General features: G+C 69.0%; 103 protein-coding genes, 1 tRNA gene, 2 pseudogenes and 1 riboswitch (1 of these 107 only partly in view). Of the genes and pseudogenes, 51 read left to right on the top strand and 55 right to left on the bottom strand.

Features of this window, described 5'->3' with window-relative positions; genetic code table 11:
* The 11 genes and pseudogenes from WG924_RS14540 to rplU form a co-directional block, all read right to left on the bottom strand.
* Positions 1 to 519, bottom strand: partial view of a murein hydrolase activator EnvC family protein gene (locus WG924_RS14540; RefSeq protein WP_345933769.1) — the beginning only. Its footprint begins 891 nt before the window's first position; 519 of the gene's 1410 nt are visible here — the first part of the coding sequence; it begins with the start codon at positions 517 to 519; the stop codon falls past the left edge of the window.
* A gap of 4 nt (positions 520 to 523) precedes the next feature.
* The gene (gene gpmI, locus WG924_RS14535) at positions 524 to 2104 is read right to left on the bottom strand and encodes a 2,3-bisphosphoglycerate-independent phosphoglycerate mutase (protein ID WP_345933768.1); all 1581 of its coding nucleotides are present in this window, start codon (positions 2102 to 2104) and stop codon (positions 524 to 526) included.
* Between the two features lie 646 nt (positions 2105 to 2750).
* The gene (locus WG924_RS14530; protein WP_345933767.1) at positions 2751 to 3428 is read right to left on the bottom strand and encodes a flavin reductase family protein; all 678 of its coding nucleotides are present in this window, start codon (positions 3426 to 3428) and stop codon (positions 2751 to 2753) included.
* Between the two features lie 33 nt (positions 3429 to 3461).
* Positions 3462 to 3935 (bottom strand): 23S rRNA (pseudouridine(1915)-N(3))-methyltransferase RlmH, encoded by a 474-nt coding sequence (rlmH, locus tag WG924_RS14525; RefSeq protein WP_345933766.1) that lies wholly within the window; start codon positions 3933 to 3935, stop codon positions 3462 to 3464.
* Positions 3936 to 3969: 34 nt separating this feature from the next.
* Positions 3970 to 4374 carry a ribosome silencing factor gene (rsfS, locus tag WG924_RS14520; RefSeq protein ID WP_188582971.1) on the bottom strand — a complete coding sequence of 135 codons (405 nt, stop codon included), beginning with the start codon at positions 4372 to 4374 and terminating at the stop codon, positions 3970 to 3972.
* A 123-nt stretch (positions 4375 to 4497) separates the two neighbouring features.
* Positions 4498 to 5259 carry a nicotinate-nucleotide adenylyltransferase gene (locus WG924_RS14515; RefSeq protein ID WP_345933765.1) on the bottom strand — a complete coding sequence of 254 codons (762 nt, stop codon included), beginning with the start codon at positions 5257 to 5259 and terminating at the stop codon, positions 4498 to 4500.
* Positions 5225 to 6565, bottom strand: coding sequence for a glutamate-5-semialdehyde dehydrogenase (locus tag WG924_RS14510; protein ID WP_345933764.1), 1341 nt, complete (start codon positions 6563 to 6565; stop codon positions 5225 to 5227). The genes WG924_RS14515 and WG924_RS14510 overlap by 35 nt, the downstream gene beginning before the upstream one ends.
* On the bottom strand, positions 6565 to 7731 hold the full coding sequence (gene proB, locus WG924_RS14505; protein WP_345933763.1) for a glutamate 5-kinase: 1167 nt from the start codon (positions 7729 to 7731) through the stop codon (positions 6565 to 6567). The genes WG924_RS14510 and proB overlap by 1 nt, the downstream gene beginning before the upstream one ends.
* Positions 7732 to 8192: 461 nt before the next feature.
* Positions 8193 to 9212 (bottom strand): annotated as a pseudogene (obgE, locus tag WG924_RS14500) (GTPase ObgE); the annotation flags it as partial.
* 292 nt (positions 9213 to 9504) lie between these two features.
* Positions 9505 to 9765 (bottom strand): 50S ribosomal protein L27, encoded by a 261-nt coding sequence (gene rpmA, locus WG924_RS14495; RefSeq protein ID WP_188582962.1) that lies wholly within the window; start codon positions 9763 to 9765, stop codon positions 9505 to 9507.
* A gap of 146 nt (positions 9766 to 9911) precedes the next feature.
* Positions 9912 to 10220 carry a 50S ribosomal protein L21 gene (gene rplU, locus WG924_RS14490; RefSeq protein ID WP_188582960.1) on the bottom strand — a complete coding sequence of 103 codons (309 nt, stop codon included), beginning with the start codon at positions 10218 to 10220 and terminating at the stop codon, positions 9912 to 9914.
* A gap of 383 nt (positions 10221 to 10603) precedes the next feature.
* Here rplU and WG924_RS14485 point away from each other — a divergent pair.
* Together WG924_RS14485 and WG924_RS14480 are read left to right on the top strand one after the other, a co-directional pair.
* A tRNA-Leu gene (locus tag WG924_RS14485) sits at positions 10604 to 10688 on the top strand.
* Positions 10689 to 10902: 214 nt separating this feature from the next.
* Positions 10903 to 11094, top strand: a complete 192-nt coding sequence (locus tag WG924_RS14480) for a ribbon-helix-helix domain-containing protein (RefSeq protein ID WP_345933762.1) — start codon at positions 10903 to 10905, stop codon at positions 11092 to 11094.
* A 20-nt stretch (positions 11095 to 11114) separates the two neighbouring features.
* On the opposite strand, the gene WG924_RS14475 is transcribed toward WG924_RS14480, so the two are convergent.
* Entirely contained in the window at positions 11115 to 11744 is a 630-nt protein-coding gene (locus WG924_RS14475) for a LysE family translocator (RefSeq protein ID WP_345933761.1), read from the bottom strand.
* Between the two features lie 29 nt (positions 11745 to 11773).
* On the opposite strand from WG924_RS14475, the gene WG924_RS14470 reads away from it, so the two are divergent.
* The gene (locus WG924_RS14470) at positions 11774 to 12721 is read left to right on the top strand and encodes an AraC family transcriptional regulator (RefSeq protein WP_345933760.1); all 948 of its coding nucleotides are present in this window, start codon (positions 11774 to 11776) and stop codon (positions 12719 to 12721) included.
* On the opposite strand, the gene WG924_RS14465 is transcribed toward WG924_RS14470, so the two are convergent.
* Positions 12710 to 13600, bottom strand: a complete 891-nt coding sequence (locus tag WG924_RS14465) for an NAD(P)-dependent oxidoreductase (RefSeq protein ID WP_345933759.1) — start codon at positions 13598 to 13600, stop codon at positions 12710 to 12712. The two genes, WG924_RS14470 and WG924_RS14465, sit on opposite strands and share 12 nt — an antisense overlap.
* Before the next feature lie 127 nt (positions 13601 to 13727).
* Between WG924_RS14465 and WG924_RS14460 the strand changes: the two genes are divergently transcribed.
* The 5 genes from WG924_RS14460 to WG924_RS14440 all read left to right on the top strand — a co-directional run bounded on the left by WG924_RS14460 (position 13728) and on the right by WG924_RS14440 (position 18917).
* On the top strand, positions 13728 to 15497 hold the full coding sequence (locus WG924_RS14460) for a methyltransferase (RefSeq protein ID WP_345933758.1): 1770 nt from the start codon (positions 13728 to 13730) through the stop codon (positions 15495 to 15497).
* A gap of 385 nt (positions 15498 to 15882) precedes the next feature.
* A riboswitch (cobalamin riboswitch) is annotated at positions 15883 to 16150 on the top strand.
* 110 nt (positions 16151 to 16260) lie between these two features.
* Entirely contained in the window at positions 16261 to 16953 is a 693-nt protein-coding gene (locus tag WG924_RS14455; protein WP_345933757.1) for an energy-coupling factor ABC transporter permease, read from the top strand.
* On the top strand, positions 16950 to 17300 hold the full coding sequence (locus tag WG924_RS14450) for an energy-coupling factor ABC transporter substrate-binding protein (protein WP_345933756.1): 351 nt from the start codon (positions 16950 to 16952) through the stop codon (positions 17298 to 17300). Before WG924_RS14455 ends, WG924_RS14450 begins: the two co-directional genes overlap by 4 nt.
* Complete coding sequence (gene cbiQ, locus WG924_RS14445; protein ID WP_345933755.1) at positions 17287 to 18033, top strand: cobalt ECF transporter T component CbiQ; 747 nt, start codon at positions 17287 to 17289, stop codon at positions 18031 to 18033. Before WG924_RS14450 ends, cbiQ begins: the two co-directional genes overlap by 14 nt.
* Positions 18033 to 18917, top strand: coding sequence for an energy-coupling factor ABC transporter ATP-binding protein (locus WG924_RS14440; protein WP_372045168.1), 885 nt, complete (start codon positions 18033 to 18035; stop codon positions 18915 to 18917). The genes cbiQ and WG924_RS14440 overlap by 1 nt, the downstream gene beginning before the upstream one ends.
* A 7-nt stretch (positions 18918 to 18924) precedes the next feature.
* Here the strand turns inward: WG924_RS14440 and WG924_RS14435 are convergent, their stop codons facing one another.
* Complete coding sequence (locus tag WG924_RS14435) at positions 18925 to 19278, bottom strand: GIY-YIG nuclease family protein (protein ID WP_345933753.1); 354 nt, start codon at positions 19276 to 19278, stop codon at positions 18925 to 18927.
* 127 nt (positions 19279 to 19405) lie between these two features.
* Here WG924_RS14435 and WG924_RS14430 point away from each other — a divergent pair, with 127 nt between their 5' ends.
* On the top strand, positions 19406 to 19996 hold the full coding sequence (locus WG924_RS14430; RefSeq protein ID WP_345933752.1) for a DUF2239 family protein: 591 nt from the start codon (positions 19406 to 19408) through the stop codon (positions 19994 to 19996).
* A gap of 29 nt (positions 19997 to 20025) precedes the next feature.
* Here the strand turns inward: WG924_RS14430 and WG924_RS14425 are convergent, their stop codons facing one another.
* Positions 20026 to 22038 carry a sigma-54-dependent Fis family transcriptional regulator gene (locus tag WG924_RS14425; RefSeq protein WP_345933751.1) on the bottom strand — a complete coding sequence of 671 codons (2013 nt, stop codon included), beginning with the start codon at positions 22036 to 22038 and terminating at the stop codon, positions 20026 to 20028.
* A gap of 539 nt (positions 22039 to 22577) precedes the next feature.
* Here WG924_RS14425 and adhP point away from each other — a divergent pair.
* The 9 genes from adhP to WG924_RS14380 all read left to right on the top strand — a co-directional run bounded on the left by adhP (position 22578) and on the right by WG924_RS14380 (position 32053).
* Positions 22578 to 23609 carry an alcohol dehydrogenase AdhP gene (adhP, locus tag WG924_RS14420; protein WP_345933750.1) on the top strand — a complete coding sequence of 344 codons (1032 nt, stop codon included), beginning with the start codon at positions 22578 to 22580 and terminating at the stop codon, positions 23607 to 23609.
* A 121-nt stretch (positions 23610 to 23730) separates the two neighbouring features.
* Entirely contained in the window at positions 23731 to 24384 is a 654-nt protein-coding gene (gene darT / locus WG924_RS14415; protein WP_345933749.1) for a type II toxin-antitoxin system toxin DNA ADP-ribosyl transferase DarT, read from the top strand.
* Positions 24381 to 25454 (top strand): type II toxin-antitoxin system antitoxin DNA ADP-ribosyl glycohydrolase DarG, encoded by a 1074-nt coding sequence (gene darG / locus WG924_RS14410; protein WP_345933748.1) that lies wholly within the window; start codon positions 24381 to 24383, stop codon positions 25452 to 25454. Before darT ends, darG begins: the two co-directional genes overlap by 4 nt.
* A gap of 167 nt (positions 25455 to 25621) precedes the next feature.
* Positions 25622 to 26566, top strand: a complete 945-nt coding sequence (locus WG924_RS14405; protein ID WP_345933747.1) for a LysR family transcriptional regulator — start codon at positions 25622 to 25624, stop codon at positions 26564 to 26566.
* A gap of 87 nt (positions 26567 to 26653) precedes the next feature.
* Complete coding sequence (locus WG924_RS14400; RefSeq protein ID WP_345933746.1) at positions 26654 to 28681, top strand: TonB-dependent receptor domain-containing protein; 2028 nt, start codon at positions 26654 to 26656, stop codon at positions 28679 to 28681.
* Positions 28682 to 28714: 33 nt separating this feature from the next.
* Positions 28715 to 29008, top strand: a complete 294-nt coding sequence (locus WG924_RS14395; protein ID WP_345933745.1) for a DUF2218 domain-containing protein — start codon at positions 28715 to 28717, stop codon at positions 29006 to 29008.
* Positions 29005 to 30159 (top strand): ABC transporter substrate-binding protein, encoded by a 1155-nt coding sequence (locus WG924_RS14390; RefSeq protein ID WP_345933744.1) that lies wholly within the window; start codon positions 29005 to 29007, stop codon positions 30157 to 30159. Before WG924_RS14395 ends, WG924_RS14390 begins: the two co-directional genes overlap by 4 nt.
* Positions 30156 to 31205, top strand: a complete 1050-nt coding sequence (locus WG924_RS14385) for a FecCD family ABC transporter permease (protein ID WP_345933743.1) — start codon at positions 30156 to 30158, stop codon at positions 31203 to 31205. Before WG924_RS14390 ends, WG924_RS14385 begins: the two co-directional genes overlap by 4 nt.
* Positions 31206 to 31243: 38 nt before the next feature.
* Complete coding sequence (locus WG924_RS14380) at positions 31244 to 32053, top strand: ABC transporter ATP-binding protein (RefSeq protein WP_345933742.1); 810 nt, start codon at positions 31244 to 31246, stop codon at positions 32051 to 32053.
* Between the two features lie 137 nt (positions 32054 to 32190).
* On the opposite strand, the gene WG924_RS14375 is transcribed toward WG924_RS14380, so the two are convergent.
* Together WG924_RS14375 and WG924_RS14370 are read right to left on the bottom strand one after the other, a co-directional pair.
* A complete protein-coding gene (locus WG924_RS14375) occupies positions 32191 to 32733 on the bottom strand; it encodes a GNAT family N-acetyltransferase (RefSeq protein WP_345933741.1) in 543 nt (180 codons plus the stop codon).
* Positions 32734 to 32831: 98 nt separating this feature from the next.
* Positions 32832 to 33824: an SMP-30/gluconolactonase/LRE family protein gene (locus tag WG924_RS14370; RefSeq protein WP_372045167.1), complete on the bottom strand. Its 993-nt coding sequence runs from the start codon at positions 33822 to 33824 to the stop codon at positions 32832 to 32834.
* A 328-nt stretch (positions 33825 to 34152) separates the two neighbouring features.
* On the opposite strand from WG924_RS14370, the gene WG924_RS14365 reads away from it, so the two are divergent.
* Positions 34153 to 35361 (top strand): winged helix-turn-helix domain-containing protein, encoded by a 1209-nt coding sequence (locus WG924_RS14365; protein ID WP_345933739.1) that lies wholly within the window; start codon positions 34153 to 34155, stop codon positions 35359 to 35361.
* Here WG924_RS14365 and eutC read toward each other — a convergent pair.
* Both eutC and WG924_RS14355 read right to left on the bottom strand, forming a co-directional pair.
* Positions 35348 to 36169, bottom strand: a complete 822-nt coding sequence (eutC, locus tag WG924_RS14360; RefSeq protein WP_345934127.1) for an ethanolamine ammonia-lyase subunit EutC — start codon at positions 36167 to 36169, stop codon at positions 35348 to 35350. The two genes, WG924_RS14365 and eutC, sit on opposite strands and share 14 nt — an antisense overlap.
* A gap of 44 nt (positions 36170 to 36213) precedes the next feature.
* Entirely contained in the window at positions 36214 to 37632 is a 1419-nt protein-coding gene (locus tag WG924_RS14355; RefSeq protein ID WP_345933738.1) for an ethanolamine ammonia-lyase subunit EutB, read from the bottom strand.
* Between the two features lie 299 nt (positions 37633 to 37931).
* On the opposite strand from WG924_RS14355, the gene WG924_RS14350 reads away from it, so the two are divergent.
* Positions 37932 to 38924: a hypothetical protein gene (locus WG924_RS14350; RefSeq protein WP_345933737.1), complete on the top strand. Its 993-nt coding sequence runs from the start codon at positions 37932 to 37934 to the stop codon at positions 38922 to 38924.
* Positions 38925 to 39020: 96 nt separating this feature from the next.
* Here the strand turns inward: WG924_RS14350 and WG924_RS14345 are convergent, their stop codons facing one another.
* From WG924_RS14345 to WG924_RS14320, 6 genes are all read right to left on the bottom strand, one after another.
* Positions 39021 to 40436, bottom strand: coding sequence for a homospermidine synthase (locus WG924_RS14345; protein WP_345933736.1), 1416 nt, complete (start codon positions 40434 to 40436; stop codon positions 39021 to 39023).
* Between the two features lie 192 nt (positions 40437 to 40628).
* Entirely contained in the window at positions 40629 to 41843 is a 1215-nt protein-coding gene (locus WG924_RS14340; RefSeq protein WP_345933735.1) for an argininosuccinate synthase, read from the bottom strand.
* 351 nt (positions 41844 to 42194) lie between these two features.
* Complete coding sequence (locus WG924_RS14335; RefSeq protein ID WP_345933734.1) at positions 42195 to 42488, bottom strand: XRE family transcriptional regulator; 294 nt, start codon at positions 42486 to 42488, stop codon at positions 42195 to 42197.
* On the bottom strand, positions 42488 to 42811 hold the full coding sequence (locus WG924_RS14330) for a type II toxin-antitoxin system RelE/ParE family toxin (RefSeq protein WP_345933733.1): 324 nt from the start codon (positions 42809 to 42811) through the stop codon (positions 42488 to 42490). Before WG924_RS14330 ends, WG924_RS14335 begins: the two co-directional genes overlap by 1 nt.
* Positions 42812 to 43184: 373 nt before the next feature.
* Positions 43185 to 43895: a glutathione binding-like protein gene (locus WG924_RS14325; protein WP_345933731.1), complete on the bottom strand. Its 711-nt coding sequence runs from the start codon at positions 43893 to 43895 to the stop codon at positions 43185 to 43187.
* Entirely contained in the window at positions 43892 to 44542 is a 651-nt protein-coding gene (locus WG924_RS14320; RefSeq protein WP_345933729.1) for a TetR/AcrR family transcriptional regulator, read from the bottom strand. The genes WG924_RS14325 and WG924_RS14320 overlap by 4 nt, the downstream gene beginning before the upstream one ends.
* 130 nt (positions 44543 to 44672) lie before the next feature.
* Here WG924_RS14320 and WG924_RS14315 point away from each other — a divergent pair, with 130 nt between their 5' ends.
* Both WG924_RS14315 and WG924_RS14310 read left to right on the top strand, forming a co-directional pair.
* Positions 44673 to 45665: a DMT family transporter gene (locus tag WG924_RS14315; RefSeq protein ID WP_345933728.1), complete on the top strand. Its 993-nt coding sequence runs from the start codon at positions 44673 to 44675 to the stop codon at positions 45663 to 45665.
* On the top strand, positions 45662 to 46363 hold the full coding sequence (locus WG924_RS14310) for a glutathione S-transferase family protein (RefSeq protein ID WP_345933726.1): 702 nt from the start codon (positions 45662 to 45664) through the stop codon (positions 46361 to 46363). Before WG924_RS14315 ends, WG924_RS14310 begins: the two co-directional genes overlap by 4 nt.
* Here WG924_RS14310 and WG924_RS14305 read toward each other — a convergent pair.
* Positions 46348 to 47700: an adenylate/guanylate cyclase domain-containing protein gene (locus WG924_RS14305; protein ID WP_345933724.1), complete on the bottom strand. Its 1353-nt coding sequence runs from the start codon at positions 47698 to 47700 to the stop codon at positions 46348 to 46350. The genes WG924_RS14310 and WG924_RS14305 overlap by 16 nt on opposite strands.
* A gap of 235 nt (positions 47701 to 47935) precedes the next feature.
* On the opposite strand from WG924_RS14305, the gene WG924_RS14300 reads away from it, so the two are divergent.
* Positions 47936 to 48625: a glutathione S-transferase family protein gene (locus tag WG924_RS14300; protein ID WP_345933723.1), complete on the top strand. Its 690-nt coding sequence runs from the start codon at positions 47936 to 47938 to the stop codon at positions 48623 to 48625.
* A 63-nt stretch (positions 48626 to 48688) separates the two neighbouring features.
* Positions 48689 to 49603 (top strand): MBL fold metallo-hydrolase, encoded by a 915-nt coding sequence (locus WG924_RS14295; RefSeq protein WP_345933722.1) that lies wholly within the window; start codon positions 48689 to 48691, stop codon positions 49601 to 49603.
* A 9-nt stretch (positions 49604 to 49612) separates the two neighbouring features.
* Here WG924_RS14295 and pqqE read toward each other — a convergent pair whose 3' ends face one another.
* The 7 genes from pqqE to WG924_RS14260 form a co-directional block, all read right to left on the bottom strand.
* A complete protein-coding gene (gene pqqE / locus WG924_RS14290) occupies positions 49613 to 50794 on the bottom strand; it encodes a pyrroloquinoline quinone biosynthesis protein PqqE (RefSeq protein WP_372044853.1) in 1182 nt (393 codons plus the stop codon).
* Positions 50791 to 51090 carry a pyrroloquinoline quinone biosynthesis peptide chaperone PqqD gene (pqqD, locus tag WG924_RS14285; protein WP_345933720.1) on the bottom strand — a complete coding sequence of 100 codons (300 nt, stop codon included), beginning with the start codon at positions 51088 to 51090 and terminating at the stop codon, positions 50791 to 50793. The genes pqqE and pqqD overlap by 4 nt, the downstream gene beginning before the upstream one ends.
* On the bottom strand, positions 51087 to 51875 hold the full coding sequence (gene pqqC / locus WG924_RS14280; RefSeq protein ID WP_345933719.1) for a pyrroloquinoline-quinone synthase PqqC: 789 nt from the start codon (positions 51873 to 51875) through the stop codon (positions 51087 to 51089). The genes pqqD and pqqC overlap by 4 nt, the downstream gene beginning before the upstream one ends.
* Entirely contained in the window at positions 51872 to 52792 is a 921-nt protein-coding gene (gene pqqB / locus WG924_RS14275; RefSeq protein WP_345933718.1) for a pyrroloquinoline quinone biosynthesis protein PqqB, read from the bottom strand. The genes pqqC and pqqB overlap by 4 nt, the downstream gene beginning before the upstream one ends.
* 9 nt (positions 52793 to 52801) lie before the next feature.
* Positions 52802 to 52924: a pyrroloquinoline quinone precursor peptide PqqA gene (gene pqqA, locus WG924_RS14270; protein WP_345933717.1), complete on the bottom strand. Its 123-nt coding sequence runs from the start codon at positions 52922 to 52924 to the stop codon at positions 52802 to 52804.
* Between the two features lie 138 nt (positions 52925 to 53062).
* Entirely contained in the window at positions 53063 to 54343 is a 1281-nt protein-coding gene (gene rlmN / locus WG924_RS14265) for a dual-specificity RNA methyltransferase RlmN (RefSeq protein ID WP_372044852.1), read from the bottom strand.
* 63 nt (positions 54344 to 54406) lie between these two features.
* Positions 54407 to 54958, bottom strand: a complete 552-nt coding sequence (locus WG924_RS14260) for an invasion associated locus B family protein (protein WP_345933716.1) — start codon at positions 54956 to 54958, stop codon at positions 54407 to 54409.
* 491 nt (positions 54959 to 55449) lie between these two features.
* On the opposite strand from WG924_RS14260, the gene WG924_RS14255 reads away from it, so the two are divergent.
* Positions 55450 to 56178, top strand: coding sequence for a Bax inhibitor-1/YccA family protein (locus WG924_RS14255; protein ID WP_345933715.1), 729 nt, complete (start codon positions 55450 to 55452; stop codon positions 56176 to 56178).
* Between the two features lie 96 nt (positions 56179 to 56274).
* Positions 56275 to 57363, top strand: coding sequence for an adenylate/guanylate cyclase domain-containing protein (locus WG924_RS14250; RefSeq protein WP_345933714.1), 1089 nt, complete (start codon positions 56275 to 56277; stop codon positions 57361 to 57363).
* 140 nt (positions 57364 to 57503) lie between these two features.
* Here WG924_RS14250 and WG924_RS14245 read toward each other — a convergent pair whose 3' ends face one another.
* Positions 57504 to 58193 (bottom strand): SOS response-associated peptidase, encoded by a 690-nt coding sequence (locus WG924_RS14245; RefSeq protein ID WP_345933713.1) that lies wholly within the window; start codon positions 58191 to 58193, stop codon positions 57504 to 57506.
* A 24-nt stretch (positions 58194 to 58217) separates the two neighbouring features.
* Entirely contained in the window at positions 58218 to 59216 is a 999-nt protein-coding gene (locus tag WG924_RS14240; RefSeq protein WP_345933712.1) for an oxidoreductase, read from the bottom strand.
* Between the two features lie 199 nt (positions 59217 to 59415).
* Here WG924_RS14240 and WG924_RS14235 point away from each other — a divergent pair, with 199 nt between their 5' ends.
* Positions 59416 to 60423, top strand: a complete 1008-nt coding sequence (locus WG924_RS14235) for a lysylphosphatidylglycerol synthase transmembrane domain-containing protein (protein WP_345934125.1) — start codon at positions 59416 to 59418, stop codon at positions 60421 to 60423.
* Positions 60424 to 60559: 136 nt separating this feature from the next.
* Positions 60560 to 62143 (top strand): bifunctional phosphoribosylaminoimidazolecarboxamide formyltransferase/IMP cyclohydrolase, encoded by a 1584-nt coding sequence (purH, locus tag WG924_RS14230; protein ID WP_345933711.1) that lies wholly within the window; start codon positions 60560 to 60562, stop codon positions 62141 to 62143.
* Positions 62144 to 62265: 122 nt separating this feature from the next.
* Here purH and WG924_RS14225 read toward each other — a convergent pair whose 3' ends face one another.
* From WG924_RS14225 to WG924_RS14195, 7 genes are all read right to left on the bottom strand, one after another.
* On the bottom strand, positions 62266 to 67167 hold the full coding sequence (locus WG924_RS14225; protein ID WP_345933710.1) for an NAD-glutamate dehydrogenase: 4902 nt from the start codon (positions 67165 to 67167) through the stop codon (positions 62266 to 62268).
* 248 nt (positions 67168 to 67415) lie between these two features.
* A complete protein-coding gene (locus WG924_RS14220) occupies positions 67416 to 68672 on the bottom strand; it encodes an MFS transporter (protein ID WP_345933709.1) in 1257 nt (418 codons plus the stop codon).
* The gene (locus WG924_RS14215; RefSeq protein ID WP_345933708.1) at positions 68669 to 69997 is read right to left on the bottom strand and encodes an NAD(P)-binding protein; all 1329 of its coding nucleotides are present in this window, start codon (positions 69995 to 69997) and stop codon (positions 68669 to 68671) included. Before WG924_RS14215 ends, WG924_RS14220 begins: the two co-directional genes overlap by 4 nt.
* Positions 69998 to 70118: 121 nt before the next feature.
* Positions 70119 to 70568 carry a PadR family transcriptional regulator gene (locus WG924_RS14210; RefSeq protein WP_345933707.1) on the bottom strand — a complete coding sequence of 150 codons (450 nt, stop codon included), beginning with the start codon at positions 70566 to 70568 and terminating at the stop codon, positions 70119 to 70121.
* Positions 70569 to 70678: 110 nt separating this feature from the next.
* Positions 70679 to 71584: a DMT family transporter gene (locus tag WG924_RS14205; RefSeq protein ID WP_345933706.1), complete on the bottom strand. Its 906-nt coding sequence runs from the start codon at positions 71582 to 71584 to the stop codon at positions 70679 to 70681.
* A 3-nt stretch (positions 71585 to 71587) separates the two neighbouring features.
* Entirely contained in the window at positions 71588 to 72079 is a 492-nt protein-coding gene (locus WG924_RS14200; RefSeq protein WP_345933705.1) for a DUF3574 domain-containing protein, read from the bottom strand.
* Positions 72080 to 72103: 24 nt separating this feature from the next.
* Entirely contained in the window at positions 72104 to 72877 is a 774-nt protein-coding gene (locus WG924_RS14195; protein WP_345937542.1) for an MOSC domain-containing protein, read from the bottom strand.
* Positions 72878 to 73041: 164 nt separating this feature from the next.
* Between WG924_RS14195 and WG924_RS14190 the strand changes: the two genes are divergently transcribed.
* The gene (locus WG924_RS14190; RefSeq protein WP_345933703.1) at positions 73042 to 73569 is read left to right on the top strand and encodes a hypothetical protein; all 528 of its coding nucleotides are present in this window, start codon (positions 73042 to 73044) and stop codon (positions 73567 to 73569) included.
* On the opposite strand, the gene WG924_RS14185 is transcribed toward WG924_RS14190, so the two are convergent.
* Positions 73556 to 75244 carry a methyl-accepting chemotaxis protein gene (locus tag WG924_RS14185; protein WP_345933702.1) on the bottom strand — a complete coding sequence of 563 codons (1689 nt, stop codon included), beginning with the start codon at positions 75242 to 75244 and terminating at the stop codon, positions 73556 to 73558. The two genes, WG924_RS14190 and WG924_RS14185, sit on opposite strands and share 14 nt — an antisense overlap.
* Before the next feature lie 150 nt (positions 75245 to 75394).
* Entirely contained in the window at positions 75395 to 76492 is a 1098-nt protein-coding gene (locus tag WG924_RS14180) for a lipid A deacylase LpxR family protein (protein WP_345933701.1), read from the bottom strand.
* A gap of 229 nt (positions 76493 to 76721) precedes the next feature.
* Here WG924_RS14180 and WG924_RS14175 point away from each other — a divergent pair, with 229 nt between their 5' ends.
* Positions 76722 to 77954, top strand: coding sequence for an NAD(P)/FAD-dependent oxidoreductase (locus WG924_RS14175; protein WP_345933700.1), 1233 nt, complete (start codon positions 76722 to 76724; stop codon positions 77952 to 77954).
* Between the two features lie 10 nt (positions 77955 to 77964).
* Here the strand turns inward: WG924_RS14175 and WG924_RS14170 are convergent, their stop codons facing one another.
* The 7 genes from WG924_RS14170 to WG924_RS14140 all read right to left on the bottom strand — a co-directional run bounded on the left by WG924_RS14170 (position 77965) and on the right by WG924_RS14140 (position 84743).
* A complete protein-coding gene (locus WG924_RS14170) occupies positions 77965 to 79101 on the bottom strand; it encodes an ABC transporter ATP-binding protein (protein ID WP_345933699.1) in 1137 nt (378 codons plus the stop codon).
* Positions 79098 to 80783, bottom strand: coding sequence for an ABC transporter permease (locus WG924_RS14165; protein WP_345933698.1), 1686 nt, complete (start codon positions 80781 to 80783; stop codon positions 79098 to 79100). Before WG924_RS14165 ends, WG924_RS14170 begins: the two co-directional genes overlap by 4 nt.
* 29 nt (positions 80784 to 80812) lie before the next feature.
* A complete protein-coding gene (locus tag WG924_RS14160) occupies positions 80813 to 81811 on the bottom strand; it encodes an ABC transporter substrate-binding protein (protein WP_345933697.1) in 999 nt (332 codons plus the stop codon).
* An 83-nt stretch (positions 81812 to 81894) separates the two neighbouring features.
* Positions 81895 to 82677: an anti-sigma factor gene (locus WG924_RS14155; protein WP_345933696.1), complete on the bottom strand. Its 783-nt coding sequence runs from the start codon at positions 82675 to 82677 to the stop codon at positions 81895 to 81897.
* The gene (locus WG924_RS14150; protein WP_345933695.1) at positions 82674 to 83363 is read right to left on the bottom strand and encodes a sigma-70 family RNA polymerase sigma factor; all 690 of its coding nucleotides are present in this window, start codon (positions 83361 to 83363) and stop codon (positions 82674 to 82676) included. Before WG924_RS14150 ends, WG924_RS14155 begins: the two co-directional genes overlap by 4 nt.
* 115 nt (positions 83364 to 83478) lie before the next feature.
* The gene (locus WG924_RS14145; protein WP_345934124.1) at positions 83479 to 84006 is read right to left on the bottom strand and encodes a fasciclin domain-containing protein; all 528 of its coding nucleotides are present in this window, start codon (positions 84004 to 84006) and stop codon (positions 83479 to 83481) included.
* Between the two features lie 158 nt (positions 84007 to 84164).
* On the bottom strand, positions 84165 to 84743 hold the full coding sequence (locus WG924_RS14140) for a fasciclin domain-containing protein (RefSeq protein ID WP_345933694.1): 579 nt from the start codon (positions 84741 to 84743) through the stop codon (positions 84165 to 84167).
* A gap of 501 nt (positions 84744 to 85244) precedes the next feature.
* On the opposite strand from WG924_RS14140, the gene WG924_RS14135 reads away from it, so the two are divergent.
* The 5 genes from WG924_RS14135 to WG924_RS14115 all read left to right on the top strand — a co-directional run bounded on the left by WG924_RS14135 (position 85245) and on the right by WG924_RS14115 (position 90566).
* Positions 85245 to 85748: a hypothetical protein gene (locus WG924_RS14135; protein ID WP_345933693.1), complete on the top strand. Its 504-nt coding sequence runs from the start codon at positions 85245 to 85247 to the stop codon at positions 85746 to 85748.
* 286 nt (positions 85749 to 86034) lie between these two features.
* Positions 86035 to 87132, top strand: a complete 1098-nt coding sequence (locus WG924_RS14130) for an HlyD family secretion protein (RefSeq protein WP_345933692.1) — start codon at positions 86035 to 86037, stop codon at positions 87130 to 87132.
* A gap of 47 nt (positions 87133 to 87179) precedes the next feature.
* On the top strand, positions 87180 to 88802 hold the full coding sequence (locus WG924_RS14125; protein WP_345933691.1) for a DHA2 family efflux MFS transporter permease subunit: 1623 nt from the start codon (positions 87180 to 87182) through the stop codon (positions 88800 to 88802).
* A complete protein-coding gene (locus WG924_RS14120) occupies positions 88799 to 89533 on the top strand; it encodes a TetR/AcrR family transcriptional regulator (RefSeq protein WP_345933690.1) in 735 nt (244 codons plus the stop codon). The genes WG924_RS14125 and WG924_RS14120 overlap by 4 nt, the downstream gene beginning before the upstream one ends.
* Positions 89534 to 89579: 46 nt before the next feature.
* Positions 89580 to 90566, top strand: a complete 987-nt coding sequence (locus WG924_RS14115; RefSeq protein ID WP_345933689.1) for a zinc-binding dehydrogenase — start codon at positions 89580 to 89582, stop codon at positions 90564 to 90566.
* Positions 90567 to 90570: 4 nt separating this feature from the next.
* On the opposite strand, the gene WG924_RS14110 is transcribed toward WG924_RS14115, so the two are convergent.
* Positions 90571 to 91164, bottom strand: coding sequence for a LysO family transporter (locus WG924_RS14110; RefSeq protein WP_345933688.1), 594 nt, complete (start codon positions 91162 to 91164; stop codon positions 90571 to 90573).
* Positions 91165 to 91166: 2 nt separating this feature from the next.
* The gene (locus WG924_RS14105) at positions 91167 to 91472 is read right to left on the bottom strand and encodes a LysO family transporter (protein ID WP_188579841.1); all 306 of its coding nucleotides are present in this window, start codon (positions 91470 to 91472) and stop codon (positions 91167 to 91169) included.
* A gap of 196 nt (positions 91473 to 91668) precedes the next feature.
* Between WG924_RS14105 and WG924_RS14100 the strand changes: the two genes are divergently transcribed.
* The 15 genes from WG924_RS14100 (at position 91669) to WG924_RS14030 (ending at position 110258) form a co-directional block, all read left to right on the top strand.
* Complete coding sequence (locus WG924_RS14100; protein ID WP_345933687.1) at positions 91669 to 92577, top strand: alpha/beta fold hydrolase; 909 nt, start codon at positions 91669 to 91671, stop codon at positions 92575 to 92577.
* A gap of 198 nt (positions 92578 to 92775) precedes the next feature.
* A complete protein-coding gene (locus WG924_RS14095; RefSeq protein ID WP_188579845.1) occupies positions 92776 to 93225 on the top strand; it encodes a MaoC family dehydratase in 450 nt (149 codons plus the stop codon).
* A 178-nt stretch (positions 93226 to 93403) separates the two neighbouring features.
* Complete coding sequence (locus WG924_RS14090) at positions 93404 to 94381, top strand: bifunctional riboflavin kinase/FAD synthetase (protein ID WP_345933686.1); 978 nt, start codon at positions 93404 to 93406, stop codon at positions 94379 to 94381.
* Positions 94382 to 94534: 153 nt separating this feature from the next.
* A complete protein-coding gene (gene ileS / locus WG924_RS14085) occupies positions 94535 to 97357 on the top strand; it encodes an isoleucine--tRNA ligase (RefSeq protein ID WP_345933685.1) in 2823 nt (940 codons plus the stop codon).
* Positions 97350 to 97892 carry a signal peptidase II gene (lspA, locus tag WG924_RS14080; protein ID WP_345933684.1) on the top strand — a complete coding sequence of 181 codons (543 nt, stop codon included), beginning with the start codon at positions 97350 to 97352 and terminating at the stop codon, positions 97890 to 97892. The genes ileS and lspA overlap by 8 nt, the downstream gene beginning before the upstream one ends.
* A 92-nt stretch (positions 97893 to 97984) precedes the next feature.
* On the top strand, positions 97985 to 98536 hold the full coding sequence (locus WG924_RS14075; protein WP_345933683.1) for a DUF3035 domain-containing protein: 552 nt from the start codon (positions 97985 to 97987) through the stop codon (positions 98534 to 98536).
* A gap of 157 nt (positions 98537 to 98693) precedes the next feature.
* Positions 98694 to 100328, top strand: coding sequence for a M16 family metallopeptidase (locus WG924_RS14070; protein ID WP_345933682.1), 1635 nt, complete (start codon positions 98694 to 98696; stop codon positions 100326 to 100328).
* 14 nt (positions 100329 to 100342) lie between these two features.
* Entirely contained in the window at positions 100343 to 101761 is a 1419-nt protein-coding gene (locus WG924_RS14065; protein WP_345933681.1) for a M16 family metallopeptidase, read from the top strand.
* Between the two features lie 61 nt (positions 101762 to 101822).
* The gene (locus tag WG924_RS14060) at positions 101823 to 103106 is read left to right on the top strand and encodes a phosphoglucose isomerase-related protein (RefSeq protein WP_345933680.1); all 1284 of its coding nucleotides are present in this window, start codon (positions 101823 to 101825) and stop codon (positions 103104 to 103106) included.
* An 18-nt stretch (positions 103107 to 103124) separates the two neighbouring features.
* Positions 103125 to 105089, top strand: a complete 1965-nt coding sequence (gene mutL / locus WG924_RS14055; RefSeq protein WP_345933679.1) for a DNA mismatch repair endonuclease MutL — start codon at positions 103125 to 103127, stop codon at positions 105087 to 105089.
* A gap of 28 nt (positions 105090 to 105117) precedes the next feature.
* Positions 105118 to 106254 (top strand): esterase-like activity of phytase family protein, encoded by a 1137-nt coding sequence (locus WG924_RS14050; protein WP_345933678.1) that lies wholly within the window; start codon positions 105118 to 105120, stop codon positions 106252 to 106254.
* 289 nt (positions 106255 to 106543) lie between these two features.
* Entirely contained in the window at positions 106544 to 108145 is a 1602-nt protein-coding gene (locus WG924_RS14045; RefSeq protein ID WP_345933677.1) for a B12-binding domain/radical SAM domain-containing protein, read from the top strand.
* Positions 108142 to 109413, top strand: coding sequence for an aminotransferase class I/II-fold pyridoxal phosphate-dependent enzyme (locus WG924_RS14040; RefSeq protein WP_345933676.1), 1272 nt, complete (start codon positions 108142 to 108144; stop codon positions 109411 to 109413). The genes WG924_RS14045 and WG924_RS14040 overlap by 4 nt, the downstream gene beginning before the upstream one ends.
* 305 nt (positions 109414 to 109718) lie before the next feature.
* On the top strand, positions 109719 to 109880 hold the full coding sequence (locus WG924_RS14035) for a hypothetical protein (RefSeq protein WP_372044851.1): 162 nt from the start codon (positions 109719 to 109721) through the stop codon (positions 109878 to 109880).
* 48 nt (positions 109881 to 109928) lie between these two features.
* The gene (locus WG924_RS14030; RefSeq protein ID WP_345933674.1) at positions 109929 to 110258 is read left to right on the top strand and encodes a HigA family addiction module antitoxin; all 330 of its coding nucleotides are present in this window, start codon (positions 109929 to 109931) and stop codon (positions 110256 to 110258) included.
* Here the strand turns inward: WG924_RS14030 and WG924_RS14025 are convergent, their stop codons facing one another.
* Positions 110259 to 111161 (bottom strand): DUF4349 domain-containing protein, encoded by a 903-nt coding sequence (locus WG924_RS14025; RefSeq protein WP_345933673.1) that lies wholly within the window; start codon positions 111159 to 111161, stop codon positions 110259 to 110261. It lies immediately after the preceding gene.
* Entirely contained in the window at positions 111158 to 111910 is a 753-nt protein-coding gene (locus WG924_RS14020) for an RsmD family RNA methyltransferase (RefSeq protein WP_345933672.1), read from the bottom strand. Before WG924_RS14020 ends, WG924_RS14025 begins: the two co-directional genes overlap by 4 nt.
* A gap of 21 nt (positions 111911 to 111931) precedes the next feature.
* Here WG924_RS14020 and WG924_RS14015 point away from each other — a divergent pair.
* Positions 111932 to 112884 (top strand): annotated as a pseudogene (locus WG924_RS14015) (hypothetical protein); the annotation flags it as partial.

Below are 112884 nucleotides of genomic sequence, written 5' to 3'. Positions count from 1 at the left end.
GCGCAGTTCCATGGCCTCGGCCTCGATCACCGGCAGGGTGGCGCCCATCAGGATGCCGGCGTGGATCGGCGCGGTGGCCGGGCCGTCGCGGGCGATCATCGCCTCGGGCGGCTGGCGGCGCAGGCGGATCAGAGCCTCGGTCAGCCGGCCCAGATGCTCGCGCTCCACGGCGAGAGCGGTTTCCTGCGCCGAGATTTCGGATTCGAACCGGGCGAGCGCATCGCGCTGTTCGGCCAGCGCCGCTTCCTGGCGCTGCACGGCGGCGGCGGCTTCCCGCGCCTGCAGGCCCAGCGCCTCGGCTTCGGCGCGGGCATCGGCGGCGCGGCGTTCCAATTCGGCACGGCGCGCGCGGGCCTCGTCGCGGGCGCGTTCGGTGGCCTGAAGATCGCGGCCGCTGGGCGGATCGTCGGCGGCCTGGGCGCGCGACAATGCCGCCAGACCCACGGTGCCACCGCCGATCAGGACAGACAGGCCGAGTGCCACCGCGGCCGCGCGGCGGCGGTGGCGGCACCCGGTCATCGGCTCAGGCGCCGGCGGCACGGCGGGCGGCTGGCGCCGCCTTGATCAGAACCTGGCCGGTCATCTCGGCCGGCCGTTCCAGCCCCATCAGGGTCAGCACGGTGGGCGCCAGGTCGGCGAGCCGGCCATCGCTGAGCGCGACATTGGCCGGGGCACCGCCGCCGGCCAGCACCAGGGGGACGACATTGGTGGTATGGGCCGTATGCGGGCCATTGGTCAGGGGATCGAACATCTGCTCGGCATTGCCGTGATCGGCGGTGATCAGCATGCAGCCGCCCACGGCATCCAGCGCCTCGACCACCCGGCCCAGGCAGGTATCCACCGCCTCCGCCGCCTTGATCGCGGCGGAAAGGATGCCGCTATGCCCGACCATGTCGCCATTGGCATAATTCACGATGATCAGGTCGAAGCTGCCCGAGCGGATCGCCGCCACCAGCTTGTCGGTGAGTTCCGGGGCCGACATCTCGGGCTGAAGGTCATAGGTGGCGACCTTGGGGCTGGGCACCAGGATGCGCTCCTCGCCCGGATACATCTGCTCCTCGCCGCCATTCATGAAGAAGGTGACATGGGCGTATTTCTCGGTCTCGGCCATGCGCAGCTGCCGGCGGCCGGCCTTCGAGACCACCTCGCCCAGAATGTTGGCGAGCTTCGTCGGCGGAAACAGCGCCGGGATCATCGGCGCCAGCACCGATGAATATTCGACCATGCCCAGCACGGCCGCGAAACGCGGCGGCGTGCCACGCTCGAAACCATCGAAGGCCGGATCGATCAACGCATGCAGGATCTCGCGCGCGCGATCGGCGCGGAAATTCGCCATCAGCAGCCCGTCGCCATCCTTGACGCCGGCGTAATCGCCGATCGCCGCCGGGTCGACGAATTCATCGGTGATATCGGCCGCATGGGCGGCCGCGATCGCCTCGGCGGCGGTGGGGAAGCGGTTGCCTTCGCCCTTGACGATCACGTCATAGGCGCGCACCACCCGTTCCCAGCGCTTGTCGCGATCCATGCCCCAATAGCGGCCACCGACAGTGGCGATGGCGATGTCGCCCGCCCCTTCGACCGCGGCTTCCAGCCGGCCGATGAAGCCGGGCGCGCTCTTCGGCGGGGTGTCGCGGCCGTCGAGCAGCGCATGGATGCGCACCGGCACGCCGGCGCCGGCGATGATCCGCGCCATGCCGGCGATATGATCCTGATGGCTGTGCACGCCACCATCCGAGATCAGGCCCAGGATATGCGCCGTGCCGCCCGATGCCTTCAAGCCATCGATGAAGCGGGTCATCTCAGGGTTCGCGGCCAGGCTGCCATCGGCGAGCGCCGTATCGATCTTCGGCAGTTCCTGCATCACCACCCGGCCGGCACCGATATTCAGATGCCCGACCTCCGAATTGCCCATCTGGCCCACCGGCAGACCCACGGCCTCGGCCGATGTGTTCAGGAACGCCATCGGCTGTTCGGCGGTCAATCTGTCCCAGTTAGGTGTATCGGCCAGGGTGATGGCGTTGTCCGCCGCAGGTCCACGCCATCCCCATCCGTCCAGAATGCACAGAACGACGGGGCGCGGCGGCTGCGTGTGGGCGGTGGTCATTGGGCTCGTGTCCTCGGGATCGGCGCAGGCAGTCGTGAACGGTCCTGCTTCTATCAGGTTTTCCGCTCTACATATAGGGGGTTGGGGCCCGACATCACAGGGCGGGCGAGGAGACCCCGGGGCCTTGCGCCGGCTTTCATGTCTGTCGTTGATCAGGCCGCCGGATTGTGGGGCGTGGCTTTTCTGACCCGCGGCGAAAATGACGCCGGACAACCACAAAAGCCGGGGCATGGCGGCCCTCGTGGCGATATGCCATCGAAATCAAGTCATAAGTTCGATATCGCATGATCGGTTGGGCGTCGGCCACGACCGTCAACCCGGACCCTCGCAGGGCGGCTCAAGGGCAGCCTGCTGGCAGCACTGCGACCGCGGCGGCGTCACCCATCATGTTAATGGATTTCAGCGATACCTTTGCGTTCGTGCGCGTCGTATCGACCGGTCGCTCAAGCGTCGTCGACGAACTGGGTGGCAAGGCCGCCCCTGTGCAGCATAGCCGGACGGATTCATGACGGCTCCTGAAAAAACGCGCCTGACGCCCAGGCGATGTTCCTTCATGGACGCTACAGAAAGACGTCCCACGCGATTAGCCGGCGGTCGCAGGACAGATTGTCCTGCCGGCGGGCATCAGGCGCCAGCCGGGCCGGTATCAGTCTTCGGCAGCCCCGCCGCCCGTGGCCCTTGCCACCGCATCCGGATGCTCCGGCGCCCAATCGGCCCAGCGCGGGCGGTCGATCGAGAACAGGTCGGTCGTCCGCGCGTACCAGCCACCGCCATGCATGCGGCCGATCAGGCCCAGCGCGGGGGTGTCGATGTGGTGGCGGGCGGCATCGAGCACCGCCTCGTCGCGGACATGGGCGACCAGCACCTCGCCCAGAACGATCGCCTGACGGGGGCCGGTGGTGATGGCGGTGTGCAGGCGGCATTCGAAGGCGACGGCAGCCGCCGCGATGCGTGGCGGGCGGATCGCGGTGGAGGCGATGGTGTCGAGACCGGCCAGCGCCAGTTCGTCCACGCCCGGCGGGGCGTCGATGCAGGTGATGTTCATCTGCGGCGCCAGATCCTCCGACACCAGATGCACCACGAATTCGCCGGTCGCCAGGATGTTGGCGGGGGTGTCCTTGAAGCGGTCTTCCGGGTGGCGGAGCATGCCCACGGCCAGAATCGGCGGCTCGTGCCCCATGCAGTTGAAGAAGCTGTAAGGCGCGGCGTTCACCCGGCCCTCGGCCGACAACGAGGTGACCCAGGCGATCGGGCGCGGCGTGACGGTCGAGCCCAGGATCTTGTAGCGGTCGGGTGCCGCCATGCGGCGCATGTCGAATTCCATCGGACCCCCTGGTCATGGCAACGCGGCCGGCAGTCAGTCCCGGTGATAGGGATGGCCGTCCAGAATGGTTTGTGCACGATAGATCTGTTCGGCGATCAGTGCACGCACCAGCATATGGGGGAAAGTGAGCCGGCCCAGCGCCACGACCAGATCGGCCTGATCGCGCAGGCCCGCATCCAGCCCGTCGGCGCCGCCGATGATCAGCGCCACGTCGCGCCGGCCGGCCTCGGCAAAGCCGCCGAGTGCGCCGGCGAAGCCCCGGCTGTCGAGCAGCCGGCCGCGTTCGTCCAGCGCCACCAGCGCGGCGCCGGCAGGCAGTTTCGCGCGGATCGCCTGGGCTTCCTCGGCTTTCAGGGCATCGCCCTGCAGCGTCGCCTTGCGGGCCTGAACCTCGATCAGCGTGAACGGCCAGCGCAGCCGGCGGACATAGTCGTCCACCAGCGCCGCTTCCGGGCCGCCGCGGGCACGGCCGACGGCGACCAGGGTGATGCGCAGAACCAGGCTCATCGGCCTGTCCCCGGCAGGCTACCGGGGGGGCGGATCACTCCGCGACGCGCTGCGATCCGTCGCCGGGAAGGTTGGCGCCCCACATCTTTTCCAGATTGTAGAACGCGCGCACTTCCGGCCGGAACAGATGCACGACCACCGGGCCCGCATCGACCAGAACCCAGTCGGCGAGCGGCAGGCCCTCGGTCAGCGGCAATTGATCGCCGGTGGCCTTGATGCGCATTTCCAGCTTTTCAGCGAGCGAGGCGACATGACGGCTCGACCGGCCACTTGCGACCACCATGTAGTCGGCGAAATCGGTCTTGCCGGCAAGGTCGATGACCACGACGTCCTCGGCCTTGTCGTCGTCCAGCGAGGCGCGGACCAGATCGAGCACCTGGTCGGCGTCGAGCAGTACCGGCGGGATCACCGGTACCGTGATGGGACTGTCGGTCTGCAACAGAGCGAACCTCATCAAGCGTTGGCGGGGGCGGGGGCGGTGCTCATGCACCGGAAAGCCCGCAGGCGCCATGATTTAACCATAGCAGGCATCGGCGGTTTCCGCGACGGTGATCCGTTGCGGTCAGCCATGCCTGTTCCTGTGGCCGGCCTCTGGCCCGTCGGATGCCGCGGGTGCCGGGCTTATGGGGCCACGGCGCGGGCGTCCTTCGGGCCGGGGTTTGCGGCCTTCGCGTATTTCGGTCGCCGAGCGCGGATCCAGCCGGGCATGCAGCAGAATCCAGGCCGGCGGGTCCAGGCGCGCCAGCCGGCCGGCCCGGTGTTCGGGCAGGCGATGGTGCGCCAGCCTGCGGGCGGCCCGTCCGGCCATGGCCCGGATGCCATAGCCCGGCCGGTCGATGACGGCGATCGGCACCATCCGGGCCAGTTGCCGCCAGCCGCCCCAGCGATGCAGATCGGTGAGGCCGTCGGCGCCCATGATCCAGACGAAGCGGATCCGGGGAAACCGGCGGCGGAGTGCGGCCACGGTGTCGACGGTGAAGCGGGTGCCGAGTGCCGCCTCGGCCGTGGTGATGCGCAGCCGCGGATGACCGGCCATGGCCCTGGCGCCGGCGACCCGGTCGGGCAGGGGGGCGGCCACACGGCCGGCCCTGACCTTCAGCGGGTTGCCGGGGCTGACCAGCCACCACACCTCGTCCAGCCGAAGCCGGCGCAGCGCCGTCAGTGCGACGTGGACATGGCCTTCATGGGTGGGATCGAAAGATCCGCCATAGAGGCCCACGGTCATGGCGGGGCCACGGCCGGCCACCCGCCATAGCGGGTCGCCACCGGCGGCGGCACCCCGCCGCCGGTCAGGCGCGAAGCGTGCCCTGGCCGCGAACGACATATTTGAACGTTGTCAGTTGTTCCACCCCCACAGGGCCGCGGGCGTGCATCCGTCCGGTCGAGATCCCGATTTCCGCCCCCATGCCGAATTCGCCACCATCGGCGAACTGGGTGGAGGCATTGTGCATGACGATGGCGCTGTCCACCTCGGCCAGAAAGCGTGCGGCGGTGGCGGCATCATCGGTGACGATGCTGTCGGTGTGATGCGAGCCATAAGCCTCGATGTGGTCGATGGCACCGGCCACGCCATCGACCATGCGGGCCGAAATGATCGCATCCAGATATTCCGTCCGCCAGTCGGCCTCGGTCGCCGGCACCACCCGGGCATCCACCGCCTGAACCGCGGCGTCGCCGCGCACCTCGCAGCCGGCATCCAGCAGCGCGGTCACGATCGGCGCCAGCATAGCGGGTGCGGCCGCCCGGTCGACCAGCAGGGTTTCGGCCGAGCCGCAGATACCGGTGCGGCGCAGCTTGGCGTTGATCACGATCGCCCGGGCCATCTCAGGGTTCGCGGCGCCATCGACATAGACATGGCACAGGCCTTCAAGATGGGCGAAGACCGGCATCCGCGCCTCGGTCTGCACCCGCTCGATCAGCGATCGGCCGCCGCGCGGCACGATCACGTCGATCAGGCCGACGGCACCCAGCATGGCGCCCACGGCAGCCCGGTCGGTGACCGGCACCAGTTGCACGGCATCGGCGGGCAGGCCGGCCGATGCCAGCCCCGCCACCATCGCCGCATGGATGGCGCGCGAACTGTTGAAGCTTTCCGAGCCGCCGCGCAGGATCACGGCATTGCCGGCCTTCAGGCACAGCGCGCCGGCATCGGCGGTGACGTTGGGGCGGCTTTCATAGATCACGCCCACCACGCCCAGCGGCACCCGCACCCGGGCGATGTGCAGCCCGGTGGGCCGGTCCCATTCCTCCATCACCCGGCCGACCGGATCGGCCAGCGCCGCCACATCCTCGATCCCGCGGGCGATCGCCTCGATCCGGCCCGCGTCCAGGGCCAGCCGGTCGAGCAGCGCGCCGGTGAGGCCGCGCGCGCGGGCGGCGGCCATGTCGGTGGCGTTGGCCTCAAGAATGGCGCCACGACCGGCACGGATCGCCGCCGCCGCCGCCTTCAGGCCGGCGGTCTTGGTGTCGGGCGACGCCTGGGCGAGCTGGCGTTGTGCCGCGCGGGCGCGGGCGCCCATATCGGCGATCAGGGCTTCAGGGGCGGTGGTGGCCGGGGTGGCCGGGTCCGGAATGCTGGAGGCCGGGGTGGTGGCGACGCCGGGGTTGGCGGTGGTCAGGCTGTCGGTCATCACACAGAGGCCTCCTCTTCGTCGCCAGCGGCGTGGAATACCAGATCGTCGCGGTGGATCATCTCGTCCCGGCCGCGAAACCCCAGAATCTGTTCGATCTCGGCCGAGCGGTGGCCGGCGATCGCGCGGGCATCGGCATCGCCATAGGCGGCCAGACCGCGGGCGATCTCGCGGCCCTGGCCATCGAGCACGGCGACCGCGTCGCCACGCTCGAACTGGCCGTCGACGACACGCACCCCTGCCGGCAGCAGGCTGCCGCCGCGGGCCAGGGCGCGCACCGCGCCGTCATCGATGCTGAGCGCGCCGCGCGGGCTCAGCCGGCCGCCGATCCAGCGCTTGCGCGCGGTGTGGGGGGTGGTTTCAGGGTCGAACCATGTGGCGCGGCCGCCGTTTTCCACAGCACCCACCGGGTGCAGCGGATGGCCGGGCGCGATCACCATGGCGCAGCCCGCAGCACCGGCGACCCGCGCCGCGGCAAGCTTGGTCGCCATGCCGCCCGATCCCACCGCCGAACGGGCGCCGCCGCCCATGGCCATGATCTCAGGGGTCAGGCGGGTCACGCGTGGAATATGCAGGGCCGCGGGGTCGAGCCCCGGATCGGCTGTATACAGCCCGTCGATATCCGAGAGCAGCAGCAGCAGATCGGCCGAGGCCATTTCGGCCACCCGCGCCGACAGCCGGTCGTTGTCGCCGAAACGGATTTCGGCGGTGGCGACGGTGTCGTTTTCGTTGATCACCGGCACCGCGCCCAGCTTCAGCAGCGTGGCCAGCGTCGCGCGCGCGTTCAGATAGCGCCGGCGCGCCTCGCTGTCCTCAAGCGTCAGCAGCACCTGGGCCACCGGTAGATGATAGGCGCCAAGCACGGTTTCATAGGCATGGGCCAGCCGGATCTGGCCGGCGGCGGCCGCGGCCTGCTTTTCTTCCAGGCGCAGCACGCCCGCCCCCAGCCCCAGCAGCCGGCGGCCCAGCGCGATCGCGCCCGACGAGACCACGATCACGTCCTGACCGCGGCCGCGCAGGCGCGCGATGTCGCCCGCCAGGCTTTCAAGCCATGGCTGACGCAACTGCCCGGTCGCATCGTCGACCAGCAATGCCGAGCCGACCTTGATCACCACCCGCCGCGCCGCCGACAAGCCGGCCGCCGCGGGTGACAGCGCGTCGCTCAATGCCGCCTCCCTTTGGCGGGGTCGTCCACGGCGGTGCCGTCCGTGCCGGCATCGTCTTCTTCTTCGTCGTCTTCGTCGTCTTCGTCGATGTCATCATCCCCATCGACGTCGTCGTCATCGTCTTCGTCTTCGGCGATGTCATCGTCATCGTCGTCATCGTCTTCGGCGATGTCATCGTCATCGTCGTCATCGTCTTCGGCGACGTCGTCGTCATCCTCGACATCGTCTTCAGCATCGTCTTCGTCCCAGTCGTCGTCCCAATCCTCGTCAGAGGCGGTGACCACCAGACGATCGGCTTCCAGGCCGTCGACCAGATCTTCGTGGCTGTCGAACAGGTCAGCATTGCCGGCACCGGCGCGGCCACCGGCGGGGGTGTCTTCCGGGTCGGGCAGGCGCAGCAGGGGCGCGCGCTTCTGGCCGCTCGCATCCACCGCCTCGTCGACCACGCCCAGTACCCGGCGGCGCTGATTGCGGGCCTCGATCTCGGCCTCGCGCACCGCCATGACATGGGGCATCAGCGCGCGCAGCGCCTCGGGCACGCCGCGCCGCGAGATGGCCGACAGTGCCAGAACCGGCTGGCCCAGCTCTTCCTCGACATAATCCTTCACCAGTTGGATGGTGTCGTCGTCCAGGGCGTCGATCTTGCTGAGGGCGATGATCTCGGGCTTGTCGGTGATGCCGTGGCCGAAGGCTTCCAGCTCGCCGCGCACGATGCGGTAATTCTCGACCGGATCCTCGGCGGTGGCGTCGAGCAGATGCAGCAGCGCGCCGCAGCGCTCCACATGGCGCAGGAAGCGGTCGCCCAGCCCGTGGCCCTCATGCGCGCCTTCGATCAGGCCCGGAATGTCGGCCAGCACGAATTCGTCGTCGCCCACCCGCACCACGCCCAGATTGGGATGCAGGGTGGTGAAGGGATAATCGGCGATCTTGGGGCGGGCGGCGGTCACCCCGGCCAGGAAGGTCGACTTGCCGGCATTGGGCAGGCCGACCAGACCGGCATCGGCGATGATCTTCAGCCGCAGCCACAGCCAGCGTTCCGGGGCCTCGGTGCCCGGATTGGCCCGGCGCGGCGCCTGGGTGATCGAGGATTTGAACCGGGCATTGCCGAAACCGCCGCTGCCGCCATCGGCCAGCAGCACCCGCATGCCGGGCTCGGTCAGGTCGATCAGCATCCGCTCGCCACGCTCGTCCCAGATCTGGGTGCCGACCGGCAACTGGATCACGACATCCTCGCCGCGCGCGCCATGGCGGTTGCGACCCATGCCGTGGGTGCCGCGACGGGCCTTGAAATGCTGCTGATAGCGGAAATCGATCAGCGTGTTCAGGTTGTCGACCGCAACCGCGATCACCCGGCCGCCATTGCCGCCGTCGCCGCCATCGGGACCACCGAACTCGATATACTTCTCGCGCCGGAAACTGACGCAGCCATTGCCGCCATCGCCGCCGCGGATATAGATCTTGGCCTGATCGAGGAACTTCACGGGGGCGCGACTTTCTATGGCGTCAGTGCGGAAGGCTGGCCGGCCGGGACGGGCCGGGGTTGCCGAAAGATCTGGGGGTGACAGGGCTGGGTATGAAGGGGGCGGTCATGGAAAGCCGCCGGTGTCGACGACCGACATGGGATGGGGCGATGGTATCGCAACACGAACAGAGGGGGATGGCCGGGCCATCCCCCTCGTCTCGCAGGCCCGGTGCCATCCACACCCCGCTCCGGCGGGCCGGATCAGGCGTCGAATGGCGCGGGCATGTCTCGCGTCGGGCGGCTGGCCTGGATCAGGCCTGCGCCGGCTCGACGTGAATGATGGTGCGGTCGTCGCGGCCACGCGTGAACGACACGGTGCCCTCGATCAGCGCGAACAGGGTGTGGTCGCGGCCCATGCCGACATTGCGGCCGGGATACCACTTGGTACCGCGCTGACGGATCAGGATGTTGCCGGGGATGACGGCTTCGCCGCCGAACTTCTTGACGCCCAGGCGCCGGCCGGCACTGTCGCGACCGTTGCGGGAGCTGCCGCCTGCCTTTTTATGTGCCATCTCGGAGACCTCCGTGATGCCCGGGACCGGTCATCAATGCCGGTCGCGCGGGTGTCGGTTGACGCTGATATCCGGGCGGTCAGGCCCGGACGCGGCCTTGGTCGATGCGGCGGCGACGCGGATGCGCCGGCGGGCCGCGCCGGTCCTCAGGCCGAAATTGCGGTGACGCGGATCTTCGTCAGGCTCTGACGATGACCGTTCAGGCGGCGATAGCCCTTGCGGCGCGTCTTCTTGAAGATCAGCACCCGGCGGGTGCGGACCAGATCAACGACCTCGGCCGTGACCTTGGCGCCGGCAACGATCGGAGCACCGATCTTCACGCCATCGGCGTCGCCGACCATCAGCGGCTCGAACTCGATCGTGCCGCCAGGCTCGATGCCGAGCGTCTCGACGGCGATGATGTCGTTCTCCGCGACCTTGTACTGCTTGCCGCCCGTCTTGATGACCGCGAACATGATCGATCTTCCCGATAGTCGTCGTCGCGCCGGCCGGCCGGGAGCCGCAGAGCGCGGCCCGCTCAAGCCCATGGCCCACGCGGAACAGTTGGAGTGGTTGCACCCGCCAGAGCCCCGGCTCCGACCAGCCCGCCCTGGGGCGGATCGGTCCGTGGTGCGGACGAAAGCGACCGGGTCGGCGCCGACTTGAAATCGCCGCCGCTGCCCGGGACCACGCGACTATATTGGCCGCGCGTGCTTTGTCAACAGCGACGGGCAGATAACCGCCATCGCGGATGGTGACATCGCCCGCCACCATGCTCGGCTGTTGCATTGCCGCAGCACTTGGCTATTCTCTAGCGCGCGGATGCCGGAACACCGGTATCATGCGGCATCGGACGTGGGCGAGAGTGGCGGAATCGGTAGACGCAGTCGACTCAAAATCGACCGCCGAAAGGCTTGGGGGTTCGAGTCCCCCCTCTCGCACCAGACCGCCCGAGGGCACGGCCCGTCAACGGGCTTGCCTCACCAGATGTCGGCGACCGGCGATGCCGCAGGGCGGTCGATGGCCCCGGGCCGAACATCCTTCGTTCATGATCGCCAAGCACGACTGGTCGTTCTGATGGCCCTTAAACTTGGGGCATGGCCATCATCAGACAGTCTTGGTCATCGACCACAACCTTCGCCCCTGAGATCAAGAAGGATGACGATGGCTCTCGGCCGCTATGACAATGCCGGCGACGATGTCCATGATCTGATCCGCCGCGACGGTATCGCACAGATCCAGCGCCTGATTGACGAGGGGCTGGCGAGCGGTATCGGTACCCGCACGATGGCGGATGTGTTGGACGAGGCGCGCCGTCAGGCCGGCGGATCGGATCGCGGCAGCCTTTAGTTTGCCCCCGCCCGGATAGTTTAGCCCCCACCGGGCCACAGCATCATCACCATCGACGCCACCAGCAGGGCGGCCAGGATCAGGTTCACGATCCGCGACACCAGCGGCTGGCGGAGCAGGCGGGCGAAGCCGGCGCCGGCGAGTGCCCAGGTGACGTGGCTGAGCGTGATCAACACCACCATGATGGCGACGCGGGCGACCATGTCGGCCATGGGGGCGGTGGATGGCGGGGTGGCGCCGCCGAACAGGGCGCCGATCGCCAGCCATGCCTTGGGATTGGTGGTGGCGAGGATCAGGCCGCTGACGATGCCCGGCGGCGTGGCCCCGGCGCTGGCGGCGCGCGGCGGTGGTGCCGTGGCGATGCGGAGCGCGAGATAGAGGATATAGGCCGCCGACAGCACGGCGAAGCCGGCGGCCAGCGTGGGATGGCCGGTCAGCAGCGAGGCCAGCCCCGCCGCCACCGCCAGCATCACCGCGATGGTGCCCGCGGCGCTGCCGGTCAGGAACGCCCATGTCCGCCGGAGGCCGAAGGCGCTGGCGACCGCGGTCATCGCGATGGTGGTGGGGCCGGGGCTGACGGTGACGGCGAAGCCGGCAAGCGCGAATCCTGCCAGATCGAGACCCGCCATATCGAAGGGCAGATGCTGCATCGTCGAAAATCCTGTAACGTTCCAGGGTCATGCAGACCCCGACATGCCGAGACGGCCCGCCAGATGGTTCAGCGCCCCCGTCGCCGCGTCTCGCCGGTGCGCCGCGTCTCGCCGATGCGCCGCGCGCGGCCGGCGTCGAGACCGGGCGGCTGCGCGCGGGCGTGACCTTGCGCATCGGCCAGGGCAGTGCCGGCATCGAGCGGCTGGAGGCGGGGTTCGACGGCCCGGCCTTCGCGCCGCATCGCCACGACACTTATGCGATCGGCATCACCACCCGCGGCGTGCAGTCGTTCCGCTATCGCGGCGTGCGGCGGCTGTGCCTGCCGGGCGAGACCCATATCCTGCACCCGGACGAGCTTCACGACGGCGCCGCCGCCACCGATGACGGGTTCGGCTATCGGATCGTCTATATCGATCCGGCGCTGGTGCAGCAGGCGCTGGGCGGACGGGCATTGCCGTTCGTGGCCGATCCGGTGGTTGCGGCCGCCGGCCGCGACCCGGCCCTCGATCAATGGCTTGCCGATCTCGATGGACCGATCGACGAGGCGGCGCGCGTGGATCTGGCGGTGACGATCGCCGGCCTGCTGGACAGGCATGCCGGCGGGCCGCCGCGCCGGCCGGTGCCGCTGGCCCTGGCCCGGATGATGGCGGTGCGCGAGATGATCGCCGCCGATCCCGCCATCCGCCACCCGGTCGCGGCCTTCGAGCATGTGGCCGGGCTGGATCGCTGGACGATCGCGCGCCAGTTCCGCCAGGCCTTCGGCACCAGCCCGAGCCGGTTCCGGACGCTGCGCCAGATCGATATCGCCCGGCGGCTGATCAGCGGCGGCCTGCCGCTGGCCGAGGCGGCACTTGAGGCGGGTTTCGCCGATCAGAGCCACATGTCGCGGCTGTTCAAGGGCAGTATTGGCCTGACGCCTGCACGCTGGGCGGCGGCGCAGGCCCTGCCCCGGGCCAGGGCGGCGTCATCCGGCTGACACCGCGCCGGTCCGGGCCTCTATGGCCTTCACCACCGCCGCCATGTCGAGCCCGCCATGACCAAGGGCCAGGGTTTCCGAGAACAGGGCGTGGCAGACATCGAGCAATGGCGAGGCGATGCCGGCCTCGCGGGCCGCCGCCGCGATCAACTGGTTGTTCTTCAGCACGTCGACGATCCCGGCCTGAACGGTGAAATCGGCGGCCAGCAGCTTGGCGGCCTTCATCCGCGACACCGCACTCGCCATCGGCCCGGCATCGAGCACCGCCACGAAGCGTTCAAGATCCAGGTCATGGCGTTGCGCGAAGTGAAAAGCCTCGGTCAGGCCGGTGACCATGGTGATCAGGAACACGTTCACCGCCAGCTTCATCAGCAGGCCCGACGGCACCGCGCCGCAATCGACCACCCGCGCGCACATCGGCGCCAGCAGCGGCCGCACGATCCCGGCCGGCCCCGGATCGCCCGCCAGCATCGCGACCAGTTGCCCGGCCTCGGCCGGCAGGCGCGAGCCCGAGACCGGCGCCTCGACATAATCACCGCCGGCGGCGCGGATATCATCACCCAGCGCGCGGGAATAACCGGGGGCTGTGGTGCCCATGTGAACGATGATGCGGCCACGGACATTGGCGGCGAGGCCGGGCGTGCCGCGACCCAGTACGGCATCCATCGACGCCCCGTCCATCATCATCAGGAACACGACATGGGCACGTCTGAACACCTGCGCCGGGGTGGCCGCCACCTCGGCGCCGGCATCGGCCAGGGCCTGGGCGCGTGAACTGGTGCGGTTCCACACGATCAGCCCTATGCCGGCCCGCGCCAGGTTCAGCGCCATCGGCTGCCCCATCACCCCCAAACCGATGAACCCGGTCGGTGTCGTCATCTCGGATCTCCTGTTGCCTGGATATGACCGCGATGCGGAGTCTGATCCGCCGGAGGTGACTTTAAGGATCGGGCCAAACCGCGTATTGAAGGCTTGTGCAGGTGGTGTGGGGCAACGGAGGTGGCGGATGGGGGATGATCGAGCGCGGTACCGGGTTCTGACCGACGCCGTGCGGCGTGATCCGGCGGATCGTGACGCCCATCTCGCGCTGGCCCGCCATCACATGGCATTCGGGCGCGCGGATCTGGCGATGGCCTCGTTGCTGACCGTGCGCCGGCTGGCGCCGGACCATCCGAAGGTGGGTGATATGATCGCCCATTGCCTTGGCCGTCTTCGCCTGCCGCCGCCAGTACAGCTGTATGACGAGATTCTGGCCCGGCTGACGGCGGGCGACATCGACGACATGCGGATCGCGGCGGTCGCGGGCCGGATGCTGGCGCGCCGGCATGGGCTGGGCCCTGAGACCGTGCCCGCCGCCACGCCCGATGATGCGACCTGTTCGGCGCTCGCGGCCGATCCGCTGTTCCGGCGCTTTCTCGATCGCTGTGCAAATGTCCATCCGGTGATCGAGCGGGCGATGGTCCGGCTGCGACGCCGCTGTTGCCTGAATGACGGGCTGACGGCCGATGATCAGGGGGAAAACCAGCGCGAGCCGCTGCCGCTGGAGGCGCGCATCAGCCTTGCGGCCGGCCTGCTGAATTCAGACTATGCCGCCGCCTGGACGGATGATGAACAGGTGGCGCTCGACGCCAGAATCGCCAGGGTCGATGCCCGCGCGGCGGAACTTGGCGACGTGGCGCTGACCGATGATCTGGTCGCGATCGCCATGTATCGGATGCCGCCGATGGCGGCGATGGCCGAACTGGCCACCCGGCCGGCCCTGCCCGATCCGGCGCGGCGCCGCTTTCTGGCGGTGTTTCATGACGAGCCGATGGCGATCGCCGCCCAGCGGATTCCGGCCCTGCGTCCGGTCACCGATCCGCTGTCGCTGCGGGTGCGCGCGCAATACGAGTCCTGGCCCTATCCGCGCTGGCGCGGCCTGCGCCCTATCCGTCGGCGACGGCTGGCCGAGGTGCTGGCGCGCACCCTTGGAACGCCTGTCACAGGAACACCCACGCATGCCGCGATCGCAGCGCTTCCCGACGATCCGGATATCCTGATCGCGGGCGGCGGCACCGGCCGGCACACGATCCACACCGCCCGGCGCTATCAGCACCGCTCCGTCACCGCCATCGATCTGAGCGCCGCCAGCCTGGCCTATGCGGCCCACAAGGCCGGGCTGCATGGCTGCGACGACGTGGCGATGCTGCGGGCGGACCTGTTCGATCTGACGAGCGAACGCCTGGAAGCGGCGGGGCGGCCCGGGCGGTTTCATCTGATCGAGGCGGTGGGCGTGCTGCACCACACCGCCGACCCGCTGGCGGCGTGGCGACGGCTGCGCGATCTGCTGCATCCGGGCGGCTGGATGAAGATCGGGCTCTACAGCGCCACGGCCCGGCGCGATCTGCTGGCGGCGCGGCTGTGGCTGGCGCGTCATGGCTGGCGCGGCGACGCGGCCTCGATGCGGCGCTTCCGGCGCGATCTGCTCGACGGCCGGCTCGATCCCGCTCTGGCGCATCTGGTGACCTGTGGTGATTTCTATAACCTCAACCATCTGCGTGACCTGCTGTTTCACGAGCAGGAGGTGCTGTTCACGGTGTCGATGATCGCGGCGCATCTCGATGCGCTTGGGTTGAGTTTCGCTGGGCTTTCCCTGCCGGAAAGTGATGTCATGCCCCGCTATCGGGCAATGTTTCCCAATGATCCGGCGGGTGCCAACCTGGAAAACTGGGCCGCCTTCGAAAGGCGGAACCCCAAAACATTCATCGAAATGTATCATATCTGGTGCCACGATTGAATCTTTGCTGGACCCACGATGGCCGGATTTTCGATTGAAATGTAGCCGCCTTGCCGGAAGAATGATGGCGTCACGATACTTATTTGGAGCGGCTATGATGACACACGGCAATCACCACATCTCCGGCAGCAACGATCTGTGGCAGGAGCCGTCCTGTGGGGGGCAGGTGTCTAAGACGCGTCGGCATTGGTCGGCACCTCGATTGACGGCGATGCTCGTCGCGACCACGGCAGCTAACTTCAACGGCGGTGGGAGCGACGGCACCTTCTTCTCCTGACCTGAGGCACCCGATGGGCCGGAATGATCTGTGACAGGCGGTGCTGCCGCTATCCGCCAGTGACAGATCACGCCCCTTCGCCCGCTTGACACACAGCGCAACCACAGATCACAATCCGGTCACGAAGGTCTGCCATGCCGGCGCTCAGAAGGGCGCTGCCAGGGCGGTGAAAAGGGAACATGGAAGCGGGCGGTCGCCCGCGAAGCCATGGCTGCCCCCGCAACTGTAAGCGGAGAGTCTGTCGCCCTGCTATACCACTGGGCAAGACTGGCCACTGGGATACCGGCCACCGGGGACTCCGGGTCGGGACACTGGGAAGGCCGGCGACGGATGATGACCCGCGAGCCAGGAGACCTGCCTTCGCGTCTGACAGGGCCACTCTTCGAACGGGGCGTTCGGATGGGGGCGGGATATATCGGCGGATCGCCGGTCATCTCCGAAGGCCTTGCCGTGTGAAGAGGCTCGATCAGGCTTCGGAGGATCGGCATGCATATTATGGAAGGCTATCTGCCCGCGACGCACGCCGTGGGCTGGGGCCTGGTTTCAGCACCCTTTGTCATTGCCGGCGCGCGCCGCATCGTGAAGCTCGTGCGCGACAAGCCCGAGGTCAAGCTGCTGCTGGCCGCATCGGGCGCCTATGTCTTCGTGTTGTCGGCACTGAAACTGCCATCCGTGACCGGCAGTTGCTCGCACCCCACCGGCACCGGGCTCGCCTCCGCCCTGTTCGGCCCCACCGTCACCACGGTGCTGGGCGCGATCGTGCTGTTGTTCCAGGCGCTGCTGCTGGCCCATGGCGGGCTGACCACGCTTGGCGCCAACATCTTCTCGATGGCGATCGTCGGGCCTTTCGTGGCCTGGGGTATCTTTCGGGGCATGACCGGCGCCGGACTGAGTGCTGCCCTCGCGATCTTCTTCGCGGCGACGCTGGGTGACCTTGCGACCTATGTCACCACCTCGCTGCAACTGGCGATCGCCTTCCCCGATCCGGCGGGCGGGGTGGCCGGTGCCGCCTCGAAATTCCTCGGCATCTTCGCGATCACCCAGATCCCGCTGGCGATCAGCGAGGGGCTGCTGACCGCGGTGGTGTTCAATATGTTGAGCCGTTACAGCCGTGGCGAGCTGCTGAGCCTGAACGTGCTGCGCGGCCGCGCCGCCGCCGCTGGAAAGGTCGCATCATGATCAAGCGCAATCTGGCGATGCTGGCCGCCGTGGCGGCACTGGCGATCGCACCGCTGCTGATCCACCCGCCCGGCACGGTGGAATTCGCCGGCGCCGATGGCGAGGCCGAGGCGATGATCACCGAGATCCATCCCGATTATCAGCCCTGGGCAAGCCCGTTGTGGGAGCCGCCGAGCGGCGAGATCGAAAGCCTGCTGTTCGCGCTTCAGGCCGCGATCGGCGCCGGGCTGCTGGGCTATTATTTCGGGCTGCGGCGCGGGCGGCGCGATGCGGCGGAAGATGGCGCGACCGGGGCTGTCACGCCCGTCGTCGATGCGCCGCTGCGGAGCGGCAATGCGCGCCATTGACCGCAGCGCCCATACCAATCGCTGGCGGCACTGGCCGGCGGCGGAAAAGCTGGTTGTCTGCGCCGGGTTGATGCTGGTGTCGCTGCTGGCCGCCGGCTGGGCCGGGCAGGTGATCATCCTGGCCGGTCTGGTGGTGGCGCTGCTGGCAGGGGCACGGGTGCGGCCGGGCGATCTGGCGCGGGCGGCGATGGTTCCGGTCGGGTTCATCGCCACCTCGACGCTGGCGCAGATGGTGACGCTGGATCTTTCGACCGGCTGGCCGGTCTTCGGCATCGCCGGCCCGGAGGCGCGGCTTCAGGCGCTGTTCGTCGGGCAGCGGAGCCTGACCTGCGTGACGGCATTGCTGGCGCTGGCGCTGACCACGCCTTTGACCAGCATCCTGCAATTGTTTCAACGCCGCGGGCTGGCCGGCGACATCGGCGATATCGCGCTGATGATGTTCCGGATCATCTGGCTGGTGCTCGATTGTCTGGAAGCCGGCCAGCGTGCCCAGGCCGCCCGGCTGGGGCATGAGGGCGCGCGTCGGATGATCCGCTCCAACGGCCGCTTGCTCGCCAGCCTGCTGCCGCGGGTGCTGGACCGCGCCCAGCGGATGAACACCGGGCTTGGCGTGCGCGGCTATGACGGCACGCTGCGCTTCGTCTCGGTCGAGGCGGCGGCGTCGGCGCCGCGCATCGCGGGCCTGTGCAGCGGCCTGGTGGTGCTGGCTCTGGGGCTGGCGCAACTCGGATGATGATTGTGACGCCCACGCATGACCAGACCGTGCCCGGCTTGAAGGCTGTCGGGCTGGAGGTCACCTATCCCGGCCGCACGCGGGCGCTGGACCGGGTGGATCTGGCGATCGCGCCAGCCCGGAAGCTGGCGATCCTGGGTGCCAATGGCGCGGGCAAATCCACCCTGCTGCTCACCCTGGCCGGCGGGTTGAAGCCGCAGGCGGGCAGCGTGTGGCTGGATGGGGCCGAGGTGGTTCACAGCCGCCAGGGGCTGGCGCGGCTGCGCCGCCGGGTCGGGCTGGTGTTGCAGGATCCCGACGACCAGCTATTCGCGGCAACCGTGGCCGAGGATGTGTCGTTCGGGCCGTTGAACATGGGGCTTGATGCCGCCGAGGCACGGGCGCGCACCAGCGAGGCGCTGGCGGCGCTGAACATCACGGCATTGGCTGGCCGCCCCACACACATGCTCAGCTTCGGCCAGCGCAAGCGGGTGGCGATCGCCGGGTTGATGGCGATGCGCCCTGGATTTCTGCTGCTCGACGAACCCACGGCCGGGCTCGATCCATCCGGCGTCGACGATCTGATGCGGCTGCTGGACGGCGTGGCGGCATCGGGCACGGCCGTGGTGGTGGCGACCCACGACATGGATCTCGCCTATGGCTGGGCCGACCGGATCGCGGTGTTCGGCGACGGCCGGATCGCCTGTGACGGCGCGCCTGACACGGTGTTTCAGGACCATGACCTGCTGCGCCGGCTGGGCCTGCGGCCGCCGATGCTGGGCCGGCTGGCCCAGGCGCTGGCCGCACGCGGCATGATCGACCCGGCCCGGCCATTGCCGCGCCGCCTGGATGATCTGCTTGTGGCGTTGACCGGCCAAACCGGCGCGGACCAGCCACCCGGCTGACCGGGGCTCAGATGACCTGCGCGTCCAGCACCGCCCGCCAATGCGCCAGCCGGTCCTTCAATTGGGCGGTGCGGATATAGGGCAGGATGTCGTCCTCGTCCTCCAGCCGTTCCAGAACCTCAAATGTCAGGCTGTCGGCGCCATGGCGATGCCAGGCGTCCTGAAGCGATCTGTGGGGATTGGTGCCCAGGCGCAGCGTGAACCAGATCCGGTTGCGGATGGTGTCGAGCGTCGGGGTCTGGCCGATCCAGATATGGGGCCGGAGATCGGGCTGGACGGCACAGCGGATGGCATAGATGCCATAGGCGGCCTTGCGCTCCTTATAGGCGGCGACGGCGCGCTTGCGGTCGATCCCTGTCATGACGGTTCTCTCTTCCTCGATCTGGCATGCGGCTTGGGTTGCGGACGGTAATATAACCCGGGTTATATTGACAGGGAGATTATTAACCGGGTAAAAATCTGCCACACCCCGTGCAGGAGGCTTGCCCGTGACCGACCGGACCCAGCGACCCAGTACCGCCTTCGATGGCGCGCGGCGCCTTGCGGCGGGGCCGCTGATCGAGGTGGCGTTGGCGGTGAAGGCGGCCGCCGATGCCGGGGCAGCCGGGCCGCTGCTGATCTTTGACGACGCGACCGGGCGGGTGGTGGATGTCGATCTGCGCGGCAGCCGCGCCGAGATCGCGGCCCGGCTGGTGGCGCCCGCGCCGGCAGAGACCACGGCGCCGGCGACGGCCGCGCGCGGCCGGGGCCGGCCGAAGCTTGGGGTGGTCGGGCGCGAGGTCACCCTGCTGCCGCGTCATTGGGACTGGCTGGCCGCCCAGCCGGGAGGCGCCTCGGTGGCGCTGCGCAAGCTGGTGGAGGCCGCCCGCCGCGACGTGGGCCCCGATCAGCGCCTGCGGATGGCGCGTGAGACCGCCTATCGCTTCATGAACGCGATGGCCGGCGACCTGCCTGGCTATGAAGAGGCGACGCGGGCGCTGTTCGCCGGCGACCTGTCGGGGTTCGAGGCACGGATCGCGGGCTGGCCGGCCGATATCGCGGCCCATGCCAGACAATTGGCGTCCGGTGCCACGGCTTGAGCGGCGGTGCGGTCAGTGCTGCCCGGATGTCAGCCGTGCTGTCGTGATTTCAGCCGGCGATGCAGGGTGGCGCGGTGGATGCCGAGCGCCCGTGCGGCGGCACTGATATTGCCGTCATGGGCGGCCAGTGCCCGGGTCAGGGCATCATCGGTCATCGATCTGAGCGATGCCATTGGCGCTGCATCCGACATCGGGGCCGCAAAGACCGGTGCGGTGTGGGGCAGACATGCTTGCGGCAGGGGCATGGGCGGACCGAGTGGCCGGGCCGCGCCGATCTCGCCCGGCAGATCGGCGGGCGTGATGGTGCTGCCATCATCGGCCAGGGCCACCAGGGTGCGGAGCAGATTGGCCAGTTCGCGCAGATTGCCCGGCCAGTCATGGCCGGCAAGGCATTGGCGGGCGGCGGGATCGAGCGTGATGTCACGGGCCGGCGCGCCGGTTGCCTGGAACACGGCATCGATGATCGCGTCCAGAGGCTGGCGATCCCGCAAGGGCCGCAGGGTCACCGACAGGTAGTTGAGGCGGTAATAGAGATCGCTGCGGAACCGGCCATCGGCGACCGCCGCTTTCAGATCCTGATGGGTGGCCGCCACCAGCCGGAACCGCACGGTCACCGGCCGGCCGGCGCCCAGCGGCAGAACCTCGCCATCCTGCAGCACCCTGAGCAGCCGGGCCTGAAGCCCCAGCGCCATGTCGCCGATCTCGTCGAGGAACAGAATGCCGCCTTCGGCCTGACGGATGCGGCCAGGGCTGCCGCGACGCCGGGCGCCGGTGAAGGCGCCGTCCTCATAGCCGAACAATTCGCTTTCCAGCAGGCCTTCGGGGATCGCCGCGCAGTTCACCGCCACCAGCGGTGCCGACCGCAGCGTCGACGCCTGATGGGCCGCGCGCACGAAGACTTCTTTGCCGGTGCCGGTTTCACCCTGCAGCAGCACCGGGATATCGGCATCGATCGCGCGGGTTGCGCGGGCAAGCATGGCATCGCTGGCCGCATCCCAGACCATGGCGCCGCGCAGCGTCAAGGCGGGCGGGATCGTGGCGGGCAGGGTCGGGGCGGCGGCACGCAGGCGTGATGGTGCCGTCACCGGGTGCAGCACCGGCCGGCCGGCCGGCCGGCTGATCCGCAGATGCATCGGCACGCCGCCGGCGCGGCTGGTCAGCAGGCGGGCATCGCCGCTGACGACCCCGCCGCCTGGCCGGCCGCCATCGATGATCGAGCCGTCGAACAGCGCATCCCAGCCGGCGGCGCCGATGGCGCCGGCATCCAACCCCAGCAGCCCCAGGGCGATGCGGTTGGCGGCCGACAGCCGGCCATCACGGAAGGCGAGCAGGCCTTCATGCGGCGTGCCCAGCCAGGAGGGATGCGAATGCAGCCGCACCAGCAGGTCGGACCCGTCGGCCTCGGCTGCCTGCATGGTCCAGCGATGTTCCAGATTGGCCACCGCCAGCCGCACCAGGGCACGGGCATGGGTCTGTGGCCGTCTTGCATCGCCCGACAGGTCGAGCACGCCGGCGATCCGGCCGGTGGGATCGCGCACCGGCATGGCGGTGCAGATCAGCACCCGGTTCTCGTCGAGATAATGTTCGGCGCCGTCCACCTCGACCAGCCCGCCTTCGGCGAGCGCGGTGCCGACGGCGTTGGTGCCCTCGTGTGTTTCCGACCAGCAGGCGCCCGGCTGCAGGAACACCCGCCGCGCCCGGCCGGCAAAACCGTCGTCGCCGCGCGCATCCAGAATGAGCCCGCGGGCGTCGGTCAGGATCGCGACGCCATCGGCATCGGCCATGGCGCGGGCCAGAAGATCCAGTTCAGGGGTGGCCAGATGCAGCAGAGTGTGGTTGCGGTCGCGCTGGCGGCGCAACGCCGGGGCCGCCAGCGGATCCTGGCGTGCCGGGCGGTTCATCGCCAGGCCGGCCGAGGCACAGCGCTGCCACGACCGGCCGATCACCTCGGGCACGGCATTGTCGGGCAGGCTGCCGGCATCGCGGAACTGGCCACGCACGCCGTCGAGCACCCGTATCTGTCGGCCGGAGTGCTGTGACATCCGGGCGTTTCCCCTGTGGCGCCCCTGTTCTTGATTGTGGTGCAGACTATGTCGCATGGACTGCCCACGTGTCGCGGCGGCGGGCGCCTGCCTGCCGCGAGACTGATGGATCAGCATGCCCGCTCTTCGCGGCAGCCGCAAGCGGCCCGATCCGATGTCGCACAACGCGGCACCCGCCGTCGCGGGCCGCGACAGGCCGGCGTGTCGCGTGCTGTCGCATTGCACGGCCCGTGCCGTCATCCGCTGGCGGATATCCGGCAATCGCATCATCTGGCTCAACGTTTGCGATTTTGGCCCAACCTTTGCGAATCTGGCCCAACCTTTGCGAATCTGGCCCAACCTTTGCGATAGCGCAAAGGTTGCTGAACGGCCGGGCGGTATGATGCGCCATCCAACCGGCCGTTCAGGTGGCGTCCCGACGCGGCAGCCTCATCCCTCGCGGCCGCGACTGACTTGCGGGGGCGGTGCGCCTGCGCCGCCCCCGTCCTTGATCAGCCGTCTCCGTCACGGCTGACGATGTCCATGGAGGGCCTCCGCTCATGTCACTTCCCGCAACGATGAAAGCCGCCGTGGTGCGCGCGTTCCGCCAGCCGCTGGTGATCGACGAGGTGCCGGTGCCCCGCCCGGCGCCGGGGCAGATCCTGATCAAGGTGGTGGCCTCGGGTGTCTGCCACACCGATCTGCATGCCGCCGATGGCGACTGGCCGGTGAAGCCGCAGCCGCCGTTCATTCCGGGCCATGAAGGTGTCGGCCATGTCGTGGCGCTGGGCGCCGGCGTGCGCTCGGTGACGGAAGGCGACCGGGTGGGCGTGCCCTGGTTGCACACCGCCTGCGGCCATTGCGAACATTGCACCACCGGCTGGGAAACCCTGTGCGGCGATCAGCAGAACACCGGCTATTCGGTGGATGGCGGTTTTGCCGAATATGTGCTGGCCGACCCGGCCTATGTCGGCCACCTGCCGGCCGGGCTCGATTTCGTCGCGGCGGCACCGATCCTGTGCGCCGGGGTGACGGTCTATAAGGGCATCAAGGAAACCGAGGTCCGGCCGGGGCAATGGCTGGTGGTCTCGGGCGTCGGCGGGTTGGGCCATCTGGCGGTGCAATACGGCAAGGCCATGGGGCTGCATGTGGCGGCGGTGGATATCGGCCCCGAAAAGCAGGCGCTGGCGCGCCGGCTTGGCGCCGACCTGGCGGTCGATGCCCGTGACGAGGATGTCGTGCAGCAGGTGCTGCGCGAAACCGGGGGCGGTGCCCATGGCGTGCTGGTGACGGCGGTGTCCGAGAAGGCCTTCGCCCAGGCGGCCGACATGCTGCGCCGGCGCGGCACCATGGCGCTGTGCGGCCTGCCGCCGGGATCGTTCCCGATGTCGATCTTCGATACGGTGCTGAACCGCCGCACCATCCGCGGCTCGATCGTCGGCACCCGCGCCGATCTGGTGGAATGCCTGGCCTTTGCCGGCGAAGGCAAGGTTGCCGCCACCTGCACCACCGCGCCGCTTGAAGACGTGAACGCCATATTCGATCGCATGCGCGCCGGCAAGATCGAGGGACGGGTGGTGATGACCATCTGAAGGGGTGGGTCTCGCCGTCTCCTGCCCGGTCGCATGCCATGTCGGAAGCGGTCGCGGGAGACGGCGGGACATCCTATGCTCTTCACGATGGCCAGCACCGCCACGCCTTGAGGGGCACGTCGTGACGAACAGGGATGGATTGCCGTTAGCGCCGGAAGACGGCTGGATTTTCCGTATCATGCATGTCTCGAATGTCGGGGCGGTGCTTGACCGCGGCGTGTTGTGCCGAAACGGCGCGGGCAAGGATACCGGATATGCCGCCATTGGCAGTCCCGATCTCATTGATCATCGTTGGCATCCTCCTGTGCCGTGTCCTCCGGGGGGTGAGCTTGGTGACTACGTGCCATTCTACTTCACGCCGCATAGTCCGATGTTCTTCAATATCCACACCGGGAAAGGCGTCCAGAAGCAGGCGAACGCCGATATTGTCATTCTTGTCACCAAACTCCAGCGTGTGATCGACCATCGATGCCGAGTTCTGTTCACGGATCGTGCGGCGCATCTGGAAGCGGCACAATATTATGACGATCTGAATTATCTCGTGAATCTGCCATGGGAGGCATTCCGGACCCGGAATTTTCGCAAGGACCCTGAGAATCCGGATCATTTTGAGCGCTATCGGGCAGAAGCCCTGATTCACCGCCAACTCCCTGTTGACGCCCTGAGCGCTATTGCCTGCTATACGGAAGAGGTCAGAGGCCTTGTGAAGCGGCAGGTCGACGACCGTGGCCTGCGATTGAAAGTCATTCTCCGTCCGAGGTGGTACTTCTCATGATGCGCTTCACGCAAGGCAATCTGCTGGATGCCAAGGTTGATGCCCTGGTCAATACGGTCAACACGGTTGGCGTGATGGGCAAGGGGATCGCCTTGATGTTCAAGGAGGCATTTCCTGAGAATTTCGAGGCCTATGCCGCCGCCTGTAAACGCGGTGAGGTGCGGGTCGGCCGGATGTTCGTAACGGAACGCCAGGCGTTGATCGGGCCGCGCTGGATCATCAACTTCCCGACCAAGATGCACTGGCGTCATCCATCGCAGATGGGCTGGATCGGGGACGGCCTTGATGATTTGCGGCGGGTGATCGTCGACAGGAAGATCAGATCGATTGCAATTCCGCCACTCGGTAGTGGCAATGGCGGATTGGCATGGTCCTCTGTCCGGCCATTGATCGAGAGCAGCCTGGGCGATCTGCCGGATGTCGACATCGCGGTCTATGAACCGGTTGCTGCCTATCAGAATGTCATGAAGCGGTCAGGCGTTGAGGATCTCACGCCCGCGCGGGCGTTGATCGTCGATCTCGTTCGGCGGTATTGGGCATTGGGCATGGATTGCTCGATCCTGGAAATTCAAAAGCTGGCCTATTTTCTGGAACGCAGCATCGAGAACACCGGCCTGGACAATCCGCTGAGACTTCGCTTCACGGCTCACAGATACGGACCCTATGCCCAGCCGCTGGGGCATCTGCTGGATGCACTGGATGGCAGCTATCTGCATGCCGAGAAGCGGCTTGCTGATGCCGGTCCATATGATCTGATCTGGGCTGATGAGAGCCGGCGCGACGTGGTCGATGCCTATCTGCGTTCGGCGGCGAAGCCCTATCTGCCGGCGCTCAAGGCCACGGTCGATCTGATCGACGGTTTTGAATCGGCACTTGGGCTGGAACTGCTTGCCACGGTCCACTGGCTTGTCGACCGGGAAGGCGTGGCGCTTGATGCCAGGGCGATCCGAGATGCCCTGGCATCCTGGCCATCATCGGATCAGGGAGCGGCGGCACGCAAGCAGCGGCTGTTCGATGATCGCCTGATCGGACTTGCCGTTGCGCGTTTTGAACGTATCGCGGCAGTCTGACCAGCACCGGATCCTATGTGGCCTTCCCCACGCGCTGCCTGCGTGAAACTGTCGCCGGGTATGGCGAAGGCTTGTGTTGCGGGTGCATCTGAGACTTAGTTGCGGAAAGAGGCGCTGGTGGTCCGGTCGGCGCCATTCGCCCCCTTAAGGCCCCATCCGTTCCCGCAATGCCCATATCCGACGACGACCTGTCACAGATCGACCTGAACCTTTTGGTGGTGTTTGCGGCGCTGATCGAGACCGCGAGCGTCACGCGGGCGGCCGAGCGGCTGCGGTCGAGCCAGCCGGCGGTGAGCCGGTCTCTGGCGCGGCTGCGGGTGCTGTTCGACGATCCGCTGCTGATCAAATCTGGCAAGACGATGGTGCCGACGCCGCGGGCGCTGGCGCTCAAGGGGCCGGTGGCGGCGGCGCTGGGCGATATCCGGCGCCTGTTCAAGCCGGCGGGCTTCGATCCGGTCACAGACCGGCGGCGCTTCCGGGTGTCGTCGACCGATTACGGCGTGTTGTCGGTGCTGGCCCCGGTGATGGCGGAGCTGACCCGGACCCCCAATGTCGAGATCGCGGTCGATCCGCTGGGCGCCGATGATCACCAGAAACTGGCCTCGGGCGTGCTCGATCTGATCATCATCGGCCGCACGCCCGAGCGGCCTGAACTCTATCGTCGGCGGCTGTTCACCGAGCGCCGCGCCTGTCTGGTGCGCGCCGGCCATCCGATCACCGCCGACCCCGATGTCATCGCCGGCCGGCCACCATCGATCGATGCCTGCCTGGCCTGGCCGCATGTGGCGATGACCGTGTTCGGCGACTGGACCAATGGCCACATCGCCCGCCAGCTCCGCAGCCTGGGTAAAGGCCGCCATGTGGCGATCCAACTGCCCTATTTCTCGGTGGCGCCCCTGCTGGTCGAGACATCCGACGCGCTGCTGATTCTGCCCCATCGCGCGGCGAAACGTTTTGCCGAGGCGCGCGGGCTGGTGATGTTCGACGCGCCGGAGGTGTTCGGCACCTTCGATTACTGGCTGGTCTGGCACGAGCGGGCCCGCCGGGACCCGGCGCTGCATTGGCTCATCGAACGCATAGCGGCGGCGGTAGGTGATCCGGATGCCGCATAACCGATATCCGAACCGCGTATTTCCCTTTCCGCTATGCAAGTGCGAATTACTCGCATGATACAATGCATATCGAGCGGGAGACGGATCATGACCGATCGGCGGCGCGCGCGGTGGCGCTTCAGGACATCCACGGCCGGTGCGGCCAAGGCGGGCATGACACTGTCGGGCATGGCACTGGCGGGCATGATGATGTCGGTCGCGGCCGAGGCGCAGGAGCGCAAGCCCGACGAACTCGATCAGATGGTGGTCTCGGCGACCCGCACCGAGGAGGCCGCGCGCACCGCGCCGGCCTCGGTGACGGTGGTCGACGGCGCGCAACTCAAATCCTATCCGGTGTCGGATCTGACCGAGGCGATCCGCGACGTGCCGGGCATCAGCCTGACCGCCGGCAGCCAGGGCCGGCGGCAGATCAGCATTCGCGGCATGGACCCGTCCTTCACCCTGATCCTGGTCGACGGCAAGCGGGTGAATTCCACGGAAGCCGTGTTCCGCCACAATGATTTCGACATCGGCAGCATTCCGGTGGCGGCGATCGACCGGATCGAGGTGGTGCGTGGCGGCATGTCGGCGCTGTATGGCTCGGAAGCCATGGGCGGGGTGATCAACATCATCACCAAGCCGGCGTCGAAGATCTGGTCGGGCAGTGTCGATCTGGGGTTCGACATGCCGACCGAGGGCGATCGCGGCACCGAGGCGCGGGCCAGTTTCTATCTGTCCGGGCCGGTGGTCGAGGAGAAGCTGGCGATCACCGTTACCGGCACCTTCGACCGCCGCGAGGTGTGGAACGGCCAGTCCGGCGGGTCTGTGATCGACGGCGATGGCAATCCGGTCGAACGCCCCGATGGCAGCGTGGTCGACCGCGCGGATCTGGCGACGCTGGAGGGCCGCGAGGATTATCAGGGCCGGGTCAAATTCACCCTCACCCCCGGTGACGACCAGACCATCGAGGCCGAATTCGGCCGGTCGCGCCAGAGCCGGTTCGGCGAGTATTACATCAGCAACTGGGGCGATGCCGACGCGGTGGTGGTGCGCGAGGACGCGGCTCTGTCGCATGAGGGCCGCTGGGGCTGGGGCACCACGCAGTTGCGCGCCTATACCGAGGTATCGAAGACCGGCGAGGACGGTATCCGTCAGGAGAACCGGGTGGTGGAGGGCAATGCCGCCCTGCCATTCGATCGCCATACCCTGGTGGTGGGCGGCGAGGCGCGCTGGATCGAGTTGAAATCCGGCGGCGAGTTCACCAGCGGGGGTGCTGAAACCGATGCTCAGGCGCTGTATCTTCAGGACGAGTTCCGCCTGACCGACACGGTCAAGCTGCTGGCCGGCGCCCGGCTGGACGAGGACAAGTATTTCGGCACCCATGTCACACCGCGCGGCTATGCGGTATGGACGCCGACCCCGGCGGTGACGATCAAGGGCGGTGTGTCGACGGGTTTCAAGGCCCCGACTCTGCGCCAGCTCTCGCCCGACAGCCGGGTGACCTCGTGCCGTGGCGGTTGCTATATCGACGGCAACCCGGATCTGAAGCCCGAGGAGAGCGTGAATTACGAACTCTCCGCCGGCTATGACACCGGCGACTGGGGCGCCACGGTCACCCTGTTCCGCAACGACATCGAGAACCTGATCGACACCCCGCGCGGCAGCGGTGTGGACCCGATCGCCTATGATCCGGCGACCGGCAACGGCATCTACAGGCCCGTCAACATCAACGAGGCCCGGATCGAGGGCATCGAGGCGTCGGGCTACGCCATGCTGTGGGATTGGGGCCGCGCCAGCGCCCACTGGACCTGGCTCGATGCCCGCAACGAGATGACCGGCGCGGTGCTCGACAACCGTCCCAAACATGTTCTGAACGGCAAGGTCGACTGGTTCGTCTCTGATGAGGTGATGGCCTATACCCGGGCCACCTATACCGGCCGGCAGCGGTCGGGCACGCTGACCCTCGACCCCTATACCCTGGTCGATGTCGGTGCCGACTGGCAGATCAACGACGCAATCTCGGTGCGTGGCGGCGTGCTGAATCTGGCCGACACCTCGACCGGCGATCCGGACGACGACTATGCCTATGTCGAGCGCGGCCGCACCGTGTTCGTCGGCGCCTCGGCCCGGTTCTGAGGCCGCGCGCGCAATGAACGGAGACCTTATCCGATGACGACCATCTATGATGCCTCGGTCACGACCCCGCTCGGGCGGCGCTACATGACCCAGTTGGCCAAGCATTGGAGCCATCGCTTCGCGGTGACCCATGACGAGAAGACGGCCTTGATCCCGTTCTCCGACACCAGTCGCTGCCGGATGCAGGCCACGGCGGACCAACTGTCGGTCATGGTCGAGGCAGATGATGCCGAGGCGGCGGAGCGACTGACCGGGGTGGTCGTCGAGCATCTGAACCGCTTCGCGTTCAAGGAGCCGCTGGTCATCTCGTGGAGCCTGCGCGCATGAGCCCCCTGACCTGCCTGCGTCATATCTCGATCAGCCTGCGTGGGATCGTCCTGTCGGCGATCCTGGCGATGGGCATGGCCCTGCCGGCCATGGCCGACCCGGTGACCGTCACCGATATTGCCGGGCGCACCGTCACCATCGAGGCGCCGGCATCGCGGCTTCTGCTGGGCGAGGGCCGCGATCTGGTGGCGCTGGCCCTGGTCCACCCTGAACCCGTCTCGGTGCTGGCCGGCTGGCTGGGCGACCTGCAGCGGCTCGACCGCGCCACCTATGACCTGTTCCGCGCGCGGTTCCCGGCGATCGAGCAGGTGCCGATCGTCGGCGCCACCAGCGAGGAGAGCTTCTCGATCGAGAAGGCGTTGTCGGTGGCGCCCGATCTGGCGGTGCTGGGCTATGCCGGCCACGGTCCGTCGCCGCGATCGAAAGAGGTCATCGATCGGCTGACCGAGGCCGGCATCCCGATCGTGTTCGTCGATTTCCGGGGCAAGCCGATCGAGAACACCGTGCCCAGCCTGAAGATTCTGGGCCAGGTGCTGGGCCAGGAAGAGCGGGTCGGGCGCTATATCGACCTCTATGAACAGCGCCTGGGGGTGATCCGCGACCGGGTCGCGGCATCCGATGCGCCGCGCCCGAAGGTGCTGCTCGACATGCGCCCGACGGTGGATGCTGGTTGCTGCGGGTCTCCGGGCAAAGGCAATCTGGGTGATTTCATCGATCTGGTCGGCGGCCACAATATCGGTGCCGATGTGCTGCCGGGGCCGCTTGGCCAGCTCGATGCCGAATATGTGCTGGCGACCGATCCCGATATCTACATCGCGACCGGCACCGCCAATGGCCAGGAAACCGGCGGTGTGCCGATGGGGGCGGGGGTCGATGTGGCGACCGCGCGCGCCGGACTTGAGGCGGTCACCGCCCGCACACCGGTGAATGCGTTGACGGCGGTGGCCGATGGTCGGGTCTACGGGCTGTGGCACAGCTTCTATAACTCGCCGCTCAATCTGGTGGCGATCGAGGCCATGGCCGGATGGCTGCGCCCCGACCTGTTCGCCGATCTGGACCCCGCGGCGACGCTGGACCTGATCAATCACGATTTCCTCGCGGTGCCGCTGGGCGGCGTCTATGCGGTTTCCCTGAACGATCCCGCCGGATGACACCATCCGCCATTGCCGCGCGTGCCGGTCATCGCCGGCACCTGCTTCGCCGGGCGCTGACTGTGGCAGCGCTCGGCCTTCTGCTGTTCGCGGCCTTCATCGCCGACATCACCACGGGGGTCTCGGGGATGGGGCCGGGCACCGTGCTGGGTGGGCTGATCGACCCCGACAGCCTGACCCGCACCCAATCGGTGATCCTGTGGCAGGTGCGCCTGCCGCAGGCGCTGATCGCCGTGCTGGTGGGGGCGGCGCTGGCGCTGGCGGGGGTGGAGATGCAGACCATCCTGTCGAACCCGCTGGCCAGCCCGTTCACGCTGGGCGTGTCGTCGGCGGCGGCCTTCGGCGCGGCGCTGGCGATTGTGCTGGGGCTGGGCGTGCCGGGGGTGCCCTCCAACTGGATCATCTCGGCCAATGCCTTTGTTTTTGCCTTCGCATCGGTGCTGCTGTTGCAGGCGCTGGCGCGGATGCGGGGCGCGGGCATCGAAACCCTGGTGCTGTTCGGCATCGCGCTGGTTTTCGCCTTCAACGCGCTGACCGCGATGATCCAGTTCGTGGCCTCTCAGGAGGCGCTTCAGCAACTGGTGTTCTGGAGCATGGGCTCGCTTGCCCGCGCCGACTGGAACAAGGTCGGCATCCTGGCGCTGGTGCTGGGCGTGGTGCTGCCCTGGTCGCTGACCCAGGCGCCGGCGATGACCGCCCTCCGGCTGGGTGAGGAGCGGGCGCTGAGCTTCGGGCTGCATGTGCCGCGCCTGAGGTTCCTCAGCCTGCTCAGGGTCAGCCTGCTGTCGGCGACGGCGGTGGCGTTCGTCGGCACCATCGGCTTTGTCGGGCTGGTCGGCCCGCATCTGGCGCGGCTGCTGCTGGGCGAGGATCACCGTTACCTGCTGCCGGCCAGCGCGCTGGCCGGGGCGCTGGTGATGTCGCTGTCGAGCCTGGCCGGCAAGCTGTTGCTGCCGGGCGTGACCGTACCGGTCGGCATCGTCACCGCCCTGATCGGCGTGCCGGCTTTTCTGGCGCTGATCCTGTCGCGCCGGGAGCGCAGTTGATGCCCCCCATGCCAATGCCGTCAATGCCGATACCCGCGATGCCGATGGCCGACGCGCCGACCGATCTGTTGAGCCTGCATGGCGCCACCGCCGGCTATCGCCGCCGGCCGGTGGTGCGCGACGTCGATCTGGGGCCACTGCCGCCGGCCAGCATCACCGCCCTGGTGGGGCCGAACGGCGCCGGCAAGTCGACCCTGCTGAAAGGTCTGGCCGGCGCCATGCCCATGGCCGGGCGGGTGATGCTGGGGGCAACCGACCTGCTGGCCCTGGCGCCGAAGGCGCGGGCGCGGCTGGTGGCGCATATGCCCCAGGCGCTGCCCGACCGGGTGGCCCTGACGGTTCTGGATGCGGTGATCGGCGCCCGGCGTGCCAGCCCGGCCGGCGCGCCGACGCCCGAGCTTGCCGACCTCGACGACACCGACCGCGCGGTCGCGGTGCTCGACCGGCTGGGCATCGCCGATCTGGCGCTGGAACCGCTGGACCGGCTGTCGGGCGGCCAGCGCCAGATGGCGGCGCTGGCCCAGGCGCTGGTCCGCGACCCCCGTATCCTATTGCTGGATGAACCGACCAGCGCGCTGGACCTGCGCCACCAGTTCCAGGTGATGGCGACCGTGGCGGCGCTGGCCTGCGAACGCGGCATGCAGGTGATCGTGGTCCTGCACGATATCGACCTCGCCTGCCGCTGGGCCGACCGGATCGCGGTGCTGGGCCGGGGCCGCCTGACCGCCTTCGGCCCCCCCGCCACCGCGATCACCCCCGCCATCCTCCGCGACGTCTGGGGCGTCGCCGCATCGGTCACGCCCGACGAGCGCGGCCGGGTGCGGGTGCAGGTGGAGGGGCTGGCCTGAGCGGGGCAGTTCCAAGCGGACATCCAAGCGGACATTCCTTGCGGTCGCCTCCGATCAGGATATTGATCTGGTTGGGATATCTGCCAGGGGGCATCCGGACATGGCAGCGGACTCCACGCGGTTCCGCGGCGGCTCCGTCAACCCAGATTCAGGACGAACTGTCGGACCAGGACCATGCCGCCGCGCGCGGGCCAGTGTTTCATGCGCCGGCCGGTTTCGGTGAAGCCGAGGTGGTGGAGGACGGCGGCGGAGCGGTGGTTGTCGTGTTTGACGTCGGCCGCGAGGCGGGCAAGTGCCAGTTGGTCGCGGGCGATGACCAGAACCTTACGACCGGCGGCGGTGGCGATGCCCTGGCCCCACCAGTCGCGGCCGAGCACATAGCCGAGCTCGGCCGTTCTGCCGTCGCCGTCATCGATATCGGGGCGCAGCGTGATCATGCCGATCAGCGGAGCGGTCCCTGGAGCGGTTTCCGGGGCGATGCCGGCGATGATGGCGAAGGCATGCTCCAGGCCCCCGGCCTGCCGCCGGGCGAGGTCGGCCAGATGGGCGGCGGCACCGCCCGGCGGATAGGGATGGGGGATGGCGGCGGTGGGCAGGGCCACCGCCGGGTCCGAGACCAGCGCCTCAAGGGCTGCCGCATCGTCGGGGCGTGGATGGCGCAGGCTGATGGCGGGGCGCATCGGATGGTCCTCAAGGCGGGTGACGGCATGATCATGCCATCATCGCCCGATGATCCTCCGCCGGTAAAACGAGGTGTTTTCAGGCAGGAACCGTTGTGTCACTGCTGCGAGAAGTCGGCCGGCGCCTTGGCGAACACCTTGGCATGGAAAATGGTCGAGCCCTCGCCGCCGGTCCAGTCGTTGGTGAAGATGTACATGTCATTGGTGCCGGGCTTGATCACCATACTGGTCGAGCGGAGATTATGGCCGGTCTCGCGGCCCGGCAGCAGGATCTGGGCGATCGGCATGCCGTTCTCGTTCAAGACCAGAATGCGGCCCTGGCCGTACATGGCGACATAGACATTGCCATCCATGTCGGTGCGCAGCGAATCCGGTGCCGGGCCGTTGAAGCGATAGGGGATGGTGGTGCCGAACGGCGCGATGGTGGTGGCATCGGCCAGTTGCACCCGATGCAGCAGCCCGCGGCTGAATTCGGTCACCCACAATGTCTTGCCGTCGGGGCTGAGCCCGACGCCGTTCGCCACCGACAGATTTGGCAGCACCGGCACCGCCTTGGCCGGCGTGGCGCCATCGGCGCCCGGCGCCACGTAATAGACGCCGCCGGTGGGGGTGGTCGAGGTGCCCTTGAAGTCGGTGAAATAGAAGCCGCCCTGGTCGTCGAACACCAGATCGTCGGGCAGGAATCCGGCGGTGGTGGGAATGATCTCGCGGATATCGCTGCCGTCCGGCGCCATCGATACCACCGAGCCCGCGTCCTTGAAGTCACCCAGACCGGCGACATAGATCCGGCCATCCTTGTGCAGCGCGATACCCGCCGGGCTGAGCTTGTTCTCGCCCAGGATGGTGGATAGCTGCTTGTCGGGGGTCAGTCTGAAGATCTGGCCGCCGAACACCTCGGTGAAGATCAGATCGCCCTGGCGGTCGAAGACCGGGCCTTCAAGCTGCAGGCCCTTGTCCGAGACCTTGAACCATGGCACGGCGGTGATGGTCTGAAGGCTCTGCTCCGATGGCGGGATCGGCGCCGGGCCGGTGATGCTGTCATTGTATTGCAGTGCGGGAGCATCGGCCGCCCGCAGATCTGATGGCGCCATGCCCCAGGCGCAGGCAATCAACGCCAGAGTGATCGCTCTCGTTATCATGGTATCCTCCCGTTCTGTTTCTTGACGGCACACGCGGACCATATGGTGGCCTGCGCGAAACCCCTTTGTGTTCAGAGGATTGTGCTGGTTTTATTTGGGTATGAAAGGGACGGTTCGTCGGAATGTTGCCGTGACTGTGCCAGTTCGCGTCATGGGACAGTCATGGGTCGCGATGCGGGGACGCTTCCGGCTATGATCGGCGGCGGTTCGACGGCAGGGCGCGACAGCGCCGGTGTCTGGTGAAGATGTGGGGGACGGCCGGGTGAGCGAGGCTGCGACAATGACAGTGAGCCTGATCGAGGCACGGCGGATCGCCTTGCGGGCCCAGGGTTTCGGCGGTACGCGCGCCACCGGGCGGCCGGGTGTGGTGAAACTGGCCCGGGCGGTGGAGCGGTTGGGGCTGGTGCAGATCGACAGCGTCAACGTGCTGGCCCGTGCCCATTATCTGCCCCTGCATGCGCGTCTCGGCGCCTATGAGCAGGCATCGCTGGATGCCGCATCCCTGGATGCCCGGCATCTGTTCGAATACTGGGGCCATGAGGCATCGCTGATCCCCGTGGCGATGCAGCCGCTGTTCCGCTGGCGGATGGCGCGGGCGGCCGACGGTATCGGGATCTGGCGGGGCGTCGCCCAGTTCGGGCGGGAGCGGCAGGCGTTCATCCATGCGGTGCTGGCCCGGATCGCCGCCGAAGGGCCGATGGCTGCGGGTGATTTCGACCAGGGCGCCCGCGGCGCCGGCGGCTGGTGGGGCTGGGGAGAGGCCAAGCGGGCGCTGGAATGGCTGTTCTGGACCGGGGCTATCACCACCCGCCGACGGCGCGGCGGGTTTGAACGGCTGTACGACCTGACCGAACGGGTGCTGCCCGCCCCTGTGATGGCGGCGCCGACGCCGGCGCCGGCCGACGCCCATCGGGCGCTGGTCGATATCGCCGGCCGGGCGCTGGGCATCGCCACGGCATCGGATCTGGCCGATTATTTCCGGCTGGCGGGGGCCGAGGCTCGCGCCGCCATCGCCGATCTGGTCGAGGCCGGGCGGCTGGTGCCGGTGGCGGTGGAAGGCTGGCGCCAGCCGGCCTATCTGCATGCCGAGGCGCCTCGGCCGGCGGGGGTGCGGCAGGATGCGCTGCTGGCGCCCTTCGATCCGCTGGTCTGGGACCGCGACCGGGCCGAGCGGCTGTTCGGCTTCCGCTATCGGATCGAGATCTATGTGCCGGCCGAGAAGCGGGTGCACGGCTATTACGTGCTGCCCTTTCTGATGGGCGAGCATCTGGCGGCACGGGTGGACCTGAAGGCCGACCGCCAGGGCGGGCGGCTGCTGGTCAGGGCGGCACATCTTGAACCGGGCCACCAGCCCGGCCGGGTGGCGGAGCGGCTGGCCGGGCGACTGGCCGTGATGGCGGGCTGGCTGGGTCTGGATCAGGTGGTGGTCGAGCCGGTGGGCGATTTCGCGCCCGCCCTGACGGCAGCCGTGGCGGTCAGCCTTCGTTGAGCACCCGGGGCTGGCCGGCGGCGGGCACCGCCACGCCGGAGGCCTCCTTCAGGCCGATGCCGGTCAGGCGGCGGCGCAGCGCTTCACCGGCCAGCCAGGCGATCTTGGCGGCCGCGCTGTCGATATCGAGCCCGCCGGGGCGGATGTTCGAGATGCAGTTGCGGGCGCTGTCGAGTGTGCCGGGTCTGGGGTTGAAGGTGATATAGCAGCCAAGCCCGTCGGCCGCCGACAGCCCCGGCCGTTCGCCGATCAGCACCACCACCAGCCGGGCGCCGGTCTGCGCGCCGATGGCGTCGCCCAGCGCCACCCGCGCCTGGGTGGCGACCACGGTGGCGATCAGTCCGATACCGGCGGCATTCAGGCGTGGCCGCAGGGCATCGACCAGATCCAGCGCGTTCAGCATGACGGCCGCCGCCGACAGGCCGTCGGCAATCACCAGCGTGACCGCTGCGGCCGTGTCCGCCGGCATCGATGGCAGCCCGGCCAGAACCGCTTCTCCCTCTGCCGACAACTGCCGGCCCAGATCCGGGCGCCTCAGATACTCAGTCCGGTCACGTGCCTTACTGGAAACGTGATGGGATTTGAGGCCGCGACCTGCCAGTGCCCGGACCAGTTCCTCGGCATCGATCCCGGTCCAGACCGCGTCGCGGGCGCGGGCATGATCGAGCCCGAAGCGCAGATGATCGGCAGTCGGCAGACCCTGGCCGGCCCGGCCAAGGCCGATGCGCGCCTGGGTATAGCGGCGGAGTGCGGTGATTTCAGCCGGGGCCGGGGTTACCACGCCGGCCGGATCGACCAGCCCGGGCATGGTTGCGGGCGGCATTGTGCGGTCGGTATCATCGTCGGCGGGGCTCATGCGGCGCTGCCGATCAGCGACAGGGCCGGGCGCAGGGCGGTCAGGGCTGTGCGGCCATCGGTCAGCCGGCCGGCGCTGTCGAGCAGGCCGATCCGGGTCAGCCAGTCTTCGAATTCCGGCGCATGGCGGCGGCCGGTGACGCCTCGGATATAGAGCGCGTCGTGATAGGACAGGCTCTGATAATTCAGCATCACGTCGTCGGCGCCGGGCACCGTGATGACGAAGGTGACGCCGGCTTGCGCCAGCAATGTCAGCAGCGCGTCCATGTCATCCTGATCGGCATCGGCATGGTTGGTGTAGCAGACATCCACCCCCATCGGCAGGCCCAGCAGCTTGCCGCAGAAATGGTCTTCCAATCCGGCACGGGTGATCTGCTTGCCGTCATACAGATATTCCGGGCCGATGAAGCCGACCACGGTGTTGACGATCAGCGGGTCGAAGCGCCGGGCCACGGCATAGGCGCGGGCCTCCATGGTCTGCTGATCGACACCGTGATGGGCATCGGCCGACAGTGCCGAGCCCTGGCCGGTTTCGAAATACATCACATTGCGCCCGACCGTGCCGCGGTTCAGCGACAACCCGGCCTGATGGGCTTCGGCGAGGATGGCGAGATCGACGCCGAAGCCGCGATTGGCGGCTTCGGACCCGGCGATCGACTGGAACACCAGATCGACCGGCGCGCCACGGCCGATCGCCTCGATCGCGGTGGTCACATGGCCCAGGCAGCAATGCTGCACCGGCGCGTCCAGCCGCTGGCGGACATCATCGAGCAGGCGGCAGACGCGGGTATAGTCTTCCACGCCATCGGTGGCCGGGTTGACGCCGATCACCGCATCGCCGGCGCCGGCCAGAAGGCCGTCGAACAGCGACGCGGCGATGCCACGGTCGTCATCGGTCGGGTGATTGGGCTGCAACCGGGTCGCCAGCCGGCCGGGCAGGCCCAGTGTGGTGCGGAAGGCGGTGGTGACATGGCATTTCGCGGCCACCGCGATCAGATCCTGCAATCGCATGATCTTCGACACCGCCGCGGCCATTTCGGGCGTCAGGCCGGGACGCAGTGCCGCCAGCCGGTCCGGTGTCGCCATCGGCCCCAGCAGCCATTCGCGAAAGCCGCCGACGGTGAGCGCGCGGATCGGCGCGAAGGCCGCGGCATCATGATCGTCGATGATCGCCCGGGTGACCTCGCAGGCCTCATAAGGCACCACGACCTCGTTCAGAAACGCGCTCAGCGGCAGATCGGCCAGCAGCATCTGAGCCGCGATCCGCTCAACCGCCGTCTCGGCGGCAAGCCCCGCCAACTGGTCGCCCGACCGCAGCGGCGTGGCGCGGGCCAGCAGGGTTCTCAGATCTGGAAAGGTCCAGCGCGTGCCGCCGAGATCGATGGCATGGCGCGCCTTGGGCTGGTGGTCGGACATCACGCGTGAAGCACCCGGGCTGATGATGGCGGGCCCCTAAGCCATGGCGACGTCAGGGGCGCCACGTGGAGCGGTTCTGAAAACGATGCCCGTGGCGGCGGGCCGGGACGGATGAATGCGGGGGCGAACATTCACACAGCCAGTCTGCGCGAAACAGCGGTGATGTCCACAAGCTTGTCCCGCAGATGTCCCACCAGATGGGACCGGGCTTCGGGCAGGATGGACGGCCAAGACAGGTCTCCCGGGATGACGCACCCCGCACCCCGTACCCCGCACCCGCAGAGTTGAGGACATGCCACATGACCGGATCACGACACGATATCCAGACGGCATGCCGGCTGCCCCGCCACCGCCGGGCGGTTCTGCCATGGCTGGGGGTGCTGTTGCTGTCGGGTGGCGCGATGGCGGCGGACGCGACCCCGCCCAGGGATGCGGTGCCCAAGGATGCGGTGATGGCCGAGCCCGGGCCCCAGGCGGCCAGCCAGCGCGGCATGTCATGCGTTGGCGAGGAACCGTTCTGGAGCCTGGATATGGCCATGACCGAGGCGAAGCTGTCGCGGCCGGGGGCCGATGGCATCGACGAGACCGTGTTGACCGGTCAGCTTCAGTCGCTGGATTTCCTGGATCCGCCGATCCACAGCTTCCGGGGCGTGCCCGAGGACGCGCCCGATCAGGTGCTGGTCGCGACCATGGTGCCCGGGATCTGCGCCTCGACCATGTCGGACGAAACCCCCGACCGGCCATGGCGGGCGGTGATTTCCTTCCCCGATGGCAGCCTCGCCACCGGCTGCTGCAAACCCGCCGGCGAGGTGCAGGCCGTGCTGGACCCGACGGCCGGGCCGGCTGAGCGCGCCGGGGATGAGGCGGGGGCGGATGATGCCGCCCATAGCGATGACAGCCCGGCGGATGGCAGCTCGGCCGATGGCAGCCCGGCGCACGAGAACTGGGCGCGGGATCTGGCGAGCCTGATGCCGGCGATCCGCGCCTGCGTCGCCGATGGCCGGGTGCCGGTGCAGGCGGTGACGGCCGCACGGGTGATGAACGAGGGATTGATCGGCGTGCGGCTGCGGGCGCCCGACGGCTCGCGCCACGACTGCATCACCACCGACGCCAAAGTGTCGGCCATCGACCCGGTGCCCGAGGACGCGGCCGACACCTGGCCCGGCGAGGGCGATCCGCTGTTCCTGCCGGCCGGCGACCAGCCCCCCACGGCCGCCTGCGGCACCGTGGAGCGGGTGCTGGATGGCGACGGACGGCTTGTCGGCTATCTGCATGCGGCGCCATGCGGTTGAGCGGCGCCCGATCTGCCACAGCACAAAAAAAGGGGATCCCGGCGCGTGGCCGGCATCCCCCGTCTTCATCGTGCAGATCCGGTGCTCCGGTGCGGATCAGCGCACGATGATGTTCTTGAACGCCCAGGGCTCGCTGCGATCCAGATCCTCGGGGAACAGGGTCTCGCGGTCCTGCAGCGGGGTCCAGTTGGTCCAGTAGCCGGCCATGGTGCCGAGATAGGGGGTCGAGATTTCCATGATCCGGCGCTCGTCGACCTCTTCAGGCTCGACCAGACCGGCGGTGGGGTTCTCGATCGCCCAGATCATCGCCGCCAGCACCGACACCGTCACCTGAAGGCTGGTGGCGTTGTTGTGCGGCGCCAGTTCGCGGGCCTCGTCGATGGTCAACTGCGAGCCATACCAGTAGCTGCCCTTGGCGGGGCCGTTGATCAGCACGCCCAGTTCGTCGACGCCGCCGGGCTGGATCTCGTTCATCAGGATGCGGACGCTGGGCTGAAGCTCCCAGTTCTTGCCGGCGAATTCGTGCAGCGACAGCACGGCCTCGTCGCAGGGGTGATAGGCGTAATGGCTGGTCGGGCGATAGACCACCGCGCCTGCCTCGTCGCGGACCGTGAAGTAGTCGGCGATCGAGATCGACTCGTTATGGGTGACCAGCCAGCCATGGATCGGGCCTTCGCTGGGCACCCAGGTGCGCACGCGGGTGCCGGCGCCCGGACGCATCAGATAGATCGCGCTGTCGCAGCCGAAATCATGGCGGCGGCCCTCTGGCGGCATCTCGGGCTCATGCGTGCCCCAGCCCAGTTCCGACGGCTGGCAGCCCTCGCCGACGAAGCCGTTGACCGACCAGGTGTTGACGAATTCGCCACGCGCCTTGGCGGGCTCGCCCTTCTGGGTGTCGCGCTCGGCGATGTGCACGACCTTGACGTCGAGTGCCTGTGCCAGCGCCGCCCAGCCTTCACGGCTGCCGGGGCGGGTGGCATCGACGCCCGAGGCCTTGGCGATGTCGAGCAGCGCCACCTTCAGGAAATGCGACACCAGGCCCGGATTGGCGCCATGGGCGATGACCGCGGTCGATCCGGCACCCAGTTCGCGCTTCAGCGCCAGCGCGGTCTCGCGCAGCGCATAATTGCTGCGCTGCGACGGGCTGAGATCGGGGTCGGTATAGCCGCCCGGCCAGGGCTCGATGCAGGTGTCGACATAAAGCGCACCCAGCTCGCGGCACTTGCGGATCAGCGCGAGGCTTGAGACCTCGACCGAGACGTTGCACAGGAAATCGCCCTGGCCCAGCCGCGCTTCCAGCTCGCCCACGTAATTCTCGCGGGTCAGCGCCATCTTCAGGAAGGTGACGCCGTATTCATCGGCAACCGCCTTGCCGGCATCATCGGGCGAGATGATGGTGATGCGGTCGGGGGTGATGTCGATATGGCGCAGGATCAGCGGCAGAACGCCCTGTCCGATGCTGCCGAAGCCGAGCATCAACAGGCGGCCGGGGAGAGCGGCGTGCTTGGTCATGATGCGATATGCACTCCTTGAGCGCCGGCTTCACCCGCAGGGTGGCCGGCTGTCCCGCCTGGGCGATGGCCGAGGCGTCCGTGACATGGAACGGCGACGCGCGCGGCTTGTCCACCGCGCGCGTTCAAGATTTCAAGGCTTTGTCACAGAAAGCCGCTCGGCGCCGGGGCGCCGGCGCGGTCTTAACCGTGGTCAGCCGCGGTCCCCGCGCTTCGCGCCAAGCCGCAGGCGCAGCGCGTTCAGCTTGATGAAGCCCTGGGCGTCGCGCTGGTCATAGACCTGATCGGCCTCGAAGGTGGCGAAGGCCTCGTCATACAGGCTCTTCGGCGACTTGCGGCCGACGACCGTGACATTGCCCTTGAACAGCTTCAGCCGGACGGTGCCGACGACGTTCTTCTGGCTCTCATCCACCAGCGCCTGGATCATCTCGCGCTCGGGCGAGAACCAGAAGCCGTTATAGATCAGCTCCGCATAGCGCGGCATCAGCTCGTCCTTCAGGTGCGAGGCACCACGGTCGAGGGTCAGGCTTTCCATCGCGCGATGGGCCACGATCAGGATCGAGCCGCCGGGGGTTTCATACACGCCGCGCGACTTCATGCCGACGAAGCGGTTCTCGACCAGATCCAGCCGGCCGATGCCGTTGGCGCCGCCCAGATCGTTCAGCCGGGTCAGCAGGGCCGCCGGGCTCAGCGGCTCGCCGTCGATCGACACCGGGTCGCCATGCTCGAAGCCGATCTCGACATAGGTCGGCTCGTCGGGGGCGGCCGCGGGCGAAACCGAGCGGGTGAACATCTCCTCGTCGGGCTCGATCCACGGATCCTCCAGCGCCCGGCCCTCATACGAGATGTGCAGCAGATTGGCGTCGGTGGAATAGGGCGCCTCGCCGCGCTTGCCCTTGGCGATCGGGATCTGGTGCTTCTCGGCATAATCGATCAGCCGGGTGCGGGAATTCAGATCCCATTCCCGCCAGGGCGCGATCACCTTGATGCCGGGTTCCAGCGCGTAATAGCCAAGCTCGAACCGGACCTGATCATTGCCCTTGCCGGTGGCGCCATGCGACACGGCATCGGCACCCACCTTGCGGGCGATCTCGATCTGGCGCTTGGCGATCAGCGGCCGGGCGATCGAGGTGCCGAGCAGGTAGACGCCCTCATACAGCGCATTGGCGCGGAACATCGGGAAGACGTAATCGCGCACGAATTCCTCGCGCAGATCCTCCACGAAAATCTCGGACGCGCCCATCATCTCGGCCTTCGCGCGCGCCGGTTCCAGCTCCTCGCCCTGGCCGAGATCGGCTGTGAAGGTGACGACCTCGCAGCCGTAATTCTCCTGCAGCCAGCGCAGGATGATCGAGGTGTCGAGACCGCCGGAATAGGCGAGGACGACCTTCTTGACGTCGCGGCTCATGTTCTGAAAGCCCCCGGGAACGACAGGTTATGGGCGGAGTGTGCGGTGATCGCGGCGGCCCCGGACCATCAGGACGGCCGAAAACGACCCGCCCTGGACCCTCAAGGGCCGCGGATCGGCGCAGTATAGTGCAAACGCGCGTGGCGGCAACTGGTGCGGGGGCTCCGTGTGGAAGCATGGCCGGGCGCAGCCCTGCCATCCCGCCGGCCTTCGCGGCCGTCATTGGACGAGACGGCGCAACAGGTCAGTCGATGCGCGCGGTCTTGATGCGCAAGCGCGCGCCTGATGAGCGCTTCGTTCTGGTCGTCCGGGCTGGGACAGGCTTCGGGTCCACGATGTCTCCGAGCCTCGTTATGTGGAGGGGGGGCGGTCGGGAAGCCGGACAACGATATCGAGCTGTCCGCCGACGGCTTCGATATAGCTCTTCAGGGTCGACAGGTACATATCGGTCTGCTTCTCGATCTTCGAGACCGACGGCTGTTTGATCTTCAGCGTTGAGGCGATGTCGGTCTGGGCCTTGCCTACCGCACGGCGCAGCTCACCGAGACTTTCCACTTCGCCTCTCAGCTCTTCAAATCGGGCCTCCACGCGCGCCCGTCGATCGTCGGGGAGCGCGGCGATCACATCATCAAGCCTGCGTCCCATCATTTCTTCTCCGTCTTCAACGCCGCCAGGCGGTCGAGGTGTCTTTGATAGCGCTCGTCTGCTTCCGCGATCAGCGATTTGTAGAAACGCCTCTCGCTCGCGCCCGACTTGTCGCCGGCAACGAGCAGGATTGCCGACCGCTCCGGGTCGAATGCGAAGGCGACGCGCCAGACACCATCGCCGGCATTGAAGCGCAGTTCCTTCATATTCGCAAAGGCCGAGCCGTTCAGGGTATCGACATGTGGTCGCCCCAGTTGAGGACCAAACACACGGAGCAGTTTCGCGGAGGCCAGCAATTCATCCTGCACCGGCTGGGGGACCATCTCGAAATCCTCCTCTCCCCGGTCAGCTTTGCGCCCGTCACAGCGCCGACCGCGATGCCCCGTGCGCCTGTAGCGACGGCGCGATCTGTGCGGATACTATGAAACTTGCAGGAAAGCAGATGACATGGAACCGTATACGGAACGTCACTGAATATCTGCCTGGGAGCCGCTCCCGCATGAGCAGCGGCATGTCCACGCATATATCTCGCCCGCCTGCCGGTTCGCGGCCGCTTGCCTGCTGAACGAACTTGCCCGGATGCCAGCCAGGCTGTCGGCGGCATAAGGACGAGACCGGCTCGACCGGCCTTCACACAGCAAAGCGCCGGATGCCCCTCAGCGGCATCCGGCGCTTTTCACTATCGATGGCAGCCGTCTATTTCTGCGTCTGCGTCGCCGCCGTCTGGCCGAACAGGATGCTCTTGCCGGCTTCGGTGACGGTGGGGCGGTTTGCCAGCGGTTCGCCTTTTTCATAGGCGCTGAGCGTGGCCGGGCGGGCGCGGATGGTGTCGAACCAGCGGCGCAGGTTGGGGAAGTCGTCCAGCTGCTGCTGCTGGCGCTTCCAGGGCACGATCCAGGGATAGGCCGCCATGTCGGCGATGGTGTAGTCGTCACCGGCAATGAAGGCGCGGCCATTCAGCCGGCGGTCGAGCACGCCGTAGAGCCGGTTGGTCTCGTTGACATAGCGGGTGATGGCATAAGGGATCTTTTCAGGCGCGTAGAGACCGAAATGATGGTTCTGGCCGGCCATGGGGCCAAGCCCGCCCATCTGCCAGAACAGCCATTCGGTGACCGTCTTGCGGCCGCGCGGATCGGTGGGCCCGGGCAGGAAGCGGCCGGTCTTCTCGGCCAGATAGAGCAGGATCGCGCCGCTTTCGAACACCGTCAGCGGCTCGCCGCCATCGGCCGGGGCGTGATCGATGATCGCCGGCATGCGGTTGTTGGGCGAAAACGCCAGGAAGTCGGGCTTGAACTGGTCGCCGGCGCTGATATCCACCGGATGGATGGTGTAATCGAGCCCGGCTTCTTCCAGGAACATCGTGATCTTGTGGCCGTTGGGGGTTGGCCAGTAATACAGGTCGATCATCTCACGGGGCCTTCCTTGGCAGGCGATGACCCGGTCTCGCCGCCGGACGCGGTGTCGCCGGGAGACGCGGTGTCGAGCAGGAACAGGGCCGGGCGCAGCACGGCCTCAAGTAACGCGCGGTCGGGGCGGGTGCGGGCCAGAACCCGGATGCCCAGCAGCAGGCCCAGGAAATGGCGGGCCAGATCCTCGGCCGGCAGGCGGGTGGTGATGGTGCCGTCGCGCTGACCCCTGGTGACGCAATCGAGGAAGAACGCCTCCATCCGCATCAGCACCCCTGCCACGGCATCGCGGAAGCCGGGGTCGCGGGGCGTGGCCTCAAGCGCCGCGTTGATCGCCATGCAGCCGCGCTGCTGTGGATCGCCGACCGAGCGGTCGATGACCTCGGCGAAGAAGCCGGCGATCGCCTGACGTGGCGGCAGGCCCTGAAGCCGGCGCACCCGGTCGCCGAAGGTTTCCTCGACATAGCGGTCGAGCGCGCGGTGATAGAGCGCGCGCTTGTCGCCGAACGCGTTGTACAGGCTGGCACCGGTGATCCCCATGCCGGCGGTCAGGTCGCGGATCGATGTCGCCTCATAGCCATGCGCCCAGAAACACTGGATCGCCGCATCGAGCACCGCCGCTTCGTCGAACTCTCGGGGCCGGGCCATGGCTGTCTGTCGTCCTCGGCTGACATGGTCGTCGTGATTGGTGCAATGCGGTTGCATGTTGCCATCCGCATCGCTTGAGGGCATTTTAAATCGATCGATCTAAAACGCAAGCAGCGACCACGGAGCGGTGATGACCCAGGCGGAAACCACAGGACCGGCATCCGGCCCCGGCAATACCCTTCGGGGCGTGCTGTGGGCGGCGCTGTCGGTGGCGATCTTCTCGGGCTGGTTCGTCGTCACCCGGTTCAGCGTCGCGCAGGCGGGCGGTGTGTCGACGCTGACGGTCTGGGACATCACCGTGCTGCGCTTCGGCGTCGGCGCGGTGATCCTGCTGCCGGTGCTGCTGGCACCATGGCTGATCCGTGGCCGCCGACGGCTTCCCCCCGGCGCCGGCCGCGAAGGGTTGCTGTTCGCGGTGCTGTGGGGCGCGCCTTTCGTGCTGCTGATCGCCTTGGGGCTGCAACTCACCTCGGCCGGGCGCGCGGCGGCGGTGACGCCGACCATGATGCCGGTCTTCGCCGGCCTGTTCGGCTGGCTGCTGCTGGGCGACCGGCCCGGCCGGCTGCGGCTGGCCGGCTATGCCGCCATCGCCGCCGGCCTGCTGGGCCTGATCCTGGCCGGTGCCGGCCTGCACGGCATGCGGGCCGTGGCTGGTTTCGCCGCCATGCTGGGGGCGGCGGCGCTGTGGGCGATCTATACCCTGCGCTTCCGCCGAAGCGGGCTGACCGCCTTGCAGTCGGCGGCGCTGATCTGTGTCTGGTCGGCGCTGCTGGTGGTGCCGGGCTATCTGATTCTGGGCCTTGGCCAGTTGCAGGCGGCACCGCTTCAGGAAGTGCTGGTCCAGGCCGGTTATCAGGGCGTGCTGATGAGCGTGGTGGCGGTGATCACCTTCAACCGCGCCATCGCCCTGCTGGGGCCGGCGGCGGCCACCGCCATGATCGCGCTGATCCCCGTCACCGCCTCGCTGCTCGCCTTCCTGGTGCTGGGCGAAACCTTGAACCCGGTAGAGATCGCGGCGGTGCTGGTCATCGTCGCGGGCGTGCTGCTGGCATCGCGATCACCCGCCTCCGGCACAACCGCCGACCTCTCATCCCCCCGACCCCGAAACGAGGCTTCCCGATGATCCGCTTCTATTTCCACCCGACCCCCAACCCCGCCAAAGTGGCGCTGCTGCTGGAGGAAACCGGCCTTGCCTATGAGGTGGTGCCGGTGGATACCAGCAAGGGCGAGCAGCACGACCCGGCCTTCCGGGCGATCAATCCCAATGGCAAGGTGCCGGCGATCATCGATACCGACGGCCCCGGCGGTCGCGAGGCGCGGGTGTTCGATTCCACCGCCATCCTGCTCTATCTGGCCGAAAAGGCCGGCCGCTTCACCGGCGATCCGCAGGACCGCCCCGAACTGCTGTCCTGGCTGATGTTCATCGCCTCGGGGCTCGGCCCCTATTCGGGGCAGGCGGTGCATTTCCAGCATGCCGCCCCCGCCGGGCTCGACTATGCGGTCAACCGCTATCGGCGCGAGGCCGAGCGCCATTATCAGGTACTGGACGACCACATGGCCGGCCGCGATTACATCGTCGGCGACAGCTACACCATCGCCGACATCTCGGCCTGGGGCTGGCTGGAGCGGGCCTCGCGGGTGCTGAAGGGCGCCGAGCCGCCGCTGGCCGGCTTCCCCAATCTGGACCGCTGGTTCAAGGCCATCGATGCCCGCCCGGCCGCCGCCCGTGCCCGCGCCGTCGGCCGCGACATCGACTTCAAGACGACACGCGACGAAGCGGCTCTGCGCGCCCTGTTCCCGTCGAATTATCCGCCGGCCTGACCGACCGCCCGGTCGGCGGCGGCCTGATCGGCGGGCAGGGCCGAGATCGCGACCAGATCGAGGCGCGCATCCAGCCCGTCGACCGGGGCGGCCACCAGCCGCTGCAACCGGCTGCGCCGGGGCCGCCAGCCGGTGGCCTCGGCCGCATCGACCACGCCGGCTTCGGCGAGGGCGACGGTGCCGGCGACCCGGTTGTGCTTCTCGATCTTGGCGGCCAGATTGACCGGGGCGCCGATCACAGTCAGCTCCAGCCGGCTGGCATCGCCGACCGCGCCGAACACCACCCGGCCGCCGGCGATGCCGATGCCGATCGCCACCGGCTCCTGCCCGCCCTGGCGGCGCGCGTCATTCCACAGGCCGACGGTGTCGAGCACCGCTTCGGCCGCGGCCATGGCCTGCGCGCAATGGCCGGCTTCGGGGGTGACCGCGCCGAAGGTCGCCATGATGCCGTCGCCGAGGAACTTGTCGATCGCACCACCCTCGGCCTGGATCACCGGCACCAGCCGCGACTGGTAATCGGCCAGCAGGCTCATCAGCGCGTCCGGCGCCATCCGCTCGCTCATCCGGCTGAAGCCGCGGATGTCGATCATCATGATCGCCGCCACCCGCTCCACGCCCGATCCGGGCTGGATGGCAAGCCCGGTCTCGGCGATCCGGCGCGCGATGTCGGGGGCGAAGAACCGGGCGAGCGAGGCGCGGGCCGCCCCTTCCTCCTCGGCCCGCACCAGCATGTTACGGGCGCGGGCCAGCCCGGCCGCAAGCACGGCGGTGACCACCAGGATCACCACGATTTTGTCGACCTCGGCGCCGATCAGCACGCGCGGGCCGCTCATATAGGCGACATAGTCACGGGTGATGACCGACATCCCGCCACCATCCCACAGCGCATAGAACAGCAGCGCCAGCCATCCGGCCGCTGCCGCACCGCCCGCCAGCAGCACATAGCCGGGCTCGAAGCGCAGGCAGCGCAGGGCGATGAAGATGAACACATACATCAGCGTTGGCGCCTTCAGGTAGAAGGCGGCCGGCTGACCATACTGGATGTGAAAGCTCCAGATCAGTCCGATCAGCAGCGCCATGTCCATCACCACAGACAACGCCAGGAACCAGCCCGGTAACGGCCGATGCCGGGCGATCCGCATCCGGATCACCGTGAACACGGTATAGATCGCCAGCGCCCAGGGCACCGGCTGGAACATCACGTCCGATCCGCCGGCCCGGGGGCTGAAGGCATAGAGGCTGGCGAACAGCGCGATCACACCCAACTGCGCCCAGCCGACCACCCGCTCGGCGGCGGCCTGACTGTCGGCGATGGCGGCCTGAAGCCGCGCCGGCATGCCCCCCGGCGGTTTCCGCATCCACCCGAATGCCATCTGCCCTGCGTCGCTCCCCCTTCAAGCACGGCCCCGCGCGCCTGTGGCGCCCCACCCGCGTCTGACCTCATGGTCAAGACTAGGCGGTGGCACCGGCCGCGGCCACCAGAATGCGCCGGGCCGTCGACAACCGCCGGTCCGGCATCGCATGATGGCGGCCGGCCGCGCGGCCGAGCATCGACACCGGAGGTATTGCCCCATGTACCGGCTGTATATCGCCAACAAGAACTACTCGTCCTGGTCGCTGAGGCCCTGGGTGCTGATGCGGATGCTGGATATCCCGTTCGAGGAATGCCAGGTGCCGTTCGGCGGCACGGTCAACTGGCAGGCCTTCCGCGCCTTTTCGCCCGCCGGCACCGTGCCCTGCCTGGATGATGGCGGGCTGGCGGTGTGGGATTCGATGGCGATCATGGAATATCTGGCCGAGCGCCATGCCGGTGTGTGGCCGGCCGACACCCGCGCGCGCGCCTGGGCACGGTCTGCCGCGGCCGAGATGCATGCAGGCTTCACCACACTGCGCAGCCGCTGCCCGATGTCGTGCGGCGTGCGGGTGCGGCTGCGCGACCATCCGCCGGCGCTCGCCCGCGACCTGAACCGGCTGGCGGAAGTGTGGGGCGAGGGGCTGGCGCGGTTCGGCGGGCCGTTCCTGGCCGGTCCCGCCTTCACGGCGGTGGACGCGTTCTTTGCGCCGGTGGCTTTCCGCATCCAGAGTTATGGCCTGGTTCCGGGCGGTGCCGCCGATGATTATGCAGCCCGGCTGCTGGCGCTGCCGGCGATGCGCGCCTGGTATGATGCCGGTCTGGCGGAACCCTGGATCGAACCCGGCCACGAGGCCGAGATGGCGGCGAGCGGCACTGTGCTGCAGGATCTGCGCGCCGCCGCCCGCTGATCCCGCCGGCGGCAATCCGGTGCCGCCCATCATTCACCACACCGTCAGGAGCAGGCAGCCCCGATGTCGTCCCCCATTTCCTATCGGCGCGAGATGCCGTTCGATTATGGCCGTCTGGAAACCGTGGCGCCGGGGCTGCGGCGGATCGTGGCGCGCAACCCCTCGGCCTTCACCTTTCACGGCACCGGCACCTATGTGGTGGGGGAGGGCCGTGTGGCGGTGATCGATCCGGGGCCGTATCTGCCGGAGCATGTGGCGGCACTGCTGGCGGGGCTGGGGAATGAACAGGTGAGCCATATTCTGGTCACCCACACCCATAACGACCATTCCCCGGCGGCCGCATTGCTGAAGCAGGCGACCGGCGCCGAAAGCTGGGCCTTCGGCCCCCATGGCGCCGGTCGCGCGGGCGCGGATGGCGCCGGCGCGGCGGCGGTGGAGGAGGGCGGCGACCGCGATTTCCAGCCCGATCACCTGCTGGCCGATGGCGATGTGATCCGGGGCCAGGGCTGGACGATCGAGGCGGTGCATACCCCCGGCCATACCTCGAACCATCTGTGCTTCGGCTGGCGCGAGACCCGGACCCTGTTTTCAGGCGATCATGTGATGGGCTGGTCGACCAGCGTCATCGCGCCGCCGGATGGCGAGATGGCGGCCTATCTGGCCAGCCTGCACAAGCTGCTGGATCGCGACGACGCGGTCTACTGGCCGACGCATGGCCCGGCGATCACCGACCCGCACCCCCATGTCCGCGCCTTCATCGCCCATCGCCAGGCGCGTGAGGACCAGATCCTGACGGCACTGGCCGCGGGGCCGGCACGGATCGTCGAGATGGTGCCGGCGATGTATCAGGGCACCGATCCGCGGCTGTTTCCGGCGGCGGCGCGGTCGGTTCTGGCGCATCTGCTGCATCTTGAGACGCGTGGATTGGTGACGGCGGGTGACGGCGCGCCGCTGGACGCCGTCTGGCAGCGGGGCTGACGGCGCCGGTCAACGGGCGGCGGTCCGATAGTGATAGGCGGGCGGGCTGTCTGGGGTTTCGATGTCGGCCGGCGTATCGGTGCCGGCCGCGCGCGCCTGCATGCGGTGATGATCGGGCGACCGGGTGCAGGCCGGGTCGGTGGCGCGGGCATCGCCCAGAATCGCCAGCGCCTGACAGCGACAGCCGCCGAAATCCACGTCGCGCCGATCGCAGGACCGGCAGGGCTCTGGCATCCAGGCCGTGCCCCGAAAGGCGTTGAAGGCCGGGGCGTCGGCCCAGATCCGGTCGAGCGGATGATCGGTGACCGACCAGATCTCCAGCCCTGGAATGGTCTCGGCGGCGTGACAGGGCAGCACCCGGCCCGCGGGCGTCACCGTCAGCACCATCCGCCCCCATCCGCCCATGCAGGCCTTGGGGAAGCGGGCATAATGGTCGGGCACGACATGATCGATGGTGATCCGGCCGGCCAGATCGCGCTTCAGCGCTTCCACCTGCCGGACGGCGGCCAGCGCCTCGGCGCGGGTTGGCAGCAGGGCCTGGCGGTTGACCTCGGCCCAGCCGTGATACTGGGCATGGGCCACCTCCAGCCGGCCGGCACCCAGCGCGATCGCCTGATCCACGATTGTCGCCACCCGTGCCAGATTGGCGCGATGGATGACCACGTTCACGGTCAGCGGCAGGCCCGTCTCCGTCACCCAGCCCGCCACCTGCCGTTTGCGGGCATGGGCGCCAGGGCGGCCGGCGATCCGGTCGGCGCTGGCGGGCTCGGCGGCCTGGATCGATAGCTGGACATGGTCGAGCCCGGCATCGGCCAGGGCCTGAAGTCGCGCCTGCGTCAGCCCCAGCCCCGAGGTGATCAGGTTGGTGTAGAGCCCCAGCCCGGCGCAGTGGCCGACCAGCACCTCCAGATCAGAGCGGGCGGCCGGCTCGCCACCGGACAGATGGACCTGAAGCACGCCCAGAGCCGCCGCTTCGCTGAACACCCGCATCCAGGTGCCGGTATCGAGTTCGGCGGCGCGTGCCTCCAGCACCAGCGGGTTGGAACAATAGGGGCAGGCCAGCGGGCAGCGATGGGTGAGTTCGGCCAGAAGGCCCGCAGGCGCGGGCACGGGCGGGGTGATTGGCGCGGGCGGGGTGACTGGCACGGGCGGGGTGACTGGCACGGGCGGGGTGACTGGGCGGATCGTCATGACATCACCATCAGTCGCCTGACGACCATCTGGCTCAGCAGCAGACGGGTATCGCTGGCGACCCGCTCGGGTGCGGCACCCGACAACGCCACCAGATCGGCGATGATCTGGTCCAGAGTGGCCGCGCCGGTGCAGCGGCGGATGATTTCCAGCGCCACCGGGTTGGGCTCGATCAGGGTTTCGGGGGCGAGCAGGATCCAGCGGTCGCGGACGGTGTCGTGGCGCAGACGCACGCCGCGCGCCAGATGCGGCCGCGCGCTTCCGGCCAGGATGTCCTCCGGCGATCCGCCGGTCATGTCCAGACCTTGGCGTCATCGTCGGGCTGCCAGGCACCGGGCGGCGGGTGGCCGGCGACATAGGCGTGCCACAATGCGTCCAACTGTGCCCAGAGCACATCGGTCTTGAACACCAGTGCCGCCATCACCGCCTGCTGGTCGGCCGGTGTGACGGCATGGCGGCGAACGTAATCCAGCGCGAAGGCCGCGTCGCGTTCGGCCTGTGGCGGGCGGCGGGTGAAATAGGCCAGGGCCGCGCCGTCGATGAAATCGTAATGGGCGAGCATGCCGCTGACCCGCTCGCCGATCACCTGCGGTGAGAACAATTCGGTCAGGGACGAGGCGATGGCGTCGAGCAGCGGCCGCTCGGCGCAGAAATGCACATAGGCGCCGACCGCGAAGCGGGTGGCGGGCAGCACGCCGCGCCCGGCGGTGACCATGGCGCGGTCCAGCCCCACGGCGTCGGTCAGCGCCAGCCAGCGGGCGATGCCGCCATCCTCCGCCCCTGCGTCGCCCCCGCTCCCACCACCCTGATCCTCGCCGTCATGATCGGTGATCCGTTGCCGCCAGGCCCGGCGCAGCGCCGGATCGTCCATCCGGGCCAGGATGGTGGCGTCCTTGATGGGGATCCGCGATTGATAGTGATAGCGGTTCAGGGCCCAGGCCTGCACTTCCACCCGCGTGCAGGCGCCGCCATGCAGCCGGCGGTGAAAGGGATGCAGATTGTGATAGCGCGCGGCACCGATCCGGCGCAGCGCCGCTTCAAGCTGGTCGGGGGTGAGAGGGGCTTCATCCGGCGCGGTCACAGGCGGATCTCCATACCGTCATGGGCGATCGCCCAGCCGGCGGCTTCAACCAGCCGCTGCTGCGGGGAGCCGTCGACCAGAACCGGGTTGGTGTTGTTGATGTGCATGTAAACCTTCAACGGCACGTCGATGCCGTCCAGCGCCGCCATCGATCCCAGCGGCCCATCCATCGCCATATGCCCCATGCGGGCGGCGGTTTTGGGCGACAGACCCAGCGCCGGCATCTCGTCATCGGTGAAGGTGGTGCCGTCGAACAGCAGCAGGTCGGCACCGCACACGCGCTCGCGGACCGCATCGGTCACCGCCGCGCAATTGGGTATGCACACCGCCCGTCTGCCGCCGGCCTGGAACAGGAAACCCAGCACCCGGCCATCATCGGCGGCGGTCTCGGCTGCCGTCCAGGCGGTGGTGGTGTCTTCCATATAGAGCGGCACTTTGCCGGGCACCGGAAAGGCGGTGACCGCAAGGCCGCCCGCCATCGTCACCGGCACATCCACCGGCAACGGCCGGCGGGCCACCATATCGGGCGCCAGCACGTTGAACACGGCGTTGTCGCGCAGGATGTCCAGCGCCCGGGGGCCGGCATGGATGGTCAGGGGCTGGCGCTCCCGCAGGGTCAGCAGCCCGGCCACGTGATCGATGTCGCCATTGGTCAGGATGACATCGGTGATCGGGCTGTGGCGCCGGCTGTCGGTGACCCGGGGATGCAGGGCGGATGTGGCCAGGATCTGCGTGCGCAGATCGGGCGATGCGTTCAGCAGCACCCAGTCGCTGCCATTGGCGCTGATCGCCAGACTCGACTGGGTGCGCGGGCGTACCCGCGGATCACCGGCCCAGGCCAGCGCGCAGACCGGGCAGCGGCAGTTCCATTGCGGGGAGCCGCCGCCCGCCGCGGCACCAAGAATGACGACGCGCAAGACGTGCGCTCAGTCGTCGCTGTCTTCGGGCGTGGCGATACCCGGCTGGGTATCGGCCATCTCGGCGCAGGCATAGCAGTTGATTTCCATGCCAAGGCGGGTTTCGACGATCATCGGCGTGGTCCAGGACATGAGGTCTGATCTCCCGTTCGATGGGCGTTCCCTCAAGATATGGAAACGCCCGGCGTTGTCGCCAATCGAAACGATCGAACGCCCGGATGGTTCCCGGCCGGAGGGCCGCTCACCCGGTCATGTCAGAGCGAGCACCGGTCAGGCCAGCGACAGCACCGCCGCACGCGCCTCGGCCTCGGCCGCATCCAGCGCCTCGTCGGCCACGGTTTCCACCGGCTCGCGGGTGCTGCGGCGGGTGCGCTCGCTGGCCGATTTCAACTGGCCGCAGGCCGCCAGAATATCGCGGCCGCGCGGCGTGCGCACCGGCGAGGAATAGCCCTGATCGTTCAGATAGGTGGCGAAGGTGCGGATCTGGGTCCAGCTTGAGCATTCGAAGGTGGAGCCGGGCCAGGGGTTGAACGGAATCAGATTGACCTTGGCCGGCACGCCGTCGAGCAGGCGGACCAGTTCGCGCGCATCGGCCAGACTGTCGTTCACGCCCTTCAGCATGACGTATTCGAAGGTGATCCGCCGGGCATTGCTGGCCGCCGGATAGGTCCGGCAGGCTTCCATCAGTTCGGCGATCGGATATTTGCGGTTGATCGGCACCAGCATGTCGCGGACGTCATCGGTGACCGCGTGCAGCGACACCGCCAGATTGACGCCGAGTTCCTCGCCGCAGCGCCGCATCATCGGCACCACGCCCGATGTCGACAGGGTGATCCGGCGGCGCGACAGGGCCACACCCTCGCCATCCATCACGATCCGCATCGCCTTGGCGACGGCATCGAAATTATACAGCGGCTCACCCATGCCCATCAGCACGATGTTTGAAATCAATCGGTTGGCATCGGTCGGGGTCGGCCATTCCCCCAACTGGTCGCGGGCGACCAGCATCTGGGCGGTGATCTCGGCGGCGGACAGGTTGCGCACCCAGGTCTGGGTGCCGGTGTGGCAGAACTTGCAGGTCAAGGTGCAGCCGACCTGAGACGACACGCACAGCGCGCCGCGCCCGTCATCGGGAATGTGGACGGTTTCCACCTCGCGGCCGTCGGCGAAGCGCATCAGCCATTTCGCCGTGCCGTCGGTGGACCGCTGATCGGCGGTGATCTCGGGCCGGCCGATCACGAAATGATCGGCCAGTTTCGCCCGGAACGCCTTGGGCACGTTCACCATGTCGTCGAAGCTGCGGGCGCCGCGGAAATACATCCAGTGCCAGAGCTGTTTGGCGCGGAACGGTTTCTCGCCCAGCGCCGCCATTTCGGCTTCGAGCTCGGACCGTTCCAGCCCGATCAGCGTGCGCCGCCCATCTCCCGGCACCAGGGTGGCGGGGGCGGTGGTCTGCGCGATCTTCTCGGCCGCACCCATGCGCCGCGCCGAGGCTGCGATCGCGGGGGAGACGGTGGCGCCTTCAGGCGCCGGCTGGACGATGACGGTCATGGCGTTGCGTGGTTACTCGAAGGTTGGAGATGAGGGGGGCGGAGATGAGGGGAACTGCGCGGCTCAGCCGCACTTGCTGATTTCGGTGACCCCGGCCGTGACGCCCGACAGGCTGTAGGTATCGGTGGTGGTGACATCGCCCTGGCGGGCGGTGCCCTTGACCACCATCGTGGCGCCGCCACGCATGGCGTCGAGCAGGCGGCGGTCGGTGTCGGCGTCACGCGCCCAGGCGGCCTCGCCATCGGTGAACAAGCGGAAATTGTTGCCGCCGATGGTGACCGCGACCTCGGTGCCGGGCTTGTAGGCATAGCCCGCGAACACGCTGACCTCGGTGACCATCCGGCCGCCGCTGTTGCGGCGGTTGACCATCACGCGGGCATCGCCGCGCCCCTTCACCTCACCCTGGCGTTGCTTCGGCGGGCTCGCGATCCAGCATGACGTCGTCTTGCCCGAGCCGGATTTGAAGCCGGTCCAGTCGCCGAAGGTGCCAAGCAGGCTGATCTCCTGCGCGGCGGCGGGGGCCATGCCGGCCACCGGCATGGCGACGACGGCGAACACGAGGGCGGCGGATGCCAGCGCAAGACGGCGGAAGGTGGAGGTGGAAGGACGGTTCATCTGGTCACCGGTATCTGGTGGACCCGCCGGAGCGGAAGCGGGTGCCCGGGCGGAGGGCGGCGAATAAGGCGGGTGAGACCCGGAAAGACTGGTTCCGGAGCCCGGGGATTTCAAGCACATGCTGGTCGATGTTCAACGCGCGGCATGACGGTTACAGTATCACGGGCGGCAGCCACGGCCCACCATTCAACCGATATCGCACGGCCACGGGGCCGATCCCTTGATCAGCGGATCGCGCCCCGCCATATCTGCCACGATGCAGAGGTGGTCTCGCCGGGCCGCCATCCGCTGCCGTCATCCGATGCATGATGACAGGCTGATCCGGATGCAGGCCCGGTCGGGACGCGTGGCCGACGATTGTCGTGATACCGGGCGCGTGGTGGTATGCTGCGGGCCGTGCCGGGGCGGCATCGGAACCAGAGCATGATTCCGGCGCCCGCCGGAGACGACTTATCGCACAGGCCCATAATTGTTTTCAAGGACCGGCAACCATGGCGTATGACACCCGCAGGGCATATGGCGCAGGATCGGGGGCGGCCGGGACGCAGGCCGCCGCCTTCGATGCCGGTTTGCGCGCCTATATGCTCGGGATCTACAACTATATGGCGTCGGCGCTGCTGCTGACCGGCATCGTGGCGGTGGCGGTGGCCAACACCCCGGCCGTCTATGAGGCGATCATGGGCACGGGGCTGCGCTGGGTGGCGATTCTGGCGCCGCTGGGCTTCGTGATCGCGCTGTCGGCCGGCATCAACCGGTTCAGCCGGGGCACCGTGCAGGTGCTGTACTGGCTGTATGCGGCATCGGTCGGCGTGTCGCTGTCGACCATCTTCATGGTCTATACCGGATCGAGCATCGCGCGGACGTTCTTCGTCACCGCCGCCGCCTTCGGCGCGCTCAGCCTTTACGGCTACACCACCAGGCGGTCGCTGTCGGGCTGGGGCTCGTTCCTGTTCATGGGGTTGATCGGGATCATCCTGGCCAGTGTGGTCAACATGTTCCTCGGCTCCACCATGCTGCAATTCGTGGTGTCGGTGGCCGGCGTGCTGATCTTCGCGGGGCTGACCGCCTATGATACCCAGCAGTTGAAGCAGATGTACGCCGCCAACATGGATGGCGAAACCGCCGGCAAGCTGAAGGTGATGGGCGCGCTCAGGCTGTATCTCGACTTCCTGAACATGTTCATGCTGCTGTTGCAGTTCATGGGCGGCCAGCGCAACTGACCGGCATCGGCCGCAGATCGTCTGTGATAGAGTGAAACGGCCCGCAGCGGATATGTTGCGGGCCGTTTCCATTCAGCCGCCATCACCGGTGCCGTCATGACCTTCAGCCGCCGAGACCGCTTCCGCCTGCGCCTGCTGCTGATGGTCGTGCTGATCGGCGTGGTCGATGGCGCCTTGTACAGCTTCAGCTATGGTGTCGGCCTCGACACGCAGGCGCGGGGTATCCTCACCGGCCTGCTGATCGCTCTGCCGATCGGCCTGTGGGAGACCTGGGCGTCGCAGAGCGCCTTCGGCCGGTTCGTGCGGCGGCAACGGGCGGTGATCACCGTCGCCATCAGCAGCCTGATCTATCTGTCGTCGATCCTGGTCGGCATTCATGTGGGCGCGGTGATCTTCGACGATCCGGAGAAGGCCAATGGCGTGATCGGCGCGATTTCCGATGACGCCTTCGCCTTCGCGGTCGCCATCTCACTGTTGATGAACATGGTGTTCCAGCTTCGGCGCATGGTGGGGCCGGATGTGCTTGTCCAGTTCCTCACCGGCCGCTATCACCACCCGCGTGAAGAGCACCGCGCGATCCTGTTCCTCGACATCCGTGGATCCACCGCGATTGCCGAGCAGATCGGCGCCATCCGCTTCCTCGATTTCCTGAACCGGTTCTATGCCGATCTGTCGGAGGCGATCCTGGAGACCGGCGGCCAGATCTATCGCTATGTCGGCGACGAGATCATCGTGACCTGGGATCTGGACAAGGTGGCGCGGACCGGAGGCTGTTTTCGGCTGCTGCAACTGGCCGAGGCGGTGATCGCGGAGCGCAGCCTTCAGTATCAACAGGCGTTCGGCGCGGTGCCGCGCTGGCGCGCGGGGCTGCATTGCGGTGTGGTCGCCGTGGGGGAACTGGGCGATATCCGTCAGGAAATCGTGCTGCTGGGCGATGCGGTGAACGTGACCGCCCGGCTGGTCGACCATGCCCGCGACACCGGCGAGGATGCGGTCGCCAGCGCCGATCTGGTGGAACGGATGGCGGCGGCGCCGCTGATGCCGATGCGGCTGCTGGGGGCTGTGGATATCCGCGGCCGGCGCGAACCGCTCAGGGTTTACGCGCTGGGCGCGCTGCCGCCGAATCGGGCGGCCAGGGGCATCGCCGCTGATCCCGCGCGGCGGGGCGTGTCGGCCACCGCCTGACGGGTGGGCGAAAAGCGTGCCGTTGACCGATCCCCAGATCTACGATCTCGCCGCTGTTGCGTTCATACGTGATGGTGGCCGCGCGACGATCGACGACAATGCGGTTCTTACGCGCGACACCGTGATCCGGCCCTGAGCGATCACGATTCCCGTCCGTCCGGCGCTGCGCCGAACAGGTCCGGCGTCGTCGGTGCCGCGTCGGTGGCGGCACGGGCGATCAACGCCGGTGGTGGCAGGGCCGCCAGCCGGGCCAGCGCCTCGGCGGCGTCGGTCGACGGGTCCAGCCACAGGCCGGCGAATGGATGGGCGTGGCTGTCAGCCGCCTCGTCCTCATTGGCCAGCGCCGGCATGCGCGGGTGGATATGGGCGATTGCCGGTGCCGCGGGGCGTGTGATGACCGTGAAGGCCGGCCGGCCGGCGGCGTCGCGGCCATAAAGCCCGGCCATCAGCACAAGCCCGCCATCGGCACGCCCCAGCCGCAGCCGGCCCTGGCCGCGACCTTCCAGCCAGGCGGTTGCCGGCACCAGGCAGCGCCGGCCCAGATGCGGGCGGAAGCTGGGGGCCTCGTCCAGCCGCTCGATCCGGGCATTGAACAGGGGGCTGCCATCCCAGGGCGCCGGCCAGCCCCAGGGCACCCGTGCGACGACGATCGCGCCCTGGTTGTCGACCAGCACCACCGGCGCCCGGTCGGTGGGTCTGACGACGGCGGTCGGGACGACGGCCGCCGTGTCGGCAAGGCCAGGGGGCAGCGCCGGTGGCGCGCCGAGCAGTCGTGCGAGCATCGCCTTCAGCTCGGCGGCGTTGACGCTGAGTTCATAGCGCGAGCACATCGGTCCGCCCCGTTCGCCGATGCCTCAGTCGGCTGAAAGATCCAGCAGGGCGCGGCCAGTCATGCCGCCGGCCAGAATCCGGGCCAGGGCCGCGTCCAGCCCCGACAGGCCGATCTTGTGGACCAGGGCGCCGGTGAGATGCGCATGCTTCAGATCGCCGGCCATCCGGTCCCACAGCGCCATGCGCGGGGCCATCGGGCAATAGACCGAGTCGATGCCCAGCAGGTTCACGCCGCGCAGGATGAAGGGCAGCACGGTGGTCTCGACCTTCACCCCGCCGGTCAGACCGCTGACCGCGACCGAGCCGCCATAGCGGGTGGTCGACAGCGCCCGTGCCAGGGTGGCACCGCCCACCGGATCGACCACCGCCGCCCATAGCTGGCTGTCGACCGGCTTGCCGGCCGTGGCCAGGGTCTGGCGGTCGACGATGGCGGCGGCCCCCAGGCTCTTCAGATAATCGGCCGCATCGGCCTTGCCGGTACCGGCATGGACCTCATAGCCCAGCCCGGCCAGCATGGCGACCGCATGGCTGCCGACACCACCGGTGGCGCCGGTGACCAGCACCGGCCCCTGATCGGGCTTGAGGCCGTTCTCTTCCAGCCGGCGCACCGACAGGGCGGCGGTGAAGCCGGCGGTGCCGAAGGCCATCGCCTCTTCGGCCGACAGGCCGGCCGGGCGCTTCACCACCCAGTCGGCCTTCACCCGGGCAAGCTCGGCGAAGCCGCCATCATGGGCGACGCCGGTCTCGAACCCGGTCACCAGCACCTCGTCACCCTCGACGAAGCGCGGATCGCGGCTTTCGGTGACCGTGCCGGCCAGATCGATGCCCGGCACCAGCGGATAGCGTCGGGCGACACCGCCCTTGGCCAAGGTCGCCAGCCCGTCCTTGTAATTGACGCTCGACCAGGCGACGCGGATGGTGACCTCGCCCTCCGGCAGATCGCTGGTTTCGCGGAGGACGACCTCGCGGGTGATTCGATCATCCTGGCGGTCGATGACGAAGGCGCGATAGCGTGTGGACATGGCGGGGCATTTTCCTCGGGCGATGATGGGGTGGCTGCGCGAAAGGATAGGCAAGTGCCGCCGTGGCCCGCAAGTGTCGCCTGTTCGGGCCACACATTCCCTGTCGCCTCTCGCATTCCGCCGTCCTCGTGCCATATCAGGTCGCATGTCATTCACGCCCGCCCCGGTCGCAACCGACCCCGCAGATCCCTCCGTGGCCATGCCGCAGCATGGCCGGCGGCGGCGTCGGCTGGGTCTGATCGCCAAAATCGCCATCACGCTTGCGGCGCTGGCGCTGGCCCTGCCGGATGCGCGGGCGCGCGACGTGGTCGACCGGCTTGCCACCACTGATCCGGGCTGGATTCTGGCCGCGATCGGCATCGTCTTTGCGCAGACGGTCATATCGGCGCTGCGCTGGCGGCGGGCGGCCCGGGCGACCGGCATCGTGTTGCGCGGCCGCACGGCCCTGCGGGCTCTGCTGGTCGCCAACGGGCTGGGGCAGGCGCTGCCGGCCTCGATCGGCACCGATGCGGCGCGGATCGGGCTGGTCCGGCGGCCCGACCGGCCGGTGGCGGCGCTGGTCTCGGGCGTGGTGCTCGACCGGCTGGCAGGGTTGATGGGGCTGGCGATCGCGGCGGCGGCTGCCCTGGCGCTGCTGCCGGCGCTGGGCATCGCGGCCGCGACATCGCAACGCGCCCCCGGTCTGGCCCTGCTGCCGGTGGCGGCGGCGCTGATCGGGCTGGCGCCGGTGCTGGCGGCGGGGCTGCTGGCCCGGCGGCAGCGGCGCCGACGAAAGCGACGCCGTGTCCGGCCGCTCGATTCCGCCAGCCGCCGGGCACGGCTGGGTGCCGGCGCCGACCGGGTGCTGCGCGATCTACGGCGGCTGGCCCGCAGGCCACGGCTGGCGCTGGCGCTGCTGGCGCCGACGCTGGTGATCCACAGCCTGACCGGGCTCGCCTTCTGGGCGGTGGCCCAGGCGCTGGGGCTGGGGCTGGAACCGGCGGCCGGCATCGCGCTGGGGGTACTGCTTGCCACCGCCGCCACCCTGCCGATCGCGATTGCGGGCTGGGGCGTGCGGGAAGGGGCGGCGGTGACCCTGCTGCCGCTGGCGGGCATCGCCACCGCCGATGCCTTCGCGGCCTCGGTCGCCTTCGGGCTGATGCTGCTGCTGGCGGGCGCCGCCGGCCTTGGGGCCTGGCTGCTGCCATCGGGCGACAGCCGACGCTGACGGCGCGGTCTGCCGGCCTTGCGCGGCTCGCATGCGCGGCAGCGGTCTGGCGTCGCGACGCGTTTCCTGCTATAGCCCCGCCATCTCGCTCCCGGCTTGAGACAAGCCATTGATCCATCAAACGGAGGCCCTCCGGATGGCACCCGCCGGCACTCGCATTTCGCGCGCCCTGATCTCGGTGTCCGACAAGACCGGTCTGGTCGATTTCGCCCGCTACCTTGTGGACAGCGGCGTCGAGATCCTCTCGACCGGCGGTTCCGCAAAGCTGCTGCGGCAGGCCGGCCTGCCGGTCGTCGACGTCGCCGACATGACCGGCTTTCCCGAAATGCTCGACGGCCGGGTGAAGACCCTGCATCCCAAGGTGCATGGGGGCATTCTGGGCCGGCGCGACCTCGTCACCCATCGCGACGCCATGGCCGAGCATCAGATCGACGCGATCGATCTGGTGGTGGTGAACCTGTATCCGTTCGAGGCGACGGTGGCCGCCGGTGCCGGCTGGGACGAGGCGATCGAGAATATCGACATCGGCGGACCGGCCCTGATCCGCGCCGCGGCCAAGAACCATGATTTCGTGACCGTGGTTGTCGACGCGGCCGATTACGCCCTGGTGCGGGCGGATATGGCGGTCAATTGCGGCGCCACCACACCGGAGCTGCGCCGCGCTCTGGCGGGGCGCGCCTATCGCCGCACCGCGGCCTATGACACCGCCATCGGCCGCTGGTTCGCCGAACAGGCCGAGGATGCCCTGCCCGAGCGGCTGACGGTGGGCGGCAATCGCGGCCAGATGCTGCGCTATGGCGAGAACCCGCACCAGTCGGCGGCGTTCTACACCACCGGCGAGGACCGCCCCGGTGTCGCCTCGGCGCGCCAGTTGCAGGGCAAGGAGCTGTCCTACAACAATCTGAACGACACCGACGCCGCCTATGAACTGGTGGCCGAATTCGACCGGCCGGCGGTGGCGATCATCAAGCATGCCAACCCCTGCGGTGTCGCCGAGGGCGCGGATCTGACCGCGGCCTATGCGGCGGCGCTGGCCTGCGACCCGGTCTCGGCCTTCGGCGGTATCGTCGCGGTCAACCGGCCGCTCGACGAGGCGCTGGCGGTGGAAATCGCCAAGATCTTCACCGAGGTGATCATCGCGCCCGAGATCACGCAAGCCGCGCGCGCGGTGTTCGCGGCCAAGAAGAACCTGCGGGTTCTGGAAGCCGGCCGGCTGCCCGATCCGGTGGCACCGGGGCTGGCGGTGCGCTCCATCGCCGGCGGTCTGCTGGTCCAGACCCGCGACGGCGGCCGCATCGGCCGCGACGACCTGCGGGTGGTGACGAAGCGCAACCCCACCGCTCAGGAACTCGACGATCTGCTGACCGCCTTCCGGGTCTGCAAGCATGTGAAGTCGAACGCGATCGTCTATGTGAAGAACGGCGCCACGGTCGGCATCGGTGCCGGACAGATGAGCCGGGTCGACAGCGCCCGCATCGCCGCCCGCAAATCGGAGGACGCCGCCGGTGCCAAGGGGCTCACGGGCCGGCTGACCGACGGCTCGGTGGTCGCCTCCGACGCCTTCTTCCCCTTCGCCGACGGCCTGCTCGCGGCCGTCGCCGCCGGTGCCACCGCGGTCATCCAGCCCGGCGGCTCGGTGCGTGACGACGAGGTGATCAAGGCCGCCGACGAGCATGGCCTGGCCATGGTCTTCACCGGCATGCGCCATTTCCGCCATTGATCAGCCGTCCCTGACCGGCATTTCCTCGGACGACGAAACCCCCGGCTTGCAGGCGCGAGCCGGGGGTTTTGTGTGTATGGGCCGTGTAGATGAGACGTGGTCACGCAGCGCCGGCCGCGCCGTTATCCCCCCGCCAGCGCGGTCAGGCGGCGGGCGGCGACGATGAGCATGGCGAGGGTGATGGCGGGGGCTGACAGCACCTCGTCGACGGCCGAGGCGGCGCGGGCGAGGGCGCCGGTTTCGGCTGTGGCCCAGACCTCGACATTGCCGCCGGGATCGCGGGCGAAGATGGTGGCGGTGGCGCGGCGCTGGACGCCATAGAGGTCGTCGATGACGCTGGTCACCGCCAGCCGTTCCCACGGGTCGTCGACGACGATCGCGCGCGCGGCATGACGCAGGGCATGCAGCCGCAGGCGCGGGTCGACGGCGTAATAGACCGGGGCCACCCGGTCGACCGGCAGGTTCAGGGTTTCCGACAGGGCCGCCAGATCGAAGGCCGAGACCAGAGAGCCCATCTGCGACAGACCGCGCGCCGCCTGATCGTCCAGCCCGTCGGTGGCGAGGCGGCCGGCATCGACACCGATCGCCGCGACCACCTCGGCCGGCAGCACCTGATCCAGCACCGCAGACAGACGGGTGGCCGTGGGCTGGAAGCGGGCGATGACCTCGCCGATGGTGGCGGCGCGGCCGCCGCGCACCAGCAGCCAGCGCATCGCCTGGGTCAGCCGCCGCGACAGCCGGTCCAGCGCTTCAAGCCGCCGGGCCGGCAGCATCCGGCCCTCGGCGTCGTCGAGCGCCGCCCACAGCCGCTTCAGGCCCAGAACGTCGCGCGCCACCACATAGGCGCGCAGGATCTCGGCCGGGCCCTGGCCGGTTTCGTCGGCCAGTTCACGAGCAAGGCAGGGGCCGCCGCGATTGACCATCTCGTTAACCAGATGGGTGGCCAGGATTTCGCGGCGCAGCGGATGGTCGGCGATATGGTCGGGGAAGCGGGCGGCGATCGGCTGCGGGAAATAGGATTGCAGATCCGCGACCAGCGCCGGATCGTCGAGCAGCGGATCCTCGGCGACCGCGTGGGTCAGCTCGATCTTGGCATAGGCGAGCAGCACCGACAGCTCGGGCCGGGTGAGCCCCAGCCCGTCACGGGCACGGCGGGCGAGCTCGGCCTCGTCGGGCAGGCGTTCAAGCTGGCGGTCGAGCACGCCGGCCGCCTCCAGCCCGCGCAGCAACCGGGCATGGCGATCCAGCCGCTGGAATGCCTCGCGCCGCTCGACCGACAGCACCTGGTTCTGAAGCTCGTTGTTGGCGAGCACCAGGCCTGCGACCTCTTCGGTCATCTCGCCCAGCAGCAGATCGCGCTGTTTGCGGGTCATGTCGCCGGCTTCCAGCACGGCGCCCAGCAGGATCTTGATGTTCACCTCGTGGTCGGAGCAGTCGACGCCGCCGGAATTGTCGATGGCATCGGTGTTGATCCGGCCGCCGGCCAGCGCGTATTCGATCCGGGCCGGCTGGGTGAAGCCCAGATTGGCGCCTTCGCCGACCACCTTGGCGCCAAGCTCGGCCGCGGTCACCCGCAATGCGTCGTTGGTGCGGTCGCCGGCATCGGCGTCGCGTTCATGGGTGGCGCGCACGAAGGTGCCGATGCCGCCGAACCACAGCAGATCGACCGGCGCCTTCAGCATTGCCCGGATCAGTGCCGCGGGCGCGATCCGGGTCTCGGTGATGCCCAGCAGCGCGCGGATCTCGGGTGTCGTCTCGACGGTCTTGGCGCTGCGGTCATAAACCCGGCCGCCGGGTGAGAGTACCGCCGGATCGTAATCGCCCCAGCCCGACCGGGCGGCGGTGAACAGTCGCGCGCGCTCGGCGAAGCTCAGCGCCGGATCGGGGGCGGGGTCCAGGAAGATGTGCAGATGGTTGAAGGCGCCCACCAGCCGCAGGCTTTCAGACCGGAGCAGGCCGTTGCCGAACACATCGCCGCCCATGTCGCCGACGCCGATCACCGACACCGGATCGGACTGGACATCCACGCCGGCCTCGCGGAAATGCCGGCGCACCGACACCCAGGCCCCGCGCGCGGTGATCGCCATCTTCTTGTGGTCATAGCCGGCCGATCCGCCGGACGCGAAGGCATCGCCCAGCCAGAAGCCGCGTTCCTCGGCAATGCCGTTGGCGATGTCGGAAAAGCTGGCGGTGCCCTTGTCGGCGGCCACCACCAGATAGGGGTCGTCGCCGTCGCGGCGGTGGACCGACGCCGGCGGCATCAGCGCACCAGCCTTCAGATTGTCGGTGATGTCGAGCATGCCGCCGACGAAATCGCGATAGCAGCCGATCACCTCGGCCTGAAGCTCGGGCCGGGTGGCGGGGGGGCGCTTGACGATGAAGCCGCCCTTGGCGCCGGTTGGCACGATCACCGCGTTCTTGACCATCTGGGCCTTCATCAGCCCCAGGATCTCGGTGCGGAAATCCTCCAGGCGGTCCGACCAGCGGATGCCGCCACGCGCGACCCGGCCGCCGCGCAGATGCACCGCCTCCACCCGCGGCGAATAGACGAAGATCTCGCGGAACGGCCGGGGCGGCGGCAGGTCGGGCAGGGCCGCGCCATCCAGCTTGATCGCCAGCACCGGCCGGTGGCCGCCATCGCCGTCGCGCTGATAGGCGTTGGTACGCAGAGCGGCCAGCACGACATCGCGATAGCGGCTGAGGATGCGGTCCTCGTCGACATTGACCACCGCATCCAGGCCCTGGGCGATCGCGTCGACCAGCCGTGCCGCCTCGGCCTCGGCGGTATCGGATGCCGAACCGGTGGCATGGCGGGCGGGATCGAGCCGGGCGTGGAACAACTGCACGATCAGCCGGGCGATGTCGCCGTGGCGGGTCAGGGTCTGTTCAACCGTGCTCTGTGCGAAGGGCAGGCCGATCTGGCGCATATAGCGATACAGCGCCCGCAGGATCACCACCTCGTCGGCGGTGAGGCCGGCGCGCAGCACCAGGGCGTTGAAGCGGTCGTTCTCCACTTCGCCACGCCAGACCCGGGCCAGGGTTTCCTCCAGCAGCGGCCCCAGCCGCGCCGGGTCGAAGGCCGCGCCATGCAGGTCGATCAGCCCGAAATCATGCAGCCAGGCGATGGCACCGCCGGCGTCGGCGTCCTCGATCGGATAGGGCTGCTCGTCGATCACCCGGAAGCCCAGATTCTCGATCATCGGCAGCACGTCGGACAGCGCGATCGGGCCGCCGGGGCGGGCCAGCTTCAGGCGCAGCGCCGCCGAGGTGTTGCCGCCGACGGGGGTATAGAAGGCGATGGCGATCGCCGCCGGGTCGTTGCCCAGGGCATCCAGCCTCAGCAGATCGGCAACGCCATGCTCGGGCCCGAAGCGTTCGGCATAATGCGCCGGCAAGCCTCGGCCGGGGCCGCGCCACAGCGCCAGGCCGCGTTCCTCGCCGACCGCATCGACCAGCGCTTCGCGCAGTTCATCCGACCAGCCGCGCACCAGCCGGGCCAGCCGGCGTTCCAGCGCCGCCACATCCACCGCCGGCACCTCGTCTTCCGGTGCCACCATCAGCACGAAGCGCAGCCGGGCGAGGGGTGCTTCCGAAATCTGCGCCTCGGCCAGTTCAGCCGCCTCCTCGGCCAGCGTGCCGCCGGTCGCGGCCTCAAGCTCGGCCAGGATGCGCCGGCGCAGCCGGCCGTCGAAGGCGTCGCGCGGCACATAGACCAGCGCGCTCCAGAACCGGCCGAAGGCGTCGCGGCGCAGAAACAGCCGCAGCCGCTGACGCAATTGAAGCTTCAGGATGCCCAGCGCGTTGGCCAGCAGGTCGTCTTCGCCGATCTGCAGCAATTCGTCGCGCGGATAGGTTTCCAGCACATTCAGCAGCGCCTTGGCGTCGTGGCCGCCGGCGGCGAAGCCGGCGCGGGCCACGATGCTGGCGACCTTGCGCCGGATCAGCGGGATCGCGCGCGGGTTGCTGTGATAGGCAACCGAGGTGAACAGGCCCAGAAACAGCCGCTCGCCTTCAACCGTGCCGTCGGGGCCATAGGTCTTGACGCCGATATAGTCCATCGGTGCCGCGCGGTGGACGGTGGCGCGGAACCGGGATTTGGTGATGGTGACGGGATCGGGGCCGAAGGGGGTGTCGGTGGTATGGATTGTGAAACCGGCCAGCCCGCGCGGCCGCTCGCGGCCGCTGTCGTCGGTGCGGCCATCCATCACGCCCAGGGTCTTCACCACATCCACCCGCCGCTGGCCGTGCTCGTCGGCCGGGGCGAAGCGGCAGTCCTGGAAACCCAGGAAGGTGAAGTTGTCGTCGCGGATCCAGCGCAGGAAGGCCGCATGCTCGCTGGCGATATCGTCGGGCAGCGTGGTGTCGGGCAGTGCCTCGATATCGGCGATCGCGCGGTCGATCTCGTCGCGCATCTGGCGCCAGTCGTCGACCGCCAGCGCCACATCGCCCAGGATCTCGACCAGCCGTCCGCGGATCCGGGCCAGGGCCTCGGCATCGGGCTGGCGGGTCACCTCGATCAGCATGAAGCTTTCGCGCAGCACCCGGCCCGGCTGGTCTTCGCCGTCTCCGGTGTCGCCATCGGTGGCCGCAATGCCCAGATAGCGGCCATCATCGTCGCGGCGCAGGGTGACGATCGGATGGATCAGCCCATGCAGCGCCAATCCCATCTGGTTCAGGGCTGCCACCACGCTGTCGACCAGGAAGGGCCGGTCGTCGGTGTTGATCATCACCACGCTGTGGCGACTCTGCCAGCCATGGCGGTCGATATCGGGGTTGAACACGTCGACCAGCGTCTCGCCGGGGTGGCGTGTGCGGGCAAAGGCCATGTGGCCGAGTGCGGCACCGGCCAGCCGGCGGGCGCCGCCGGCTGGCAGTTCATCCAGCCCGCCGGCGTAATAGGCCCGGATGAATGCCATTGCGTCGCGTGCACCGTCACCGGCCATGCGGGTTTCGATCAGGGCCGCGATCGCGTCCATCGGCACGGTTCCGGTGTCGTCGACACCGGCTTGGGTGGCCTCCGGCATATTTCCTCCCCTTCGGGCTTTTTCTGGTGGCGTCCGGCCGGGGGGCCGGTGCCTTTGCCGCCGTTAAGGGTGGGGTCGAACGGCGTTTGGTACAAGCACGGGACGATGACGGATCAGCTGATTCTGCATGAATTGGTGCCCTGGCGACCGCCAGCCCCGACTGCCCGGCACCGATGATCGCGACGGGCACCACAGCGGCGCCGGTGCCTGTCTCCGTGTTGGTGCCTGTCTCCGTGTTGGTGTCTCCGTCATGTGCCCCCTCGTCCTGGCCGGCCGATCACGGCGGCGATCCAGAACCCGGCGGCGATGAGCACCGATCCGGCGGTCAGCACCGGCATCACCGTGTCATAGGACTGGCCTATCCCCCACAGCATCGCGGCCCCCGCCGGGGCCAGGGCCTTGGCGATCAGGCTGGGGGCGGTGAGCGCGCCATTGACGGCGCCGTAAGCTTCCGGTCCGATCATCTCGGGCACGGCGAGCCCCCGCACGATGGTCATGATGCCGTTTGCGGCGCCATAGAGCACGGCCACCACCGCAATGGCCCAGAAGCCGGGCGGCGCCAGCCACAGCAGCAGCAGGGCAGCCGGGAACACGGCGACCACGCCCATGCCGATCAGCCGCACCGAGGCGCGCGGCGCCAGCACCCAGATCGCGATCCGGCCGGCCACCTGCGCCGGGCCGATGATCGCCATGGCGGCGACGATGGCCGTGGTGGCAAAGCCGCGTTCGGCCAGCAGCGGATAGAGATGAAAGGTGAAGGCCGAGAACACCGCGGCATAGGCGGTGAACGACAGCGCCAGCGCCCAGAACACCGGTCGGCGCAGGGCCAGACGCAGCGCGCCGCCACCGGCAGTGTCACCGGCCATGGCGGCCGGACGCGCCGGGACCGGGCCGGCGCCGGCGCTGCCCCGGCGGTCGATCACCCAGGCATAGAGGGGGGCCGAGACCAGGAGGTTGATCAGCCCCAGCACGACCAGTGTGTTCCGCCAGCCCAGATGGTCGAGCAGCAACTGGATCAGCGGAATGAACACCGTGCTGGCGAAACCGCCCCAGAGCGTCAGCGCGGTGATGCCGCGTCGGGCCTGAAGCGGCCCGGTGCGGCGGGCGACCACCGCGAAGGCCGGTTCATACAGCGTGGCGGCCTGCATCACGCCCAGACCGGCCAGGATCAGATACAGCGCCATCAGGCTGTCGATGCCCGACCAGACAAAAAGCAGCAGCCCGGCCAGCACCGCGCCGCCGGCCATGACCGCCCGGCCATGGCCCCGGTCGATGGCGGTGCCGACCGGTATCGCCGCCAGCCCCGCCGCCAGCAGACCCACCGAGGCGGCACCGTATAGTGCCGGCTTGCCATGCCCCAGATCGCGGGCCATGGCATCGGCGATCTGGGGAAAGGCGTAATAGAGCGAGCCCCAGGAACAGATCTGGCCGATGCCGAGTCCGGTGATCAGCCGGTGATGCCGTGGGGCCGCGCCGGCGGCGGGCGATGTCGCGGTGGTCGTCATGCGGCACTGCCGCAGCAGCCGGCGGCGGCCGGCCGGGGATCGGCGATCCGGCGTGGGGCTGTGCTGCACACCCCGGTTTCGGGCAGCACCAGCCGCACGTCGCGTGCCGCCGCATGGTCGCCCGCCAGTTCCGCCACCACCGATCGCACCTGCTCATACCCCGTGGCCATCAGGAAGGTCGGCGCCCGGCCATAGGACTTGCCGCCTGCGACATAATAGCCGGGTTCCGCCGGCGCGTGCAGTTCCGCCACACCATGGGGCGGCACGCTGCCGCAGGAATGCAGGTTCGGGTCGATCAGCGGCGCCAGGGCCGGCGGCGCCTCGACCACCGGATCGTGGCTGAGCCGCAGTTCGCGGGTGAGCGACAGATCGGGCCGCAGGCCTGTGGCCACCACCACCCGGTCGACCGCGAGGCGCGTGGCGGTATCGCCTTCATGACCATCGATCAGCAGCGACGTGCCGTCGCCGGCAACCGTGATCGCGCTGGCCGCGAAACCGTGAAGCAGGGTGACGCGGCCACCGGCGGCAGCGGCCAGTGCATCGCTGCCCAGCGCGCCCCGGGCCGGCAGGCCGTCGGCCGTGCCGCCACCGGCGATACGGCCGGCATCCCTGCGGCGCAGGGCCCACAGGATGCGGGTCCGGGGTGCGGTGTCGCGCAGGCGCAGCAGCTCCAGCACCACAGTCATGGCCGAATGGCCGCCGCCGATCACCAGCACCCGGCGGCCGGCATAACCGGCGCGGTCGCGGCCGGCGACGTCGGGTATTCCGGTCGCCAGCAGGCCGGCGGCGCCGGCGATGTCTTCGCCCGCAACCGGCAGGCCGTCGACCCCGGCGGGAGAGGGATTGCCCCAGCAGCCGGTGGCGTCGATCACCGCCCGTGCCGGATCAACATGGCGGATGCCGCCGGCATCGCGCCAATGGATCATGAACGGCCGCGAGGCGCGGGGTGCCGCCGCATCGCCACCCGACACACGGTCGAGGCCGGCACGGGTGACGGCTTCGACCGTGGCATCGAGCGTCAGGTGCTGGGCAATCGCCGGCAACGCCGCCAGCGGCGCCAGATAATCATCGATCAGGCTGGCGCCGGTCGGCAGGAACTCGTCATCGGGCAGGGCCACCCCCGCCCGGTCGAGCAGGTGGCGTGCCGCCGGTGCCACATTCAGCCCCATGGGCGAGAACAGCCGGACATGCCGCCAATCCGCGACCGATGCGGCGGGATGGCCGGCGCGCTCATAGATCCGGAAGGGCAGGCCGCGCAGGGTCAGTTCGGCGGCGGCGGCGAGCCCCACCGGGCCGGCGCCCAGAACCGCGATGGTATCGGTCATCGGAAGATCCTCGTCTCAAGCCATCGATGCATAGATCATCGATGTATATCGTGCCAAAAAGAGGCAGCGTCCGCTGCCAGTTTGGTTGCCACGCCGCTGCCGAACGCTGCCGTGATGGCTGTCAGCAGCAGGCGGGATCGTCGTCGGGTCGGGCTGTGGCGGGCAGATCGTGGCCGGCGACCGCGCCGGCATCGATCAGCGCGCGGGTGACCTCCATCCACGCCTCCACCGCCACCTGAAAGGCCTGGTGGCCGCGATCGGTGAGGGTATAGACCCGCCGTTCGCGGCCCGAGACCAGTTCGGCGCGGACGGTGACATAGCCGCCGGCCTCGAAATCGCGCAGCACCGGATAGATCGTGCCTTCGGTGGGCGAGCAGCAGCCCCGGGTGATCCGCTCAACCGTGCGGGCGATGTCGTAGCCGTGCATCGGGCCGTCATGCAGCACGCGCAGGATGAAGAATTTCGACAGGCTCATCTTGATCGTGCCGGCCCAATAGGCCCGGCTGGTGAAGTCGGGCACCGGTTTCGGCACGGCACGGGTCGCGGCTGAGGCAGTGGGGGCGCTGGTCATGGCATGATCTTGAGCCGGCATCACTCGGCTGTCAATGCCCCGATGCATTGATGATCAATGTATTGGATCGGAGATGTATGGGGCCGGGACTGTATAGAATCGGGTGGGCGTCACCGTCGCAGCACCAGCACATTGCCGGCCAGGATGATCGCGGCGCCCGCCAGGATGACCGGGGTCAGCACCAGCCCTTCGAACCCCCAGGACAGGCTGAGCGCCACCAGCGGCACCAGGGCCATGGCATAGGCGGCGCGCCCGGGACCGATACGCCGCACCAGGCTGAAATAGACCAGGAAATTCACGCAGGATGCCGGCACCGCCAGATAGGCGAGGCTGGCCACATAACGCGGCGACGGATCGAAGCGGATCGGCTGGCCCGACAGGATGGCGGCGGCAAAGGCGGTGGCGCCGCCGATCAGCCCGCCCCAGGTGATCACCGTTTCCATGGCGAGGCCCCGGCTTTGATTGCGGGCGCCGATCACCGTGCCGAAACCGGCGGCAATGGCGGCCAGCGCCGCCCAGGCGAGACCGGCAACAACGGCGGTGGCGTCGCCTGTCGTGCCGCCACGGCTGCCGGCCAGCCGGTCGCCGGCGATCAGCGCCAGGATGTCGCCGGAAAACACCACGGCCACGCCCAGAATACCCAGGCCCAGGCCCAGCCCGTGGCGGATGGTCAGCCGCGTGCCCAGCACCAGCCGGCCGAACAGCGCCGCGAACACCGATGATGTCGACAGCACCAGCGCCGCCGGACCGCTGGGGATCAGCCGCACGGCGTTGTAGAAGGCGATGAAGGCGAGGCCGAAGAACAGCACGCCTTGAACCAGCACCCAGGGCCGGTCGGTGCGCGGCACCGTCAGCGTCACGCCCCGCCACCGCGCCCACAGCATCATCAGCAGCCCGGCGGTCACCATCCGATAGCCGACCGAGACCAGGGCCGGAACGGGGCCGGCCTGAAAGGCGGTGGCCAGCGCGCCGCCACCCCAGAGCAGGGCGGTGAACATGAACAGGAAGGCGTTCATCCGCTAAAAGCTGACGCAGGCGGTGTCGAGCGCCAGCCCCACGGCCTGCTGATCGAACCGGATCATGTAATCGCGGCGCAGGGTATCGAGCCGCTGGCGCAGCACCGGGGCCGGGCCGTCGGCGAGCAGGATGAGGCTGCGCCCGGCCTCGCGGATCGTCTGGCCGGTTTCGGTGTCGCGCCAGCCGCCGGTGGTTTCGATGATCGTGAACCCGTCGGGGAAAGCCGGGCTGACCGTCTGGTCGACGAAGCCGTCGAACTCGGCGTCGGTGACCGGCGGGCGACCATCGGGGCGGCTGAGACCGAAGAACAACTGGGCACGGGTCATGCGCGCATCGCCGTCGAGGCAGGCAGGTGACAGGCCGTGCGGCGCGCTGGCGACATGGCGCGGCCCCTCACCGCGTAATGATGGCCCGCCGGCGCAGGCCCCGAGCAGAAGAGCGAGACCGATGGCGGCGACGGCCGGCCACTGGTGCAGGGCTGACTGGTGGCGCATGGCGCGAACGGTTCCTCTGATCGATCAGGCGCCGTCGAGCCGGCGGCGCTGATCCTCGATCCGGCCCGAGGCGAGGCGCTTGCGGGCGAGATCCCGCCAGGATGATGCCATTTGCGGCAATGCTGCAAGGCTCTTGAGATCTGTGGTTGAAATCTCCGGTTGCGGCAGATCGGCCATGGCGGCTGCGGGATCGGGATGACGGCCGTTCAGCACCGCCAGCACCCGGGCCAGCGGCCAGAGCGGCTGCGGCCGCGCGATCAGCACCAGCCGGTCGCCGGGCGCGATGCGGCCCGGCCGGATCACCCGGTAATACCAGCCGGTGCGGTGGCTGGTCTGCACGCCGCGGGACATGTCGGGTCGGCCGAAGCGCAGGTTGAGCCGGAAGCAGGGCTGGCGCCCCTGCGAGACCTCGATCACCGTCTGGCCCAGCCGGAAGCGGTCGCCGATACAGATATCGGCTTCGGTCAGGCCGGCACTGGTCAGGTTCTCGCCGAAGGCGCCGGGGTGCCACAGCAGCTTTGCCAGATGTGGCGGGGCATCCGGGCCGTCGGCATCCAGCCGCTGCCGCCACCAGGGATAATGGTCGAAGGCATAATGATGCAGGGCCTTTTCCGGCCCGCCATGGTGGCGCCGGTCACCGCGGCCGTCGCCGACGATGCCGAGCGGCCCCAGCCAGACCGGCCCTGCGACCGGCTGTCGGTCGATCGCCGAGGGGACGGCCTTGGGGCCGAGCGGCCGCACCGGGCCTGCGAAGATCGCCGGAATGGCGATGTCGATCGGGGGCAGGGTCATCATCATCTCCAGCCCGCATGGTCGGCCCCGCGCCGGACGCACGGCGGTGCCACGGGCGGCGGCGATGCTAGCCGCCATGGGCCGGTGGCCGCAAGTGGCCGCAGCGTCGCAACCCAACCATTGCGCGACATCCGGCTAGAGTGGCGGCATTGCCATGAAGGGAGGGCGCGGTGACACACGGCGATCATGAGCGGCCACGCGGCGCCGATCTGCATGACCTGTCGGTGATGGCGACGCGGATGGCCGACCGGCTGGAGGCGGCGGCGGATGCCGGACAGCGGGATGACGGTCTGGCGGATCTGTGTCGCCAGGGGGCGATGTTGAGCGGATTGTGGCGGATCGCCCGCCAGTTGCTGCGCGAGGCCCGCCGGTTGTCGGACGAGGAACCAGACCCCACCCCGGGCCCGGAGGCGTTGCGCACCGCCACCGATCAGTGGATGCGCGCGCATGGCTATGTCCGCATTGCCGCCCCGGGTGATTTCATCTGCAACCCGCGGGATCTGACCCTGACCCTCCGCACCAGCCCGCGGCGTGCGGGCTGGTGCGGAGCGGGCTGCCACGGGGTGGGCTGGCAGGGGGAACGGGCGGATGCGGCGGCGGTGATGGCCTGGCTGGCCCGGATGCCGGTTGACACGGATGCGGTGGCTGACGCGGCCGATGCCGCGCCAGCCGGGAGCGGCCCGGTCAGGCGGCCTTGATTTCCGTCACGTAAGTGTCGACCAGGGTGCGGAGCCGCTGGGCTTCATCCGACAGCGAGCCCGCGGCACCGCGAACGTCACTGGCCGCCCGGCCGGTTTCGGCGGACCGTTCGGCGATGCCCTGAATGGTGCGCATCACCTCGTCGGTGCCGGCCGATGCCTGCTGGGTGTTGCGGGCGATCTCGGCGGTGGCCGCCACCTGTTCCTCGACCGCCGAGGCGACGGCGGTGGTCAGCTCGCCGACCTTGTTGACCGTGCCGGAAATCGAGCGGATGGCGCCGACGGTGCGGTCGGTGGCGCCCACGATCGCGTCGATCTGGGTCTGAATCTCTTCGGTCGCGCGGCTGGTCTGGCTGGCGAGGCTCTTCACTTCCGAGGCGACGACCGCGAAACCCTTGCCGGCCTCACCGGCGCGCGCGGCCTCGATCGTGGCGTTCAGTGCCAGAAGATTGGTCTGCGAGGCGATCTGCTGAATCAGCAGCACCACATCGCCGATCTTCTGGGCGGTGCGGGCCAGATCCTGAACGATGCCGTCGGTGGTCTGGGCCTCGGCCACCGCGCGGCGGGTGACGTCGGCGGTGTCGGCGGTGCGCGCACCCACCTCGCGGATCGAGGCGGCGAGTTCTTCCGATGCGGTCGCGACGGTCTGGACGTTGGTGGTCGCCTGCTCGGCCGCTGCGGCGACGCTGGCGCTGCGGCTGCTGTTCTCGTCGGCGGTGCTGGTCATGGTCTCGGCGCTGCTCCGCATCTGGCTGGCGGAAGAGCCAAGCGTCGAGACCACCCGGCCGATCTCGGTCAGGAAGCGCTGGGTGGCGGCATCGCGGCGGGCGCGTTCGGCCTCCCGTGCGGCACGGGCGGTTTCCTGTTCGGCGGCCAGGCGCTCGGCCAGAACGATATTGTCGCGGAAGGTCTCGACCGCCTTGGCCATGTCGCCGATCTCGTCGCCGCGCCCGGCGCCGGGGATGTGAACCGCGGTGTCCTTGTCGGCGAGACGGCGCATGACAGCCGTCATCGCAGCCACCGGCCGCGCGACCGAGGTGATCAGGACGAGGGTCGCGACCACGGCGATGATCAGGCCGACGACCAGTGCGATCATCAGCCCGGTGCGGGCGCTGTCATACGTGCCGACAGCCGCGAGGCCCTCGCGGTTGACGGCTTCAGCGTTGAGTTTGTTGAGGGCGGCAAGATCGTCCGCGACAACCTGACGACTGGCAAGCGCGGCCCCCTCATAGAGCGCCTGAGCATCTGCGGTGCGATTTTCTCGCGAAATTGGCAGAAGCCGGCTATTGACCGTCAGGTAATCCGCCCAGCCCGCCACCAGATGTTCATAGAGCCTGCGCTCCGTCTCGTCGGAAATCAGGGCCTTGTAGTCGGTGAGTGCCGTCTCGACACGTGATGCCTGCGCTGCCAGCTCCTGTTCCGTCGCCTGCATCCGCGCCTGGTCCTGCGAGATGATATGACTGGCGATGGCGAGCCGGTGCTCCAGCGCGGCGGTGTTGAGTTGCCGGATCACCTGAAGGGTCGGCACCCTGTTCTGGCGCATTTCCTGGGCGGAGTCGTTCACCGACGCCAGTCTGTCAAGGGCGAAGAGCGCGGTGGCGAGGATGACGACGATCAGCGCGGAAAACGCGATGATCAGCTTGGCCCCGATCTTCAGTGAGCGGAAGGACGGCATGTCTGGCAATCCTGTGTGGATCCGGAAGCGTCGCCCGGTGGCGACGTCTTCCGGATGCTACACAGTTCATCTTAAGAATAGCTTGATGTCGGAAATAACTCGCCGCTATCGTCTTGACTGATTGATATTCGTGGCGCCCGGCCTGCAAGCCTAGAAGTTGAACGACACCGAAAATGCACCGAACTGATCACCCTCATCCTGGCCGTCGAATTCCTTGGTCCGGAAGATGTGAGTATAGCCGAAGCGGGTGCCGCCGATGGTGATGGCGAGGCCGGCCTGCAGGTCGCCGACCAGCGGCTTCTTGTCGACGCTGCGGCTGTCCTTCCAGGTGTTGCCGTCCAGGAAGATGTTCTGGGCGACGGCGCGGCCGTCGACGCCGGCGAACAGATACCAGCCCCAATTGTCGGTGGGCCGGAAATAGGTCGATCCCGGCAGGCTGGGGCTGATCCGCGGCGGCCCGTAATCGCGCGGCAGATCCTGGCCCACCCGCAGGGTGAAGCCGGTATTGGCATAGGTGAAGACGTTGCCCAGGGCGAAGCCCGCATGGGGCGTGACATCGGCCGCGAAGCCCAAGGCCGATCCGGCGGCCAGCGCGCGCCAGCTTTTCTGATAGGTCAACTGGATGGCCGGCTCGTCCTTCAACTGGGTGTCCCAGCCTTGCGGGTCGTCGGAGCTGATCAGGTCATGGATGGTCTTCTGGGTCTGCTCGGCCAGTGACGAGGGGCCGACGACACCGAGCGACAGTTCGAGCTGGTCGAGCACGCCGCCGGTTTCGGCAACCACGCCCACCGAGCCATACAGCCAGCCGGCATAGGGCCGGTCGGTCAGCGGCGGGTTGGTGGTCGCGGTGTCGCCGGGGGTATACATGCTCTGGCCCAGAGACCAGACCACGCGGACATCGCCGCCGAAGCCGGTATAGGGCAGCAGCCCCGCCGCCTTGCGCAGCCATTCGGGCTCCTGGCCCGGCGCCGTCATGTAAGACAGGCGGAAGCCATTGGTATAATGGCGGTCGGTATCCGAGAACACGTCGTTCTCGAACACCAGACTGAACGTGCCGCCTTCGGCGTCATGAGCCATGTCGACCGGCTGGTCCGACGTGCCGTCGGTGGTGCCGACCACCGTGGTGGCGGACCCGGTATTGCCGTTGGATGTCGCATCCTGAGCATGCGCATCTGCGAGGGGAAAACTGGCGACCACGAGACCTGCGAGCAGGCTGCCGCAGAGATGTGCTGAAACGGACCGGATCATCGTGATATGCGTCCTCGGATGACTGTGACGTTGACGGCAGTGTTCCCGGCCCGCCACCGTCCGTCCAGAGGCATGATGACCGGAGGGACAGGTGATGAACCGGACATCAACTAAAATGCAACAGTTGTGGTTCCATTGCACGGCACTGGTTTTTGCCATCGGCTTCGGATTACCGTGTGCCGGGGCCGCGCCCACCGGTCGCGGGCAGGGATAACTGGGAGACCGCGCGATGGCGGCGGACAGGTTGAGCGCCGATGTGGTGATCATCGGCGGCGGGGTGATGGGATCGGCGGTGGCGTGCTTTCTGGGCCATGACCCGGCATTCACCGGCCGTGTGCTGGTGGTGGAACGTGATGCCGGCTATGCCCGCGCGTCGTCGGCCCTGTCGGCCGGATCGATCCGTCAGCAATTCTCCACCCCCGCCAATATCCGGATGTCGCAATTCGGCTTCGCGCTGCTGTCCGATCCGGCGCCATGGCTGACGGTGGATGGTGAGGTGCCGGATCTGGGGCTGGTGCGCCGGGCCTATCTGATCCTGGCCGGCGCCGACATTGGCGCGGACGATGCCGCTGGCGGCGCCGGCGCCCATCTGGCCGCGGTTCATGCAGCGCAGGCGGAAGCCGGGGCGCGGGCGCTGCTGCTGGATCCGGCGGCGATGGCGGCCCGCTTTCCGTGGCTGAACACCGATGGTCTGGCCGGCGGCACGCTGGGGCTGGACGGCGAAGGCTGGTTCGATGGCTGGGCGCTGCTGCAGGCGCTGAAGCGCCGCGCGCGCGCCGCCGGCGCGGTTTATATCGAGGACAGGGTGACCGGGCTGGAGCTGAGCGGCCCGGCGGATGGCCCGCGCCGGGTGACGGATGTGCGGCTGGCATCGGGCGGGCGGATCGCGGCCGGGCAGGTGGTGAACGCGGCCGGCCCCTTTGCCGCCGACATCGCCGCCATGGCCGGTATCGACCTGCCGGTGCGGCCCCGGTGCCGGTCGGTCTTCGTGTTCGACTGCGCCCACGGCCCCCATGACGCACCGCTGGTGGTGGATCCCACCGGCGTCTATATGCGGCCCGAAGGCGACCGTTTCATCTGCGGCTGGTCGCCGGGTGCCGGCGATGCCGACCCCGACAGTCCCGACCTGGCGGTGGATCACAGCCAGTTCGAGGACCGGATCTGGCCGGCGCTGGCGGCGCGCATCCCGGCCTTCGAACGCCTGCGGCCGGGGGTGTCGTGGGCTGGGCATTACGAGATGAACGTGTTCGATGCCAATGCCCTGATCGGCGCGGTGCCGGCCGTGCCCAACCTGTTCATGATCAACGGCTTCAGCGGCCATGGGCTGCAGCAGGCGCCGGCCGCCGGGCGGGGCGTCGCCGAGTTGATCACTCATGGCCGGTTCACCAGCCTGGATCTTGGCCAGTTCACGCCCGAACGCGTGGCGGCCGGCGTCAGGCTGGTGGAACTGGCGGTGATCTGACGAACGATCATCAGGCGCGCGGCAGCACCCAGCCGTCGCGGATCAGCACGCCGATGGTCTCGCCGGTGTCGGGCGCGTGGCGGCCGGTGCGCATCAGCAGCGGCTCACCCGCCCAGGGTGCTGCAAGACGCAGCAGATGACCGCCACCTTCGAACGTCCGGCGGCTGACGAAGGCGGGCAGGCTGCCGGTGGTGCCGGCCGGTGCCGGCACCAGGGCTTCCGGGCGCAGCACGATCTGGGTCGGGCCGGCCAGCGTGCCGGGTGCCGCGCGGATGATCGCGTCGCCGCCGCCGATCCGGACCGGCACCCGGCCGGCGGCCTCGCCGCGCAGCACCATCGCCGAGACGACGGCGCCCTGGCCCACGAAGCGGGCGGTGGCGGTATCAGCAGGCTGGTCATAGAGTTCAGCCGGTGCCGCGACCTGCGCGATGCGGCCCTGATCCATCACCGCGATCCGGTCGGCCAGGGTCATCGCCTCGGTCTGGTCGTGGGTGACATAGACGGTGGCGGCACCGGTTGCGTCATGCAGGCGGCGGATCTCGTCGCCGATGCCGCGGCGCAGATGCGGGTCCAGATTGGCCAATGGCTCATCCATCAGCACCAGGGCCGGCGCCGCCGCCAGCACCCGGGCCAGGGCAACCCGTTGGCGCTGGCCGCCCGATAACCGGTCGGGCATGGTATCAGCGTGTTCGGTAAGCCCCACCGTATCCAGGGCCGCCGCCACCCGCGCCGCGGTCTCGGCCGGGCCGCGCCGGGCGCGCTTCAGCGCGAAGGCGACGTTTTCCGCCACGGTCATCTGCGGCCACAGCGCATAGGACTGGAACACCATGCCCACGCCGCGTGCCTCGGCCGGCACCAGCAGCCGGCCATCATGATCGACCGGGCGGCCGGCGATGCGGATGCGGCCGTCATCGGCGCCGTCGAGCCCGGCGATCAGCCGGAGCAGCGTGGTCTTGCCGCAGCCGGACGGGCCCAGCAGCGCCAGGAATTCCCCTGGCGCCACATCCAGATCGACATGATCCAGAACCGTCTTCCGCCCAAGGCGCCGGGTGAGGTCGCGGATGGCCAGGGCCGGCATGGCCGCGGGCCCGCCGGTGGCGTCGCGCACCATTCCTGATGCCGCATGAAGCACGGGCCGGTCGGTCATCGCTGGTCTCCGAAGACGGCGTTGAGGCCGGGCAGGCGGGCGAGCAGGCGCAGGCCGGCCAGCGCCAGCGCCAGCGACGCGACCAGGCTGGCCAGCGCCAGCGCGGCGGCGGCGGCGGTGTCGCCTTCGGCCTGCCGGGCATAGATCGCGACACCGATGGTTTCGGCGCCACGCGACCACAGCAGCGCCGACAGGGTGAGCTCGTTGAAGGCGGTCAGCAGCACCAGCAGCGCGCCGCCAGCGGCGGGGCCGGCCAGCGCCGGCCAGGCGCCGGCCAGAATACGGCGCGCCACCCCGGCGCCCGCCAGCCGTGCCGCCTGTTCCGGCGCCGGGTCCAGCCGTCCTGCCGCCGCCATCACCGGTGCCAGCACCAGCGCCGGAAACCGGCCCAGATAGGCGGCGAGCAGGATGAACGGCGTGCCGTAAAGGCTGATGTCCAAGACGGGAAGCGGGGGCAGCAGCATCAGGATGATGGCGATGGCGAAGACGGTGCCCGGCATGGCCAGCGCCAGATCGAAGGCGCCGGCGCCCAGCCGGGCCGCCCGGCCGCCACGGGCGGCGAACAGGCCGATCGGCACCGCGATGAGCACAGAGGCCATGGCGGCGAGGCTTGCGAGCACGGCCGAGGTCGCCATGGCGCCGAGGGCGCCGTGGCGGGGGTCGACCATCATCCGGAAGCCGTCGAGGCTGGCGGTGGTGGCGGTGAGCGGCACGCCCGGCGCCGGCACCAGCGACGCCGCGATCAGGGCCAGCAGCGGCCCCAGGCTGATCGCCAGCATCGGCACCCAGACCAGCAGTGCCAGCGACCGGCGGCCGCGCCGCAGCGGCAGGCGGCCGATGATGCGGCCGCTATCGGCGACACGGGCCGCGCGGCCGGCCGCCCGGCCCGACAGATGCAGCAGGATCAGGGTGCCCAGTCCCAGCAGGGCGGCAAGCCGGGCCACATCACCCAGGCCCGCCGGCCCGAAGCCGGACATCTGCTGATAGATCAGGGTCGCCATCACAGGATAGGCGCCGGGAATGCCCAGCAGCGCCGGGACGCCGAAATTACCCGCGGCCGAGATCAGCCCCAGGGCGGCGGCGGCCGCCAGCGCCGGGCGGATCAGCGGCCGGGCCGCCACGGCGAGTGCCGCGGCCGGGCCGGCGCCGGCGATGCGCGCCGCCTCCGCCGGCTCGGCCGGGATGCGGGTCGCGGCGCCGATCACCGCCAGAAAGCCGATCGGGCTGTGTTCCAGCCCCATCACCAGCCAGACACCGGCGGCGCCCTCCAGGGGATGGGCGCCAAAGCTGGTCAGGCCCAGCCAGCCGGCGACCGGCCCCGCCGGATCGAACAGCCGGCCCCAGGCCAGCGCCGCGATCTGGCTGGGGATCAGCATCGGCAGCAGGGCAAGACCGCTGAGCGCGCGCCGGCCGGGCATGTCGGTCAGCGCCACCAGCAGCGCCAGTCCGCCGCCCAGGGCCAGGGCGATGGTCGTGGAGATGATGGCGGTGACGATGGTATTCAGCGCCGCCTCCGCCACCCGCGCATGGTCGATGCCCGTGGCGCCGGATGTCGCGGTAACCGCCTCGATCGCCAGCAGGGCCAGCGGCAGGGCCGCCAGCAGCAGGGCCGCCGCCACCGGCGGCAGCCCGGCCCGTGCCGCGCGCGGATCGCCGGCGGGGCCGGCCAGGCGCAGCAGCAACCCGCCGGCGGCCATCCTCCCTGGCGGTGTCACCCGCCGAAGAGGGCGGCGAACCGGCGCCGGGTCTCGTCGCTGGTCCGGGCCAGTTGTTCCGGCGACACGGTGCGGATGGCGACGGCATCGGCGGCGGGCCGGCCCGGCGGGGTTCCGACATCGGCGCGCAGCGGCATATAGCCCTGGGCGACCGCGAAGCGCTGGCCGGCATCCGACAGCAGCCAGCCCACGAAGGCCCGCGCCGCTTCAGGGTTGCGGGCGGTCTTCAGCACCGCCACCGGCTCGGTCACCGCCGTGGCGCCGTCTGCCGGATAGACGAAGGCCACCGGCGATCCCTTGGCGGCGGCGTTGAAGGCCATGAAATCGACGATCACGCCATAGCTGGCGCGGCCGGTGGCCACAGCGTCGAGCACCGCGCCATTGCCCTGCACGGCGCTGGCGCCGTTCGCCTTCAGCGCCTCGAAATAGGGCCAGCCCAATGCCTCGTCGGCGCTGAGCGTGCCGACATGGATCGTGGCGGCACCCGAATAGAGCGGGCTTGGCATCACCACCCGGCCAGCGGCGGCGGGGCCGGCCAGATCCTGCCAGCCGCCGGGGGCGGGCACGCCGGCGGCGGTGTTCCAGACGATGCCGGTGGCGATGATCTTGGTGCCGAACCAGGTATTGTCGGGGTCATGGCTGTCGGGGGACAGCCCGTCGACGGGCGCCTCGGGCCAGGCGGCAAGCCGGCCCGAGGCCTTCAGCCCGGCCATGGTGACGCTGTCGGCGATCAGCAGCACGTCGGGTTCGGGCGCGCCGGCGGCGAATTCGGCCGCCAGCTTGGCCATCACCTCGGTGGTGCCCGATCGGAAGACGCTGACCTCGACATCCGGTTCGACGGTATTGAATGCCGCGACCAGATCGGCCATCGCCTTCGCCGGGGTCGAGGTATAGACCACCAGCCGGCCGGATGCGGCATCGGCGGCGCGCGCGGTCAGGGGCAGGCAGGCCATGGCGGCCAGCAGGGCGGCTGCGATCATAACCGGCTTCGACATCGGACGGCTCTCCCATGGGCGCGCTGGATTGGCGATCCATCCGCATAGCACGCCGATGTTTCAGGGAGATGATGGCGGCGCGGTTATTGTGGCGCCGCCGTCAGGCTGCCGATCAGCACCACCGGCCCGGTGGGGGCGCCGGTGGTGGAGCCACCGGCGGGTTCGATCGACACGGCCAGCCCAAGGCCCGAGGCGAGGCGGGTGGCCATATCCCGTGGCACCGCGACCCGCGCGCCGGCGCGCGGGTCGATCACACCCAGCGATACCGGCGCGGCATCGCCGCCCGGCAAGGCCCACAATTCATAGTCGCGCGCGCCTTGAAGCCCATCGGCGGTGGGCAGGCCCAGCGCCTGGACCAGCAGCCGCCGCTGGCCATAACCCGCGCCGGCCTCGGCCGAGACCACCCAGGTCGGAGCCTCGGCGGCGTTCAGCGGCCGCAGCACGGCCACCAGCCGGGTCGCGGTGGTGGTGTCGGGCATCGGCTGGCGGACCAGCAGGAACGCGGCCATCGCGGCGGCGGCGGCGGCGGCGATGCCCGTGGCGCCGGCGGTCCAGCGCCACAGGGTGATGCCACGGCGCAGCGCGACGACATCGGCGGCGCGGGGGGAAGGGCTCCTGTCGTCGGCGGTCGCGGCGCCGCTGGCGATCGTCGCGTCGATGCGGGGCTTCAGATGTCGGGATGGCCGGACAGGATCCAGTTCCATGGCCATCGGTGCCAGCCGGGCTTCCCAGGCGGCCACGGCGCCGGCCAGGGCTGGATCTCTCTCCAGACGGCGCAGGATCGCATCGTGGGTGGTCTGATCCAGCGTCCCCAGAACGAATTCGGCGACGTCGATATCGTCGTGATCGGTCGCGCCGGCGCTCATCGTTCCAGACACTCCTTCAACGCGGCGAGCCCGCGGCGGATCCAGCTTTTCACGGTGCCCAGCGCCTGGTCTGTCCGCAGGGCGATCTCGCCGTGGCTGAGGCCGTCGACATAGGCCAGACGAATGCTGCCCCGCTGGCCATCGGCCAGTTCGGCGAGGCAGCGGTCGAGCGCGCCGAGGCGGCCGGGCAACTCGGCCTCGTCGACAGCGACGCTCTCGCGGGTGGGGTCGGCCTCGGCGGCGGCATCGGCCATGTCGGCGACGATGCCGGGGTCGGCCGCGATTTCGCGACGACGGCGGCGCAGCAGGTCGAGCGCCCGATACCGGACGATGCCGACGGCCCAGGCCCCGACCTCGCCACGGGTGCGATCGAAGCGGCCGGCATTGCGCCAGATCTGGACAAAGGCGTCGTGGACCGCGTCTTCCGCCAGATCGGCATCGCGCAACATGCGGATGGCGACGGCATACATGCGCCCGGACAGGCTGTCGTACAGCGCATCGAAGGCGCGCCGGTCGCCGGCGCCACAGGCGGTGAGCAGGTCATGCAGGCCGGTATCGGCATCGAAGGCGCCGGCGGGCCGCCCATCGGGACCGGCGGGTCGTCCACCCGAACCCGCCACAGCCGATCCGCCCGCGCCGCGCGCTATGCCACCGCCCTGCCGGTCGTCGGCCGGCACCTGCTCCATCCCCGTCTCCCATCCGCCTGACGAGGGAACCCTAGCATGGGCGCGCCATGCGGGCGAGGGCCGGCGCGCCGGCGGATGGTGCCCGCGGGTGGTGGTGGCGACGCCGGCCGGTCGATCAGCCCTGGGGCAGGAGCACGTGATCGACGACGTGGATCACGCCGTTCGACTGCATGACGTCATAGGTCGAGATGTCGGCGATCTGGCCATGGGCGTCCTTGATCACGATGTTGCGCGGCCCGTTCATCATCGCGGTCAGGGTTCCGCCCGACAACGTGGTCAACCGGGCGCTGCCACCGCCATCGCGGATGCGGGCCATCAGATCGTTGCGGTCGAGCCGGCCCGGCACGACGTGATAGGTCAGCACGCCGGTCAGCATCGGCTTGTTCTGCGGCTCCAGCAGCGCGTCGACCGTGCCGGCGGGCAGGGCATCGAAGGCGGCGTTGGTGGGCGCGAACACCGTGAACGGCCCGGGGGTCGACAGCGCGTCGACCAGCCCCGCCGCCTTGACCGCCGCGACCAGTGTGGTGTGATCGGCTGAATTGACCGCGTTGGCGACGATGGTCTTCGACGGATACATGGCGCTGCCGCCGACATCGACGGTCTGATCCATGGCGTGGCCCGCCGCCATCCGGTCGTGCGACATGCCACCGGCGCAGGCGGACAGGCCAAGGCTCAGGGCCAGGATGGAGACGGCCGCGAGACGGCGGCGGTTGAGGGGGGCGTTGATGCGGGTCATCGTGGATTGCCTTCAGTCTGGAGAATCGGTCGACGGATCGGATCGCCGGCGTGGTTCATGCCCTGTCAGCTCTTGGGCAGCAGCACGCGGTCGATGACGTGAAGGACGCCGTTCGACTGATAGACGTCATAGGTCGAGATCGCGGCGACCGCGCCCGCCGCATCGGCGATGGTGATGTTCGACGGTCCGTTCATGGCGGCGGTGAGCATGCCGCCGGCGACCGTCTTCAACATCGCCTTGCCGCCGCCGGCCGCGATCTTCTGTTCAAGCACCGCGGCGTCCAGCCGGCCGGGCACGACGTGATAGGTGAGGATGCCGCTGAGCGCCGCCTTGTTCTGCGGCTGGATCAGACTTTGCACCGTGCCTGTGGGCAGCCGGGCGAAGGCGGCATTGGTGGGCGCGAACACCGTGAACGGACCGGGGGAGGCCAGGGTGTCGGCCAGACCCGCGGCCTTCACGGCGGCAACCAGTGTGGTGTGATCGGACGAGTTGACCGCGTTCTGCACGATATTCTGCGATGGCAGCATCGTCTGGCCGCCAACCTCGACCGCCATGTCGGCGGCGACGGCGGGCCAGCCGCCGACGATGGTGCCGGTGGCGACGGCGCTGAACAGTGCGGCGGCGAACAGCTTGTCGAGGGTCATCTGGCGTCTCCGGAAGGACTGGCGGTGGAAGCGTGGACGGCCCGTCAGTGGATGCGAGGGCGGGCGTGGGGAGCGTTGTGTCAGGGCGGTCCGCCATCGGTTCCCGCGCGGCGCCGGCCTGTCATGGTCCGTGCAAGGACTACGGGCGTTGCCGCCGTTTTGGATGCGGGAAATTTCCCGGCCGGCGGAAACATGGCCGGGGCCGTGACCATGAAGGGCGCGGCATTCCCGCCGCCGGCCACAATTCGGGCACGGCTATGCCCGGTATCGCTCACGTGCGTTGGCGGCGGTTCCGGGCAACAGTGTGGTTGAGGCCGCGACGGGCCGCCGCACTCCCCTCCCGCCCGTCCCGACTGCCGGTTCCGATCCCGCCCCACTCAAGGCCCCGTCCCGCCTGGTGGGGATATGCGATGCTCCCCTCCTCTCCCCGGAGCATCCAGGCCGGCAGTTGCGGCGCCCCGCCGCGGCCGCCCTTCTTGACACCCAGGAGTTCCCCCCATCATGGGCATCGCCTCCCCCCGCCTCATGATCCGCCTGGCAGCCGCGGCCGCGACGGTGCTGTTCGTGGCGGCCTGCGATGACGACGCTGAAACCCCGGCCGAGACGCCGCCCGCCGAGCAGGCGGCCCCGACGCCAACCCCCACCCCGCCGACCCCCACCTCACCAGCTCCGACAGCGCCGGCCCCCACGGTGCCGCCGCCTGCGGCCGGTGCGCCGGCCCCCTCGGCCCCCCCGCCCGAGATGCAGCCGCCGCCGGCGAGCGAGACCACACCGCCATCCGACACCCCCGGTACCACGACCCCGGGTATCACGACCCCTCGCGGCAGCACGATGCAGGACGACCCGACCCTGCCGCGTGAGCCGCTGGAGCCCGAGGAGCCGATGCCCGGCACCACGGCGCCCGGCGAGGGCGGATCGGCTGGCGGTGGCACCTCGTCGGAGGTGATCGACGGCGATACAGACGAAATCGAGCCCGCGCCGGGTGCCCCGGCAACGGCCAACTGATCGGTCCGACCGCGAAGCAGGCCGGCGGAAGGGTGCGCCGACGGCCGGGTTCCCCTGAAGGACCGACAGGACGGGCCGGGTGTTCCAGATGGAACACCCGGCCCGTTCCGCATGTGCGACTGGCGAGTTTTTTTCTCCTTTCCCGTGCAGCCCTGTGACGCTTCTTACAGCGGGCTAATTTCTGGACCCGCTCATCCAAAAAGTCGCTTGACCTGCTGGCGCAAGGGCGCATCTTGTGCGTCATCATTTTCTGGGCGCATGCGTCCAGTATTCCGGAGGCGGCAGGATGAAGCGGATCATCGGTGTGTTGGTGGTGCTGGCGGTGCTTGGCGCCGCGGGCTGGTATGGCGCCGCCTGGTGGACCCATGGCCGTTTTGTCGAAAGCACCGACGACGCCTATGTGCACAGCGATATCGCCAACATCGCGCCGCGCGTGGCCGGGCAGGTGGTCGCGGTGGCGGTGGCCGACAACAGCACGGTCGCCGAGGGCGCGGTGCTGTTCCGGATCGACGACGCCGATTACAAGGTGCGGGTGGCCGAGGCCGAGGCGGCACTGGACAGCGCGCATGCGGCGGTGGAGGTGATCGACCGCCGGCTTGAGCTATCCGGTTCCGAAATCGCGCGCGCCGAGGCCGGCGTGGCCGCCGCCCGGGCCGAACGGTCGCGGGCTGGTGGCGACCTGTCGCGCTATGTGGCCCTGAACAAGAGCGCCGCCGCCAGCACCCAACGGCTGGAAACCGCCCGCGCCGATGCCCGCAAGGCCGAGGCCTCGCTGGCGGAGGCGGAGGCGGACCTTGCCACCGCCCGCGGTCAGGTGCCGGTTCTGCGCGCCAATCGCGGCGAGGCGCTGGCACAGATCGCCTCGGCCGACGCCCGTCTGGCGGCGGCGCGGCTGGATCTGGATCACACCGTGGTGCAGGCGCCCCGCGCCGGCGTGGTGGCCAATCGCGCGGTCGAGGTGGGCGAATACGTCAAGCCCGGCCAGACCGCGCTTGCGATCGTGCCGCTGCCCGAGACCTATGTCGTCGCCAATTTCAAGGAAACCCAGCTTGGGGACATGCGGCCCGGCCAGCCGGTGGTGATCGAGGTCGATGCCCTGGGCGGCCGCGAGATCCACGGCACGGTGGAAAGCATGTCGCCGGCCAGTGGCTCGCGCTTCAGCCTGCTGCCGCCCGAGAACGCCACCGGCAACTTCACCAAGATCGTTCAGCGCGTGCCGGTGCGGATCACCGTCGACGACACCGATGATGCGGCACATCTGCTGGTGCCGGGCCTGTCGGTGGTGGTGGCGGTGGATACCAGCGCCGTCCCCGATGCCGCCAGCCACCGCCCGGCCTATGGGCTTGGCGCGAGTGCTGCACCGCGCGCCCTGGCGCAGCGCTGACCGGCAGGCTGGTTCCGGGCACGGGAAGCGAGAAGGATCAGGCGCCGGTGTCGACATCATCAGGCACGACCACATCCCCGGCCGTCACGACGGCGCCACCTGCGGCAGGCGGCGGCGCGGACGCCGCAAGCGGCCCCAGTCGGGGCGAGATCGCCGGCTTCATCGCCATGGTCTTCGGCATGTTCATGGCCATTCTGGACATCCAGATCGTGTCGTCGTCGCTGTCGGAACTGCAGGCCGGCCTTGCCGCCAGCCCCGACGAGGTGTCGTGGATCCAGACCAGCTATCTGATCGCCGAAGTGGTGATGATCCCGCTCAGCGGCTATCTGTCGCGGGCGTTGTCGACCCGTGGACTGTTCCTGATCTCGGCCGCCGGTTTCACGCTGATGAGCGTTGCCTGCGCCACCGCGACCAGCCTGAACGAGATGATCGTCTGGCGGGCACTTCAGGGTTTTCTGGGCGGTGCCATGATCCCGACCGTGTTCGCCGCCGCCTTCCAGTTGTTCCGGGGCAATCGCCGCGGCGGCGTGTCGGTGGTGATCGGGCTGGTGGCGACGCTGGCCCCGACCATCGGCCCCACGCTCGGCGGCTGGCTGACCGAGGTGTTCTCGTGGCACTGGCTGTTTCTGGTCAACGTGGTGCCGGGCATTCTGGTGACGCTGGTGGTCTGGCGCGCGCCGGCCTTCGACACCGGCGACCGGTCGCTGCTGCGCCGGTTGGATCTGGCCGGGCTGATGCTGATGGCGGTGTTCCTGGGCACGATGGAATATGTCGTCGAGGAAGGTCCGCGCGACGACTGGTTCGACGACCGCACCATTGCCGTTCTGTTCGTGATCATGGTCGTGGCGGGTATCGGCTTCTTCTGGCGGGTGCTGTCGCATCACAATCCGATCGTCGATCTGAAGGCGTTCCGCGACCGCAATTTCGCCACCGGCTGCATGTTCAGCTTCGTGATCGGCGTGGGCCTGTATGGGCTGGTCTATGTGCTGCCGCTGTATCTGGCGCGGATCCGCGACCTGAACGCCATGCAGATCGGCGAGGTGCTGTTCGTCACCGGGCTTGCCCAGTTCTGTTCGGCGCCGATCGCCGGCATGCTGTCGCGCAAGATGGACCAGCGGGTGATGCTGGCGATCGGCTTCACAACGCTTGCCGGCTCCACCTGGTGGATGTCGCACATCACCGCCGACTGGGAGTTCGACCAGTTGCTGGTGCCGCAGATCCTGCGCGGCATGTCGCTGATGTTCTGCATGCTGCCGATCAACCAGATCGCCCTTGGCACCCTGCCGATGGATATGCTGAAGAATGCCAGCGGGTTGTATAATCTGATGCGCAATCTGGGCGGTGCGGTCGGGCTTGCCGGCATCAACACGCTGATGATCGACCGCAACGCCGTGCATCTGGGCCGCATCGCCGACAGCGCCAATCCGGCCCGGCCGGAGGTGCAGGCGGCGCTGGACGGGTTGACGCAGCGTTTCGACGGCCAGGTGGCGGGGGATGCATCGCTGGCCGCGTTGAAGACATTGATGGGCATGGTGCAGCAGCAGGCGACGGTGATGACGTTCGGCGATGTATTCCTGGTGCTGGCGGCGATCTTCATCGGCGCTGCCATGCTGACCACGACCCTGCGCCGGCCGGCGATGGCGGGCGCGCCTGCGGGGGGCGGGCATTGAGCGACGCATCGGAACGGGGCAATGGCCGGGCGCGGGCGGTGCTGGCGGCGGCCCGCGCGGCGGCGGCCGAGGCCTGCCGGCCATGTGAGACCGCGGGCCGACCCGGCCCCGGCCGGCCGGTCGATGGCGACAAGCGCCGCGCGATCCTGGCGGCGGCGCGGCGGCAGTTCGCCGGCAACGGCTTCAATGCCGGCATGGGCGATATCGCGGCCGAAGCCGGCGTATCGAAGCAGACGATCTATAATGTCTTCCGCAACAAGGACGAGCTGTTCCTGGCGGCGGTGGGCGAGGTTGCCGAGCAGATCACCGCGCCGTTGAGCGCGCCCGACCCCGATGCCTCGCCCGAAGACATCCTGACCGAGATTGCCTGGCATTTCATGCGGGTGGTGATTTCCGGCAAGATGGTGTCGGTGATGCATATGCTGACCGGGATGGGCCGGGGCGGGCTGGCGCCGGAACTGGCCGCGGCCTTCTATGAGATCGGCCCGGCCAGGAATGGTCGGCGGCTCGCCGACTGGCTGGCGACGCAGCATCAGGCCGGCCGGCTCGACATCGATGACCCGCATCTGGCGTCGGAGCACTTCTTCGGTATGCTGAACGGCAAGCTGCAGCTTCGCCAGTTGCTGTATGCGGCACCGCCCCCCGATGATGACGAGGCGGCGCGGCGTGTGGCGGCGGCGGTGACCCGCTTCATGAAGGCCTATGCGCCGGAGGTGCCGCCGGCGCGCTGACCGCGCCGGCATGTGCCCCCGCCACCGACAGATCCGGAGATTGTGCATGCGATGCTGGCAAGGTGATGCCCTGGGCTCGCCCGATGATTTCACCCTGGTCCGCCGGCCGTTGCCCGAGCCGCAGGCCGGTGAGGTGCGGATCGCGATCGAGGCCGTGGGTCTGGGCTATGTCGACGGGCTGATCGTTCATGGCCGCTATCAGATCCGGCCGCCGCTGCCCTATATCCCCGGCGGCGAGATCGCCGGCGTCATCGATGCGGTGGGGCCGGGGGTGAGCGGCCGGCGCCTGGGCGAGCGGGTGGCGGTCTGGCGGATGGGCGGCGGGCTTGCAACCCATGTGATCGTGCCCGAGGCCGAGGCGGAATGCCTGCCCGCCGGGCTCGACCTGGCCGATGCCGCGGCGATGCTGGTCGATTATCAGACGGTGCATTACGGATTGATCCGTCGCGGCGGGCTGATGGCCGGCGAGCGGGTGCTGGTGACCGGTGCCTCGGGCGGGGTCGGTGCGGCGGCGGTGCAGGTGGCGGCGCGGGCCGGCGCCGACGTCACGGCCATGGCCTCGACCGATGACGGCCGGGCCAGGGCGCTGGCGCTGGGGGCTGCCCGGACCATCGACGCCACCGACCCCGACATCCGTGCCCGCATCCGCGAGACCGTGCCGGGCGGCGTGATCGACATCGTGTTCGATCCGGTGGCGGGCCCGGCCTTCGAGCTGCTGTTCCGGTCGCTGGCCAAGGACGGCCGCCACCTGATCGTGGGCTTTGTCGGCGGGCCCATTCCGTCCCTGCCGGTCAATCTGCCGCTGCTGAAGAGTGCCGCCCTGGTGGGTGTGGAGATCCGGCATTTCCTGACCGCCCATGCCGAGCAGGCGGCCGCCGACCGGGCGGCGCTGTTCAGGCGGGTCGCCGCCGGCGATCTGGCGCCGCCGGCGCAGATGCGCTTTCCGCTCGCCCGCGCGCGGGACGCCCTGGCGGCGACGCTGGCCCGGGGCAAGGCCGGCAAGATCGTGGTTCAGCCGCAACGGGCGGACTGAGCCGTCACAGCGACAGGAAGAAGCCCACGAAGACCGGTGTCGCCAGGCTGACCGCGAAGCCGCTGGCCAGGGCCACCAGCCCGGCCTCGCGCCCGCCATGGATGGTGATGATGCCGAGCGACACGTCCATGGCGGTGGCGCCGGCCGATGCCACCGGCGCCATCGGGCCGAAGGCGCGCACCATCAGCCCGGCAAAGACCAGGGTGATGACCTCGCGGCTGATATTGGCCATCAGGGCCAGGGCGCCCATCGCCTCGCCCCGGGCCTCGGCGATCATCACCGCCGACAGGCTGTACCAGCCGAAGCCCGAGGCCACCGCCAGCACGTCGGCCGGCGCCATGTCGCCCAGCAGCGGCGAGACCAGTGCCGCACCGCCAAGCGTGCCGGCGATCACCGCCACCGGCAGGGCGATCGCGCGCGGCCCGGCGCGCCGCAGCCGGTCCCAGGCCGAGGGGTCGAGTGCCGTGCCGAGCCCGACCAGAAACACCAGCAGCATCAATGCGGGTTCGGTCGCCCAGGCGCTTTGTGCGGCAAGCTGCGGGGCCATGGCGCCGATCGCGATGCCGGCCAGATAGGCGCTGAGGATGATCAGGGTCATGATCATGGCTGGTCCTCGCGCGCATCGACGGGCCCGGCCCTGCGGCCGATCAGCCTCAACAGAACCAGGGTGACGGCGATCGAGCCCGCGACGGCGGCTGCCGAGATGATCACCGCCTTGAGCCCCGAGGCCGCGAGCGTGCGGGCGAGATCGGGCAGGGCGCCGGTGCCGATGCCCATCAGCACCAGCAGCACGACGATCGAGATCGTGGTCAGCCGGTCGACCGGGCGCTGAAGCCGCAGTCGGCGGCTGCGGAGCAGCCAGCCGGCGGCGAGGCCAAGCAAGAAGGCAAGGGCAAGGGCAAGCATGGGGGCGTCTCGATGGCGGGGCCGGGTGGGTACGGATCGGGCCGGGTGCGGATCAGGTGGGGCGGACCTTGATCGATCTTACGGTTGCAGGCAATGGGAAGTCGTGGCGGGCCGGACGTGAACCGGCTAGCATGCGGAAAAACAAACGTATGAATGCGGACCGGTCCGGCCGGCCGCCAAGGGAGGACTGCCTCAGATGGTCGAGATCACCCATCGTCGTGTCAATGTCGGCGAGGTCACCCTGCATATTGCCGAAGCCGGCGACCCCGAAAAGCCGGTGATGCTGTTCCTGCACGGCTTTCCGGAATTCTGGTATGCCTGGAAGGGCATGATGGGGCGGTTCGCGGCCGACTATCGCTGTGTCGCCCCCGATCTGCGCGGCTTCGGCGAAAGCGACGCCCCGGCCGAGGTGGAGGCCTATCGCGCCAAACATGTCGTTGGCGACATCAAGGGGCTGATCGAGGCGCTGGGCGTCGCCAAGGTGATCCTGGTCGCCCATGACTGGGGCGGCGCCGCCGCCTGGTTGTTCGCGATGAGCTTCCCTCAGATGATCGAGCGGCTGATCATCCTGAATTCGCCGCACCCGGCGACGTTTCAGCGCGAGTTGACGCGCAACCCCGATCAGATCCGCGCCAGCCAGTATTTCCGCCTGTTCCGCAGCCCTGAGGCAGAGGCGAAGCTGTCGGCCAATGATTTCGACTGGCTGTGGCGGTTCTCGATGAAGCCGGTCTACGAGAAGGGCATCCTGAACGATGCCGACAAGGCGGCCTATCTTGAAGCCTGGGGCCGCCCCGGCGCGCTCACCGGCGGGCTGAACTGGTATCGGGCCTCGCCGATCGATGTGGTGCCGGCCGGCACCCTGCCGGCTGAAAAGCCGCTGCTCGACCCCGCGAAATACGCGGTCACCCTGCCGGTGCTGGTGATCTGGGGACTGGGCGACACGGCGCTGGTGCCCGGCCTGATCGAGGGGCTGGAGATCTGGGTGCCGAATGTGACGATTGAGCGGGTGCAGCATGCAACCCATTGGATCGCCCATGAAGCCCCCGACGAGGTCGAGGCGGCGATCCGGCGGTTTCTCGCAACGAAGCCGACGACCGGAAAATAATTTCACGCAGGGCCATTTTTAGGAAATTAACAGGGCGCGAAAACGGGTATCCGGGTTGCAAATGATGCGTAACCCGGATTGCTCACGGCTGTTGATCTTGCTCAGGCCTGCGGTTCTGTCTATAGTGCACCGCACATAAAAATCGGCGCCGGCCGTGACGGACCAGGCGCGGGCGACGGAATGGAAAGGTCAGGCCCCATGACCGCGATCAGCGGCCTCTGCATCGAAGACATGACCGTGGGCATGGATGCCACGATCACCCACACCATCACCGATCAGGACGTGCGCGCCTTCGCCGATCTGTCGGGCGACCACAATCCCGTCCATCTGGACGAGGCCTTCGCGAAGACCACGCCGTTCAAGGGCCGCATCGCCCATGGCGCCTTCACCACGAGCTTGATTTCCGCGGTGCTGGGAACCAGACTGCCCGGGCCCGGCGCCATCCTGGTCGACCAGAGTTTCCGGTATCGCGCCCCGGTGCGGATCGGTGACACGGTGACCGCCCTGGTGCGGGTGCAAGAGGTCGACACCGCACGCCGGCGTGCGGTGCTGGCCACGGAATGCCGGGTTGGCGACACCCTGGTTGTCGACGGTATCACCAAGGTGATGGTGCCGGCCCGCCCGGCGGCGCTTGCCGCCGCCGGCTGACCTGCCGGCTTCATTGTGCTGCCGGCCTTGCCGTGCAGCAGGCGGCGGGGTGGCACAGCGGGGCGGCGTAACCGGCATTCCGCCCGAGACCCCACCGCGCCCGCCGGACGCGGCGGACGCCCCCACGCGACCCGAGGGGCGACCGCTGCGGCTTCGGGGGCCAGACAATGGACGGTGCATGCGGCTCTATCGACGTTTCGACGGCCTGCCGGCAGAGGCACGGGGGCTGTCTGTGGCCCTGGGGAATTTCGATGGCGTCCATCGCGGCCATCGCGCAGTGATCGGGGCCGCCGCATCGGCGGCGCGCCGGCTGGGCACGCGCCCGGCGGTGCTGACCTTCGAGCCGCATCCCCGCCAGGTGCTGCAGCCCGATCGCGCCCCCGGTCGCCTGCAGACCCCGTCCGACAAGCTGCGGGTGCTGGCGGCGGAGGCCATTCCCGCCGTGTTCATGCTGCGCTTCAGCAAGGCGCTGGCGGCGATGCCGGCCGAGGATTTCATCGATCGGGTGCTGCTGCGCGGCCTGCGCGTGGCGCATCTGGCGATCGGCCATGATTTCGTGTTCGGTCGCGGCCGGGGCGGCGATGCCAAGCTGCTGGAACAGGCGGCCCAGCGCCACGGCTTCGGCCTGTCGGTGGTGGAGCCGCGATCGATGGGCGACACCGTGTTCTCGTCGACCGCGATCCGCAAGGCGATCGCCGATGGCGACATGATCCGCGCCGGCCAGTTGCTGGGCCGGCCCTGGTCGGTGACCGGCCGGGTGCGCGGCGGCGACCGGCGCGGCCGCACCATCGGCTTTCCCACCGCCAACATCGCCATCGGCCGTTATGTCGAGCCGGCGACCGGGGTTTACGCGATCCGCGCCCATGTGGCGGCGGGGCGGGGCGCCGGCGGCGTGGCCCTGCCGGGCGGGCGCTATGACGGTGTCGCCAATTTCGGCCGCAGGCCCACCTTCGACAAACGCGACCTGCTGCTGGAGGCGCATCTGTTCGATTTCGCCGGCGACCTGTATGGCCGGCAGATCGAAATCGCCTTCATCGAGCGGATCCGCGCCGAACGCCGTTTCGACGGGATCGAGGCGCTGAAGGCCCAGATCGGCGCCGACAGCGAGCGCGCCCGCGGCCTGCTCGCCGATGCCGCCGACCGGCGCTATGGCTGATGGTGCGGGCGGCCATGCGCCGGTCGTGCTATGCCTGCGCCGCCGCCCGTGGCATGATGCGCGCCGCCCGGCTTCAGTGACCGGGCAGCCGACCCATCGCGTTTTCCTGTCGCGTTTCCCTCTGACCTTCAAGCCCGGAAGGGCCGGACCTCGATGAGCGTGGACTACAAAGCCTCGGTTTTTCTGCCCCAGACCCGTTTCCCGATGCGCGGCAACCTGCCGGCCAACGAGCCGGGCCTGCTCGACCGCTGGTCCGGCCAGGATCTGTATGCCCGGCTGCGCGAGGACGGCGAGGGGCGCGAGCGTTTCGTGCTTCATGACGGCCCGCCCTATGCCAATGGCCATCTTCATATCGGCCATGCGCTGAACAAGATTCTGAAGGACGTGATCAGCCGCTGCCAGCAGATGCAGGGCCATGACGCGCCCTATGTGCCGGGCTGGGACTGCCACGGCCTGCCGATCGAATGGGAGATCGAGAAGCGCTATCGCGAGAAGGGGCTGAACAAGGACGAGGTGCCGCTGGTGGAATTCCGCCGCGAGTGCCGCGAGTTCGCCAGCCACTGGATCGATGTGCAGCGCGCCGAGTTCAAACGCCTGGGCGTGCTGGGCGATTGGGAGCGGCCCTATCTCACCATGACCTTCGATGCCGAGGCGCAGATCGTGCGCGAACTCGGCAAGTTCCTGCTGACCGGCCAGCTTTATCGCGGGCCGCAGGCGGTGATGTGGTCGCCGGTGGAAAAGACCGCGCTGGCTGAGGCCGAGATCGAGTATCACGACAAGACCTCGACCACGATCACGGTGCGTTTCCCCATCGTGACCGCCAGCCATCCGGCGCTTTCGGGGGCGTCGGTGCTGATCTGGACCACCACCCCCTGGACCATTCCCGGCAACCGCGCCGTGGCCTATGGCCCCGATCTGGACTATGTGGCGATCCGGCCGGTGGCGGTCGCCGACGGGGCGCAGGCGCGGGTGGGCGAGGTGCTGGTGCTGGCCGAGGCGCTGGCCCCGGCCGTGCTGGCCGATGCCGGTATCACCGCTCATGAGGTGGTGGCGACCTTCAAGGGCACGGCGTTCGAGGGCACGGTCTGCGCCCATCCGTTCCGTGGCCAGGGCTATGATTTCGACGTGCCGCTGCTGCCCGGCGACCATGTGACGACCGAACAGGGCACCGGTCTGGTTCACACCGCCCCCGGCCATGGCGAGGAAGACTTCATTCTGGGCCGGACCTTCGGGCTTGAGGTGCCGGACACGGTGGGCGAGGACGGCGTCTATACCGAGACCGTGCCGATCTTCGCGGGCGACCATGTGTTCAAGGTCGACGACCGGATGTGTCAGGCGCTGGCCGATGCCGGCGCGCTGCTGGCCCGGGGCAGGCTGCGCCACAGCTATCCGCATTCCTGGCGGTCGAAGGCGCCGGTCATTTTCCGTGCCACCCGCCAGTGGTTCATCTCGATGGAGCAGTCGAAGCTGCGCGAGAAGGCGCTGGCGGCGATCGACCGGGTGCGCTGGGTGCCCGAGACCGGCCGCAACCGCATCCGCTCGATGGTGGAAAGCCGGCCCGACTGGCTGGTGTCGCGTCAGCGCGCCTGGGGCGTGCCGATCACGGTCTTCGTCGACAAGGCGACCGGCGAGCCACTGCGCGACCCCGAGGTTCTGGACCGGATCGCGGTCGCGGTGGCGGAAGAGGGGGCCGAGGCCTGGTACACCCGCGACCCGGCCGAATTCCTGGGAGCCGGCCGCAATCCGGCCGATTACGAGCAGGTCACCGACATCCTGGACGTCTGGTTCGACAGCGGCTCGTCGCATGCCTTCACCCTGGAAGGCCGCAACGATCTGAAATGGCCGGCCTCGCTGTATCTGGAAGGCTCGGACCAGCATCGCGGCTGGTTCCAGTCGTCGCTGCTCGAAGCCTGCGGCACCCGCGGCACGGCGCCGTATGAAGCGGTGCTCACCCACGGTTTCGTGCTCGACGGCGAAGGCCGCAAGATGTCGAAATCGGTCGGCAACGTCATCGCGCCGCAGCAGGTGATCGAGCAATACGGCGCCGATATCCTGCGGCTGTGGGTGGTGTCGGCGGATTATTCGCAGGATGTGCGGATTTCCAAGGACATCCTGTCGTCGCAGGCCGATGCCTATCGCCGGCTGCGCAACACCTTCCGCTATCTGCTGGGCGCGCTCGACGGCTTCTCGGATGACGAACGGCTCGACCTCGACCAGATGCCCGAGCTGGAGCGCTTCGTGCTGCACCGGCTGTGGGAACTGGACGTGCAGATCCGCAAGGCGATCGCGGCCTATGACTTCCACAGCATGGCGACCCTGCTGCACAATTTCTGCGCGGTCGACCTGTCGGCGTTCTATTTCGACGTCCGCAAGGACGTGCTGTATTGCGATGCCCCCGACAGCATCCGCCGGCGCGCGACCCGCACGGTCATGGATCTGCTGTTCGACCGGCTGACGGTGTGGGCGGCGCCGATCCTGGTGTTCACCGCCGAGGAAGCCTGGCTCGCCCGCTTCCCCGAGGGCACGGCGCCCGAGGGCGAAAGCGTGCACCGCCGGGTATTCCCCGACACGGTCGATGGCTGGCGCGACGACACCCTGGCCGACCGCTGGCGCCGGGTGCGCCAGATCCGCCGGGTGATCACCGGGGCGATCGAGGTCGAGCGCCGCGAGAAGCGGATCCGCGCCAGCCTTGAGGCGCATCCCACCGTGTGGCTGGCGCCCGAACATGCCCACGCCTTCGACGGGCTGGACGTGGCCGAGCTGTCGATCACCTCGGCGGCGACGCTTGCCACCGGCGCGGGCGAGGCCCCGGCCGATGCCTTCCGGATGGAGGATGTGCCCGGCGTCGCCGTGGTGGTGGGGCGCGCGGCGGGCGAGAAATGCGCCCGCTGCTGGCAGGTGCTGCCGGATGTGGGCGTGAATGCCGACCATCCCGCCCTGTGCGGGCGCTGCGCGGATGCGGTGTCTCATGGCTGACCACCGGCTGGCGTCACCGGTGGGCGGTCTGGACCATCAGGCGATGCGGGCCCGCGGCCGCCGCATGCTGCTGATCGGGTTTGTCGGCGTGCTGGTGATCGATCAGATCACCAAGCAGGTGGTGCTGGCGGCCTTCGACATGCCGGGCGACGGCGTGGTGGTGACCTTCTTTTTCAACCTGATCCTGGTGTTCAATCGCGGCGTCAGTTTCGGTATGTTGGCACAGCATGGTGAACTGGCGCGCTGGGGGCTGACGGTCCTGGCGGCGGTGGTTGCCCTGGTGCTGATCCGCTGGGGCTGGCGGGGCGAACGGGCCTGGACCGCGCTGGGGCTGGGCCTGGTGGCGGGTGGTGCGATCGGCAATGCGCTCGACCGGGTCCGGATCGGCGCGGTGGTCGATTTCCTCGATCTTCACTATGCCGGCTGGCACTACCCGGCCTTCAATATCGCCGATGCCGGCATCACGCTCGGCGTCGTCCTGCTGCTGATCGACGGCCTGTTCGGCCGCGATCCGTCAGAGCAGGCCCGGTCCTGACACCGCCCGCCCGGGTGATGTCGACATGTCATTGGTAGCCGTTCGGGCCGCGCCATTCCGGTGCCGGCCGACGGGATGAGGGAGCAGACCGCATGAGCCGCCTGACCGCGCTGTCGGTGATCGCGATCCTGAGCGTCGGCCTCGCCGCCTGCGATACGGCGCGCGAGACCCTGGGGCTGAACAAGCGGGCGCCCGACGAATTCGCCGTCGTGCCCCGCGCACCGCTTGTGCTGCCGCCCAATTACGACCTGCGCCCGCCGGAGCCCGGCATGGCCCGCCCGCAGGAACAGACGCCGGCCCAGACCGCGCGCGCGGCCCTGACCGGCAATGCCGTGCCCGGCACGGCCCCCACCGGCGGCAGCGAGATCGAGCAGGCGGTGCTGGCCGCAACCGGCGCCGACCGCGCCGATCCCGGCATCCGATCGACGATCGCCCAGGAAAACACCCAGTTGGTTGAGGCCAGCGACAGTTTTGTCGACAGCCTGCTGTTCTGGCAGGAGCAGCCGCAGCCGGGCACGGTGATCGATGCCGGCGCCGAGCAGCGCCGCCTGCAGAGCAATCAGGCGGTGGGTCGCGCGGCGACCGATGGCGAGAGCCCGATCATCGAGCGCAAGCGTCGTGGTCTGCTGGAAGGCATTTTCTGAGCCCGGCATTGGCCGGTGGTGCTGCCGCCGCCGGTCATCCGGCGGGTATGACATAACCGGGCACCCGGCGGCGGGGGGTTGCGCCGGCCGCCGCACCGGCCCATCCTTTGATGCGGCCGCATGCCACCCGGCCGGCCGATCAACGAGGAGACGACGCTTGCCTGCGTCACTACCCCCCGCCGAGCGTCCCCGCCGCCGCGGGCGGCGGACCGCGCCGCTGTTCGCCGCGTCTGTGGGCCTGATGATGCTGATGGCGACCGGGCTGGCCGCGCCGCTGGCTGCCGCTCAGCCATCTGCCGCTCAGCCAGCCGCCGCGTCACCCGCGGCCGTGCCGCCGCCATCGGTGGCGGCCGCGACGGCCGCCGCCGCCGCCAAGGCCGCCACCCCGCTTCTGGGTGCCCGGACGCGCACGCTCGACAACGGCCTTCAGGTTGTGGTGGTTGAAGACCATCGCATGCCGGTTGTGTCGCATATGGTGTGGTATCGGGTGGGCAGCGCCGACGAACCGCCGCGCCGGTCGGGCATCGCCCATTTCCTGGAACATCTGATGTTCAAGGGCACCGATCAGGTGGCCGGCGACGAGTTCTCGCGGCTCATCGCCGAGAATGGCGGTCGTGACAATGCCTTCACCTCGTATGACTTCACCGCCTATTACCAGAACATCGCCGCCGACCGGCTGGATCTGGTGATGCGTCTGGAAGCCGACCGGATGACCGGGTTGAAGCTGACGCCGGAAGACACCCGGACCGAGCTTCAGGTGGTGATCGAAGAACGCCGCAGCCGCACCGACAACGACCCGCAGGCGCGGTTTTCGGAAGCTTATCGCGCCATGCTCTATGGCGGCCATCCCTATGGCCGGCCGGTGATCGGCTGGAGCGCGGAACTGCCGACGCTTAACCGTGACGACGCGCTGGCCTTCTATAAGGCCCATTACCGGCCATCGGCTGCCATCGTGGTGGTGGCGGGCGATGTTCAGGCCGCGGACGTGTTCAAGCTGGCCGAGGCGACCTATGGCCGGGTGGCGAATGACGGCCCCGCCCCCGACGATGCGGCACCCGGTGCCGGCGCGGGGGTCGGTGTTGCCAATGATGCCGCGGCGATCGAGGCCCACCGTCTTCGCCCGGCGCCGGCACCGCTGATCGGCGACCGGCGGCTGGTGCTGGCCGAGGCCGGGGTGGCCTCGCCGACCTGGCGCCGGTCGTGGCTGGTGCCCGGGGCCGAGAGCTTCGGCCGCGACCGCGAGGAAGCGCTGGACCTGTTCCTGTTCGCGATGGGGGGCGGATCGAATTCGCCGCTCTATCGCCGGCTGGTGGTGGCCGAGGGCGTGGCGGTTCAGGCCGGCGCGTTCTATTCCGGCGCCCGCGACGAAGGCCAGGTGATGATCTATGCGGCCCCGGCACCGGGCGTGTCGGTGGCGGCGCTGGAAGCGGCCGTCGAGGCGGCGGTGGCCGATCTGCTGAAGGATGGCGTGCCCGCCGATGTGCTGGAACGCGCCCGCACCCGGATGCTGGCCGACGCGGTCTATGCCCGCGACAGCGTGTCGTCGACCGCCAATCTGGTTGGGGGCGCTCTGGCCACCGGCGAGACGCTGGACCGGCTGGAAACCTGGCCGGAGCGGATCGCCGCCATCACCGGCGAACAGGGGCTTGAGGCCGCGCGCGCGGTGATGGCGCCGCCCGCCGGCACCGCCACCGGCATCCTGCTGCCCGAAGGTCTGGGGGTCGACGATCCGGCGCCGGCGGTGGCCTCTGCGGCCAGTGCCGCGCCGTCCAGCGAAGGAACCGTCCATTGATCGGCCTGCCCCATATGTCAGCGTTTCGTCACGGGCGGGCATCGCAGTTTGCCCGTATCATCCCTGCCATCGTCCTGGTGGCTCTGGTGGCGGTGATCGGATCGGTGCCGGCGCGCGCGCTGGAGATCCGCACCCTGAAGAGCCCTGAGGGCATTCCCTTCTGGCTGGTGCAGGTGCAGGAGCTGCCGGTGGTCACGGTCGATTTCGCCTTCAAGGGCGGCACGGCACTGGAGCCCGCGGACAAGGCCGGTGTGGCGACGCTGGCATCGGGCCTGCTGGTCGAAGGTGCTGGCGATATGGACGGCCCGGCCTTTCAGGACGCATTGGCGGCACGGGCTGTCGAATTTTCCACCAATGTCAGCCGCGACCGGTTTTCGGGCAGTTTCCGCAGTCTGGCGACGGTGGCGCCGGATGCGGCCGATCTGGTCGGGCTGGCCCTGACCCGGCCGCGTTTCGATGCCGAGGCGATGGAACGCGATCGCCAGCAATTGCTGGTCGGGCTGGCGCGGGATGCCGAAAACCCGCAGGTCATCGCCTCACGCAGCCTGCTGGAGGGCTTGTTCCCGGCCGATCCCTATGGCCGCCCGGACGAGGGCACGCCCGAAACCATGAGCGCCATCCAGCGCGACGATCTGATGGCCTATGCCGGCGCACAGTTCACCCGCGCGCGGCTGACGGTGGGTGTCGTGGGTGACATCACGCCCGAGGCTGCGGGTCAGGTGGTCGATCGGGCCTTCGCCGCCCTGCCGGCGGGCGAGGGTGACGTGATGACCCGGCCGGTGGAGCCCGCCTTCTTCGGCGAGACCGTGGTCGACCGGCCGATCCCGCAGACCGTGATCACTTTTGCGCTGCCGGGTATTCGCCGCAACGACCCCGGCTGGTTTCCGGCCTTCGTGATGAACCATATTCTGGGCGGCGGCACCTTCACGGCGCGGCTGTTCAAGGAGGTCCGCGAGGCGCGGGGCCTGGCCTACAGCGTCGGCACCACGCTGTTCCCGCTGGACCGTGCCGGGCTGATCTATGGCTATGCCGCCACCCGCAACGACCGCGCGCGGGAAACGGTGCAGGTGATCCGCGAGCAGATCAGCCGCTTCGTCGCCGAAGGCCCGACCGAGGCCGAGCTTGCCGGCGCCAAGAAATTTCTCACCGGTTCCTTCCCGCTCAGCCTGGATGGCAGCGGGGCCGTGGCCGGGCTGCTGGTGACCATGCAGATCCACAACCTGCCGCCGGCCTATCTCGACAATCGCAGCGCGCTGATCGAGGCGGTGACCGCCGACGATGTGAAGCGGGTGGCCGCACGTCTGCTCGATACCGATCGTCTGGCGGTGGTGATGGTGGGGCAGCCGGCCCCGGCCGAGGCCGGACATGCCGCCATGGCCTCGCCGCCATCCGATGCCCCGCCGTCATCCGGGGCATCGTCCACGTCGCATTGACCGTTCGCGCCTGGCCGATTTTCCGCCGTCAATGATGTCCCAAGGACAAGACACCCGCATCATGCCCAACACACTGCCGTTCACCATCGACTTCGCCGGATGCCCGGCCGACCCGTCATCGGACCGGAGCGCGCTTCTCGACCAGACCCGTCAGGCGCTGGACCGTCTGCATGGCTGGCAGGCGGACGGCACCCTGCCGCTGCTGAACCTGCCCGCCGCCCGCGATGATCTGGCGGCGCTGGCGCCGGTGGTGGCGCGCTGGCGACAGGAGGCAAGCGACGTTCTGGTGCTGGGCATCGGCGGGTCCAGCCTTGGTGCTCAGGCGCTGCTGGAATTGCGGGATCCGGCCGATCGGGGGCCGCGCATCCACACCCCCGACAATGTCGACCCGGTGAGCTTCCGGCGGCTGATCGACGGGCTCGACTGGACCGGCACCCGGTTGCTGGCGGTCTCGAAATCGGGCGGGACGGTGGAAACCGTGGCCCAGCTACTGCTGATCCTGGACCGGATGGAAGCCGCGATCGGTCGCGACGACACCGCGGCGCGGCTGGTGGTGATCGCCGAACCCGGCAATTCGCCGCTGCGCCAGATCGCCAATGATTACGGCGTCGAGACCTTCGACCACGACCCGGATGTCGGCGGCCGGTTCTCGGTGCTGTCGCTGGTGGGGTTGATGCCGGCAATGTTGGGCGGCGTGGATGCGGCGGCCGTGCGCGAAGGGGCGGCGGCGGTGCTGGAGCAGGCCTTTGCCGGTGGCGATCCGGCCGGTATCCCGGCGGCGATGGGTGCCGCGGTCGCGGCTGGGCTGATGCGCCATCACGGCGTGTCGCAGGCCGTCCAGTTCGGTTATGTCGACCGGCTGGCGCGGTTCGGTGAATGGTGGCGGCAGTTGGTGGGCGAAAGCCTGGGCAAGCAGGGCATCGGGCTGGCGCCGGTCTTCGCCCGTGGCGCCACCGACCAGCACAGCCAGCTTCAGCTGTATCTGGATGGCCCCCGCGACAAGCTGGTGACGGTGATCGAGCCGCCGGCGGAACAAAGCCCGGCCTGGCGGATCCGCCCCGAGGCCGCGGCCCGTTACGGCGTCGACTATCTGTCGGGCCGCAGCCTGGGCGACCTGATCGCGGCCGAGGCGCGGGCGACCGCATCGTCGCTGATCGCCGAAGGCCGCCCGACGATCTGCATGCGGCTGGATGCGGTGGATGCCCGCACCATCGGTGCGCTGATGATGAACGCGATGCTGGAGACCATCCTGCTGGCCGACCTGCTGGCGGTCGATCCGTTCGACCAGCCGGCAGTGGAGAAGGGCAAGATCCTGACCCGCGAATATCTCGCGGCCCTGGGCTGAGGCGGCGGCCAGCCGGTCATGTCACAGATCCGCCGCCTGCCCGAGACGCTGGTCAACCGCATCGCCGCCGGCGAGGTGGTGGAACGGCCGGCGGCTGCGGTGAAGGAACTGGTCGAGAACGCCATCGATGCCGGCGCCACCCATATCGAGGTGGCGTTGGGCGGTGGCGGCCGCAGCCTGATCGCGGTCGGCGATGACGGCATCGGCATGGATGGCGAGGATCTGGAGCTTGCCGTCGATCGCCATGCCACATCGAAGCTGGCCGACGACACCCTGGTCGAGATCGACACGCTGGGCTTCCGGGGCGAGGCCTTGCCATCGATCGGCGCGGTCAGCCGGATGAAGATCACCAGCCGGCGCAAGGGCGCCGATGCGGCGGTCGAGATCGCCGTCGAGGGCGGGCTGAAAGGCCAGACCCGGCCGGCGGCGGGGCCCGTGGGCACACGGGTCGAGGTGCGCGACCTGTTCTATGCCACCCCGGCGCGGCTGAAATTCCTGAAATCGGAGCGGGCCGAGACCCAGGCGGTGGCCGATGCGCTGCGCCGGCTGGCGATGGCCTATCCGGAGATCGGCTTCAGCCTGACCGATGGCGAGCGGCGGATCTTCGCCTTCCGCCCTGAGGCGGGGCTTGGCGCCGCGGCGCGCCTGGCGCGACTGGCCCGGATCATGGGCCGCGACTTCGCCGAGAATGCCCTGGAGATCGAGGCCGAGCGCGACCTGATCCGCCTGGACGGCCATGCCGGGCTGCCGACCCTGAACCGTGGCACGGCGCAGCACCAGTATCTGTTCGTGAACGGCCGGCCGGTGCGCGACCGGTTGATGCAGGGGGTGGTCCGCGCCGCCTATCAGGATCTGCTGGCCCGCGACCGGCATCCGATGGTGGCGCTGTTTCTGACCGTGCCGTCGGCGCTGGTGGATGTGAACGTGCACCCGGCCAAGGCCGAGGTGCGGTTCCGCGAGCCGCAACTGGTACGCGGGCTGATCATCGGGGCGCTGCGCCACGCGCTGGCCGAGGCCGGCCACCGGGCGGCGACAGCCTTGGGCGGCATCGGCGGCCTTGGTGCCGCCAACCGCGCCAATCTGCCCTTCGGGTCATCCACAGGATCGTCCACAGATTTGCCAACAGGGTCATCCACAGGGATGTCCACAGATCTGCCCACAGGCGGCGGCGATCAGGCGTCGCTATGGGCCGCCGCCCGACAGGCCGCCGCCGGCATTCTGCCGCCACGGTTGAGCACTGCCGCAGCCGGCAGGGCCACGGCCTTCTGGGCACCGCCGTCAGCCGATGATCAGGGGCTTGCCGATCCGCCGACGCCGGGCATGGACCTGGACCCGCTGGCACCGCCGGCCGCGCGCGGGGCAGCACCGGCCGCCGCCGGCCCGGTGGATGCGGCTTTGCGCGCCCATCCGCTGGGTGCGGCGCTGGCTCAATTGCACGACACCTATATTCTGGCCGAGACCGATCATGGGCTGGTGGTGGTGGATCAGCACGCGGCCCATGAGCGGCTGGTTTATGAACGCATGAAGCGCCACATGGCGGAGGCCGGCGTGCCCTCGCAGGGCCTGCTGCTGCCCGAAGTGGTGGATCTGGACGAGGCCGCGGCCGATGCGCTGGTCCGGCGGGCGCCGGAACTGGCCCGCATGGGGTTGGATATCGAGGCTTTCGGACCGGGGGCGGTGCTGGTGCGGGGCGTGCCGGCGCTTCTGGGGCGGGTGGATGCCCGCGGCCTGATCCGCGATCTGGCCGATGAGATCGCCGAGTATGACGACACCCTGGCTCTGGCCGACCGGCTGGAGGCGGTGTGTTCCACCATGGCCTGCCATGGCAGCGTCCGTGCCGGCCGCACGCTGTCGGTGCCTGAAATGAACGCCCTGCTGCGCGAGATGGAGATCACGCCCCATTCCGGTCAGTGCAATCATGGCCGGCCGACCTGGGTGTCGCTGGATCGCGGCGCCATCGAGCGGTTGTTCGGGCGGCGGTGAGCGGGGTGGATCGCAGAACATGCCGCCAATGCTGACACGGCTGCGGGCCGGGCTGCTGGCGGCGATGCTGCTGCTGCCGCTGACCACCGGCTGCGCCGTGCCGGCGGTGTACGACGTCGCCGATGCCGGCGGCGTGGTGCTGCTGGACGACCGGGTGCTGCGACCGGATGACGGGCCGCGCGGCATTCCCATGGGCGGCTTGTCCGAGATTGCCGGCGACGGCGACGGCGGCTATGTGTTGATCAGCGATGATCGTGGCGAGTATGGGCCGCCCCGGCTGCTGACCATGACCATCGATTTCGATCTGGCGCGACAGCGCTTCCGCATCGGCGCCCGCGACTGGCTGCCGCTGGTGACCGGCACCGCCGATGGCATGACCCCGCCCGCGACGATCGATGGCGAGGCATTGCGGATCGTGCCGGGCAGCGGCGAGCGTCTGTGGTCGTCGGAAGGGCGGATCTGGGACGGCGTGCCGGCGGCCCTGTATCTGAGCGATGCCGACGGCCGGCTGTTGCGGCAGTTGGACCTGCCGGCCTATTTCCGCCCCGATAAGCCCCGGGGCTGGTCGGGGCGCGGCATGCGGCCGAACAAGGCGTTCGAGGCGATCGACGTCACGAAGGATGGCCGCCAGGCGGTGGCCATGCCCGAGGACGTGCTGATGCAGGAGATGACCGACGAGAATGGCCGCACCGGCATCCCTGTGCGGGTGATGCGCTTCGATCTGGCCAGCGGCCGGCCGATCGGCGCCCATGTCTATCGGCTGGACCCGTTTCCCGATCCGGGGCCGGACGGCGCGCCCGGCGGCATCAATGCCAATGGCGCGGTGTCGATGCTGCTGCTGGATGATGGCCGCTATCTGGTCTTGGAACGGGCCTTCCTGAAGGCCTATGGTGTCCGGATCCGGTTGTATCTGGCCGATCCCGCTGGCGCGGATGATGTGCTGGCCATCGACACCCTGAAGAACAGGCGGTATCGCGCCGCGTCGAAGCGACTGATCGGGGATCTGATCGGCGCGGGCCTGCGCGCCGACAACTGGGAAGGCATGGCGTTCGGGCCGGAGCTTCCTGATGGCCGAAAGACCCTGGTTCTGGTGTCGGACGACAATTTCAACCGTCTGTTTCAGTCCACGATCATTGCCTGGATCGCGCTTCCGCCTCTCGATTGATGCGAAGACGCAATCAAAGGTTGATGGTGTGGACAGCATCCTGCCGGTTCGGAATGCAACTTTTACGTTTTATATGGGTGAACATATTGACCATGACGCGGATGCGTCAGACATTCCGGTCAATAGGTTTCGCAATCCGTGCAATATTCTACTTCAAATAGCGGCCCTTGGTGTCGATGGGCGCCATTCCGGACCGCCTGTCGTGCCGCATCATCGGATCGACAGGCGGACTGTGCCGGGCTGTCGGTTGAGGTGGGCCGGTGCGTGCCAGCATTGACCGGGACCGATCATGACCATCAGGGCCGTTGCCGTTTCCGCCCCCGACTGGGTGGCGGGTGTGAAGGATCAGCGCGCGCTCAACAGCCGCGATGCTGCCAGTCTGTATAATGCCTGCCGGGTTGCTGCCGCCGAGGCAGCCGCCGGCATTGGGCCGTGGGGCCTGTCGAACTGGGCGGGTGGTGACGCCCGCGCCAGCCGTTCGGCCGCCCGCGCCGCCACGCTGCTGATGTATTCCATGGACGATATGGCGGCGCTTCGCGCCATTCTTGCCCGTGAACAGCCGAACCTGCTGCTGATCGGCGCCATGTCGCTGTGCCTGCCGGGGGCCATCGCCTGTGCGGTCGCTGCCCGCGACATGCTGGGCGACCGGGTGGCGATCGTGCTGGGCGGGCGCCATGCCAGCGAAACGGTGTGGCTGGCCGATCCCCGCACCCGCCGGTCGTCGACCCTGCGGCGCCATGTGGCGGCGCCGCTGGACCTGATCCATGCCGGCCGTATCCCGCCGGTGTTCGATGCCGTGGCCATGGGGGATGGCGAATATCTGATCGCGGCGCTGGGCCGGGCGGTGGATGCGGCCATGTCGCGCGGGTTGCATCCGGCGGCGCTGTTCGGCGAGATCGAGCCCGCCACCCCGGGCGACTGGATCCTGGGGCTGAACGACCGGGGGCGGCCCGGCTATCTGGTGTCGCAGGCGGTGCCGATGGATTACGCGGCGCTGCCCGCGCCATCGCGGATGTTCGGTGTGGGCGGGGCGTTCGGTGTGTTCGGCGGGCGTATGACCGCCCATGTGTTCAGCGATATCGGCCGCGGCTGCGTCTATGATTGCGGCTTCTGTTCTGAACGCGCCTCGGCCACCGGCGGGGTGCGCGACCTTGCCAACAGCGGCGACCGGTTGTATCGCCAGTTGCGCGATGCCGCCGTGACCATCGCCGAGGACTGGCCCGGGTGCTGCGCCAGCGCGTTCTGCGAGGATTCGGTGCTGCTGGGCGGCGCCAACCGGCTGATCGACCGGTTCTGCACCCTGATGGAACGTCAGCCCCTCGATATCCGCTTCGGCGGCCAGTTGACCATCGACCAGATCCTGGCGCGGCCCGCCGAGGTGGCGCGTCTGGCCCGTGCCGGCCTATCCTATGTCTTCATCGGTGTGGAAACGCTGTCGCCGGAGGAGATCGGGGGGATGAGCAAGGATGTCGGCCGCAAGCGGTCGTCCTGGACCGACCGGATGCATCAGGCCTTCGACATTCTGGGCGCCGCCGGCATCGATTGCGGCTGCGCGGTGCTGTTCGGGCTGGGAGAACGTCATGACAGCCGGCTGGCGCTGCTCGACCGGCTCGACCGTTTCCGCCGCAGCCATGGCGTGCCCGATCCGATCAGCCTGAACTGGGCGGTGCAGCACCCGCTCTGTGGCGAGGACGGTGGCGCCAACTATGACTATGTCGACTGGGGAACCCCTGACGGTCCGTATCTGGACCTGTTCCACAATTTCGGCGAGGCGTCGCTGCGCTATCCGCTGCCCCATGTCGGGCGCCCGCGTCTGAACGAGGTGGCCGAGGTGGTGGCTGCGGCGGATGCCGTGCGCCGTGTGCCGGTCGGCGGACGGATGGCGTCGTGAGCGGGGCTGACCGGACGGATAATGGCGGCGGCGATCGACCGATGTCGCCGTCGGAACCTCTGTCTCGACGGCGCCAGGGCACCCGCATCGCCCAGGGCGCCCGCTTCCCGCTGGGTTGCGTGGAAACACCTGTGCCACCGGTGACCGAGGCCACCACGGTGCTGTTCGCCGATATCGACGCCATGGCGCCGGTCGACCGCGACAGCCTCAGCCGACAGGGCCATGACCCGTTCGACGGCTTCTATTACGGCGCGGTCGGCACACCGTCATCGGGCGCGCTGGCGCGGATGGTGGCGGGGGCCGGCGGCGCCGGTCATGCGGTGATCACGCCCGCCGGGCTGTCGGCCTTCATCGCCGCCCTCTGGGCCTGTGTGAAGCCGGGGCAGCGGGTGCTGGTCTCGGACGCCGTCACCTATTCGCTGCGCTGGCATCTGGACCGACGCGCGGCCCTGGCGGGCATCGGGGTGGATTATTTCCCGCCCGGCATCGGCGCCGGCATTGCCGGGTTGATCCGGCCCGAGACCCGGCTGGTCTGCGTGGAAAGCCCGGGCGCCTTCACCTTCGAGGTCGAGGATCTGGCGCCGCTGGCGGCGGCGGTTCATACAGCCGGCATCCGGCTGCTGGTCGACGATACCTGGAGCGCCGGCCTGCATTGCCGACCGATCGATCACGGCGCCGATCTGGTGTTGTACTCGCTGGCCAAGCTGCATGCCGGCATCGCCGGGGTGTCGCTGGGCGCGGTGCTGACCAACGACCGCGCGCTCTATGAGGATATCCTTGAGGAAACCGCCCTTCAGGGCATGGCGGTATCGGCCGATGCCACCCAGAAGGCCAGTGTCGCCTGTCAGACGCTGGCGGTTCGGCTGGCGGCACAGGACCGCAGCATCCGACGGGTGATGGCGGCGGTGTCGGCCATGGCGCCGGCGGGGCTGCGGCTATTGCATCCGGCGATCGAAACCCACCCTGGCCACGCAATCTGGCGGCGCGACTTTACCGGCGCCGGCAGCCTGTTCTCGATCGTGGTCGAAGGCGGCAGCCCCGCCGATGCCGCGGCCATCGGTCGCGGGCTGGCCCTGTTCCGTCCCGGCTATGGCTGGGGCGGGGCGGTCAGCCTGCTCTCGCCCTTCGTCGCGGGCGAGGGGCGCACGGTGTCTTGCCCGCCGGTGGACGGCGCGGGTCTGCGGCTCTATGTCGGCCTTGAGGATGCCGATGACCTGGCGGAGGATCTGTGCGCGGCCGTGGAACAGGCGGCGCGGGCCGGCGGGTAGGACGAGAGCAGTCCACACCCAACCCGTAAAGTGTCGCTTTACGCAGAACGAAGTTTGCGGGTATTGTGGCGGATGAGAATCAGGACGGTTATCCACAACGGATTACGTCGTTTGATCGATAAAGACGATGTTGGTGGCCTGCCGCCCGCAGTCGTGCCAAAGCTGAGGAACATGATATCGTTCCTGGAAGCGATGAGCGATGTCGACGAACTAAAGAGCATACCGCATTAGAGCAGATCCCGATCAGATGGGACCACCTGATCGGGTTGAGATGCTCGCTAACACAATACCTTAGAGGAAGTTCCTTGAGCCAGAGCGAACGGAATTTCCTCTGGCACGCCCGTCTGTTGACTGGTGATCGCAAGGGCTACTGGGCGCTCTATGTCACGCGGAATTGGCGGCTGACCTTCAAGGTGGATGATGTCCAGATTGAGATCATCGATCTGGACTATCAAGATTATCATTAAAGCGGACGTATAGTTCGTTTAGAGCGCGCCGTTCGACAGGAGATGGCAATGACCGTGATGCAGGGCATTCGCATGAAGATGCCGGGTCATCCTGGCGGATTTTTGAAGAGTGAGATTCTGGAGCCGCTGTCGCTGTCGGTAACGGAGACGGCACGTGTGCTTGGCGTAACACGGCCGGCCCTGTCGGCGCTTTTAAACCAGCGTGCACAGCTGTCGCCCGAGATGGCGTTGCGGATCGAGAAGGCGTTCGGTGTGTCGATGGACACGTTGATGCGGATGCAGACCAATTATGATATCGCCCGGGCTCGCCTGCATGCAGACGAACTTGATGTTCTGCCCTATGCAGGCCGGCGGGATGTGGCTGAGTCGCCGGCGTGATCAGCGCCGCCGGCGGCGGATGAAGCGGACCAGGAATGTCAGCACCAGCGCCACCGGCAGCAGGGCGGGCAGCATGCCGATCAGCCAGACCAGCAGGCTCAGCCCGTCGCGGAAGGCGTCGATCAGCCCGGCGATCAGGTCGCGGCCCAGCCCCTTGAACGGGTCGAGCAGGCCGGGGCCGGTGGCGGGCGCCATCACCTGGACCCGGTAAAGGTCGCGGCTGATGCGGTTCTCGATCCGGCCATAGTCGCCTGTGGCCAGTTCCAGCCGGGTCTGGGTGTCGGCGATTTCACGGCTGAGGGTGATGAGGTCTTCAAGCGTGGCGTCGGGCCGCTCATACAGGCCCTGGAGCCGGTCGCGATGCTGGCGCAGCAGGGCCAGCCTGCGGCTGACATCCACCACCTGATCCGACAGATCCTCGGCGGCGGTCTGGCGTTCCAGCGCCTCGCCCTCGGCGATACCGGCGAGATAGCCGTCCATCACCTCGACCCCGGGCTTGGGCAGGCGCGCTTCAAAGGCGCCGCCGATCTCGGGGCCGTCGATGCGCACCGACAGCATGGTGCAGCCCGACATGTCGCGGCAGATCTGGCGCAGACGCTCTATATGGCGGCCCGGGTCGGTCACGGTCAGGCGCCGGTCATGGGTATAGGCCAGCCGTTCTTCCGGTTCCCGCTCTTCCAGGCCGGCCGTCGCGGCTTCGCCCGATGCGGGCGCTTCCGGCGCCTGCATGCCATTGCCTGCAGGGCCGGCGATCTTCGACATCATCGGCGCCGGTGGGGCGGCCGCGATGCCGCGTGACATGCCGCCCTGGCCGCTGGTTCCGCCGCTGCCATTGTCGTCGGGGTCGCAGGCGGCAAGCGAGATGGCGAGCAGGCCCGCCAACAGCACGCGGCGCAGGATCATGACCGGGGCTCCGCCGCGATGTCGGTATCGGCGCCCGCATCTTCGTCGTTGCCAGTGTCCTCGTCGATACGCGCGTCCTCGTCGATACGCGCGTCCTCGTCGATACCCGCATCTTCGTCGATACCGGTATCGGCATCGATCGGAATGCCATGACCCAGGATAAGGATATCGGCCTTGCCATAGCGGCGCCGGTCAAGCAGGGCGTAGCCGTCGACCGGCTCGACCGGGGTGCCCCGCTGCACCTCAAGCGTGATGATCGCCGGGCTCGCCAGCGACCGTGCCGCCAGCAGTCCGGCCAGGATTGCCGGCACCAGTTGTGGTGCGTCATAGGGCGGATCGATCATCACCAGATCGAACACACCCTGGCCGCGCAGCGCCCCGGCCACCGTTTCAGCCCGGCTGAGATCGGCCGAGGCGAAGCGGCAGCGCGGGGTTTCCCCAAGCGTGTCGGCATTGGCTCGGGCAAGGTCCAGCGCATGGCGGTCGCGGTCGAGGAAAACAGCGGCTGCGGCACCGCGCGACAGGGCTTCCAGCCCCAGCGCGCCGATGCCGCAACACAGATCGGCGACGCGGCGGTCACGAACCACCGCATCGCCATCGCCCCGCAGATCGCGATGGCCGAGGATATCGAACAAGGCCTCGCGGGCGCGTTCCGATGTCGGGCGGATCACCGCCCGGCTTGCAGGACCGCGCCCGTCAGGCGCCTGGAGTGCGCGGCCACGATGGCGGCCGCCGACGATCCTCGGCATCGGTGATCAGCCCTCGCCGCCATGGCCCTCGGGCTTACGCCCGCGGGGTGCGCCGAAGGGCCGGTCCTGGCGCGGTGCGCCGCCCTGCGGACGATCGCTCACCGGCCGGCTGCCACCGAAGCTGCGACGCTCGCCACCACCACGGGTGTCACGGTCGCCACCACGGAAGCCGCCACCCTGCGGACGATCGCCCTGAGGCCGGCCGCCGCCGAAGCTGCGGCGCTCGCCGCCGCCCCGGTTGTCACGGTCGCCACCACGGAAGCCGCCGCCCTGCGGACGATCGCCCTGGGGCCGGTCGCCACCGAAGCTGCGACGCTCGCCGCCGAAGCCGCCGCGATCGCCGCCGCGATTGTCACGGTCGCCGCCACGGAAGCCGCCGCCCTGCGGCCGATCGCCCTGGGGCCGGTCGCCACCGAAGCTGCGACGCTCGCCGCCGAAGCCGCCGCGATCGCCGCCGCGATTGTCACGGTCGCCGCCACGGAAGCCGCCGCCCTGCGGACGATCGCCCTGGGGCCGGTCGCCACCGAAGCTGCGCCGCTCGCCACCGAAGCCGCCGCGATTGTCACGGTCGCCGCCACGGAAGCCGCCGCCCTGCGGACGATCGCCCTGAGGCCGGTCGCCACCGAAGCTGCGACGCTCGCCGCCGAAGCCGCCGCGATCGCCGCCGCGATTGTCACGGTCGCCGCCACGGAAGCCGCCGCCCTGGGGCCGATCGCCCTGGGGCCGGTCGCCACCGAAGCTGCGCCGCTCGCCACCGAAACCACCGCGATTGTCACGGTCGCCACCACGGAAGCCGCCGCCCTGCGGACGATCACCCTGGGGCCGGTCGCCACCGAAGCTGCGGCGCTCGCCGCCGAAGCCGCCGCGATCGCCGCCGCGATTGTCACGGTCGCCACCACGGAAGCCGCCGCCCTGCGGACGATCGCCCTGGGGCCGGTCGCCACCGAAGCTGCGCCGTTCGCCACCGAAGCCGC

It is taken from the genome of Tistrella arctica, assembly GCF_039630945.1.
In the GTDB taxonomy this organism is placed as follows: domain Bacteria; phylum Pseudomonadota; class Alphaproteobacteria; order Tistrellales; family Tistrellaceae; genus Tistrella; species Tistrella bauzanensis.
Note: the sequence above shows the minus strand (reverse complement) of the source record. Positions and strands in the feature narration are given on the sequence as shown.

What these genes read in the sequence shown, in the direction of transcription:
- WG924_RS14380 (WP_345933742.1), top strand. Translation starts at nt 31,244, where the DNA reads ATGCCGATGGCCGACGCGCCGACCGATCTGTTGAGCCTGCATGGCGCC.
- WG924_RS14185 (WP_345933702.1), bottom strand. Translation starts at nt 75,244, where the DNA reads ATGCCGTCCTTCCGCTCACTGAAGATCGGGGCCAAGCTGATCATCGCG.
- darG (WP_345933748.1), top strand. Translation starts at nt 24,381, where the DNA reads ATGATGCGCTTCACGCAAGGCAATCTGCTGGATGCCAAGGTTGATGCC.
- WG924_RS14320 (WP_345933729.1), bottom strand. Translation starts at nt 44,542, where the DNA reads ATGGCCCGGCCCCGAGAGTTCGACGAAGCGGCGGTGCTCGATGCGGCG.
- WG924_RS14115 (WP_345933689.1), top strand. Translation starts at nt 89,580, where the DNA reads ATGCGATGCTGGCAAGGTGATGCCCTGGGCTCGCCCGATGATTTCACC.
- WG924_RS14330 (WP_345933733.1), bottom strand. Translation starts at nt 42,811, where the DNA reads ATGGTCCCCCAGCCGGTGCAGGATGAATTGCTGGCCTCCGCGAAACTG.
- WG924_RS14260 (WP_345933716.1), bottom strand. Translation starts at nt 54,958, where the DNA reads ATGAACCGTCCTTCCACCTCCACCTTCCGCCGTCTTGCGCTGGCATCC.
- WG924_RS14075 (WP_345933683.1), top strand. Translation starts at nt 97,985, where the DNA reads ATGAGCCGCCTGACCGCGCTGTCGGTGATCGCGATCCTGAGCGTCGGC.
- WG924_RS14365 (WP_345933739.1), top strand. Translation starts at nt 34,153, where the DNA reads ATGACAGTGAGCCTGATCGAGGCACGGCGGATCGCCTTGCGGGCCCAG.
- pqqA (WP_345933717.1), bottom strand. Translation starts at nt 52,924, where the DNA reads ATGTCCTGGACCACGCCGATGATCGTCGAAACCCGCCTTGGCATGGAA.
- WG924_RS14375 (WP_345933741.1), bottom strand. Translation starts at nt 32,733, where the DNA reads ATGCGCCCCGCCATCAGCCTGCGCCATCCACGCCCCGACGATGCGGCA.
- WG924_RS14240 (WP_345933712.1), bottom strand. Translation starts at nt 59,216, where the DNA reads ATGTCCACACGCTATCGCGCCTTCGTCATCGACCGCCAGGATGATCGA.
- WG924_RS14200 (WP_345933705.1), bottom strand. Translation starts at nt 72,079, where the DNA reads ATGCGCCACCAGTCAGCCCTGCACCAGTGGCCGGCCGTCGCCGCCATC.
- ileS (WP_345933685.1), top strand. Translation starts at nt 94,535, where the DNA reads ATGAGCGTGGACTACAAAGCCTCGGTTTTTCTGCCCCAGACCCGTTTC.
- WG924_RS14305 (WP_345933724.1), bottom strand. Translation starts at nt 47,700, where the DNA reads ATGCCGGCGCGGCTTCAGGCCGCCATCGCCGACAGTCAGGCCGCCGCC.
- WG924_RS14030 (WP_345933674.1), top strand. Translation starts at nt 109,929, where the DNA reads ATGACCGTGATGCAGGGCATTCGCATGAAGATGCCGGGTCATCCTGGC.
- WG924_RS14340 (WP_345933735.1), bottom strand. Translation starts at nt 41,843, where the DNA reads ATGAGCCGCGACGTCAAGAAGGTCGTCCTCGCCTATTCCGGCGGTCTC.
- WG924_RS14435 (WP_345933753.1), bottom strand. Translation starts at nt 19,278, where the DNA reads ATGACAGGGATCGACCGCAAGCGCGCCGTCGCCGCCTATAAGGAGCGC.
- WG924_RS14250 (WP_345933714.1), top strand. Translation starts at nt 56,275, where the DNA reads ATGACCTTCAGCCGCCGAGACCGCTTCCGCCTGCGCCTGCTGCTGATG.
- WG924_RS14155 (WP_345933696.1), bottom strand. Translation starts at nt 82,677, where the DNA reads ATGAGCGCCGGCGCGACCGATCACGACGATATCGACGTCGCCGAATTC.
- WG924_RS14390 (WP_345933744.1), top strand. Translation starts at nt 29,005, where the DNA reads ATGAGCCCCCTGACCTGCCTGCGTCATATCTCGATCAGCCTGCGTGGG.
- WG924_RS14440 (WP_372045168.1), top strand. Translation starts at nt 18,033, where the DNA reads ATGATTGTGACGCCCACGCATGACCAGACCGTGCCCGGCTTGAAGGCT.
- purH (WP_345933711.1), top strand. Translation starts at nt 60,560, where the DNA reads ATGGCACCCGCCGGCACTCGCATTTCGCGCGCCCTGATCTCGGTGTCC.
- WG924_RS14135 (WP_345933693.1), top strand. Translation starts at nt 85,245, where the DNA reads ATGGGCATCGCCTCCCCCCGCCTCATGATCCGCCTGGCAGCCGCGGCC.
- WG924_RS14295 (WP_345933722.1), top strand. Translation starts at nt 48,689, where the DNA reads ATGTCGTCCCCCATTTCCTATCGGCGCGAGATGCCGTTCGATTATGGC.
- WG924_RS14255 (WP_345933715.1), top strand. Translation starts at nt 55,450, where the DNA reads ATGGCGTATGACACCCGCAGGGCATATGGCGCAGGATCGGGGGCGGCC.
- WG924_RS14450 (WP_345933756.1), top strand. Translation starts at nt 16,950, where the DNA reads ATGATCAAGCGCAATCTGGCGATGCTGGCCGCCGTGGCGGCACTGGCG.
- WG924_RS14110 (WP_345933688.1), bottom strand. Translation starts at nt 91,164, where the DNA reads ATGACCCTGATCATCCTCAGCGCCTATCTGGCCGGCATCGCGATCGGC.
- WG924_RS14205 (WP_345933706.1), bottom strand. Translation starts at nt 71,584, where the DNA reads ATGAACGCCTTCCTGTTCATGTTCACCGCCCTGCTCTGGGGTGGCGGC.
- rlmN (WP_372044852.1), bottom strand. Translation starts at nt 54,343, where the DNA reads ATGACCGTCATCGTCCAGCCGGCGCCTGAAGGCGCCACCGTCTCCCCC.
- WG924_RS14370 (WP_372045167.1), bottom strand. Translation starts at nt 33,824, where the DNA reads ATGGCGCCATCAGATCTGCGGGCGGCCGATGCTCCCGCACTGCAATAC.
- WG924_RS14510 (WP_345933764.1), bottom strand. Translation starts at nt 6,565, where the DNA reads ATGACCGACAGCCTGACCACCGCCAACCCCGGCGTCGCCACCACCCCG.
- WG924_RS14060 (WP_345933680.1), top strand. Translation starts at nt 101,823, where the DNA reads ATGCCCAACACACTGCCGTTCACCATCGACTTCGCCGGATGCCCGGCC.
- WG924_RS14095 (WP_188579845.1), top strand. Translation starts at nt 92,776, where the DNA reads ATGACCGCGATCAGCGGCCTCTGCATCGAAGACATGACCGTGGGCATG.
- WG924_RS14455 (WP_345933757.1), top strand. Translation starts at nt 16,261, where the DNA reads ATGCATATTATGGAAGGCTATCTGCCCGCGACGCACGCCGTGGGCTGG.
- WG924_RS14105 (WP_188579841.1), bottom strand. Translation starts at nt 91,472, where the DNA reads ATGCTTGCCCTTGCCCTTGCCTTCTTGCTTGGCCTCGCCGCCGGCTGG.
- WG924_RS14470 (WP_345933760.1), top strand. Translation starts at nt 11,774, where the DNA reads ATGCAGACCCCGACATGCCGAGACGGCCCGCCAGATGGTTCAGCGCCC.
- WG924_RS14130 (WP_345933692.1), top strand. Translation starts at nt 86,035, where the DNA reads ATGAAGCGGATCATCGGTGTGTTGGTGGTGCTGGCGGTGCTTGGCGCC.
- mutL (WP_345933679.1), top strand. Translation starts at nt 103,125, where the DNA reads ATGTCACAGATCCGCCGCCTGCCCGAGACGCTGGTCAACCGCATCGCC.
- WG924_RS14065 (WP_345933681.1), top strand. Translation starts at nt 100,343, where the DNA reads ATGTCAGCGTTTCGTCACGGGCGGGCATCGCAGTTTGCCCGTATCATC.
- lspA (WP_345933684.1), top strand. Translation starts at nt 97,350, where the DNA reads ATGGCTGACCACCGGCTGGCGTCACCGGTGGGCGGTCTGGACCATCAG.
- WG924_RS14400 (WP_345933746.1), top strand. Translation starts at nt 26,654, where the DNA reads ATGACCGATCGGCGGCGCGCGCGGTGGCGCTTCAGGACATCCACGGCC.
- WG924_RS14150 (WP_345933695.1), bottom strand. Translation starts at nt 83,363, where the DNA reads ATGGAGCAGGTGCCGGCCGACGACCGGCAGGGCGGTGGCATAGCGCGC.
- gpmI (WP_345933768.1), bottom strand. Translation starts at nt 2,104, where the DNA reads ATGACCACCGCCCACACGCAGCCGCCGCGCCCCGTCGTTCTGTGCATT.
- WG924_RS14145 (WP_345934124.1), bottom strand. Translation starts at nt 84,006, where the DNA reads ATGTCGCACGACCGGATGGCGGCGGGCCACGCCATGGATCAGACCGTC.
- WG924_RS14160 (WP_345933697.1), bottom strand. Translation starts at nt 81,811, where the DNA reads ATGTCGAAGCCGGTTATGATCGCAGCCGCCCTGCTGGCCGCCATGGCC.
- WG924_RS14180 (WP_345933701.1), bottom strand. Translation starts at nt 76,492, where the DNA reads ATGATCCGGTCCGTTTCAGCACATCTCTGCGGCAGCCTGCTCGCAGGT.
- WG924_RS14475 (WP_345933761.1), bottom strand. Translation starts at nt 11,744, where the DNA reads ATGCAGCATCTGCCCTTCGATATGGCGGGTCTCGATCTGGCAGGATTC.
- WG924_RS14195 (WP_345937542.1), bottom strand. Translation starts at nt 72,877, where the DNA reads ATGATGATGACCCTGCCCCCGATCGACATCGCCATTCCGGCGATCTTC.
- WG924_RS14020 (WP_345933672.1), bottom strand. Translation starts at nt 111,910, where the DNA reads ATGCCGAGGATCGTCGGCGGCCGCCATCGTGGCCGCGCACTCCAGGCG.
- WG924_RS14335 (WP_345933734.1), bottom strand. Translation starts at nt 42,488, where the DNA reads ATGGGACGCAGGCTTGATGATGTGATCGCCGCGCTCCCCGACGATCGA.
- WG924_RS14315 (WP_345933728.1), top strand. Translation starts at nt 44,673, where the DNA reads ATGACCCAGGCGGAAACCACAGGACCGGCATCCGGCCCCGGCAATACC.
- WG924_RS14025 (WP_345933673.1), bottom strand. Translation starts at nt 111,161, where the DNA reads ATGATCCTGCGCCGCGTGCTGTTGGCGGGCCTGCTCGCCATCTCGCTT.
- WG924_RS14050 (WP_345933678.1), top strand. Translation starts at nt 105,118, where the DNA reads ATGCTGACACGGCTGCGGGCCGGGCTGCTGGCGGCGATGCTGCTGCTG.
- WG924_RS14310 (WP_345933726.1), top strand. Translation starts at nt 45,662, where the DNA reads ATGATCCGCTTCTATTTCCACCCGACCCCCAACCCCGCCAAAGTGGCG.
- WG924_RS14465 (WP_345933759.1), bottom strand. Translation starts at nt 13,600, where the DNA reads ATGACGACACCGACCGGGTTCATCGGTTTGGGGGTGATGGGGCAGCCG.
- WG924_RS14480 (WP_345933762.1), top strand. Translation starts at nt 10,903, where the DNA reads ATGACGATGGCTCTCGGCCGCTATGACAATGCCGGCGACGATGTCCAT.
- WG924_RS14355 (WP_345933738.1), bottom strand. Translation starts at nt 37,632, where the DNA reads ATGTCCGACCACCAGCCCAAGGCGCGCCATGCCATCGATCTCGGCGGC.
- rlmH (WP_345933766.1), bottom strand. Translation starts at nt 3,935, where the DNA reads ATGAGCCTGGTTCTGCGCATCACCCTGGTCGCCGTCGGCCGTGCCCGC.
- pqqD (WP_345933720.1), bottom strand. Translation starts at nt 51,090, where the DNA reads ATGACCGGCGGATCGCCGGAGGACATCCTGGCCGGAAGCGCGCGGCCG.
- WG924_RS14210 (WP_345933707.1), bottom strand. Translation starts at nt 70,568, where the DNA reads ATGACCAGCGCCCCCACTGCCTCAGCCGCGACCCGTGCCGTGCCGAAA.
- cbiQ (WP_345933755.1), top strand. Translation starts at nt 17,287, where the DNA reads ATGCGCGCCATTGACCGCAGCGCCCATACCAATCGCTGGCGGCACTGG.
- WG924_RS14235 (WP_345934125.1), top strand. Translation starts at nt 59,416, where the DNA reads ATGCCGCAGCATGGCCGGCGGCGGCGTCGGCTGGGTCTGATCGCCAAA.
- WG924_RS14405 (WP_345933747.1), top strand. Translation starts at nt 25,622, where the DNA reads ATGCCCATATCCGACGACGACCTGTCACAGATCGACCTGAACCTTTTG.
- WG924_RS14425 (WP_345933751.1), bottom strand. Translation starts at nt 22,038, where the DNA reads ATGTCACAGCACTCCGGCCGACAGATACGGGTGCTCGACGGCGTGCGT.
- WG924_RS14325 (WP_345933731.1), bottom strand. Translation starts at nt 43,895, where the DNA reads ATGATCGACCTGTATTACTGGCCAACCCCCAACGGCCACAAGATCACG.
- WG924_RS14385 (WP_345933743.1), top strand. Translation starts at nt 30,156, where the DNA reads ATGACACCATCCGCCATTGCCGCGCGTGCCGGTCATCGCCGGCACCTG.
- WG924_RS14170 (WP_345933699.1), bottom strand. Translation starts at nt 79,101, where the DNA reads ATGACCGACCGGCCCGTGCTTCATGCGGCATCAGGAATGGTGCGCGAC.
- WG924_RS14460 (WP_345933758.1), top strand. Translation starts at nt 13,728, where the DNA reads ATGGGGGATGATCGAGCGCGGTACCGGGTTCTGACCGACGCCGTGCGG.
- WG924_RS14140 (WP_345933694.1), bottom strand. Translation starts at nt 84,743, where the DNA reads ATGACCCTCGACAAGCTGTTCGCCGCCGCACTGTTCAGCGCCGTCGCC.
- WG924_RS14350 (WP_345933737.1), top strand. Translation starts at nt 37,932, where the DNA reads ATGACCGGATCACGACACGATATCCAGACGGCATGCCGGCTGCCCCGC.
- WG924_RS14100 (WP_345933687.1), top strand. Translation starts at nt 91,669, where the DNA reads ATGGTCGAGATCACCCATCGTCGTGTCAATGTCGGCGAGGTCACCCTG.
- pqqE (WP_372044853.1), bottom strand. Translation starts at nt 50,794, where the DNA reads ATGACGATCCGCCCAGTCACCCCGCCCGTGCCAGTCACCCCGCCCGTG.
- WG924_RS14395 (WP_345933745.1), top strand. Translation starts at nt 28,715, where the DNA reads ATGACGACCATCTATGATGCCTCGGTCACGACCCCGCTCGGGCGGCGC.
- WG924_RS14175 (WP_345933700.1), top strand. Translation starts at nt 76,722, where the DNA reads ATGGCGGCGGACAGGTTGAGCGCCGATGTGGTGATCATCGGCGGCGGG.
- eutC (WP_345934127.1), bottom strand. Translation starts at nt 36,169, where the DNA reads ATGCCCGGGCTGGTCGATCCGGCCGGCGTGGTAACCCCGGCCCCGGCT.
- WG924_RS14215 (WP_345933708.1), bottom strand. Translation starts at nt 69,997, where the DNA reads ATGACCGATACCATCGCGGTTCTGGGCGCCGGCCCGGTGGGGCTCGCC.
- WG924_RS14515 (WP_345933765.1), bottom strand. Translation starts at nt 5,259, where the DNA reads ATGTCGTTCGCGGCCAGGGCACGCTTCGCGCCTGACCGGCGGCGGGGT.
- WG924_RS14225 (WP_345933710.1), bottom strand. Translation starts at nt 67,167, where the DNA reads ATGCCGGAGGCCACCCAAGCCGGTGTCGACGACACCGGAACCGTGCCG.
- adhP (WP_345933750.1), top strand. Translation starts at nt 22,578, where the DNA reads ATGTCACTTCCCGCAACGATGAAAGCCGCCGTGGTGCGCGCGTTCCGC.
- WG924_RS14345 (WP_345933736.1), bottom strand. Translation starts at nt 40,436, where the DNA reads ATGACCAAGCACGCCGCTCTCCCCGGCCGCCTGTTGATGCTCGGCTTC.
- WG924_RS14530 (WP_345933767.1), bottom strand. Translation starts at nt 3,428, where the DNA reads ATGGAATTCGACATGCGCCGCATGGCGGCACCCGACCGCTACAAGATC.
- WG924_RS14245 (WP_345933713.1), bottom strand. Translation starts at nt 58,193, where the DNA reads ATGTGCTCGCGCTATGAACTCAGCGTCAACGCCGCCGAGCTGAAGGCG.
- WG924_RS14090 (WP_345933686.1), top strand. Translation starts at nt 93,404, where the DNA reads ATGCGGCTCTATCGACGTTTCGACGGCCTGCCGGCAGAGGCACGGGGG.
- rplU (WP_188582960.1), bottom strand. Translation starts at nt 10,220, where the DNA reads ATGTTCGCGGTCATCAAGACGGGCGGCAAGCAGTACAAGGTCGCGGAG.
- WG924_RS14045 (WP_345933677.1), top strand. Translation starts at nt 106,544, where the DNA reads ATGACCATCAGGGCCGTTGCCGTTTCCGCCCCCGACTGGGTGGCGGGT.
- WG924_RS14300 (WP_345933723.1), top strand. Translation starts at nt 47,936, where the DNA reads ATGTACCGGCTGTATATCGCCAACAAGAACTACTCGTCCTGGTCGCTG.
- rpmA (WP_188582962.1), bottom strand. Translation starts at nt 9,765, where the DNA reads ATGGCACATAAAAAGGCAGGCGGCAGCTCCCGCAACGGTCGCGACAGT.
- WG924_RS14220 (WP_345933709.1), bottom strand. Translation starts at nt 68,672, where the DNA reads ATGACGACCACCGCGACATCGCCCGCCGCCGGCGCGGCCCCACGGCAT.